This window comes from Vibrio scophthalmi, from assembly GCF_040869025.1.
Taxonomy (GTDB): domain Bacteria; phylum Pseudomonadota; class Gammaproteobacteria; order Enterobacterales; family Vibrionaceae; genus Vibrio; species Vibrio scophthalmi.
Genome location: NZ_CP134271.1, coordinates 2,478,327 through 2,593,669, shown reverse-complemented (window position 1 = coordinate 2,593,669; position 115,343 = coordinate 2,478,327). Strand labels below are relative to the sequence as shown.

Annotated in this window: 105 protein-coding genes and 3 pseudogenes (2 of these 108 cut by a window edge); 31 read left to right on the top strand and 77 right to left on the bottom strand. The window is 44.9% G+C overall.

The annotated features are described in order from the left end of the window. The 14 genes from ptsG to yceD form a co-directional block, all read right to left on the bottom strand. Positions 1–878 carry the 5' portion of a PTS glucose transporter subunit IIBC gene (ptsG, locus tag RJD38_RS11945; RefSeq protein WP_005595976.1) on the bottom strand. It extends 550 nt beyond the left edge of the window, so only the first 878 of its 1,428 coding nucleotides appear in the window; its start codon is at positions 876–878; the stop codon falls past the left edge of the window. Positions 879–1,323: 445 nt separating this feature from the next. Continuing rightward, positions 1,324–2,091, bottom strand: coding sequence for a TatD family hydrolase (locus RJD38_RS11940; protein ID WP_005595975.1), 768 nt, complete (start codon positions 2,089–2,091; stop codon positions 1,324–1,326). Beyond that, on the bottom strand, positions 2,082–3,044 hold the full coding sequence (holB, locus tag RJD38_RS11935) for a DNA polymerase III subunit delta' (RefSeq protein ID WP_065545491.1): 963 nt from the start codon (positions 3,042–3,044) through the stop codon (positions 2,082–2,084). The genes RJD38_RS11940 and holB overlap by 10 nt, the downstream gene beginning before the upstream one ends. Beyond that, positions 3,044–3,676 (bottom strand): dTMP kinase, encoded by a 633-nt coding sequence (tmk, locus tag RJD38_RS11930; protein WP_065545492.1) that lies wholly within the window; start codon positions 3,674–3,676, stop codon positions 3,044–3,046. Before tmk ends, holB begins: the two co-directional genes overlap by 1 nt. A gap of 3 nt (positions 3,677–3,679) precedes the next feature. Continuing rightward, positions 3,680–4,696: an endolytic transglycosylase MltG gene (gene mltG / locus RJD38_RS11925; RefSeq protein WP_005595969.1), complete on the bottom strand. Its 1,017-nt coding sequence runs from the start codon at positions 4,694–4,696 to the stop codon at positions 3,680–3,682. Continuing rightward, entirely contained in the window at positions 4,693–5,496 is an 804-nt protein-coding gene (pabC, locus tag RJD38_RS11920; protein WP_065545493.1) for an aminodeoxychorismate lyase, read from the bottom strand. Before pabC ends, mltG begins: the two co-directional genes overlap by 4 nt. A 134-nt stretch (positions 5,497–5,630) precedes the next feature. Then, on the bottom strand, positions 5,631–6,872 hold the full coding sequence (gene fabF / locus RJD38_RS11915; protein ID WP_065545494.1) for a beta-ketoacyl-ACP synthase II: 1,242 nt from the start codon (positions 6,870–6,872) through the stop codon (positions 5,631–5,633). A gap of 93 nt (positions 6,873–6,965) precedes the next feature. After that, positions 6,966–7,199: an acyl carrier protein gene (gene acpP, locus RJD38_RS11910; RefSeq protein WP_005595964.1), complete on the bottom strand. Its 234-nt coding sequence runs from the start codon at positions 7,197–7,199 to the stop codon at positions 6,966–6,968. A gap of 239 nt (positions 7,200–7,438) precedes the next feature. Then, positions 7,439–8,173 (bottom strand): 3-oxoacyl-ACP reductase FabG, encoded by a 735-nt coding sequence (gene fabG, locus RJD38_RS11905; RefSeq protein WP_038219961.1) that lies wholly within the window; start codon positions 8,171–8,173, stop codon positions 7,439–7,441. A gap of 35 nt (positions 8,174–8,208) precedes the next feature. Further along, positions 8,209–9,132 carry an ACP S-malonyltransferase gene (gene fabD / locus RJD38_RS11900; RefSeq protein WP_065545495.1) on the bottom strand — a complete coding sequence of 308 codons (924 nt, stop codon included), beginning with the start codon at positions 9,130–9,132 and terminating at the stop codon, positions 8,209–8,211. Between the two features lie 72 nt (positions 9,133–9,204). Further along, on the bottom strand, positions 9,205–10,158 hold the full coding sequence (locus RJD38_RS11895; RefSeq protein ID WP_005595958.1) for a beta-ketoacyl-ACP synthase III: 954 nt from the start codon (positions 10,156–10,158) through the stop codon (positions 9,205–9,207). A 5-nt stretch (positions 10,159–10,163) separates the two neighbouring features. Next, positions 10,164–11,189: a phosphate acyltransferase PlsX gene (gene plsX, locus RJD38_RS11890; protein ID WP_065545496.1), complete on the bottom strand. Its 1,026-nt coding sequence runs from the start codon at positions 11,187–11,189 to the stop codon at positions 10,164–10,166. A 9-nt stretch (positions 11,190–11,198) separates the two neighbouring features. Further along, positions 11,199–11,369, bottom strand: coding sequence for a 50S ribosomal protein L32 (rpmF, locus tag RJD38_RS11885; protein ID WP_004737376.1), 171 nt, complete (start codon positions 11,367–11,369; stop codon positions 11,199–11,201). Positions 11,370–11,417: 48 nt separating this feature from the next. Beyond that, positions 11,418–11,945 (bottom strand): 23S rRNA accumulation protein YceD, encoded by a 528-nt coding sequence (gene yceD, locus RJD38_RS11880; protein ID WP_065430092.1) that lies wholly within the window; start codon positions 11,943–11,945, stop codon positions 11,418–11,420. Positions 11,946–12,093: 148 nt separating this feature from the next. Here yceD and RJD38_RS11875 point away from each other — a divergent pair, with 148 nt between their 5' ends. Beyond that, positions 12,094–12,690, top strand: a complete 597-nt coding sequence (locus tag RJD38_RS11875) for a Maf family protein (protein ID WP_065545497.1) — start codon at positions 12,094–12,096, stop codon at positions 12,688–12,690. Between the two features lie 207 nt (positions 12,691–12,897). Here the strand turns inward: RJD38_RS11875 and rluC are convergent, their stop codons facing one another. Further along, positions 12,898–13,851 (bottom strand): 23S rRNA pseudouridine(955/2504/2580) synthase RluC, encoded by a 954-nt coding sequence (gene rluC / locus RJD38_RS11870; protein WP_005595951.1) that lies wholly within the window; start codon positions 13,849–13,851, stop codon positions 12,898–12,900. Positions 13,852–14,408: 557 nt separating this feature from the next. On the opposite strand from rluC, the gene rne reads away from it, so the two are divergent. The 3 genes from rne (at position 14,409) to RJD38_RS11855 (ending at position 21,236) form a co-directional block, all read left to right on the top strand. Beyond that, positions 14,409–17,531 (top strand): ribonuclease E, encoded by a 3,123-nt coding sequence (rne, locus tag RJD38_RS11865; RefSeq protein WP_005595950.1) that lies wholly within the window; start codon positions 14,409–14,411, stop codon positions 17,529–17,531. 295 nt (positions 17,532–17,826) lie between these two features. Then, a complete protein-coding gene (locus RJD38_RS11860) occupies positions 17,827–19,386 on the top strand; it encodes a SulP family inorganic anion transporter (RefSeq protein WP_005595948.1) in 1,560 nt (519 codons plus the stop codon). 251 nt (positions 19,387–19,637) lie between these two features. Next, entirely contained in the window at positions 19,638–21,236 is a 1,599-nt protein-coding gene (locus RJD38_RS11855) for a phospholipase D family protein (RefSeq protein WP_083163404.1), read from the top strand. Between the two features lie 71 nt (positions 21,237–21,307). Here the strand turns inward: RJD38_RS11855 and RJD38_RS11850 are convergent, their stop codons facing one another. The 9 genes from RJD38_RS11850 to RJD38_RS11810 form a co-directional block, all read right to left on the bottom strand. Next, positions 21,308–24,010 (bottom strand): hypothetical protein, encoded by a 2,703-nt coding sequence (locus tag RJD38_RS11850; RefSeq protein ID WP_065545498.1) that lies wholly within the window; start codon positions 24,008–24,010, stop codon positions 21,308–21,310. Positions 24,011–24,256: 246 nt separating this feature from the next. Beyond that, positions 24,257–25,375 (bottom strand): ribonuclease D, encoded by a 1,119-nt coding sequence (gene rnd / locus RJD38_RS11845; protein WP_005595944.1) that lies wholly within the window; start codon positions 25,373–25,375, stop codon positions 24,257–24,259. 70 nt (positions 25,376–25,445) lie between these two features. Next, positions 25,446–27,164 (bottom strand): long-chain-fatty-acid--CoA ligase FadD, encoded by a 1,719-nt coding sequence (fadD, locus tag RJD38_RS11840; RefSeq protein WP_065430086.1) that lies wholly within the window; start codon positions 27,162–27,164, stop codon positions 25,446–25,448. A 129-nt stretch (positions 27,165–27,293) separates the two neighbouring features. Further along, positions 27,294–28,139 (bottom strand): alpha/beta fold hydrolase, encoded by an 846-nt coding sequence (locus RJD38_RS11835; RefSeq protein ID WP_065545499.1) that lies wholly within the window; start codon positions 28,137–28,139, stop codon positions 27,294–27,296. Continuing rightward, a complete protein-coding gene (locus tag RJD38_RS11830; protein WP_005595939.1) occupies positions 28,140–28,697 on the bottom strand; it encodes a Slp family lipoprotein in 558 nt (185 codons plus the stop codon). It abuts the gene before it with no gap. Between the two features lie 60 nt (positions 28,698–28,757). Continuing rightward, on the bottom strand, positions 28,758–29,060 hold the full coding sequence (locus RJD38_RS11825) for a hypothetical protein (RefSeq protein ID WP_005595937.1): 303 nt from the start codon (positions 29,058–29,060) through the stop codon (positions 28,758–28,760). A gap of 41 nt (positions 29,061–29,101) precedes the next feature. Next, on the bottom strand, positions 29,102–29,803 hold the full coding sequence (gene tsaB / locus RJD38_RS11820) for a tRNA (adenosine(37)-N6)-threonylcarbamoyltransferase complex dimerization subunit type 1 TsaB (protein WP_065545500.1): 702 nt from the start codon (positions 29,801–29,803) through the stop codon (positions 29,102–29,104). An 8-nt stretch (positions 29,804–29,811) separates the two neighbouring features. Continuing rightward, positions 29,812–31,743: an ATP-dependent DNA helicase gene (locus RJD38_RS11815; RefSeq protein ID WP_065545501.1), complete on the bottom strand. Its 1,932-nt coding sequence runs from the start codon at positions 31,741–31,743 to the stop codon at positions 29,812–29,814. Between the two features lie 253 nt (positions 31,744–31,996). After that, entirely contained in the window at positions 31,997–32,197 is a 201-nt protein-coding gene (locus tag RJD38_RS11810; protein ID WP_005595931.1) for a hypothetical protein, read from the bottom strand. A gap of 200 nt (positions 32,198–32,397) precedes the next feature. Here RJD38_RS11810 and purU point away from each other — a divergent pair, with 200 nt between their 5' ends. Further along, a complete protein-coding gene (gene purU / locus RJD38_RS11805) occupies positions 32,398–33,231 on the top strand; it encodes a formyltetrahydrofolate deformylase (RefSeq protein ID WP_009388036.1) in 834 nt (277 codons plus the stop codon). A gap of 206 nt (positions 33,232–33,437) precedes the next feature. Continuing rightward, positions 33,438–34,019 (top strand): hypothetical protein, encoded by a 582-nt coding sequence (locus tag RJD38_RS11800; protein ID WP_065430083.1) that lies wholly within the window; start codon positions 33,438–33,440, stop codon positions 34,017–34,019. Between the two features lie 71 nt (positions 34,020–34,090). Here the strand turns inward: RJD38_RS11800 and RJD38_RS11795 are convergent, their stop codons facing one another. Then, on the bottom strand, positions 34,091–36,094 hold the full coding sequence (locus RJD38_RS11795; RefSeq protein WP_065545502.1) for an NADPH-dependent 2,4-dienoyl-CoA reductase: 2,004 nt from the start codon (positions 36,092–36,094) through the stop codon (positions 34,091–34,093). A 338-nt stretch (positions 36,095–36,432) separates the two neighbouring features. On the opposite strand from RJD38_RS11795, the gene sppA reads away from it, so the two are divergent. Together sppA and ansA are read left to right on the top strand one after the other, a co-directional pair. Further along, positions 36,433–38,283, top strand: coding sequence for a signal peptide peptidase SppA (gene sppA / locus RJD38_RS11790; RefSeq protein ID WP_065545503.1), 1,851 nt, complete (start codon positions 36,433–36,435; stop codon positions 38,281–38,283). 145 nt (positions 38,284–38,428) lie between these two features. Further along, positions 38,429–39,445, top strand: coding sequence for an asparaginase (ansA, locus tag RJD38_RS11785; protein ID WP_005595923.1), 1,017 nt, complete (start codon positions 38,429–38,431; stop codon positions 39,443–39,445). Between the two features lie 61 nt (positions 39,446–39,506). Here the strand turns inward: ansA and RJD38_RS11780 are convergent, their stop codons facing one another. The 6 genes from RJD38_RS11780 to RJD38_RS11755 all read right to left on the bottom strand — a co-directional run bounded on the left by RJD38_RS11780 (position 39,507) and on the right by RJD38_RS11755 (position 45,406). After that, positions 39,507–40,388: a DMT family transporter gene (locus RJD38_RS11780; protein ID WP_065545504.1), complete on the bottom strand. Its 882-nt coding sequence runs from the start codon at positions 40,386–40,388 to the stop codon at positions 39,507–39,509. A 151-nt stretch (positions 40,389–40,539) separates the two neighbouring features. Further along, the gene (locus tag RJD38_RS11775; RefSeq protein ID WP_065430078.1) at positions 40,540–41,094 is read right to left on the bottom strand and encodes a sugar O-acetyltransferase; all 555 of its coding nucleotides are present in this window, start codon (positions 41,092–41,094) and stop codon (positions 40,540–40,542) included. Positions 41,095–41,315: 221 nt separating this feature from the next. Beyond that, positions 41,316–42,623 (bottom strand): serine--tRNA ligase, encoded by a 1,308-nt coding sequence (gene serS, locus RJD38_RS11770; protein WP_005595918.1) that lies wholly within the window; start codon positions 42,621–42,623, stop codon positions 41,316–41,318. 91 nt (positions 42,624–42,714) lie between these two features. Then, positions 42,715–44,064 (bottom strand): replication-associated recombination protein A, encoded by a 1,350-nt coding sequence (locus RJD38_RS11765; RefSeq protein ID WP_005595913.1) that lies wholly within the window; start codon positions 44,062–44,064, stop codon positions 42,715–42,717. A 3-nt stretch (positions 44,065–44,067) separates the two neighbouring features. Beyond that, the gene (gene lolA / locus RJD38_RS11760) at positions 44,068–44,664 is read right to left on the bottom strand and encodes an outer membrane lipoprotein chaperone LolA (RefSeq protein ID WP_005595911.1); all 597 of its coding nucleotides are present in this window, start codon (positions 44,662–44,664) and stop codon (positions 44,068–44,070) included. A 127-nt stretch (positions 44,665–44,791) separates the two neighbouring features. Further along, the gene (locus RJD38_RS11755) at positions 44,792–45,406 is read right to left on the bottom strand and encodes a YecA family protein (RefSeq protein ID WP_005595909.1); all 615 of its coding nucleotides are present in this window, start codon (positions 45,404–45,406) and stop codon (positions 44,792–44,794) included. A 203-nt stretch (positions 45,407–45,609) separates the two neighbouring features. Between RJD38_RS11755 and RJD38_RS11750 the strand changes: the two genes are divergently transcribed. After that, on the top strand, positions 45,610–46,185 hold the full coding sequence (locus RJD38_RS11750; RefSeq protein WP_065545505.1) for a type II secretion system protein: 576 nt from the start codon (positions 45,610–45,612) through the stop codon (positions 46,183–46,185). Between the two features lie 90 nt (positions 46,186–46,275). After that, positions 46,276–47,226, top strand: coding sequence for a tRNA dihydrouridine(16) synthase DusC (dusC, locus tag RJD38_RS11745; protein ID WP_005595905.1), 951 nt, complete (start codon positions 46,276–46,278; stop codon positions 47,224–47,226). A 125-nt stretch (positions 47,227–47,351) separates the two neighbouring features. On the opposite strand, the gene RJD38_RS11740 is transcribed toward dusC, so the two are convergent. The 5 genes from RJD38_RS11740 to cysB all read right to left on the bottom strand — a co-directional run bounded on the left by RJD38_RS11740 (position 47,352) and on the right by cysB (position 52,612). Then, positions 47,352–48,146 (bottom strand): ABC transporter ATP-binding protein, encoded by a 795-nt coding sequence (locus RJD38_RS11740; protein ID WP_005595903.1) that lies wholly within the window; start codon positions 48,144–48,146, stop codon positions 47,352–47,354. Further along, a complete protein-coding gene (locus tag RJD38_RS11735) occupies positions 48,143–49,078 on the bottom strand; it encodes an ABC transporter permease (RefSeq protein ID WP_009388057.1) in 936 nt (311 codons plus the stop codon). Before RJD38_RS11735 ends, RJD38_RS11740 begins: the two co-directional genes overlap by 4 nt. A 101-nt stretch (positions 49,079–49,179) precedes the next feature. Beyond that, positions 49,180–50,145: an ABC transporter substrate-binding protein gene (locus tag RJD38_RS11730; protein WP_005595900.1), complete on the bottom strand. Its 966-nt coding sequence runs from the start codon at positions 50,143–50,145 to the stop codon at positions 49,180–49,182. A 230-nt stretch (positions 50,146–50,375) separates the two neighbouring features. Then, positions 50,376–51,569, bottom strand: coding sequence for a methyltransferase (locus RJD38_RS11725; protein ID WP_367971312.1), 1,194 nt, complete (start codon positions 51,567–51,569; stop codon positions 50,376–50,378). 68 nt (positions 51,570–51,637) lie between these two features. Beyond that, positions 51,638–52,612, bottom strand: coding sequence for an HTH-type transcriptional regulator CysB (cysB, locus tag RJD38_RS11720; protein ID WP_005595897.1), 975 nt, complete (start codon positions 52,610–52,612; stop codon positions 51,638–51,640). A 351-nt stretch (positions 52,613–52,963) separates the two neighbouring features. Between cysB and RJD38_RS11715 the strand changes: the two genes are divergently transcribed. Next, positions 52,964–53,728 carry a hypothetical protein gene (locus RJD38_RS11715; protein ID WP_005595896.1) on the top strand — a complete coding sequence of 255 codons (765 nt, stop codon included), beginning with the start codon at positions 52,964–52,966 and terminating at the stop codon, positions 53,726–53,728. A gap of 153 nt (positions 53,729–53,881) precedes the next feature. Here RJD38_RS11715 and pyrF read toward each other — a convergent pair whose 3' ends face one another. The 13 genes and pseudogenes from pyrF to tig all read right to left on the bottom strand — a co-directional run bounded on the left by pyrF (position 53,882) and on the right by tig (position 68,346). Beyond that, positions 53,882–54,577, bottom strand: coding sequence for an orotidine-5'-phosphate decarboxylase (gene pyrF / locus RJD38_RS11710; RefSeq protein ID WP_065430072.1), 696 nt, complete (start codon positions 54,575–54,577; stop codon positions 53,882–53,884). An 85-nt stretch (positions 54,578–54,662) separates the two neighbouring features. After that, positions 54,663–55,832, bottom strand: a complete 1,170-nt coding sequence (gene lapB / locus RJD38_RS11705) for a lipopolysaccharide assembly protein LapB (protein WP_005595890.1) — start codon at positions 55,830–55,832, stop codon at positions 54,663–54,665. A gap of 25 nt (positions 55,833–55,857) precedes the next feature. Continuing rightward, positions 55,858–56,136 carry a LapA family protein gene (locus RJD38_RS11700; protein ID WP_005595889.1) on the bottom strand — a complete coding sequence of 93 codons (279 nt, stop codon included), beginning with the start codon at positions 56,134–56,136 and terminating at the stop codon, positions 55,858–55,860. 133 nt (positions 56,137–56,269) lie between these two features. Continuing rightward, the gene (gene ihfB / locus RJD38_RS11695) at positions 56,270–56,551 is read right to left on the bottom strand and encodes an integration host factor subunit beta (protein ID WP_005595888.1); all 282 of its coding nucleotides are present in this window, start codon (positions 56,549–56,551) and stop codon (positions 56,270–56,272) included. 202 nt (positions 56,552–56,753) lie between these two features. Beyond that, positions 56,754–58,424, bottom strand: coding sequence for a 30S ribosomal protein S1 (rpsA, locus tag RJD38_RS11690; RefSeq protein ID WP_005595887.1), 1,671 nt, complete (start codon positions 58,422–58,424; stop codon positions 56,754–56,756). Positions 58,425–58,532: 108 nt separating this feature from the next. Further along, complete coding sequence (cmk, locus tag RJD38_RS11685; RefSeq protein ID WP_005595886.1) at positions 58,533–59,213, bottom strand: (d)CMP kinase; 681 nt, start codon at positions 59,211–59,213, stop codon at positions 58,533–58,535. A 279-nt stretch (positions 59,214–59,492) separates the two neighbouring features. Then, positions 59,493–59,807: a ComEA family DNA-binding protein gene (locus RJD38_RS11680; protein ID WP_005595884.1), complete on the bottom strand. Its 315-nt coding sequence runs from the start codon at positions 59,805–59,807 to the stop codon at positions 59,493–59,495. 137 nt (positions 59,808–59,944) lie between these two features. After that, the gene (gene ppiD / locus RJD38_RS11675) at positions 59,945–61,804 is read right to left on the bottom strand and encodes a peptidylprolyl isomerase (RefSeq protein ID WP_005595883.1); all 1,860 of its coding nucleotides are present in this window, start codon (positions 61,802–61,804) and stop codon (positions 59,945–59,947) included. Between the two features lie 171 nt (positions 61,805–61,975). Beyond that, positions 61,976–62,260: pseudogene (locus tag RJD38_RS11670) on the bottom strand (HU family DNA-binding protein); the annotation flags it as partial. A 181-nt stretch (positions 62,261–62,441) separates the two neighbouring features. Continuing rightward, positions 62,442–64,793: an endopeptidase La gene (lon, locus tag RJD38_RS11665; RefSeq protein WP_005595880.1), complete on the bottom strand. Its 2,352-nt coding sequence runs from the start codon at positions 64,791–64,793 to the stop codon at positions 62,442–62,444. A 126-nt stretch (positions 64,794–64,919) separates the two neighbouring features. Then, a complete protein-coding gene (clpX, locus tag RJD38_RS11660; protein ID WP_005595878.1) occupies positions 64,920–66,200 on the bottom strand; it encodes an ATP-dependent protease ATP-binding subunit ClpX in 1,281 nt (426 codons plus the stop codon). A gap of 123 nt (positions 66,201–66,323) precedes the next feature. After that, positions 66,324–66,938 (bottom strand): ATP-dependent Clp endopeptidase proteolytic subunit ClpP, encoded by a 615-nt coding sequence (gene clpP, locus RJD38_RS11655; protein WP_005595876.1) that lies wholly within the window; start codon positions 66,936–66,938, stop codon positions 66,324–66,326. 106 nt (positions 66,939–67,044) lie between these two features. Continuing rightward, positions 67,045–68,346, bottom strand: coding sequence for a trigger factor (gene tig / locus RJD38_RS11650; protein ID WP_005595874.1), 1,302 nt, complete (start codon positions 68,344–68,346; stop codon positions 67,045–67,047). 535 nt (positions 68,347–68,881) lie between these two features. On the opposite strand from tig, the gene RJD38_RS11645 reads away from it, so the two are divergent. Both RJD38_RS11645 and RJD38_RS11640 read left to right on the top strand, forming a co-directional pair. After that, positions 68,882–70,717: an ATP-binding protein gene (locus tag RJD38_RS11645; RefSeq protein WP_197497793.1), complete on the top strand. Its 1,836-nt coding sequence runs from the start codon at positions 68,882–68,884 to the stop codon at positions 70,715–70,717. Then, the gene (locus RJD38_RS11640; RefSeq protein ID WP_065545507.1) at positions 70,717–72,054 is read left to right on the top strand and encodes a sigma-54-dependent transcriptional regulator; all 1,338 of its coding nucleotides are present in this window, start codon (positions 70,717–70,719) and stop codon (positions 72,052–72,054) included. The genes RJD38_RS11645 and RJD38_RS11640 overlap by 1 nt, the downstream gene beginning before the upstream one ends. Positions 72,055–72,108: 54 nt before the next feature. On the opposite strand, the gene RJD38_RS11635 is transcribed toward RJD38_RS11640, so the two are convergent. From RJD38_RS11635 to hutW, 4 genes are all read right to left on the bottom strand, one after another. Then, on the bottom strand, positions 72,109–74,232 hold the full coding sequence (locus RJD38_RS11635; RefSeq protein ID WP_065545508.1) for a TonB-dependent hemoglobin/transferrin/lactoferrin family receptor: 2,124 nt from the start codon (positions 74,230–74,232) through the stop codon (positions 72,109–72,111). Between the two features lie 84 nt (positions 74,233–74,316). Next, positions 74,317–74,901 (bottom strand): heme utilization protein HutZ, encoded by a 585-nt coding sequence (hutZ, locus tag RJD38_RS11630; RefSeq protein WP_065545509.1) that lies wholly within the window; start codon positions 74,899–74,901, stop codon positions 74,317–74,319. Next, the gene (gene hutX, locus RJD38_RS11625; RefSeq protein ID WP_005595860.1) at positions 74,898–75,419 is read right to left on the bottom strand and encodes a heme utilization cystosolic carrier protein HutX; all 522 of its coding nucleotides are present in this window, start codon (positions 75,417–75,419) and stop codon (positions 74,898–74,900) included. Before hutX ends, hutZ begins: the two co-directional genes overlap by 4 nt. Positions 75,420–75,454: 35 nt before the next feature. Continuing rightward, positions 75,455–76,864, bottom strand: coding sequence for a heme anaerobic degradation radical SAM methyltransferase ChuW/HutW (gene hutW, locus RJD38_RS11620; protein ID WP_065545510.1), 1,410 nt, complete (start codon positions 76,862–76,864; stop codon positions 75,455–75,457). A gap of 307 nt (positions 76,865–77,171) precedes the next feature. Here hutW and RJD38_RS11615 point away from each other — a divergent pair, with 307 nt between their 5' ends. The 7 genes from RJD38_RS11615 (at position 77,172) to RJD38_RS11585 (ending at position 82,257) form a co-directional block, all read left to right on the top strand. After that, complete coding sequence (locus RJD38_RS11615; protein WP_367971308.1) at positions 77,172–77,999, top strand: energy transducer TonB; 828 nt, start codon at positions 77,172–77,174, stop codon at positions 77,997–77,999. Between the two features lie 11 nt (positions 78,000–78,010). Then, positions 78,011–78,727: a MotA/TolQ/ExbB proton channel family protein gene (locus RJD38_RS11610; RefSeq protein ID WP_005595851.1), complete on the top strand. Its 717-nt coding sequence runs from the start codon at positions 78,011–78,013 to the stop codon at positions 78,725–78,727. Continuing rightward, positions 78,727–79,161: an ExbD/TolR family protein gene (locus RJD38_RS11605; protein WP_065545511.1), complete on the top strand. Its 435-nt coding sequence runs from the start codon at positions 78,727–78,729 to the stop codon at positions 79,159–79,161. Before RJD38_RS11610 ends, RJD38_RS11605 begins: the two co-directional genes overlap by 1 nt. Continuing rightward, on the top strand, positions 79,161–80,033 hold the full coding sequence (locus RJD38_RS11600; RefSeq protein ID WP_065545512.1) for a heme/hemin ABC transporter substrate-binding protein: 873 nt from the start codon (positions 79,161–79,163) through the stop codon (positions 80,031–80,033). The genes RJD38_RS11605 and RJD38_RS11600 overlap by 1 nt, the downstream gene beginning before the upstream one ends. Positions 80,034–80,057: 24 nt before the next feature. Continuing rightward, positions 80,058–81,113, top strand: coding sequence for a FecCD family ABC transporter permease (locus RJD38_RS11595; RefSeq protein ID WP_005595846.1), 1,056 nt, complete (start codon positions 80,058–80,060; stop codon positions 81,111–81,113). After that, complete coding sequence (locus tag RJD38_RS11590; protein WP_065545513.1) at positions 81,113–81,946, top strand: heme ABC transporter ATP-binding protein; 834 nt, start codon at positions 81,113–81,115, stop codon at positions 81,944–81,946. The genes RJD38_RS11595 and RJD38_RS11590 overlap by 1 nt, the downstream gene beginning before the upstream one ends. A 122-nt stretch (positions 81,947–82,068) precedes the next feature. Then, entirely contained in the window at positions 82,069–82,257 is a 189-nt protein-coding gene (locus tag RJD38_RS11585) for a hypothetical protein (RefSeq protein ID WP_065545514.1), read from the top strand. 71 nt (positions 82,258–82,328) lie between these two features. Here RJD38_RS11585 and RJD38_RS11580 read toward each other — a convergent pair whose 3' ends face one another. The 5 genes and pseudogenes from RJD38_RS11580 to RJD38_RS11560 all read right to left on the bottom strand — a co-directional run bounded on the left by RJD38_RS11580 (position 82,329) and on the right by RJD38_RS11560 (position 88,021). Next, the gene (locus tag RJD38_RS11580) at positions 82,329–83,690 is read right to left on the bottom strand and encodes a TRAP transporter large permease (RefSeq protein WP_005600301.1); all 1,362 of its coding nucleotides are present in this window, start codon (positions 83,688–83,690) and stop codon (positions 82,329–82,331) included. Then, a pseudogene (locus RJD38_RS11575) lies at positions 83,691–84,370 on the bottom strand (TRAP transporter small permease). It abuts the gene before it with no gap. 73 nt (positions 84,371–84,443) lie between these two features. Then, positions 84,444–85,442, bottom strand: a complete 999-nt coding sequence (locus RJD38_RS11570) for a TRAP transporter substrate-binding protein (protein ID WP_065545515.1) — start codon at positions 85,440–85,442, stop codon at positions 84,444–84,446. A gap of 264 nt (positions 85,443–85,706) precedes the next feature. After that, a complete protein-coding gene (locus tag RJD38_RS11565) occupies positions 85,707–87,176 on the bottom strand; it encodes a protein adenylyltransferase SelO (RefSeq protein WP_065545516.1) in 1,470 nt (489 codons plus the stop codon). Positions 87,177–87,577: 401 nt separating this feature from the next. Next, complete coding sequence (locus RJD38_RS11560) at positions 87,578–88,021, bottom strand: TM2 domain-containing protein (protein WP_005600293.1); 444 nt, start codon at positions 88,019–88,021, stop codon at positions 87,578–87,580. 360 nt (positions 88,022–88,381) lie between these two features. Here RJD38_RS11560 and RJD38_RS11555 point away from each other — a divergent pair, with 360 nt between their 5' ends. Beyond that, on the top strand, positions 88,382–89,143 hold the full coding sequence (locus tag RJD38_RS11555; RefSeq protein ID WP_005600291.1) for a hypothetical protein: 762 nt from the start codon (positions 88,382–88,384) through the stop codon (positions 89,141–89,143). A gap of 59 nt (positions 89,144–89,202) precedes the next feature. Here RJD38_RS11555 and yghU read toward each other — a convergent pair whose 3' ends face one another. Beyond that, positions 89,203–90,063: a glutathione-dependent disulfide-bond oxidoreductase gene (gene yghU / locus RJD38_RS11550; RefSeq protein ID WP_367971307.1), complete on the bottom strand. Its 861-nt coding sequence runs from the start codon at positions 90,061–90,063 to the stop codon at positions 89,203–89,205. 337 nt (positions 90,064–90,400) lie between these two features. Here yghU and yegD point away from each other — a divergent pair. The 4 genes and pseudogenes from yegD to RJD38_RS11530 all read left to right on the top strand — a co-directional run. Next, positions 90,401–91,648: pseudogene (gene yegD / locus RJD38_RS11545) on the top strand (molecular chaperone); the annotation flags it as partial. Between the two features lie 89 nt (positions 91,649–91,737). Further along, positions 91,738–92,946, top strand: a complete 1,209-nt coding sequence (locus RJD38_RS11540; protein WP_032073033.1) for an IS4 family transposase — start codon at positions 91,738–91,740, stop codon at positions 92,944–92,946. Next, positions 92,927–93,091 (top strand): hypothetical protein, encoded by a 165-nt coding sequence (locus RJD38_RS11535; protein WP_367971303.1) that lies wholly within the window; start codon positions 92,927–92,929, stop codon positions 93,089–93,091. The genes RJD38_RS11540 and RJD38_RS11535 overlap by 20 nt, the downstream gene beginning before the upstream one ends. A gap of 351 nt (positions 93,092–93,442) precedes the next feature. Continuing rightward, positions 93,443–93,595 carry a hypothetical protein gene (locus tag RJD38_RS11530; RefSeq protein WP_156785339.1) on the top strand — a complete coding sequence of 51 codons (153 nt, stop codon included), beginning with the start codon at positions 93,443–93,445 and terminating at the stop codon, positions 93,593–93,595. A gap of 78 nt (positions 93,596–93,673) precedes the next feature. Here RJD38_RS11530 and RJD38_RS11525 read toward each other — a convergent pair whose 3' ends face one another. From RJD38_RS11525 to kduD, 5 genes are all read right to left on the bottom strand, one after another. Continuing rightward, positions 93,674–94,351: a hypothetical protein gene (locus RJD38_RS11525; protein ID WP_065545518.1), complete on the bottom strand. Its 678-nt coding sequence runs from the start codon at positions 94,349–94,351 to the stop codon at positions 93,674–93,676. Between the two features lie 1,186 nt (positions 94,352–95,537). After that, positions 95,538–96,161 carry a bifunctional 4-hydroxy-2-oxoglutarate aldolase/2-dehydro-3-deoxy-phosphogluconate aldolase gene (locus tag RJD38_RS11520; RefSeq protein WP_009388096.1) on the bottom strand — a complete coding sequence of 208 codons (624 nt, stop codon included), beginning with the start codon at positions 96,159–96,161 and terminating at the stop codon, positions 95,538–95,540. A 58-nt stretch (positions 96,162–96,219) separates the two neighbouring features. Next, positions 96,220–97,149: a sugar kinase gene (locus RJD38_RS11515; protein ID WP_065545520.1), complete on the bottom strand. Its 930-nt coding sequence runs from the start codon at positions 97,147–97,149 to the stop codon at positions 96,220–96,222. A 109-nt stretch (positions 97,150–97,258) separates the two neighbouring features. After that, entirely contained in the window at positions 97,259–97,792 is a 534-nt protein-coding gene (locus tag RJD38_RS11510; RefSeq protein WP_065545521.1) for a YgjV family protein, read from the bottom strand. Between the two features lie 47 nt (positions 97,793–97,839). After that, entirely contained in the window at positions 97,840–98,601 is a 762-nt protein-coding gene (gene kduD, locus RJD38_RS11505; protein WP_005594623.1) for a 2-dehydro-3-deoxy-D-gluconate 5-dehydrogenase KduD, read from the bottom strand. 280 nt (positions 98,602–98,881) lie between these two features. Between kduD and kdgR the strand changes: the two genes are divergently transcribed. After that, a complete protein-coding gene (kdgR, locus tag RJD38_RS11500) occupies positions 98,882–99,664 on the top strand; it encodes a DNA-binding transcriptional regulator KdgR (protein WP_065545522.1) in 783 nt (260 codons plus the stop codon). A gap of 75 nt (positions 99,665–99,739) precedes the next feature. Here the strand turns inward: kdgR and RJD38_RS11495 are convergent, their stop codons facing one another. From RJD38_RS11495 to RJD38_RS11460, 8 genes are all read right to left on the bottom strand, one after another. Further along, positions 99,740–101,227 carry a DUF2264 domain-containing protein gene (locus tag RJD38_RS11495; protein WP_065545523.1) on the bottom strand — a complete coding sequence of 496 codons (1,488 nt, stop codon included), beginning with the start codon at positions 101,225–101,227 and terminating at the stop codon, positions 99,740–99,742. A gap of 102 nt (positions 101,228–101,329) precedes the next feature. Next, complete coding sequence (locus RJD38_RS11490; RefSeq protein WP_065545524.1) at positions 101,330–101,971, bottom strand: RpiB/LacA/LacB family sugar-phosphate isomerase; 642 nt, start codon at positions 101,969–101,971, stop codon at positions 101,330–101,332. Between the two features lie 144 nt (positions 101,972–102,115). Continuing rightward, positions 102,116–103,156, bottom strand: coding sequence for a glycoside hydrolase family 88/105 protein (locus RJD38_RS11485; RefSeq protein WP_065545525.1), 1,041 nt, complete (start codon positions 103,154–103,156; stop codon positions 102,116–102,118). Positions 103,157–103,330: 174 nt separating this feature from the next. Next, the gene (gene agaF / locus RJD38_RS11480; RefSeq protein ID WP_005594615.1) at positions 103,331–103,771 is read right to left on the bottom strand and encodes a PTS galactosamine/N-acetylgalactosamine transporter subunit IIA; all 441 of its coding nucleotides are present in this window, start codon (positions 103,769–103,771) and stop codon (positions 103,331–103,333) included. A gap of 12 nt (positions 103,772–103,783) precedes the next feature. Then, a complete protein-coding gene (locus tag RJD38_RS11475; protein WP_005594613.1) occupies positions 103,784–104,668 on the bottom strand; it encodes a PTS system mannose/fructose/sorbose family transporter subunit IID in 885 nt (294 codons plus the stop codon). Further along, positions 104,658–105,428: a PTS N-acetylgalactosamine transporter subunit IIC gene (gene agaW / locus RJD38_RS11470; protein WP_005594611.1), complete on the bottom strand. Its 771-nt coding sequence runs from the start codon at positions 105,426–105,428 to the stop codon at positions 104,658–104,660. The genes RJD38_RS11475 and agaW overlap by 11 nt, the downstream gene beginning before the upstream one ends. Positions 105,429–105,439: 11 nt before the next feature. Beyond that, positions 105,440–105,928, bottom strand: coding sequence for a PTS sugar transporter subunit IIB (locus RJD38_RS11465; protein ID WP_065545526.1), 489 nt, complete (start codon positions 105,926–105,928; stop codon positions 105,440–105,442). Positions 105,929–105,942: 14 nt separating this feature from the next. Then, a complete protein-coding gene (locus RJD38_RS11460; RefSeq protein WP_005594609.1) occupies positions 105,943–106,761 on the bottom strand; it encodes a DeoR/GlpR family DNA-binding transcription regulator in 819 nt (272 codons plus the stop codon). Between the two features lie 496 nt (positions 106,762–107,257). Here RJD38_RS11460 and RJD38_RS11455 point away from each other — a divergent pair, with 496 nt between their 5' ends. Beyond that, positions 107,258–107,407, top strand: coding sequence for a hypothetical protein (locus tag RJD38_RS11455; RefSeq protein WP_367971298.1), 150 nt, complete (start codon positions 107,258–107,260; stop codon positions 107,405–107,407). Positions 107,408–107,476: 69 nt separating this feature from the next. Further along, on the top strand, positions 107,477–108,298 hold the full coding sequence (locus tag RJD38_RS11450) for a helix-turn-helix domain-containing protein (protein WP_367971297.1): 822 nt from the start codon (positions 107,477–107,479) through the stop codon (positions 108,296–108,298). Positions 108,299–108,307: 9 nt separating this feature from the next. On the opposite strand, the gene RJD38_RS11445 is transcribed toward RJD38_RS11450, so the two are convergent. Next, on the bottom strand, positions 108,308–109,516 hold the full coding sequence (locus RJD38_RS11445; protein ID WP_032073033.1) for an IS4 family transposase: 1,209 nt from the start codon (positions 109,514–109,516) through the stop codon (positions 108,308–108,310). Positions 109,517–109,567: 51 nt separating this feature from the next. Here RJD38_RS11445 and RJD38_RS11440 point away from each other — a divergent pair, with 51 nt between their 5' ends. Further along, positions 109,568–110,578 (top strand): PRD domain-containing protein, encoded by a 1,011-nt coding sequence (locus tag RJD38_RS11440; RefSeq protein WP_367971295.1) that lies wholly within the window; start codon positions 109,568–109,570, stop codon positions 110,576–110,578. Here RJD38_RS11440 and RJD38_RS11435 read toward each other — a convergent pair. From RJD38_RS11435 to RJD38_RS11420, 4 genes are all read right to left on the bottom strand, one after another. Next, complete coding sequence (locus RJD38_RS11435; RefSeq protein WP_065545528.1) at positions 110,526–111,578, bottom strand: M42 family metallopeptidase; 1,053 nt, start codon at positions 111,576–111,578, stop codon at positions 110,526–110,528. The two genes, RJD38_RS11440 and RJD38_RS11435, sit on opposite strands and share 53 nt — an antisense overlap. Positions 111,579–111,629: 51 nt before the next feature. Further along, positions 111,630–112,694, bottom strand: a complete 1,065-nt coding sequence (locus tag RJD38_RS11430) for a M24 family metallopeptidase (RefSeq protein ID WP_065545529.1) — start codon at positions 112,692–112,694, stop codon at positions 111,630–111,632. Between the two features lie 131 nt (positions 112,695–112,825). Further along, positions 112,826–114,169 carry a PTS sugar transporter subunit IIC gene (locus tag RJD38_RS11425; protein ID WP_006714162.1) on the bottom strand — a complete coding sequence of 448 codons (1,344 nt, stop codon included), beginning with the start codon at positions 114,167–114,169 and terminating at the stop codon, positions 112,826–112,828. Between the two features lie 71 nt (positions 114,170–114,240). Then, positions 114,241–114,579, bottom strand: a complete 339-nt coding sequence (locus RJD38_RS11420; RefSeq protein ID WP_005594599.1) for a PTS lactose transporter subunit IIB — start codon at positions 114,577–114,579, stop codon at positions 114,241–114,243. Between the two features lie 187 nt (positions 114,580–114,766). Between RJD38_RS11420 and RJD38_RS11415 the strand changes: the two genes are divergently transcribed. Together RJD38_RS11415 and RJD38_RS11410 are read left to right on the top strand one after the other, a co-directional pair. After that, a complete protein-coding gene (locus RJD38_RS11415) occupies positions 114,767–115,123 on the top strand; it encodes a PTS lactose/cellobiose transporter subunit IIA (RefSeq protein WP_005594598.1) in 357 nt (118 codons plus the stop codon). A gap of 97 nt (positions 115,124–115,220) precedes the next feature. Beyond that, positions 115,221–115,343, top strand: the 5' portion of a protein-coding gene (locus RJD38_RS11410; RefSeq protein ID WP_065545530.1) for a MalY/PatB family protein. Its footprint extends 1,074 nt past the window's final position; only the first 123 of its 1,197 coding nucleotides appear in the window; it begins with the start codon at positions 115,221–115,223; its stop codon lies beyond the right edge, outside the window.

Sequence of the window (115,343 nt, the reverse complement as noted above, 5' to 3'; positions counted from 1 at the left end):
CCGGTAAGGAATGAAGTCAAAGCAGCTGATGCCATGATACCCATTACTTTCGCGCGGTTTTCAGGTTTAGCACAATGAGCAATCGCGATTGCTGCCGCTGGTAGACCGAACATCTTGAACATGTAGCCGCCAGCTAGCTGACCGAAGCCATTGCCTGCTGCTCGAGAAACTTCGTCAGCAACTAGGTAACAAGTAAGAACACCGTTTTGTGTTTCGCCAGCTGCGTTTACACAAGTACCCGCTTCAAAGAAGAATGGTACGTTCCACACGTGGTGAAGACCGAATGGGATAAGTGTACGTTCAACAACACCGTAAATACCAAACGCTAGTTGTGGGTTTTGGTGTGCAGCCCAATCAGAGAATGCTGAGATTGCACCGCCAACTGGTGGCCATACAACAGATAGCACAACTGCAAGACCGATCGCTGTAAAACCAGTGATGATTGGCACAGCACGCTTACCAGCGAAGAAACCAAGGTATTCAGGAAGCTGAATCTTGAAGAAGCGGTTGAATGCCCAAGCAGCCACACCACCAACAAGGATACCACCAAGTACACCTGTGTCGATTTTCTCAACACCCATCACACCAGCCATTACGCCAAGCGTCGCTGTCATGATGCCGTAACCAACGATTGCAGCAAGACCTGCTACACCGTCGTTATTTGTAAAGCCAAGCGCTACGCCCACAGCAAATAGCAATGCCATTTGACCGAAGACTGAGCCACCCGCTTGTTCCATTAGATTAGAAACGATGTCTGGGATAAAGCTAAGATCGGCTGCGCCCACACCAAGTAGGATACCTGCAACAGGAAGTACTGATACTGGTAGCATCAGAGACTTACCTACTTTTTGCAGGTTAGCAAAAAGGTTCTTAAATATGTATATGCTCCTGAAAGAATTATTAGAGTTATCTGGGCTCTAACGGCACACCCCCGTAGCCTAAATGTTAGCACCCATAGAAAATGTAACCACTTGTTACGTTATATTTTCTGGCTCTAAATATATCTTGATACTCGCCGCACTTTCTAGGCGCTTGGTCAATTTAATTTCAAAGTAATAGATAGATCACACGCATTTTTTGTAAATGGAATGGATTACACTGATGCAAGTTGTTGAATTTTAAGGTTAATGCAGGCTTAGGAATTAATTTTACTGGGTAAATAAAATAGACCCGATTGTTATTTTTTGTAACGAATTTACAATTCATAGTGAAGCGACCAATAAATTCAACATTTTTGGTAAACATGACGAGTGTAAACGTTTAGCTGTGATTTCAAGCACAAAAAAAAGAGCTTTCGCTCCTTTTTTAAACAATGAATGATTTCTATCTCAAAAAAAGATTCCGGAAATTATCGCTGGTTTTTTGGCCAACTTCACTTAAGGATATACCGCGCAGTTGAGCAATGTATGCCGCAACCTCAACCACATAAGCGGGCTGGTTCTGTTTTCCACGATGTGGCACCGGCGCAAGGTAAGGAGAATCCGTTTCAATCAATAGGCGCTCTAAAGGCAGGGCTTTTACTACCTCTTTCAACTCGGTTGCCTGTCTGAATGTTACGATACCTGAAATAGAGATATAAAATCCAAGCTCCATCGCCGCTTGAGCAAACGCTAAGTCTTCCGTAAAACAGTGAATCACACCACCGCATTTTTCGGCACCGCCTCGACGCAAAATATCGAGGGTATCTTCACGGGCATTGCGAGTATGAATGATCAGCGGCTTGTTAAGCTCCACCGCTAACGCAACTTGCTGCTCAAAACGCTGCTGCTGAAGTGCTTTGGTTTCCGGTTGGTAGTGATAATCAAGGCCAGTCTCACCAATCGCCACCACTTTGGTGTGAGAAGCGTATTGATGCATCAACTCAAATGAAAAATCACTTTCAACGTCCAAAGGATGAACACCGCATGACGCATAGACGTTATCGTAAGGGGCGATCATTTCCATCATATTAGGAAACGCATCGAGGGTAACACCAACAGACAGTAGCTCAGTGACATTCGCCGCCTTCGCTTTCGCCACAACGTCACCAATTCCTTGGTGTAGATCTTGATAATCCAGTTTATCGAGATGGCAATGAGAATCTACAAACATACTTCCCCGTTAAATTTAATTAGCCAATCTAGAATAAGTAGCTCTCGGTTAAGCCCCGAGTGCGTAGTAAGCTGCTCAATCAACTCGCGCAATGCTTCAGACTGAGTATAGAGCAGGTCATAACTCACCTGTTGCGCAAGTACACTCGCTCCAGGGATCGCGGTCGGTAAAGCCAGGCCGAAATGGCATTTTTGCGCATCTGTCAGCAGATACCACAACCAACTCAGTGACTGCTCGGTTTCAGTTGCCAACTCCTTTGCCAATTTCACCACGTCACCTTGTTGGCGAGTCACCGCTAAAAGCTGTTGTTCAATAGCTTGGTAGCGGCTTTGCTCTTTGCCTTCAATGAAGCGCAGGGTTTGCAACGGTGAATGACCATTAAGATGCTCAGCATAAGCAGGCACTGGCAGCTCTGTCTGTTCAGCCAACCATTGAGTTAACACGACTGAATCCGGCTCTCCAACATGCCATTGTTGGCAACGACTGGTGATAGTGGGCAATAACTGACTCGCGGATGTCGCGACCAATAAAAATAGGCACTTTGCTGATGGCGTTTCCAATGTTTTTAGCAAAGCATTGGCAGCCGACTCGTTCATCGCTTCTGCAGGCTCAATGACAATCAAGCGATAACCCGCGAGTTGAGAAGACTCTTGTGCAACACGATTACATTGACGAATCTGATCAACCGTAATGGCTTTGCCTTCTTTTTCAGGCACTACTCTATGAAAGTCAGGATGGTTGCTCGAAGCCATCAACTGACAGCTATGGCAAAACCCACACGGCTCTGCTGCATAATTGCTGCACATTACCGCCTGACTAAATTGACTCACCAGTTGATCGACCCCAAGACCCGCTTTAGCGACCAACAAAGCAGCATTAGGAAAACGATCTTGCTCTAAGTGCGCTTGCCATTGCTGCCACAGTGGTGCGAACCAAGGATAAAGCGGTGACATTAGTTTGATTCCAGCCACTGTTGCAGTGCAGAGTGAATATCCGCTGCGACTTCTTCCATGCTTTGATTGGCATTAATGATGACTACAGAGTCATCACTATTCGCGATCTCTAGGTAACGCTCTCGAGAGCGATCGAAAAAACTCATGTCCATTTTTTCAATACGGTCGAGCTCTCCGCGTCCACGAGCGCGTTCTAAACCGATGCGTGGGTCGATGTCTAGATAGAGAGTAAAGTCAGGCTTAAAAGCCCCTAGCGTAGTATCGCGCAGTGATTGCATGGTTTCACGAGCAATTTGACGACCACCGCCTTGATAGGCTTGAGAAGACATATCATGGCGATCACCGACCACCCAAGTCCCCGCAGCAAGCGCAGGTTTAATTACATTTTCAACCAGCTGAACACGAGCTGCATACATCAGTAGCAGTTCGGTCATATCTTGCAGCGTTTCACCTTCATGCTCTTGTTTCACCAACTCACGCAGTTTTTCAGCTAACTGAGTGCCGCCAGGTTCGCGAGTATTTTGGATAGAATCAATTCCCGCCGATTGCAGTGTTGCAAGGACCGCTTGGATAGCTGTGCTCTTACCCGCCCCTTCAAGGCCTTCAATAACGATAAATTTAGCTTGGCTCATGAGTTATTTATTACTTCTTAATTGTTTTAAGTAAGCACGAACCGCTCGGTTGTGTTCGGCCAACGTTTTCGAAAATACATGACCGCCCTTGCCGCTCGCGACAAAGTAGTAGTATTTACTGTTTTCAGGATTCAATGCCGCCAAAATTGACGCTTCACCCGCCATCGCAATTGGCGTTGGTGGTAATCCTGAGATGGTATAGGTGTTGTATGGTGTCGGTGTGCGTAGATCTTTCTTACGAATATTACCGTCGTACTTATCGCCCATGCCATAAATCACCGTTGGATCGGTCTGCAGACGCATGCGCTTGTTTAAGCGGTTAACAAACACAGATGCGACACGTTCACGCTCTGACTCCACCGCAGTTTCTTTTTCGATAATCGACGCTAAGATCAGCGCTTCATAAGGTGTTTTCAGCGGTAATTTCTCTTGGCGCGCTTGCCATGCAGCATCGAGTACCGATTTTAACTTGTCTGATGAACGTTTAAGAATATCAAGATCTGACGTTCCGTAGGTGTAATTGAACGTTTCCGCCAAAAATAAACCTTCGAGCTTGTCGTGTTCAATACCCAACTGTTTGGCGATTTCCGCTTCCGACATTGCAGACGTTTTATGCTCAAGATATGGCGCATTTTCTAAAATGGTTCGCCATTCACTAAAACGAGACCCTTCGACAAACGTCAGGGAAAATTGATGCTCTTTACCGGTCTTAAACAACAATAGCGCCTGAGTCAGATTCATCTCTGGCGTGATCAGGTAGGTTCCCGCTTTAATTTGCGTCAGTTCAGGATGAAAACGACGCACTAGTGGCATCACATCATTCGATTCAATTAGCTTTTCTGAAATAAGCTGATTAAGCACGCGGGCGAAACTAGAGCCTGGCTTAACGGTAAAAATTTGCTCTTGTGACAATTGCAAAGGTTGGCTAACAAACTGTTCAACTTGCTTAGTCACATAGAAAAAGGCGCCTGCGGCGATCACCGCAAGTAAAATAAGCAAAAAAGTGATCTTCTTAATCACGAGGCTAACATCTCCTGAATACGTCGTGTCAATGTTCCTATAGGGAACCTATGACTTTCAATCGCCCGAATAGGCACTGCGCCCAATAAAGAGTTAGTAATAAACACTTCATCGGCATCTAATATATGGCTCAAATCGTATTGGCCTATTGCAACACTCATACCTGCACTTTGCACAAACTCTAACACCACTCTCCTCGCGACACCCGCCACACCCGACATAGCCAAGCTTGGAGTATAGAGTTGATCGTCTTTACGCCAGAAAACATTCGCCATACTGGTTTCAATAACATGGTTATTAAGATCCAGCACCAAGCCATCCATCGCACCCGCGTTCTCCAAATCCGCTTTAACCAGAATCTGTTCGAGTCGATTATTATGCTTATGGCCGGCTAAAAGTGGATTTAGCCCTAGCTTAACCTGACTCACGCCAAGTGTTATTCCCTGTTGGTGCCATTGCGGATAATGTGCAGGATAGGCAAAGTCGCTAATAGTAACATTAGCGGCACTCACTTGAGTAGGGCTATAACCGCGCCCGCCTTCACCTCGGCTAATATGTAATTTCAATCCAGCCTTTGAGTCTAAGCTCGCAGCCTGCATCATCCATTGCTCGACCTGCTGCCAATCCGGCTGTTCAATTGCAAGCGCGGTTAAGCATGCTTGCATACGCTGTTTATGATAGGACCACTGGCAAAGCTTACCATGCTCGGTAAGCACGGTAGTAAAGCCACCGTCACCATATTGAAAAGAACGATCGAGAAGAGAAATTGAATCTGCAGGTTGTCCGTTAAGCCAAAACACAATCAGTCCCTAAAATAAAAAACGGCCCAATGCCAAAAGCATTGAGCCGTTTTATCATATCTTCATACTTTACCCAAGATAATTGGACTTACCGCGAACAACGCTGCGAGTCCTGATATTTTGGGTTAGTGCGATTAAATCTTTTTGAAGACCAGTGAACCGTTCGTACCGCCGAAACCGAAAGAGTTACAAATCGCATATTCCATATCTACTTTTTGAGCAACATGTGGAACAAGATCGATATCTAAACCTTCTTCTTGGTTATCGAGGTTGATCGTTGGTGGTACGATTTGGTCAACAAGAGACAACACAGTAATGATCGCTTCAACTGAACCTGCAGCACCCAATAGGTGACCTGTCATTGATTTCGTTGATGATACTTTTACTTGTTTCGAGCCTTCTTCACCAAGAGCACGTTTAACACCCTTGATTTCAGCCACGTCACCTGCCGGTGTTGATGTGCCATGTGCGTTTACATAACCCACTTGAGTACCAACAATGCCTGCGTCACGCATCGCCGCTTCCATCGCAAGCGCACCGCCAGAGCCGTCAGGCGTTGGAGAAGTCATGTGGTAAGCGTCACCAGACATACCAAAGCCAACAAGCTCAGCATAAATCTTAGCACCACGCGCTTTCGCGTGTTCGTACTCTTCGAGAACCATCATGCCTGCACCGTCACCAAGAACAAAACCATCACGGTCTTTATCCCAAGGACGAGAAGCTTTTTGTGGCTCATCGTTACGAGTCGATAATGCTTTTGCCGCACCAAAGCCAGCCATACCAAGAGGCGTAGACGCTTTCTCAGAACCACCTGCTACCATTGCGTCTGCATCGCCGTAAGCGATCATTCGAGCCGCATGACCGATGTTGTGCAGGCCAGTGGTACACGCTGTTGAGATAGCGATGTTAGGGCCGCGCAAACCACGCATGATAGATAGGTTACCCGCAACCATATTTACGATGGTTGATGGTACAAAGAATGGGCTAACTTTACGTGGACCTTTTTCGATCAGTGCATCGTGACCTTTTTCAATCAGGTCAAGACCGCCGATACCCGAACCAATCGCTACACCCACACGAGGAGCGTTTAGTTCATTAATTTGTAAGCCAGAGTCATCTAGAGCTTGAATGCCCGCGGCGATACCGTACTGGATAAATAAATCCATCTTACGTGCATCTTTCTTAGACATGTACTCTTCGCAGTTAAAGTCTTTAACTAGGCCAGCAAAGCGAGTAGAGAAATTAGTAGCATCAAAGTGATCGATATCAACGATACCGCTTTGACCTTCGAGCAGGGCTTTCCATGATGATTCAACAGTGTTGCCTACCGGTGACAACATACCCATGCCAGTGACAACAACACGACGCTTGGACACGATTTTATTCTCCGGGAAATGAAATGATTCTATGAGAGAGATAGAAGAGTTAAAAAAGAACTCAGGCGGCCAGAAGGCCGCCTGGGGGAGATATTACTGAGCGCTGTTCACGTAGTCGATTGCAGCTTGAACAGTAGTGATCTTCTCAGCTTCGTCGTCTGGAATCTCAGTGTCGAATTCTTCTTCTAGAGCCATTACTAGTTCAACAGTGTCTAGAGAATCAGCACCTAGATCGTCAACAAATGAAGCTTCGTTTTTAACTTCTGCTTCGTCCACACCTAGCTGTTCAACAATGATTTTCTTTACGCGTTCTTCGATGTTGCTCATTTTTCTTTTCCTTTACAGATTTCGCCTAATGCGATGATTCCGTAGTTTATTAGAACTATTGAAAGTTGCAAGGGGGACCTTGCTGGTCAAACCACAATTTTAGCGATTTTAACCGAAATTCAATACAACTTTGACTTAAGTCATGCACAATTGTTGTGCAATTCAATAGCAAGTTTCACACTTTACTGATAGAAAGACGTTAATCTGGAATATCAGCAAAGCTTTTTCGAACTTGGCTATTAAACCATATACATGCCGCCATTGACATGCAAAGTTTCACCTGTGATGTACGCCGCTTCTGGCGATGCTAAAAATGCAACAGCCGACGCAATTTCACGAGGATCACCTAGACGACCAGCAGGAACGTTAGCAAGTGTCGCTGCACGTTGGTCATCATTTAATGCTTTAGTCATGTCAGTTTCAATGAAACCCGGAGCTACAGTGTTTACCGTTACGCCACGTGAAGCGACTTCGCGTGCCATAGACTTAGTAAAGCCAATCACACCCGCTTTTGCTGCTGCGTAGTTAGTTTGACCTGCGTTACCCATAGTACCAACCACTGAACCTACGTTGATGATACGACCAGCACGCTTTTTCATCATGCCACGCAGTACTGCTTTAGACATACGGAAAATAGGCGTTAAGTTGGTATCGATAATATCGTTCCACTCATCGTCTTTCATGCGCATAAGCAGGTTATCACGGGTGATACCAGCGTTGTTGACAAGAATATCGATCACACCAAACTCATCATTGATGGTTTTTAGTGTCGCTTCAATAGACTCTACATCCGTTACGTTTAGCGCGAGACCTTTGCCGTTGTCGCCAAGGTATTCGCTGATTGCCGCAGCGCCGCTTTCAGACGTTGCTGTACCAATTACCGTTGCACCGCGCTCAACAAGAAGCTCAGCGATCGCACGACCGATACCACGGCTTGCGCCAGTCACTAGGGCAATCTTGCCTTCTAGATTCATCATTATCTTCGTTCCTTTCGATTACTTAGCAGTGTTTACTTTGCTGCTTCAAGCGACGCAATGTCGTTCACTGCTGCTGCATCTAATGTCTTAACAATACGTTTTGTTAGACCAGTCAGTACTTTACCAGGACCAACTTCAAACAGTTTTTCAACACCTTGCTCACTCATCAGTTCCACACACTCAGTCCAACGAACTGGGCTGTATAGCTGGCGAACGAGCGCAAGTTTGATTTTTTCAGGTTCTACTTCAGCCATCACATCAACATTGTTGATCACTGGTAGCTGAGGAGTATTGAATTCGATTTCTTCTAGTGCAATCGCAAGCTTGTCGGCTGCTGGCTTCATTAGTGCACAGTGCGATGGCACTGAAACAGGAAGCGGAAGAGCACGTTTCGCACCCGCTTCTTTACACAATACGCCTGCGCGCTCAACCGCATCTTTGCTGCCTGCGATAACCACTTGGCCTGGCGAGTTGTAGTTTACTGGAGAAACCACGTCACCTTGCGCTGCCTCTTCACACGCTTTTGCAATTGCGGCGTCATCAAGACCGATGATCGCGTACATTGCACCCGTACCTGCTGGTACCGCTTCTTGCATTAGTTGACCACGTAGCTCAACCAATTTAATCGCTTGTTTAAAGTCGATAACACCCGCACAAACCAGCGCTGAGTACTCACCTAGACTATGGCCAGCAAGGTTTGCAGGCTGCTCTAGGCCAAGCTCTTGCCATACACGCCAAATCGCTACTGACGAAGCCAATAGTGCTGGTTGAGTACGGAAAGTTTGGTTTAAATCTTCTACAGGACCATCTTGAACCAAAGCCCAAAGATCGTAACCTAGTGCTTCAGAAGCTTCGGCAAAAGTTTGTTTAACTACGTCATATTGTGCGCCAAGCTCTGCAAGCATACCTAATGCTTGTGAACCTTGACCGGGAAATACGATAGCAAACTTGCTCATGTTCTTTTCCTTAAAACAAAGTAAGAAAGAAAAGATGCACCTATGTGCACCTTAATTTTGAATTCTGTTGACTTAGAACTTAACGAGCGCAGAGCCCCAAGTAAAGCCGCCACCAAACGCTTCTAGTAGTAACGTTTGACCACGTTTAATACGACCATCACGAACCGCTTCATCCAGCGCAGTTGGTACTGTCGCCGCTGAAGTGTTGCCGTGCTTATCAAGCGTCAGCACAACTTGGTCTAGTGACATCGATAGCTTTTTAGCCGTCGCTGAAATGATGCGGTAGTTCGCCTGGTGTGGTACCAACCAATCCAGTTCAGACTTATGCATATTGTTGGCTTCAAGCGTGTCTTTAACTAGCTTAGAGAGCTGGGTTACCGCCACTTTAAAGACTTCATTACCCGCCATGTACAGCCACTTATCAGCATCTGAACCATCACGAGCAGCAACCGGTAGACTTAATAAATCACCAAACGCACCATCGGCATTAATATGAGTCGACAAGATGCCCGGCTCTTCGCTTGCGCCAACGACAACCGCACCCGCAGCATCACCAAATAGGATAATGGTAGAGCGATCCGTCGGGTCACACGCTTTCGACAATGCATCAGCACCAATCACCAAGATGTTTTTACACATACCCGTTTTAATGTGTTGATCAGCAATAGACAAAGCATAAACAAAGCCTGAACATGCCGCTGCAAGATCGAATGCTGGGCAACCTTTAATGCCTAGCATGCCCTGAACCTGACACGCCGACGATGGGAATGTATGGCTGCTGCTGGTCGTCGCCACGATGATCATATCGATATCGTTTTTGTCGATAGCGGCCATTTCGATCGCGTTTAGCGCGGCATGGTAAGCCATGTCGGCAACAGTCTCATCTTCAGCAGCGATGCGGCGTTCTTTAATACCAGTACGAGCGACAATCCACTCATCTGATGTGTCTACCATTTTCTCTAGGTCTGCGTTAGTACGCACCTGAGATGGCAGGTAGCTGCCAGTACCTAATATTTTGCTATACATGAAGACTAATAGTGCCTCTCGAGTAAAACCGCTTCCAAACGATCGCTAATACGGCTTGGTACCTGTCGTTTGACCTCATGCAGGGCTTCGCCAATTGCGTTGACGACCGCCTCTACATCAGCACTTCCGTGGCTTTTTATTACAATGCCGCGCAATCCTAGCAAACTTGCGCCGTTATACTGGTCGGGGTTCAATGTTTTTAGTTCATTAAATAACCCAGAAAACAATTTTCTTGCAATCCAGCCCTTTATTGATGAAGCCATCATATACGATTTCAATCTATCAATAAAAAGTTGCGCGGTTCCTTCGCATGTTTTTAAACAGATGTTACCGACAAAGCCGTCGCAAACAACGACGTCAGCGGCATCATGCAATAACTGATTACCTTCAATATAGCCGACAAAATTGACCGACTGAGTTTGCGATAGCATTTCCGCACAACGCTTGACAAGATCATTACCTTTTATTTCTTCAGCGCCGATATTGAGAATCGCAACCCTAGGCGGGCGTTTTAAGTATTGTTCAGCGAGAGCACTGCCCATAATGGCAAATTGAAATAGCGAATCGGCGTCACTCGACACGTTCGCGCCGAGATCCAACATCCACGTTCGATTACCAGAAACGGTTGGCAGTGCAGAAACTAATGCTGGTCGTTCGATACCCGGTAATAGCTTTAGACGAAAGCGTGACAACGCCATCAATGCGCCTGTATTACCCGCACTTACGCATGCATCAGCCTGGCCGACTGAAACGAGATCGATCGCTCGACCCATAGAGCTGTCTTGGCCATTACGTAATGCTAGAGAAGGTTTTTCTGAATTGGAGATCACTCGGTCACAGTGTTTAATGCTCAGCCGAGCATCTGGCTGATAACCAAGATTAGATAATTGAGATGTGATCGAAGTCCGATCACCTAGTAGGACCACTTTTAGCTCTGGGAAATACGACAGTGCCTGCACGGCGGCAGGCACTGTAACACGGGGACCGAAATCACCGCCCATTGCATCAAGCGCAACGGTTATATTATGCAAAGGTCAACCTTACTTGTTGATAACCTTTTTGCCGCGGTAGAAACCTTCGGCAGTCACGTTGTGACGTAGGTGAGTTTCACCTGAAGTTGCGTCTACAGAAAGTGCAGCTGTAGTAAGCGCATCGTGTGAACGACGCATGCCACGCATTGAACGTGATTTCTTGCTCTTTTGTACGGCCATTGACCCTACTCCTATGTAAATTCCTAAAGATACTTACTTATTGATAAGTTAGCGCTTTAAGCTTTTTAAGATATCAAATGGATTCGGTTTCTTTTCTTCCTCAATTTCTTCAGGAATTTCACCAAACACCATGTTATTTGAGTTAACGCTACAATCCGCTTCGTCATGCATTGCTACTAGAGGCAATCCAAGGATGAACTCGTCTTCAACTAATTGAATAAGATCTACTTCACCGTACTCGTTTAGATCTACCAAATCGTACTCTTCCGGTGCTTCTTCTTCACTCTTCTCGCTGTAAACAGGAGTATAAGTAAATTGAACTTCACACTGATGTGCGAAAACCTTATTACAACGTTGACACTCTAAATCAACTTCGACGTTAGCTTTACCAGAGATAACGACGAGTCGCTGTTCATCAAGCCCAAATGACAATGAGACTTGCGCGTCGCGTTTTACGCCTTCGGTTGTTGTACTTAAACGCTTTAGGAGACTGGTTTGAATGATACCATCTATATCCAATCGCTTTTGAGCAGTTCTCGCGGGATCAACCGTTCGCGGTATTTTTACCTTTTGCATAGGGCGCAAATTCTATCTTCCAAATTGTTTAGAGTCAAAGAAAAAGGCTAAAAAGTTATACTTTTTTTCCTTTCCACCAAGAGCGCTATCATAAGCGCCATAATATCTATTATGCTTCAATCAAAGCCTATTGCGATTGTAAATAAAAATGCCAAATTACCAACTAGTTTTAGCTTCAACCTCACCTTTTAGACAACAACTGCTCAATAAACTAGCAATTCCGTTTAAAACCGCCAGTCCTGATTTTGATGAAACCCCTTTAGACGGTGAGTCACCAAGTGCATTAGTTTTGCGCTTAGCCCAAGGTAAAGCGCAATCTTGTCCTAGCGATAGCAGTGATGAAGAAAAGACCACATTAATCATCGGCAGCGATCAAGTTTGTGTGATTGATGGTGAGATTATTGGCAAACCACATACTCGTGAGCGTGCTATCGAACAACTTCGCCGCCAAAGTGGTAAAAGTATCACTTTTTATACCGGGCTCGCACTGCACAATAGCAAAACCCAAGAAACCAAGGTTAAACTTGATACATTTGTGGTGCATTTTCGCCAACTGACCACAGCGCAAATCGAAAATTATGTTGATAAAGAACAGCCCTTCTTCTGTGCTGGCAGCTTCAAAAGTGAAGGGTTGGGTATCGCACTGTTTGAACGCTTAGAGGGCAAAGACCCCAACACACTGGTTGGCCTACCCTTGATTGACCTAATTGATATGCTAGAAACACAAGGGTTTGCTGTGCTTTGAAAAAGCGAGAATTAAAGGCGCTTCGCTTGAGATTTGAGAAGCGAGAAGCGAGAAGCGAGAAGCGAGAAGCGAGAAGCGAGAAGCGAGACTACGGGCTTTCAGCCCTGTAGGGAATCTAAGCAATAAAATAAAAAAGGGAGCTGTCCGCTCCCAATCTATCGAATCTCGATTCTAATTTCTCGACGCTAGCGTCTCAATTCTCAATTCTCAATTCTTCGTAAGCTTTCTTAATCCAGCCAACACGCCTTCGAGTTTTTTACACATTGGCGCATTGATTTCCATCCACTCATCATTCGATGGGTGTTGGAACTTAATATTGGCCGCATGTAAGAACAGACGATCAAGACCCACTTTTGCGGTGTAGGCATCAAAACGACGATCACCATAGCGATCATCCCAACCAATTGGGTGGCCAGCGTACTGTACGTGCACGCGGATTTGGTGCGTACGTCCCGTAATTGGACTGGCTTGAATCAAAGTCGCATCAGGGAATCTTTCCAGTACTTTAAAACGCGTTTCTGACGGTTTGCCGTTTGGATTCACTCGCACGATACTGTTCACTTCGTTCTTCAGCAGTGGTGCGTTAACGACTTTGCAGCTCGCTTTCCACTCCCCCATCACCAACGCGAAATAGTACTTTTGTACCGTCTTTTCACGGAATTGAGCTTGTAAATGACGGAGCGCAGAACGCTTCTTCGCCACCAACAAAATACCTGAAGTATCACGGTCAATGCGGTGAACAAGCTCAAGGAATCGCGCTTGCGGGCGCAAAGCACGCAGTGCTTCAATCGCGCCAAACTTTAGGCCACTGCCACCATGAACGGCGGTACCTGATGGCTTGTTTAGGATCAGCATATGCTCATCTTCATAGATGATCATATCTTCCAATTCAGCCACTTTATTAAGCTTGGTACTTGGTGCTACTTCCGGCGCTTTCTCTTCTACCGTCACCGGTGGAATCCGCACCACGTCTCCAGCTTGTAATTTGTATTCCGCTTTTACGCGTTTCTTGTTAACACGAACTTCCCCTTTACGCACGATACGATAAACCATGCTTTTCGGGATGCTTTTCAATTGATTGCGCAGAAAGTTATCAATGCGCTGGCCTGCCATATCTTGGTCGATATCGACAAACTGGACTTGGGTTCTAATTTCGCTCATTGCATCATTCTATCACTCAACTCAGAGCAAATTCACATTTTCTTCGCCACAAACGCTGAGATCACTCAATTTGTCATCCATAAGCAGTAAAATCGGCATCACTCACTTGTTAAAAAGCCTTTAAGTAAATAAAAAACATGTTTCAACACGATATTATCAAACATAAACGGCTATTCTTGGCCCTTTTACAATAAAGCCGATTGCTGACTTTACTGGGTACTGCTATAGTTCACACCTGCAAAGAGTGATCTGATTTAATTATGTACAAATCAAATCATTTAGACGCAAAAATAATGAGTAGAATGCTAACGAAAAGAGAGCGCAGCACACGGCGTAAGACCTTTCCACCGTTGGTTTCTTGTTGCTCTACTCATCTCCTTTCATGTTGAGTATATTCCGCCGACATCGCGGCTCACACGTTAACTGCATGTGAGAACTGGAGTGCCCCAGAGCATCCCTCCAGCCGGGAGGCTGCACTGAATAAACCATGGGATCTGGCACCGTGAAAGAGACAACAAAGCAACAAGCACAATAAAAAATGACAACGAGATTTATAAATGAAAAGAATGCTAATCAACGCAACTCAAAAAGAAGAGTTGCGTGTTGCTTTAGTGGACGGTCAGCGCTTATTCGATCTTGATATCGAAAGCCCAGGTCACGAATCTAAAAAAGCAAACATATACAAAGGACGTATCACTCGCATAGAACCAAGCCTTGAAGCGGCTTTTGTTGACTATGGTGCAGAACGACACGGCTTCCTCCCTCTTAAAGAAATTGCTCGCGAATACTTCCCTCAAGGTTATACCTACCAAGGCCGTCCAAGCATTAAAGAAGTGCTAACGGAAGGACAAGAAGTAATCGTACAAGTTGAGAAAGAAGAACGCGGCAACAAAGGTGCAGCGTTAACCACTTTTATCTCTCTTGCGGGTAGTTATCTAGTTCTTATGCCTAACAACCCTCGCGCCGGTGGTATTTCTCGCCGTATCGAAGGTGACGAGCGTACTCAACTTAAAGCAGCACTAAGCACTTTGGAACTACCGCAAGGTATGGGTCTAATTGTGCGCACAGCTGGTGTCGGTAAGAGTGCAGAAGAGCTTGAGTGGGACCTAAACGTTCTTCTTAACCACTGGAGTGCAATCAAACAAGCGTCTGATAGCAACCCAGCACCGTTCCTTATTCACCAAGAAAGTAACGTCATCGTTCGCGCGATTCGTGACTACTTGCGTCGTGATATCGGCGAAATCCTAATCGACAGCAACACTATGTACGATCGCGCTCTTGAGCACATTCGTCTGGTACGTCCTGATTTCGTTAACCGTGTGAAGAAATATGACGGTGAAGTGCCGCTATTTAGTCACTACCAAATTGAAAGCCAAATCGAATCTGCGTTCCAACGCGAAGTTCGTTTGCCTTCTGGCGGCTCGATCGTTATCGACCCAACAGAAGCACTAACCTCTATCGATATCAACTCAGCTCGTGCAACTAAAGGCGGCGATATCGAAGAAACAGCGTTAAATACCAACTTAGAAGCAGCAGACGAAATTGCTCGTCAGCTACGCCTACGCGACCTTGGTGGTCTAGTGGTTATCGATTTCATCGATATGACCCCTGTCCGTCACCAACGTGAAGTTGAAAACCGTCTACGTGACGCGGTTCGCATGGATCGTGCTCGAGTGCAGATTGGTCGTATTTCTCGCTTTGGTCTACTTGAGATGTCTCGTCAACGCTTGAGCCCGTCTCTTGCTGAAGCAAGCCACCACATTTGTCCTCGTTGTACAGGTACTGGTGTTATTCGTGATAACGAATCACTGGCACTTTCGGTACTGCGTTTGATCGAAGAAGAAGCATTAAAAGATAACACCGCGCAAGTTCTTGCAGTTGTGCCTGTTCCAATTGCTTCTTACCTATTGAACGAAAAACGCCGTTCAGTGAACCATATTGAGAAGAACCAAGACGTTAAAATCTTAGTTGTACCTAACTCAGATATGGAAACTCCGCACTTTGAAGTGGTTCGTGTTCGTGAAGGCGAAGAGTTTGACTTGCTGTCTTACCTTCTACCGAAGAAACTCGATGCAATTAAAGAAGCGGAAGGTAAGGAATTACCGGTCACTGAAATCAAACCGAAGAAGATTGAAGAACCGGCTCTACGTGGTTTTGCAGCACCTTCGCAATCGGCGCCAACACCCGCTCCTGTGGCTGCACCAGCAAAACCTGCTGCGCCAGCTAAAAAGGCACCAGAAGCAGAAGCGCAACCAGGTCTGATTAGCCGCTTTGTGAAAGCGCTTGGCAGCTTCCTATTTGGTTCAACCAAAGAAGAAGAGAAGAAAGAAGAGCCGAAAGAGAACGAGCGTCCAAACCGTAACAATCGTAATCGTCGCAATAACCGTAACGATCGCAACAATCGCAATGACCGCAATAATCGTGGTGATCGCAATGAGCGTGGCGAGCGTAACGAACGCGGTGATCGCAATGAGCGTAATGATCGCAACCGTCGCAACCGTGACGACAAGCGTAATAAGCCTAACCGCGAAGAAGCGAATGTTGAGCAAAAAGCACAACAAGCTGAACCTAAGCAACAAAACCGTAAGCCTCGTCAAGACCGCCGTAACAAGCGTGAAGATGTCAAGCCGAACAAAGTTGCTGAAGAAGGCCTAAAACTTGCTGCTGAAGCTCAAGTTGATGCTGTCGAGCCTCGCGTTGAAGAAAAAACAGCGAAAGTGAAAGAGCGTCGTCAACGTCGTAAAATGGCTAAGCATGTTCGCGTGAAAGATCAGCAAGCACAATCAGAAGAGATTGTTGAGCTAATCATCGACGCTACGGCTGAAACTCCTGTTGCTGTAGAGCCAGCTGTTGAAACAACAAAAGCTGACAACAATGACAACGATGCAGACAATGGCAAACAACGTCGCAACCGTCGTTCACCTCGTCATCTACGTGCAAGTGGTCAACGTCGTCGTCGTGGACGTGATCGTCGCCCTAACCCATTCCGCCTACGTAAAGGTGGTGTTGCCTCTCCTGAGATGGCAATGGGTAAAGTGATGCCTCGTTTCGATCTAGCAAAACCAGCGCCTCGTTCTCAACACGCACAGCAAAAACATGCTGAGCCAGCTGTAGTTGAAGTCGCAACGGTAGCAACAGAGACATTAGGTGGTTTCGCTTGTCCTGAAATGGCAATGGGTAAAGTGATTATCCAACGCGAAGAGAAGATCGCTTCTCCAGCGGCTATCGCAGAGACAGTAGTAGAAGCAGTGATCGCTGAAACGGTTGTCGAAACACCTGTTGAAACTGCAGTTGAAACAGTAACTGAAGCGGTTGTCGAAGCGGCTCCAGTCGCAGCGCCAATCGTAGAAGAAGTTGTGGTTGAAGAAACCGTTGCTGAAATCGCTGTTGAAGCACCTATCGCAGAAGAAGCTACCGTAGCTGAAACTGTCGTAGTTGAAGAAGTCGTGATTGAAGAAACGATTGAGCCAGTTAAGGTCGAAGCAAAAACAACAGAACCTGTTGTAACAGTTAAAGCCCACGCAAGCTCACCAATGGCGAAAGCGCCAGGTCCTCAAGAACTACGTGAGATTGCTGTTCACGCTGCACCGTTCCGCACAGAACGTTACCAAGCCATTGGTGCTGGTAGCCAATCTGCTAAGAACCAAGCAGGCGCAGGAATGACGAAGCCAAGCTTCTAATCCGAACATAAAAGAACAAAGGCTGCTAGTAATAGCAGCCTTTTCTTTATTCTCACTTTTCTCTTTCAAGAAATACTACTCATCGAAATAGCACATTCTTAACTAAGAATTTATTTCGTACATATATCGGTTAACATCTGCTTCATTCTTGAACTTAATCACAGTTTTCGGTAGCATGCGCCGACTCGATCTGAATTTTACCTTACGTTACGCTGCTCTTTTACATCCAGTTTGCTCTAGTAACCGACAAGTCTAATTCAGAATAATTTTAAACACTTAGCCTAACTGAGCAAATATGTTTGAATTCCCTCAATTTTCAAAACACTCCGTAAAAAACGATGTGTTATCAGGTTTAACCGTTTCTCTAGCATTGGTTCCTGAGGCTGTAGCGTTTGCCTTCGTTGCAGGTGTCGACCCTATGGTCGGCCTTTATGCCGCTTTCATTGTTGGCCTTATCACCTCTATTTTTGGCGGCCGTCCGGGTATGATTTCCGGTGCAACTGGCGCAATGGCCGTAGTAATGGTCGCACTGGTTTCATCACATGGCGTGCAATATCTTTTCGCGGCTATTATGCTGGCAGGTCTGCTGCAGATTACCGCCGGCCTATTCAAGCTGGGCAAATTTATTCGCATGGTGCCACACCCTGTAATGATTGGTTTCGTTAACGGTCTTGCTATCGTTATCTTCCTAGCACAGCTAGGCCAATTCAAAGCGCCTGATATGAGCGGAGCATTAACCTGGTTACCAACCGACCAAATGATGCTGATGCTAGGTTTAGTCGCGCTGACGATGGCGATTATTCACTTCCTACCTAAGTTTACTACTGCTGTGCCTTCATCATTGGTTGCCATCGTAACGGTAACCGCGCTAGTAGTGGGTTTAGATTTAGATACTCGTACTGTGGTGGACTTCCTGCGTACCATGTCTGGCGATGAAGCAGCGACATTGGCAGGTTCACTACCAACGTTTTCGATTCCGATGGTTCCATTCAACTTGGAAACACTGCAAATTATTCTGCCTTACGCCATCATTCTTGCGGCGATCGGCTTAATTGAATCACTGCTAACTCTGACTGTATTGGATGAAATGACCAATACCCGTGGTCAGTCTAATCGTGAGTGTATGGGCCAAGGTCTTGCGAACGTCACCTGTTCTGTATTCGGCGCAATGGGTGGCTGTGCGATGATTGGTCAATCAATGATCAACGTAAACTCTGGTGGCCGTGGCCGTCTATCTGGCATCGTTGCCGCAGTCGCGCTACTTTGCTTCATCTTGTTTGCTTCATCACTGATTGAAATGATCCCACTTGCCGCTCTGGTTGGTGTAATGTTCATGGTTGTTATTGGCACCTTCGAGTGGGCTACGTTTAAGCTGGCTCGCCGCGTACCAAAACAAGATTTCTTTGTTATCGTATTGGTGACTGTTGTTACCGTACTGACTGACCTTGCGGTTGCCGTTGCAGTGGGTGTTATCGCCTCGGCGCTGATGTTTGCTTGGCAACACGCTAAGCACATTTATGCATCAAGCAAAACCAATGAAGAAGGAGCTAAGGTTTACCATATCCATGGCCCTATCTTCTTCGGTAGCGCAGCTAACTTCCTTGAGCTATTCAATCCAAAGAATGACCCAGCAGAAGTAATTGTCGACTTCGCTCATTCACGCGTGACTGACCACTCAGCGATTGAAGCCATCGAAACGCTAGCCGAGCGTTACGCCGCCGCAGGCAAAACACTACACTTGCGTCACCTAAGCCAAGATTGCCGAGCACTACTGCACAAAGCGGGTAGCCTGGTTGAGATCAACGTAAAAGAAGATCCGAGCTACAAGGTTGCTACCGACGTACTTGCTGGCTAAGCGATCAACAGGCTAAGCCTCTCGCTAACGAATGGCTTTCTAGTTGCAATCCTATTTTTAAAAGGCTTCCCAAGGGAAGCCTTTTTTATTGTTGTAATGGCCGACAAAGAATAACAACAGAAACAACAATGTTTGCTGGGTCTCAGACTCACCGCGTCGTCATAACATTTTTGCTAACGTTATGCTTAAATCGACATTACTACTGAACTCGCTTCGTTGAATATTCACCAGTCAGGACGACTTACCCCGTTATGTTTAAATCACGACGCACTATATTTCATACCACTTCTCGCCCAACTCGTCGCTTTGGGTTTTATCTTCGAACCGGCGTTCTATTACTCATCACGGTATTGGTTGCGACTGCGCTCTATGCGCATTTTTCACGACCTGACTCGGTCATCAAAGCATCATCCTTGACGCTACCACTCAACCCAAACACCAAGCTAGGCCAGTTAGCTACCCACTACATGAGTGAGAATCAAACTAGCGCGGCAGACCAGAGTGGCTTTTACCCCCTTAGTGATGGCCAAGAAGCTCTACTCGCTCGGATTGCGTTGATCGAAAATAGTGAACAATCTCTGGATTTACAGTACTACATCTATCGTGATGACAGCACCAGCTCATTGCTCACTCATGCTATTTTTCAGGCTGCAGAGAGAGGTGTAAGAGTTAGGATCTTACTTGATGACATGCAATCACGCAGCGATAGTGATATGGCTGCACTTGCAGCGCATGACAATATCGAACTGCGTCTCTTCAATGCCTTTGATAATCGCGTACTGCGCATGTTCGACTTCCTAACCAACTTCAGTCAAATGAATCGACGTATGCACAATAAAGCACTGGTTGCCGATAGTGCTTTTGCGATTGCGGGTGGACGTAACATTGGTGACGAATATTTTGCCGCCAATCATGATGTTGATTTTGGCGATTTTGACCTGCTGTTAGCGGGTAATAGCGTCGCGGAAATTAGTCACCAATTTGATCTCTACTGGAATAGTACTCCGGCCACGCCTATAGAGGCACTCGTTGAAGTGGGCCAAGCACCGACGGCTGAACAAGTGACGCAGTGGCAACGCCAATTGAGAAACCATTTCGACGGTTCAGAGTATTCAGCCAATATCAATCAACTGCCACTAATGAGGGCGCTCAACGGCAAAACACTTCCGCTCTATTGGGGCGAAGCAAAGGTCTACTATGATCAACCAAGTAAGGTCTATCAACCAGATCAAAGCCAGTTGATGCTTCATTCGCTAGGCGATATTTTAAGTCAGGCTGACTCTTCATTTGTGTTAGTTTCCCCTTATTTTGTCCCCACTCAAGCGGGCACGGATTTACTCACAAAAGCGGCGCAAGAAGGATTAGACATTACCATTATTACTAATTCGCTCGCTTCCAATGATGTCTTTGCCGTTCATGGTTGGTATGCTAAATATCGCAAGCAACTCATCGAATCAGGCATCAATTTGTACGAAGTCAAAGCCGATCCACAAGCGAAAAAGAACTACTCTTGGCTTGGCAGTTCCCGCACCAGTCTGCACGCGAAGACTTTCGTCATTGATGGACGTAAAATTTTTGCAGGCTCATTCAATTTCGATCCTCGTTCGGCATTCTTGAACACTGAAATGGGTGTACTGATCAACGCGCCTGAATTTGTCACTGATGCCCTGATGAATGTGGACGATATTTTGCACAAAAGCGCTTATCAGCTAATGCTTGATAACCAAGGTGACCTTCTTTGGATCAATCATCAAACCCACCGTCGTTATGATAGTGAACCAGACGCCAGTATTTGGCTACGCATTGGAGCGTGGATAGCAGGCATTTTACCGATTGAAACGCAACTCTAAATCGAGCAGCCGAAACAACACCAGTCAGATAACAAAAGAGCTTCCATTTGGAAGCTCTTTTGATTCACGGATTAATTTTCACTCTCAAGCAGTTTTTCTACCGCCCTGCGCACTTGAATCGAATCATCACGCAGGAATGCTTCTAAGCTCGTTCGATAACTGGTGATATCACCTGACGCTAACATTTCAAGCAGTTTTAGGCGGTTCTCTACGGTTAACCACTCTTGTAGATCAGGAATTCTTCCCTCTTTGGCTAAGCGTTGAACAAAAATCGCCGGTTCACGAGCCTCATGAGTCGCAAAATGTAGCAACATCAATTCACTCACACCAGCTCGATCAAGCCAGTCTAGCGCCCACTCTTCTTGGGCATAAAGCAGCGCCATACCATAGCTTTCTTTACTGATGGTATTGTGGCCTAAATGCTCATCACTCCAACGCTCGGTTAAACTAACCTCGCTGTTGATAATACGCTGAGCAACATAGGCGTCCTCAACAGTGTGGCAACACACCCAATGTAAGCCTCGCTTGCCTAGTTGACTGAAGAACACTGCGAGACGCTGCGCTTTTTTCTCGGGTAGCAACCAGATAAGATCGGAAGGACCAACTTGCTTTCGATAAGAGGCATACGGATCCCAACCTTGCAGCTTTGGCACACCAAGTGCTACTGGGCTCAACGACTCCACCCCCTCACCAGACTCTAAATAATCAAGGATCTGAGCGCTAATTTTGGTTGCTTTTTCTTCATCTAACTTTTCAATCAAAGCGGTGATTAACGTCGATTGGAACCAACTCTCAATCGGCAACTCAACCGCCGGATTCACCACTCTTGCATGCTGAAAAAATAGGGCTATTTGACTTGGGTAACAGCGTTCAAAGGATTTGAGCAGTTTTTCTCGTTCGGCCCATTGATGACGACCTATCATACTGTTGTCATCAGATTCGGCCCAAGCAAATGCTTTGACACGTTCACAATAGTACTGCCAAAAACGGGCATCCGCTGGTCGATAAGAAGCGACATCTTGATACGCCAATAATAGGTAAACATCGATATCCGCTTGAGCCACCCCTGTTGCGTGCAAACGCTCACTAATCTGCTGCTCTAATTCGACACTGTTCACCACCGCATACAAAGGATAGTCGGCCCAAAAACTGAAGACATGCTCAATAACACTCTGCGGAGCAATGGCATTCCATAATTGCCAATGGCGTTTTACTAAGATGGCTAAATCCGATTCAAGCTCGCCACTGGCAAAGGCTTCCATTAACCAAAATAGCGTTAAGATGGCGCGCTGATAACCATCGTAATGGTTTAGCAATGCATAAGCAGGTTGCGTTGGACTAATCATATCGCCAGCTCGACCGCCGTCGCAAAATAAACGGCTGCCCAACAAAGTGATCATTTGTGCATCATCGCTAGCGCAATCCACTTGAGTTAGCCACGTCCGCGCCTCCTCCTTTTGCGCCTTATCTAACTCGGAAAATCGTATAAGTGGATCGGTTAAAGCCGTCGGTAAGTGCTCTTCAAGCCATTCAATCAATTCATACTCTTCTGGCTCGTTTTCCATATGATCATTGAGGCGCCATGTGGCATAAAGGCACCCGCCAAGATGAGTCGGCAAGTGTTCCAATATCAACTCGTCTAGGCCGTTGATTTTATCGTCTATATTGTCCAATCGACTCCGCGTTATTTTTTCTAAGCGGGGGTTAAGCGGCTGATAACATGAACGCCACTCTTGTTCTGACCATACCTCTTCTAACGGGATCTCCTCTTCTGGTTCCTCATCACGAATTCGAGTATGTTCCCATTGCTCATAGCGGTTCTCCTGCTGCCACGATGCCGGTACCTGACTTAAATTAACCCCAGGATATTGCAATTTAACTTGCTCAAGCAAACCGATGGCTTCTTCATCAACACGCAAGCCTAAAATCAACTGCTGCTTTACTTGGTCTTGATACGCTTCGTGTTGATAATACGGCGCTTCTACCTGCCAAAGCCCTAAGCTGTAGTAAAAGCTCAATGTCGGATGCTCGGAGTCTGTTCTCGGCGTTGATAGCAAAGGTTGCTGACTTAAACGCTCGATCAACTGCTGCTTGAACCATGGATAATCCTCAGGATGGGCTGCAAAGTGGCTAAGTAGATCCATTTGATGTTGATAGCCATCACGATCCAGATAAAAATGACGACGAAGATGCTCCGCATCTGACCAAATATAAGCTTTGATTAGATCGCGGCTCCAACCAAATTCATCGACCAGTGCCATCAACATATCAAACGGCACTGTCCAAGACTCGGTATTCCAATAAGGCACCACAAAGCTACTTAGATAAAAACTGTGGGCGGGATTCACCTTGGCGAGCAAAAACAGCGCTTCGATACCAAAAAGATTGTTATCACTAAGCATTAAGTCACTGTAATCATTACGGCTACGTGAAAAATCCACCATTGCTTGCGCGGTCAACTCTAACTCTGGCTGTAACTGTGGAAAATTGAGTGCGCAAGCAAATAGCACCGGCTCACTCACATACTGATTCTTCTCATACTGTCGATACGCCTCAAAGACACAATTGACCAAATTACGATTAGCCCCCGCATCATCCACCTTTAACACTCGCCCAGAAGGATCAACAAATTCAATGTTGAACAAGGTGTTCATATGAAGTCGAAATGCGGTGCCATCAACTAAGCGTTGACGATACTCACTAAGCGCACTTGCAATGCTGTCGGGATCATGGGGATCAACCGAAATAAAAACCGTTTTATCGAATTCTGACATGACACACCTTAAAGCTCTCGTTGGTTAGAAAGAGTATTTATTCAAATAGATAAGATGCGCAGTATAGGCTTCAAGTCGCATAAATCTATGACGTGCGACACAGCTATCGGACTGCACTGAGAAAAACTGACCAATTGCACAATAAAGCAGCACTAACAAACTCAAACTATAAAAAATGGCCAAGTGCTTCAACACTTGGCCATTTCTGTAATGTATTCAATTTGAATAGAGACTCGACGAGAAAACTTATTTAACCAGCTTATCGAGTTTTTCACCGAGCAGCTCTAAACGCCAGCCTTGCATCAAATCAGGGCGCTTGGCTTCATCACGATTACGGCGCCAAACCCAAGTTAACAAGCTATTAAGTTGTTTTTTAGACGCAAGAAATTCTGTGGCTAAACCGCTCTTGTCAGACGCTTTTTTCACTTCATCTTTAAGCACTTTGAACAGTTGCTTATAACCCGGCATATCCATCAGACGCTCAATGCTTTCTGGATATTGGTCTGCCGGTGTTTCTTTAGCCGCTTTGACTAATGAAATAATACGTGCGCTGTGGCGCTGAGCTGAACGAGGATCAACCCCTTCTTGCTCCATTTGATGACGATTTTGAATACCTAAGCGCGCGACGGTCAATAAATCATTTTCTTTGAAGACAAAGTTTAATGCGAGATCACGACGAATCGCTTCTTTATAACGCCATGCTGCCAAAGGTTTAAGAATTGCCAATTCGCGCGGTCTTAATTGCCACGCACCTTTAATATCAAGATACGCTTTGTCAGTATCGACTTGTTTAATGCGCTTTGACGCAATTAAAGCACACTCTTGTTTTGCCGCAGGCCACCAGCCGGTAGGTTCAAGCTCGCTGAGCAGTTTTTCGTACAAAGGCTTCAGGTAGTGAACATCAGCCGCCGCGTAATCTAGCTGCTTTTGTGTTAATGGGCGTGCCATCCAATCTGTACGTGATTCGCTTTTATCTAGCTCTACGCCTAAATTAGCATTGACCAACGCAGCAAAACCGGTTGAAAGGCCATTGCCTAAAAATGCCGCCATAATCTGTGTATCAACCATAGGTTGCGGCAAACAACCAAAGCTATTGTTGAATACTTCTAGGTCTTCACCGCAAGCATGCAAAACCTTAGTCACAGAGGTGTCTTGTAGTAGATCGACAAAAGCGCTCATATCGTCAATCGCCAGAGGGTCGATTAATGATAACGTTTGGCCATCAAATAGCTGAATTAAGCCTAACTGAGGATAAAAGGTTCGGGTACGGACAAATTCGGTGTCTAGCATCACGGCTTCTACCGTTCTTGCTTGCTTACAGACAACTTCTAACTCGGTACTCTGGGTAATAATCTGATAGTTCACTTAATTCTCGCATAAAAATGCCGGCTACATGAGCCGGCATTCTATCACTAAATGTTCGCGGTTGCTTGGCTTACTCAGCGTTTGCTTGCGCCGCTTTTTCTTGTGCCGCTTTCGCGAGATTTGCGTCGTTTTCTTCACGCAAAACTCGACGCAAGATCTTACCTACGTTAGTTTTTGGTAGTTCATCTTTAAACTCAACCAATTTCGGGATCTTGTAACCTGTCATATGTTGACGACAGTGAGCGATCACTTCTTCTTTGGTCAAGCTTGGATCACGTTTAACCACATACAGCTTAACGACTTCACCTGAGACTTCATGCGGTTGGCCAATTGCTGCCACTTCCAACACTTTGCCATGCAGTGACACCACATCTTCAAGTTCATTCGGGTAAACGTTAAAGCCAGAGACCAGAATCATGTCTTTCTTACGGTCAACAATGTACAGCAAACCTTCGCTATCAAACTTAACGATATCGCCGGTTGATAGCCAACCATCTTCGGTTAACACTTCTTTGGTCGCTTCTGGACGCTGCCAGTAGCCTTGCATTACCTGTGGGCCACGAACTTGTAGCTCACCGACTTCAGTATTGGCTAGCGTGTTGCCTTCTTCATCGACAATTCGCACTTCTGTTGAAGGTACAGGTAGGCCAATCGCCCCTGTGTAATCGGTCAGGTCGTACGGATTGCCCGTCACCAGTGGTGCACATTCTGTTAAGCCGTAGCCTTCTAGCAGGTGAACACCCGTGATCTTCTTCCACTTCTCAGCCACGCCACGTTGCACGGCCATACCACCGCCAACCGATAGCTTCATGTTCTTGAAGTTTAGCTCGTGGAAGTCTTCGTTATTCACCAAAGCATTAAACAGCGTATTTACCCCAGTAATGGCAGTGAAGGCGTATTTTTGTAGCTCTTTGATGAAGCCTGGAATATCACGAGGGTTGGTGATCAGTAGGTTATTGCCACCGATTTCAATAAACAGTAGGCAGTTAACCGTTAAAGCAAATACGTGATATAGCGGCAATGCCGTTACAACAAGTTCACGGCCTTCAGAAAGCACTGGGCCATAGGCACCTTTAGCTTGCAGCACGTTTGAAACCATATTGCGATGAGTCAGAATCGCGCCTTTTGCTACACCAGTGGTACCGCCGGTGTACTGTAGGAACGCAATATCATCACCTGACATGAAAGGTTTCACGTATTGTAGACGACGACCTTTGTGCAGCGCTTTACGCATTGAAATTGCACCAGGTAAATCGTACTTAGGCACCATACCTTTAACGTACTTAACCACAAAATCTACTAACGTGCCTTTTGCACGTGGCAGCATTTGACCAAGACTGGTCAAAATAACATGCTTAACCGGCGTATTTTCTACTACTTGCTCAAGGGTGTTAGCAAAGTTAGAGACAATCACGATCGCTTTCGCGCCAGAGTCATTTAACTGATGCTCAAGCTCACGCGGGGTATAAAGAGGGTTAACGTTAACCGCAATACAACCTGCACGAAGCACACCAAACAATGCAACTGGGTATTGCAGCAAGTTCGGCATCATCAGTGCTACACGATCGCCTTTCTTTAGCTTCAGATCGTTTTGTAAGTAAGCGGCGAATGCACGGCTGCGCTCTTCCAATTTACGGAAAGTCATCACAGAGCCCATATTCATGAACGCTGGCTGATCAGCATATTTTTGTACTGACTGCTCAAACATTTCAACCAGTGATGGGTACTGATCTGGGTTGATGTGCTCAGGCACTTCATTTGGATAACGAGACAACCAAGGTTTATCCACGATAACTACTCCTCGAAAAAATCAGGTGTGGTAATAACATAGAGAATGAACAGCGCTTATAGCACGTCATTTATATGGCTAATTACAACACAGGCGAAGGGTTCGAGCACGAAACACTCAAACACTTGTTTAAATTTTGTTAACTAAGCCAAAAATCCGCTCTGCGACGGCTTGTGGCTGCTGTAAATGGCAGTGATGTCCACCTTCAATGTAGACAACATCGGTAAAGTTGTCGTTATCTTGTTGAAGATGCTCATAGCCCATTGTCCCCAAGATAATCAATTGAGGGCAATCTATCTGTTGGCGAAACTGTGCGGCATGCACACTGGCCATGCGATATAACGAATCACTTTGCAGTTTTACATCATGTCGCCAAGCCCAACCATTTTCGCGCTCACACATACCTCGGCTAACCACTGGCTTAATCTGCTCTGCCAGCAAATGGTTCACTCGAACACGCAAAGCAATGGCGTCATCTAAGGTAGAAAAAGTACGGAGAGGCTTATTGCGAACACGTTGTCGACTTTTAATTCCAGCCCGTAAACGTGTCACACAATTGTGCGGTTCTTCGGCTAATGGACCATTGCCTTCAATCTGCACTAATCCTGCAACTTGTTCAGGAAAGGCGGCACTATAGCAACTTGCTAACAAAGCACCAAGGGAATGTCCAACTAACAGCAACTTGTTTGGCGAAATATTCACCAAAAGCTGGTAAAGGTCATCTAAATAGTCAAAAAACAGATAGAAGTTATCCGCGGATTTGTGGCTAGAAAAACCGTGCCCAGGTAAATCAATCGCACAAATATGCATGCTTGGATTGAGAGTAATTAGCGCTTCAATGGTCGTTTGAAAGCTCGCGGCATTATCCAACCATCCATGCAGTAACACTAATGAGCAAGAAGATGATTGCGCATCCCCATACTCTAGCGCCGCAATTGAGCCTGATGAGGTCGTATAGCAAGTGGATCGGAGCATCTATCTCACTTCTTGGATCACTCTGCCTTGGCGAGTATTGTAATGGATATCACGGCAATGAATACTGCGGCAAGGGTAGATATAACTGCCAATGTCATCAACAATCACACGTTCTTCAATACGCCACAAATGATAGCCAGTTGCTTGCATGACTGGGAAAGTATAATCAAACTGCCCCACCTTACCCTGTTCAGAACCATCAGCGGCCCCTAACAATGTCACGAGGCGGCCTTTACTCAAGGTAACAGGATCGGCAAAACCCTCTACGTAAGCAACGAAGCGACCATTTGGCTCTTGATTAATATCAGGTTTACCAGAGCCGTTGATTGGTAAGTTGACCACTTCAATACGCGTCTGCTGAGGCAAATTCGTCACTGCCGCAATCACCCCACCTAAGCGCAATTCATTAGGCGCTTGAGGCGATGCTTGCCAAGTTTGGTAATCAGTCACAATGTTAGGATTATCACTGGTTAAATTAACTGGCAAAGAAGCACAACCAAGCATTGCTAGAGAGAGTATGCCCACGGTAAAAAATCGAACGAAAAGGGAAATGTTCATACTGCTGTCACTCTTAGTAGATCTCAGTAAATAGTACCGAGGATTGAATATTCATACCGATTAGATATAGATATCGACACCGAGCATTTGGATCAGTTCATCCCGTTTAGCCTGATTCATCACTCGCATATACTCTTCTAGTGCTTTACGACTGCGACCTTCAGGAAGGTCGTATTGAATTTGGGCTTTGTGAATATCGGATTCTTGGACATGACGAATGGTATGGGCAACCGCATTAGCCACCTTTGATGGCTGGCTGGTCGATTGCTGACTTTGCGACTTATTAATCTTGCTTTGTTTACTGGCCTTATTGGCTTTCTTTGGGCCAGGAATCGCAGCCGGTAATCCATTAATCGACACCATACTATTCGCCATTATCCTCTATCGAACACTCACGAAAACGACTATTCGCGTCCTGGCAGTTTTTTCCACGCGACGTTATCACGTAGGTAAACCGGCGTGGAATCTTCAACCGCCACTGCTTCACCATTGGCGAATGCAAACTGAGCAAGGTGCACGATATCTTGCGCATCTGGATACAATACACCACCGTCCACACAACCCAGTGGTAAAGTCTCCATCGCTTCTTGATAAGCCGCCCACCCAGTACCAACAGTGGCCCACTCAGACTCATCCGCTTGGATCTGCTGTACCAACTCATTTGGTGCAATGACACATTCTTGATCAACCGCAATCCATGAGCCGTTCTCTTGGCGAGCGTAACGTCCCCAGTACACTTCATTCATACGCGCATCAATCGCACTGGCAACTTGAGTTGCGCCATTTAAACGGTATGCACCTTGCGCCATCGCTTCTAACGTTGAAATCGCCAACATTGGCAATTCCGCGCCGAACGCTAAGCCTTGTGCGATACCAATACCAATACGTACACCGGTAAAGCTACCCGGGCCACGGCCAAAAGCCAATGCGTCAAGATCAGTCAAACTGATGCCCGCTTCTTTCAACACTTCATCGACCATAGGCAAAATTAATTTAGTATGGTCACGAGGGGCAACAGCACTACGAGAGTAGACTTTGTCATTAATTAGTAAGGCAACCGAGCAATTTTCTGTTGCAGTATCTAGGGCAAGAATTTTTGCGCTCATTCAATTCTCTAATCTTGGTTATTTGTTTCTGAAATCTGTTGAAGAAAGTCTTCTATTGACCCCAAATCTCGCGTACGCGGGATTGGCGGTAAACTGCCAAGGAAGACGCCACCATAATCACGTGTCACCAATCGGTTATCGCAAATGATCAACGCCCCTTTGTCTTTCTTGTCACGTATTAAACGCCCGACACCTTGTTTGAGTGTAATCACCGCATCGGGTAACTGCACCTGCGCAAAGGGATCGCCACCTTTAAGTCGGCAATCTTCGATACGTGCTTTAAGCAACGGATCATCCGGCGCGGTAAACGGTAATTTGTCGATAATAACACAGCTAAGGGTGTCACCTCTAACATCAATCCCTTCCCAAAACGCCCCTGTTGCCACCAGCAAAGCATTTCCTAGCTCCATAAACTCGGCTAAGGTTTTTTGCTTACTGGTCTCGCCTTGCATTAATACAGGAACAGTAAGCACCTCTCGGAAACGCTCCCCCAAGTCTCGCATCATGCTATGCGAAGTACAGAGGAAGAAACAACGGCCTTGGTTCTGCTCAATCAAAGGAGCAAGCATGGAGACTAATTTTTCTGCCATCCCCGGACTATTCGGTTCTGGTAGGTAGCGCGGCACGCACAAACGCGCCTGAGTGGGATAGTCAAACGGGCTTGGTAATGAAAACTGTGCTTGTGGCTTAATACCCAAGCGCTCGGTAAAGTGGGAAAAGTCGCCATTCACTGCCAAGGTTGCCGAGGTAAAAATCCACGCCCCTTGCTTAAGTTCAATTTGTTCATTGAACTTATCCGCCACACTCAGCGGAGTAATATGCAAACTAAAATGGCGCGGCGTAGTATCAAACCAATAAGAATAGCCGGTAATCGAAACATCGCAGACACGGTCAATACGTCCTTTAATGGTATGAGCACGTTCAAAAGCGGTATCCAGTAATTGGCACCGACCCAGCGCTATTTTTAGTACTTCGATGGTAAAATCGATCGCCTCTCGAACGCGCTCTAACTCACGTGCAACCGGAAGCGACTTAATCGCTTCACGCCAGTTGCCACGAAACCCAGGCTCGCCAAGCACAATGCGCATATCCATCGCCGACTGGTTGAGTTTTTCTGCCACTTTTTGCAATTGGCGCATATCTTTCGCTTCAGTGCGATAAGCAATCTCAATATCTTTACTCAGCTCTTGGATCTGACGACTCGACACTGACTGACCAAAATACTGGCTGGCAATATCGGGTAACTGATGCGCTTCATCAAAGATAAACACTTCAGCCTCTGGAATTAACTCGCCAAAACCGGTTTCTTTGATCGCCAAGTCGGCAAAAAACAGATGGTGGTTAACCACAACCACATCGGCATCTAACGCGCGCTTACGTGCTTTGAGCACGAAACAATCCGTGTAGCTTGGACACTCTTTGCCTAAGCAGTTGTCATTGGTTGAGGTAATCGTTGGGATCACAGGGCTATCTTCAGCGATCGCATCACAATCGCCTAAATCGCCCGTTTTGGTGGCGGAAGACCATGTTCTGACTTTAACCAGTTGCGCCAATAAGGTGGGATCGGAATGATTACCATGGCTTTCAATCATTTGACGGCTAAGACGATCCAAACATAAATAGTTTGCCCGCCCCTTTAGCAGGGCAACTTGACCATAAAAGCCCAGAGCGCTGGTCATCAAAGGTAAGTCACGGTGAAAAAGCTGTTCTTGTAGGTTTTTCGAACCGGTACTAATAATAGTTTTTTTCCCACTCATCAACGCAGGAACAAGGTAAGCAAATGTCTTACCGGTACCCGTACCCGCCTCGATCACTAATTGACCTTGTTCTTGAATCGATTTTCTGACTGACTCCGCCATATCAAGCTGAGCTTGGCGCGGCTGAAAACCCGGTATCGCTTTACCGAGAGCACCATCTTGAGAAAAGGTTTTTGAGATCATGCGAATGTGATGTGATGAAAAAAGTCAGTATACCCTAATCAAAGCGCGATGGAGAGAACCGTCAATTGACTGCTGACGAAAGCACCAATTGGACCGCAACTCCTCCGCCGATTGAGCCACTAATTTCTTCATCATGTACTGAGCATTGGCAATAAAAAACGCGACTCACTCGAAGTCGCGTTTAGACAATTTCCTGTCGTGTTTATTTAACGGCATACTGAGCATATAGCTTTGCCGATAGACGATTATAACATTATCGGCGGTGTAGGTAGCGCGCTAACCAAGCTGGACCATCAAAATCATTTTGACTGTCGATCATTGCTCTCGCCGCTTCGCTCGGAGATGCTTTGCAATCCCACTTTTCAGTGAGTATCGTTTGATCTAATTCGCAATCACCCAGCAGTGCGTTCACTCGTTCTGAATATAACTTACGGGCTAATAGTTCTTTATCCATACCTACCACCTTAAGACGCTCAAATGAGGAAAGAAATCTTTAACTAACTCGATAACCAACTCTGTTTTAAGTAGATTATTTGTTGAATTCAAGTCGATATTAGTTTAATTGTTACTCAATTATTGCGGGATAGCTCACTGTTCGGAAGCCCCGAAAAAATTCACCATACGAAAAAAATAAATCACGGAAGTAATTACAAAATGGAAAAGAAAACACTGCTAACTCACTGTAGTGATGCCCCTGGACTGATTTCGAAGATCACCAACATCTGTTACAAGCATCAGTTGAACATCATCCACAACAGCGAATATGTGGACAATCCGAGCGGTCACTTTTTTATGCGTACCGAGTTGGAAGGCTATTTTAATGATCAAACCTTCCTTGCCGATCTTGATCAAGCCCTGCCGACCGGGGCAAAACGTAAGTTAATGGACGCGAGCCGCAAACGTGTCGTGATCTTAGTCACCAAAGAAGCCCACTGTTTGGGTGACATTTTAATTAAGAATTACGATGGCAGCTTAGACATTGATATTGCCGCCGTTGTTGGTAACTACGACACCCTGCAGGGCCTGACGGAAAAGTTCGATATTCCTTATCACTGCGTCAGCCACGAAGGCCTCTCACGTGAAGAGCATGAGCAAGCGATGCTGAAAGTGATTGAGCAATATGAAGCTGACTACCTAGTACTGGCCAAATACATGCGCGTGTTAACGCCGAGTTTTGTCGACAAGTTCCACCACAAAATCATCAATATCCACCACAGTTTCTTACCAGCATTTATTGGCGCAAAACCATACCAACAAGCGTTTGAGCGTGGCGTAAAAATCATTGGTGCAACGGCACACTTCGTGACTAACGATTTGGATGAGGGGCCAATCATCAAACAAGATGTTATCCCTGTCGATCATACGTTCAGCGCTCGTGACATGGCGCAAGCGGGCCGAGATGTAGAGAAAAGCGTATTGAGTAAGGCATTAAATAAAGTGGTTAATGACCATGTGTTTGTCTATGGCAATAAAACCGTCATCTTATAATCGCCTTCATCTGTGAATTTCAGCTGAACAGATTTCAACCAATGTTCAGCTGATATTTTCACCGTCAGAGAAAAACCTTTTTTAAATCAGTGAAACGTTTGCGTTCTCAGCATATCATGATGCTGTGTTGATACTTTTGCCACTAGCAATCGTTCAACATAGTAAAAAATAACATACTGAAAATTATATTAATAACGAGTCACAAGATGAAAAAAGTATTCCTTATCGCTGCGGTTTCAGCGGCACTGTCATTCCCTACAGCATTGTTTGCTGCCGAGCCGGTTGAGTTTCAACAAATCCCCCAGATCATGAGTCAGTTTGAGACGGCACCACTGTACGTTAAAAAAGCACCCACCCTTGGTCGCCTGCCAAAACAACAAGAACTCGGCCAAGACTTTCCAACTTATGTCGCTGATGGTAAGGGTGGTTATACACTTGAAACCAATAACGTCATGACCAAAGATGTCATCGTCGCCAGCATGCACACCCCTATCGTAGGTGATGTTTACAACCAATGGTTAATCCCAACCAATGTATGGGTAGAAACTTACGGTAGCTTGCCAACCTCGACCGAATTCCAGTCATTTAAGCGCATTACCACCATCAAGGCGATTAAGATTGATGAGCAGATGCTCGATCTTCTTGGCAGCACCGATGGCGAAACGGCTGTCATCAAGGTCAGTTGGGATGATAAAGGCATGAAGGTCTACAAAGATGGCTACCTAGCTGACTACGAATATGGCATTGCGCCAAAAGAGATGCACGAAAACTACGAATTAGCGAAGTAATCAGTCAATGAAAACAACAATCCCTCCAACGGGAGGGATTGCAAGCAACTAGGATCAAAACAAACTCTGAATTACAGCTTCAAGCCTAATTCGACTCCCTGACGAATAGCACGAACAGCATCTAACTCACCGGCATGATCAGCGCCACCAATCACATGCAGTTTTTCACAAAATTCAGGCCACTGAGACTCAAAAGGACGTACCGATTCTTGTCCGGCGCAAATCACCACTTTATCCGCCGGGATCAACTGGGCTTCGCCATCTTGTTCTATATGTAAACCCGACTCATCAATCGCCTGATAACGCACACCGCCAAGCAGATGCACTCCCCGCTTTTCAAGCGTTCGCTTATGAATCCAACCGGTGGTTTTACCCGGACCTTTGCCAACTCTGCCTTTGCGGCGCTGTAATACCCATACTTCAGTATCACTCGAAGTGTCTGGGAATGGGTAGAGACCGCCAGGATGAGCAATTTCTTTGTCTATCCCCCAATCGTGCAACCAGTCATCAAGCTGATTTTCTAGTGGCTCCGTGATCATGGTAGCGATATCAACACCAATCCCTCCGGCACCGACAATCGCAACTTTGCTACCTAAAAAAGTTTTCTCTTTAATCAGCGTTTGATAATCGATAACTTTGTCTGGATTATCGATACCTTGAATATCAACATGGCGTGGTTTTACCCCCGATGCCATGATCACTTCATCGTACTCTTTGAGTAAGTCAAAGTCGGCTTCGGTTTCCAAATGCAATTTCACGCCCGTTTCATCAATCTGGTTGGCAAAGTAACGAATGGTTTCTCTAAACTCTTCTTTACCCGGTATTTGCATCGCCAGGCGAAATTGACCGCCAATCCGATCGCTACGCTCAAACAGATCAACCTGATGACCTCGCCTTGCTAAGGTCGTCGCACAAGCAAGCCCCGCAGGCCCTGCGCCCACCACGGCAACGGTCTTCAAGCTGGTGGCACTTTCTTCTACTAATTCTGTCTCGCGACATGCATAAGGGTTCACCAAGCAACTGGCTCGCTTGCCCTTAAACACATTGTCTAAACACGCTTGGTTACAGCCAATGCAGGTATTGATCAAATGCGCTTGTTGCTTTTCAGCTTTGATAACAAAATCAGCATCGGCGAGAAATGGCCTTGCCATTGATACCATGTCAGCGTGACCGGAAGCTAAAATGCGCTCCGCTTCTTCTGGGGTATTAATACGATTACAAGTCACAATCGGCACGGAAACATGCGGGCGGACTTTTTCTGTCACCCAAGTAAACGCACCGCGCGGTACTTGGGTGGCAATGGTGGGAATACGCGCTTCATGCCAACCGATACCAGTATTAATAATAGTGACACCCACTTGCTCCAAGGCCTTAGCCAACTCCACCACTTCATCAAAAGTACTGCCTTGCTCGACCAGATCCAGCATCGATAAACGGAATATAATAATAAATCGCTCGCCGACTGCCTGACGAATCGCCTTAACAATTTCGAGCGGTAAACGCATACGATTTTGGTAACTGCCACCCCATTGGTCGTAACGATTATTGGTGCGTTGACAGATAAACTGATTGATCAGATAACCTTCTGAACCCATCACTTCAACACCATCATATCCCGCTTGCTGAGCAAGCTTGGCACTGTTAGCAAAAGCATCAATTGTTTTCAGTATTTGTCGTTCACTCATTTCACTTGGGGCGAAGCGAGCAATTGGTGCTTTGATTGCCGAGGCACTTTGAGCGAAGGGGTGCATTGCATAACGCCCAGCATGGAGCAACTGTAGTGCTATTTTACCGCCATGTAGATGAACCGCTTCCGTAACAATACGATGAGCATCAGCGTGTTTTTCTTTACTAAATTCGGCGCTAAATGGATGTAAACGGCCACGTAAATTCGGAGAGAAGCCTCCCGTCACAATCAGACCAACACCGCCCTTCGCTCGTTCAGCATAAAAGGCTGCGAGCTTATGGAGACCTTGCTTATCTTCTTCCAATCCGGTGTGCATTGATCCCATCAAAACGCGATTACGTAACTCAGTAAAACCAAGATCGAGTGGTTTGAGCAAATTCGGATACATAACGGAGGCTCTCTTTATTGGTCTGGTCTGACCACAATATGCATAAGCAACACAAAAATCAAACATGCGTTTACATTTTTGAAACATCAGTCAAATTATCGTGGCAGATCTTCAAATCACGGCCACAACCTGTGAGTGATTGACTAAATTTATATTTGAAACTGCTTAATCGGTCTGGCTTGAATCTATGAGTTTCAGTAGGATGTATTTATAAACTAACCGTTTAACGGCAACCAACCTGTCGTTTTATCGAATAAATACCTTGGCCACCCAGATATTTAGTTTACTGGGTTGTAAAAGGAATGCGGGTTACCTGTGTCACACACAGCGGAGAAATAATGAAAACAATCTTTAAGTATATAGGCCTCTTTTTTAAAGGTATTTGGAAACTGATTACCTTTGTTCGTTTGGCCATCGCCAATTTGCTTTTTCTCGTTGTGATTGCGACTCTCTATTTTATTTACTCGGGTGCAGAGTCCCCAGAACCGGCGCAGCAGCAACCATCCGCGTTAATCCTGAACCTATCGGGCCCTATTGTTGAGCAGTCAACCTATAACAACCCGCTTGACTCACTGAGTAACTCACTATTCGGTAATGATTTGCCACGTGAAAATGTCCTATTCGATATTGTGGAAACCGTGCGTCACGCAAAAAATGACCCGATGATTTCGGGTATCGTGTTGTCGCTCGGTGATATGCCAGAAACCAATCTAACCAAGCTACGGTACATTGCTAAAGCGTTAAATGAGTTTAAAGCCGCTGGCAAGCCAATTTATGCTGCGGGTGGTTTCTACAACCAGAGCCAATATTATCTTGCTAGCTATGCTGACAAAATCTACCTTGCGCCTGATGGCGCGGTGATGATCAAAGGCTACAGCGCTTACTCAATGTACTACAAAACCTTGCTTGAGAAGCTCGATGTCAATACGCACGTCTTCCGTGTGGGCACGTATAAATCGGCCATTGAGCCATTTATTCGTGATGATATGTCACAAGAAGCCAAAGAATCGGCCTCACTTTGGTTAGGCCAATTGTGGGGCGCTTATGTCGATGATGTCGCAACCAACCGCTCGATTGATGTCGCAACACTCAACCCAACTATGGATGATTTTCTTGCCCAGTTAAAAGACGCCAATGGTGATCTTGCCGCACTGTCGTTAAAAACTGGCTTAGTCGATGAGCTCGCAACGCGCCAACAAGTACGCAAAGCGATGATCGATGCCTTTGGTAGCAATGGGGAAGACAGCTATCACTATGTTGACTACTACCAATACGCGACCACTATTCAACCAAGCTTTAATGCCAACAGTGACGACATTGCTGTCGTCGTGGCCAGCGGAGCGATTATGGATGGCACTCAACCACGCGGCTCGGTTGGCGGTGACACTGTCGCTTATTTATTGCGCGAAGCGCGTAACGATAGCAAAGTCAAAGCGGTAGTGCTTCGTGTCGATAGCCCAGGCGGTAGCGCTTTTGCTTCTGAAGTAATTCGTAATGAAATTGAAGCACTAAAAGAAGCCGGTAAGCCGGTGGTTGTGTCGATGTCTAGCCTTGCCGCTTCTGGCGGCTATTGGATTTCAACCAGCGCTGATCGTATTGTTGCCCAACCCACCACACTTACTGGCTCAATCGGCATCTTCAGCGTGATCACGACCTTCGAAAAAGGATTGAATAATATTGGTGTCTATACCGATGGGGTGGGTACTTCACCATTCTCCGGCATCGGCATTACTACCGGTATTCCAGAAAAGGCGGCCGATGCCTTCCAACTTGGTATCGAGCATGGTTACAGCCGTTTCATCAATTTGGTCAGCCAAAGCCGAAACATTGCCTTAGATAAGATGGACAACATTGCTGAGGGCCGAGTGTGGACAGGTCAAGATGCGCTACGCCTTGGCCTTGTCGATAAGATGGGGGATTTTGATGACGCCGTGGCATTGGCCGCAGAGCTCGCTAAGCTAGATAGCTACAACATCTACTGGGTTGAAGAACCACTAACACCCGCACAGCAGTTTATTCATGAGTTTATGAATCAAGTGCAGGTGTCTCTTGGTCTTGATGTCAGCGCGATATTACCACCAGCATTACAACCTGTTGTGCAACAAATCAACCAAGATGCTAGCCTGTTACAGAGTTTCAATGACCCGAAAGGTCAATACGCATTTTGTTTAAATTGCCAAGTTCAGTAGCGGTACATAATTTGTTCGATTGAGCATTTTGCTAATAAGTTAAACCACAAAGGGGCACTTGCTGTAGGCAGTGCCCCTTTTTATTGGCTAATATTTCGTTATAATCCTCGGCTCTGTTCCCCCTACACTTCACTGGTCTCGAGCAATGGTAAGAAAACACATTTATATCGCCTACACGGGCGGCACCATTGGTATGCAGAAGTCACATGACCACGGCTACGTGCCGGTTGCAGGCTTTATGGAAAAGCAGCTTGCAAGCATGCCAGAGTTTCATCGCCCGGAGATGCCGGAATTTACCATCCACGAATACGATCCTCTGATTGATTCGTCAGATATGACGCCAGCTGATTGGCAGCAAATCGCCGATGATATTCGTGACAACTACGATAAATACGATGGTTTCGTCATTCTGCATGGTACCGATACGATGGCGTATACCGCCTCGGCTCTCTCTTTCATGCTTGAAAACCTCAGCAAACCAGTGATCGTGACCGGCTCACAAATCCCATTGGCTGAACTGCGTTCAGATGGCCAAGCTAACCTGCTTAATGCCCTACACATCGCGGCGAACTACCCAATCAATGAAGTGACTTTGTTCTTCAATAACAAATTGATGCGTGGTAACCGCAGCACCAAATCGCATGCCGATGGTTTTAATGCCTTTACTTCGCCAAACTTGCCACCACTGCTTGAAGCAGGCATCAATATTCAAATCAGTAACGACATTACGGTCGATGCCCAGCCTGAAGGCGAATTCAAAGTCCATGACATCACCCCACAACCGATTGGCGTGATCACCATGTACCCAGGCATTTCGCACGAAGTGATCCGTAATACACTAATGCAACCGGTTAATGCCATGATTCTGCTGACCTTTGGCGTTGGCAATGCGCCACAAAACCCAGATCTACTGGCGCACCTAAAAGATGCTTCTGAACGTGGTGTGATCGTGGTTAACCTAACACAGTGTCTTGCGGGCAAGGTGAATATGGGCGGCTACGCAACAGGCTGTGCATTGGCAGAAGCCGGCGTTATCAGTGGCTTTGATATGACGCCAGAAGCAGCGCTGGCAAAACTGCATTACCTGCTTAGCCAAGGCTTAAGCTATGAGCAAGTCAAACAACAGATGCAGCAAGTATTACGTGGTGAGATGAGCCTTTAATACCCATCGTCGTAATGCAAAAAAACCGGCAAATATGCCGGTTTTTTTATGTTCGTTATCCCTACTTTCGTTTCATAAACTGAGGGATCAACTTGCCATCGGTGCGATAGAGAATTAAAGAAAACAGAATCAAACCACAACCAATCAGCTTGTTACCAGACAGTTCTTCACCATACCAGATGACACTCAGAAACACTGTCCATACCGGCTCTAAAATCATAATAAGCGCCGCATTGCCTGGGTTAATCTGCTTTTGCGCCATCGTCTGCATGACATAGCGCATCGCGGTCGCCAAAATAGTACTGGCGGCAAACCACCCCCAAATTGATGGTTCAACCGACACAGGCACTGTCTCAAACAACGCACTCGCGGCTAAGCCAATCATTCCAGTAACAAACAACTGAATACAGGTGAGTAGCATGATCGGCAAAGTCTGCGAGTACTTGCTGTTGATGTTGAAATAAATCGCCAACATGATGGCATTGAGCAAGAACCAAAACTGGCTGGTTGAGCCTTGCCAGCCATCTTTCAGTGATAAAAATGCCAGGCCGATAAAGGCAATCGGTAACGAGAACCAAAAGATGCGCTTCGGTTTTTGTTTAAACAATATCCACGCAACAAACGGCACCATCAACATCGACAGACTGAGGATAAACGCACCTTCACCTAGCGTTTCGCTGATAGAAATCGCATGAATCCAACTCATCAGCGCCATAGCAAGGAGACAGCCCACCATCGCGGCTGAACGCATATCATGCCAACTGGCACGACGCAGCGCTTTATAGCAAAACGGCAACAAACATAACGAAGCAACGGTAAACCTTAAACCGACAAAACCAAATGGCGGCAAGCCTTGAATGGTTTCCTTGGAAAATATCCAACCGAACGCCGACAAGACCGTTGCGGAAATTAAAATTAGGACAGCTTTGCGTTCTGCATTCAAAATGGTTTACTCGTTATTGTGCGAAGACAGCATTCTTCATTTTGGGCGATGATGCCAGTTTGGTACCGGGAAGGCGAGATGAGTGGTTATTCTATTCTCACCGTTTAAGAATGTACTGGATTACTTTTGTTCACTGTATTTAAGCTGAATATTAATCGTGTTCTAAACGACGAATAAGTTTAGCTGGCGTGCCGCCATACAAGCAGTCTGGCTCGACATTTTTATTGACCACTGAGTTCGCCGCAATCACCGAACGAGCCCCGATGGTGACCCCTTGGTTGATCACTACGTTGCCGCCGATCCAAACATCATCTTCCACTACAATCGGCAAACAGATGGTTTCCCATTGGCGACGGCTGCGGTAATCCAATGAGTGGCTGGCGGTATAAAATTGAGCATTAGGCCCAATTAGCACGTGGTCACCAATCGTGATTGAAGCCCCGTCAAGCAACGTGGCATTCATATTAATGAAGGTATGACTACCAATCGACACGGTCTGACCGAACTCGCAAGAAAATGGGGCGCGAACAATGCTGTTTTCCCCCAACGAGTGGACTAATGCCGTCAAATGTTGAGTACGTTGAAGATCATCCGACGCTTGATTAAACTTCGCTAAAGCAGCACATGCCTTATCTCGAACGTGGTTGAGACTTTCATCTGCGCCATCAAATAGCAGACCTTGCGTCATTTTTTCGTATTCAGTCATATCATCGCTCTCCTACTACTTGAGCACACACTTTATTTGACTTGTCATTGTCATTTCCCGGCAGAGCATAGTGAAACATGCCGAACTCAGCCATGTTTCACCTCGCAAATTGATAAAAATGACAGTTAATTTACATCACATGATGCGCTTTCAACCACCCCTGTATAACAGGCACAAAAAAACCGGCTACAAAAGCCGGTTTTTCAATCTACCATCAGTGATTAACCGATGTATTCAGCACCGTTCATGTATTTCTGCAGTACTGCTGGGATGCGGATACGACCATCAGCTTCTTGGTTGTTTTCTAGGATAGCAACCATAGTACGGCCTACCGCTAGGCCAGAACCGTTTAGCGTGTGAACCAATTCAGGTTTCTTCTCGCCTTTACGACGGAAACGCGCTTGCATACGGCGAGCCTGGAAATCCCACATGTTAGAACAAGAAGAGATTTCACGGTAAGTTTCTTGTGCTGGTACCCAAACTTCTAGATCGTAAGTTTTGTGAGAACCGAAGCCCATGTCACCAGTACAAAGTACAACTTTACGGTAAGGAAGTTCTAGCAACTGCAGTACTTTCTCAGCGTGACCAGTCAGCTCTTCAAGCGCAGCCATAGAATCTTCTGGTTTAGTGATTTGTACCAGTTCCACTTTGTCGAATTGGTGCATACGGATAAGACCGCGAGTATCACGACCGTAAGAGCCTGCTTCTGAACGGAAACAAGGAGTATGCGCTGTCATCTTAAGTGGTAGGTCCGCTTCGTCAGAAATGGTGTCACGCACTAGGTTTGTTACTGGCACTTCCGCGGTTGGGATGAGTGACAATTTACGTGGCTCTTCGTCGTTCACTTTTTCAGTTAGCGGCTCTGTATGGAATAGGTCTTTACCAAATTTTGGTAGCTGACCAGTACCGAACAAGCTGTCTGAGTTCACAAGGTAAGGCACGTACATTTCAGTGTAACCATGCTCTTCAGTGTGTAGGTCTAGCATGAACTGAGCAATCGCACGGTGTAGACGAGCAAACTGACCTTTCATTACGATAAAGCGAGCACCGGTGATTTTCACCGCGCTTGCGAAATCAAGACCATCAGCCATTTCGCCCAAATCAACGTGATCTTTCAGATCGAAGTCGTAAGCTTTTGGCTCACCCCAACGAGAAATTTCAACGTTATCATTTTCATCTTTACCGTCTGGCACTTCATCAGAAGGGATATTTGGTAGAGATAGCGTAATTTCGTCTAGTTGTGCCATTACTGCATCAAGTTCAACTTTTTTCGCTTCAAGATCGCTACCAAGAGTACCAATTTGCTTTTTAATCTCTTCAGCACCCTCTTTATCGCCAGCTGCCATTTTTTGGCCAATTTGCTTGGAGATCGAGTTACGCGTGGATTGTAAATTTTCAACTTCGACTTGAATCGACTTGCGTTGTTCTTCAAGGGTACGGATTGTCTCTACGTCTAGCTTAAAGCCACGGCGCGCCAGTTTAGCAGCTGTATCATCCAGCTCTGTACGAAGTAATTTAGAATCCAGCATTGTTAATCCTATGCTTTGAGTTGTGAAAACACGCGTACGTTCCACACACACGCGTTATATAATTTAACCGAATAAATGTATCCAAAAACGGCTACTTTTCATAGCGCTTTTGTGGGCTATTTGCGTCTAAATTAGCCAAGTAATCTAACTTTTCGCCGATTTTGCTTTCTAGACCGCGATTACTCGGCTGATAGTAACGTCTGCCTAACATTTCCGGCGGCAAATACTGCTCGCCAGCGGCATAAGCTCCTGGCTCATCATGGGCGTAACGATACTCCGCGCCATAGCCAAGATCTTTCATTAAATTGGTCGGTGCATTGCGTAAATGATGCGGCACTTCATACTCAGGTAAGTTGTGCGCATCCGTCAGAGCTTGTGCCCAAGCCGTATAAACAGCATTACTTTTCGGTGCACACGCTAAGTAAACAACCGCTTGAGCGATCGCTCGATTTCCCTCAGCTGGACCAAGTCGAGTAAAACAATCCCAAGCTGAAATAGCCACTTGCATCGCTCGTGGGTCAGCATTACCAACATCTTCTGAAGCGATCGCCAATAAACGGCGAGCGATATACAGCGGATCGCACCCTGCACTGATCATTCTTGCCGACCAATATAAAGCCGCATCAGGATTAGAGCCTCGAATCGATTTGTGTACCGCAGAGATAAGATCGTACCAAATATCACCTTTGTTATCGAAGCGTGAGACTTTTTCACCCGCCACTTCCGCTAGCAACGGTAAGGTAATCTGCTTTTCACCTTGCTCATTTTCCTGCGCCATATCGTAGAGCAACTCAAGATAGTTGAGCGACATGCGCGCATCACCATTGACCAGCTCTGCTAAACGGTCGAGAACATTATCAACAAACGAGGCTGGCACCTCGCCTAAACCGCGTTCTTTATCGCCAATCGCTTGCTGCAACGCCAATTTAATATCGGCAGTAGCCAGTGAGGTCAGCTTGTAGACTCGTGCACGAGAAAGCAATGCGTTGTTAAGCTCAAACGATGGGTTTTCTGTGGTGGCGCCAATAAACGTCACGGTGCCATCTTCGATATGTGGCAGAAAAGCATCTTGTTGAGATTTATTGAAGCGATGCACCTCATCCACAAACAAAATGGTGCGGCGACCGGCGAGTTTATTCTCACGCGCACGCTCAATTGCCGCTCGGATCTCTTTCACACCGGAAGTGACCGCAGATACACGCTCAACTTCGGCATTGGCATAATTTGCCGCCACTTCAGCCAAAGTTGTCTTGCCAGTACCTGGTGGTCCCCATAAGATCATTGAATGGATATGACCCGCCTCTAACGCTCGGCGCAGCGGCTTACCCACCCCCAGAATATGTTGCTGACCAATATATTGATCCAACGTTTGTGGGCGCATTCGGGCTGCAAGGGGACGAAAATCTTCGTCCCCTGAAAAATCAAATAAGTAATTACTCAACGATTAGTTCCTTTGGTCGTCCACCTCTACACCTTGCGGAATAGTAAAGGTAAAGCGATCCGCCTTAGGCTTGTTCAGGTCAATATTAGTAAAGCTAAAATTGCTTGTTTGGCCATCTTGCTCAATCACTTGGAAACCTTTAACCGCCCCTTTGGTGTCAATTTCCAGTTTAAATTGACCTTGATTGCTATCTAATGCGGTTGGTGTAAGCGTGAACATGTCACCTTGCTGGCTAACGTGGTAGTTATCCCAATCGCTCGCACGATTACGAGTTAGCAATACAAATGGTGTTTGCTGTGTCGCTTGTTCCTGCCAATAAATGCTCACCTGCTCAATAAATGGGCTGTAATACCACAAGGTTTTACCATCAGAAACCAGCACATTTTCATCCGGTAACGTCGTGGTCCAACGGAATAGACTTGGGCGTGCAATTTCTACATCGCCTTGCCCTTCCATCACCACTTCCCCTTCAGGGCTAATTACCTGTTGCGCGAAGTCCGCACTAAATCCCTCTGTTTTTTGTAGACGGTCACTCAGCTCTTGTTGCGGAGTTGCCCATACTGAGAAACTAGTCAAAAGCAGTAGTAATGTTTTTTTCATGGTTTCATTCCTGAAATTTGTTCACCTGATGGTTATCGACCCAACCGACACCGCTGCAACGTCGAATAAGACTGCGTTGGCATGTCAGCAATTGAGTTATGACCGAAGAAAATCCACTTTGTTGCGACTATTTCCCGCAGCACTGCTTAAATTTTTTGCCGCTGCCACAGTTGCAAGGATCATTGCGGCCAATCTCTTTGTATGGATTGACACTTTGGCCTTTGGCACCCACTAACGACTCATCTGCCGCTAATGCCACTTCATTGATCATTAAATCCAGTTGGTCGATGAAGTCCGCCAACGCCGGTGGCGTCTCAATACCCGCTTCTTTCATCTGCGCTTGGGTTTGTTCTTGATCAATCGCCAGCATAAAAGTGGTAAGTAGCGCTTGCAGCATGCGCATCGTGCCATCACTAATATTGGTCTCAAGCCATTGAGTTTCAATGGTTGGCCATAGCGTCATAAAGCCTTGAGCAAACTCAGCCAACTGCGCTTGTTGCTCTTCACCTTGAGTTAAATCGAGTAATGAATATTCGTTGCACTTCAAGAAACTGTATTGGTGGTTAATCTGGCCGACGATCACCTTGTTAAGCTCATCACTGCTCTCACCAAACACATCGGCTAACCAAGTTTCTGGTTGTAATGCTTTGGTGGCCATGTTGGCGGCAAGTACTACGCCTTCAACAAACATAGACGATTCTTGATGAGTGGTTTGGGCTAATGAGGCTAGTTGATATTTCATTACATTATTCATTCTAAAATTCGTAGCCGATGATTATACCTTGCCGACGTTCTTCGGTCACTGATTAGCAAGCCTAGCAAACGCAGATGAACCTCAGCTGAATTGAATAAATTTTACACAAGCTTGACTTTTGTTTTCTCAAAAACTGGCGCATCATTTACCTGAAACAAATATTTACATTTATATCTTGCTGCGAAAATACTATGAATAAGAATAAGAATAATCAATCCGGCTTTACGCTCATCGAGCTGGTGGTGGTCATCGTGATCCTAGCGATCCTTGCGGTGGTCGCATTTCCTCGTTTTGTTAGCTATCAAAGAGATGCGCACCTTGCCCGTGCTGATGCTGCATTTGCCAGTTTTGAAAATTCCGTGCATCTTTTTCATAATAAGTGGCTCACGCAAGGTGAACCACCACCAAATCAAGTGGTCGATTACGGCCAAGGCGATATATTTCCATCTCAAGCTGGATTCCCCTTGTCAGTAGGAACGGCTACCCATCCTAACTATCCCGTGACAGGCGAAGATTGTGCTGAGTTATGGGAAGCTCTAATGAACGTTGATTTAACGATTCGTGCCTATGGTGCTTCTGGAGAGACAGGAACAATCTTGCCATCGAGCACAGATATCGCGACTTGGTACACCGGCAGCCAGCAATGTACTTATCACTATACAACGGGATTTGAAATTGATGAGAAAATGCCGACGATGCTGTATTCACCTCTGACTGGTGAATTTGAGTTCACAATGCAAGGTACTAACGCCACTAGTAGCAATTAATCCCTTTTGATAAAGGCTGATCGCACTAAACAGTGACTTCAAAGGTATTAATCATTAAAATCACGCCTCCCTAACTGGAGGCGTTTTTGTATGCGAGTTGTTTTGGGCCCTATGGAGGGCGTTTTAGATCACCTAATGCGTGAGATTTTAACAGACATCAATGACTACGATCTGTGTGTCACTGAGTTTGTGCGCGTGGTCGATCAGCGCTTACCCGAACACGTCTTTAAGCGTCTTTGTCCTGAATTAGATCAAGGCTCACAAACCAAATCGGGTGTGCCCGTTCATATTCAATTGCTTGGACAAGATCCACACTGGATGGCAGAAAACGCGGTAGTGGCGGCTGAACTTGGCGCTCGTGGTATTGACCTTAACTTCGGTTGCCCAGCCAAGCTGGTCAACAAAAGTAAAGGCGGAGCGGCGTTATTACAGCACCCAGAGCTAATTCATAGCGTCGTTAAAGCCTGTCGCGATGCGGTTGATCCGGCTATTCCTGTCACAGCAAAAATCCGTTTAGGTTGGGAAAACCCTGATGATTGCTTTGAGATTGTCAGTGCGATTGAATCAGCGGGAGCGAATGAACTTACCGTGCATGCTCGTACCAAATCAGGTGGTTATAAAGCCAGCGAAATTAAGTGGGATTACATTAACCAAATTCGTCAACGTAGCTCTATTCCACTGATTGCCAATGGTGAAATTTGGGATTACCAAGCGGGACAAGCGTGTATTGAAACGACCGGGGTCGATTCCCTGATGGTGTGCCGTGGCGCTTTCAACGTGCCAAACCTAGGTAACGTAGTCAAACACAACGCGACTATCATGCCATGGTCGGAAGTGGTCGAATTGATGCTGGTATACTCGCAGTATGAAATGAAAGGCGATAAAGGGTTGTACTACCCAAATCGCATCAAGCAGTGGTTCGCTTACTTACGTAATCAATACCCTGAAGCGGCAGACTTATTCCGTGAAATTCGCACCTTCAACAAAGCTGAGCCGATTGTTGAACGCATCAAGCACTACCGAGACAGTCTACAGGCATAAGTCATTGAAATCGTTTTAGCGAATCCATGCCTAACGATAAAAAGAAACCCATCATCGCGCCCGCTATGATGGGTTTTTTCATTGTTCTAACTCAATGTTCTAACTGAATTGATGACTCGATTGGCTTAGCTTAACAGCAAGCTATCATCAGCCAATTCTTCACCGCGCACTTTGGAGAACATCTCCAGTAAATCTGGTACTGCCATATTGGCGCGCTCTTCACCCGTCACATCCAACACAATTTCACCCTGATGCAGCATCACCGTGCGATCACCACAGGCGAGTGCATCTTTCATTGAGTGCGTGACCATCATTACGGTGAGATTAAATTCACTGATAATACGTCGCGTCAGATCCAGCACAAAAGCGGCCATACGTGGGTCTAGTGCTGCGGTATGCTCGTCAAGTAACAACAGTTTACTCTCTGATAACGTAGCCATCACCAAGCTTACTGCTTGACGCTGGCCACCAGAAAGTAAACCAATATTGTCACCAAGGCGATCTTCCAAGCCAAGGCCAAGAATACTGATCCGTTCTTGGAACAATTTACGCCGGTTGGTTGAAAGTGAATGACTCCAGCCACGACGTTTTCCACGCATGTAGGCCAGCGCCATATTCTCCTCAATCGTCAGATCGCCACAGGTACCAGCGAGAGGGTCTTGAAACACGCGCGCACATTGATTGGCACGTTGAGCGACGGTTTGGCGAGTAACGTTAAGCTCGTCAATCAACACCCGTCCTCCAACAATTGGAGTTTCTCCGGTCACTGCGCCAAGCAGAGTCGACTTGCCTGCACCATTCGAGCCGATCACCGTCAGAAACTGATGCTCTGGCACTTCCAAATTAATCCCTTTCAACGCTCTGTTTTCAAGAACAGTACCCGGATTAAAAGTGACTTGAATATCTTCTAGTCGAATCATACCACTTCTCCTGATCCTTTGGTTTCTGTCGTCGCCACACTGGACGAGCTACGCTTTTTTGCTCGCATATTACTCCTCACTTTTGGAGCAATCAGCGCCAGCGCAACCAAAACCGCCGTGACAAGATTCAGATCCGAGGCTTGAAGGCCAAACATGCCAGAGCTCAACGCAAACGCAACTGCGAGTCGATAAAGTACCGAACCAACAATCACCGCGACCACAGCAATCCAAATTTTACGGCCCGGGATCAGAGTTTGCCCTAAGATGACCGCGGCGAGACCCACCACAATCGTACCGACACCTGAAGTCACATCAGCAAAACTATTGGTTTGAGCAAATAGCGCACCAGCAAAGCCAACAAAACCGTTGGAAAGTGCTAGGCCAAAGTAGGTATAGAAAGACGTACTACCGCCTTGAGCGGAAACCATGCGAGCATTCACACCAGTCGCACGAAGACCAAGGCCAAAATCACTATTAAGCAGACGCACGACAAACCATGCAGAAATGAGCACCAACACACCGACCACTAAAGGACGTATGTAAACCGGATCAGCCAGTGCTTCAAACGGGGTTAAAATAGTTTCTTGCCCAAGTAGCGGTGTATTCGGGCCCCCCATGATGCGAATGTTAATTGAGAACGCCGCGATCATCGTCAAAATTGAAGCTAAAAGATGTAAAATACCACAGCGAACCGCTAAAAAAGCCGTCACCCAACCTGTCATTGCGCCAGCAATCACTGCCATACCAGTGGCAAGCCAAGGGTTGATTCCAGCAACAATCGCAGTAGCCGCAACGGCTGCGCCCATCGGAAAGCTACCATCAACACTCAGGTCAGGAAAATCAAGTACGCGAAAAGTTAGGTAAACGCCTAGCGCTACCAAGCCATAAACCAGGCCAATTTCAAGCGCACCGAAAAATGCAAAAGCAGACATACGAACTCCCTTCTCTGCTTAATACCAATCTAAACGATGATTAAAATCACCCTCGATTGGCAAAATGGGCAACACGAGTATTGCCCCATCATTGCGATGCTTTACTTAACGCTGGTTGCGCGCTCTAAAACAGACTGAGGAATGTCGATACCAAGATCTTGCGCGACTTGAGTGTTAACCACCAAATCCGACCCTTTAGCAACTTTAACATCTAAAGTCCCCGGCGCTTTGCCTTCGAGAATATCCGCAACGTAAGCGGCCGTTTGCACGCCAACTTGGTAATAATCAAAGCCAAGTGCAGCGATAGCGCCCTTTTCAACATAAGACGTAGCACCACCTAACACGGGTGTTTTTGATTGGTTTGCAGCGACAATCATGCCTTCAAATGCACTAGCAACGGTATTGTCAGTGGCAGCATAAATAACGTCAGATTTAGCGGCAATCACTTGCGTTGCTGATTGTACATCTGCGCTCTTCAACGCTGTCGCTTCAACAATTTCAAGACCATGTTGTTGAGCGCTTTCTTTTAGTAGATTAACCAAGGCTACGGCATTTGCTTCACCTGGGTTGTACACTACACCAATCGTCTTAACATCAGGCAGTAATTCTTTAATCAGTTCTACGTGCTGGGCTACCGGAGACAGGTCCGACAGACCGGTGACATTTTTACCCGGCTGCTCAAGTTGATTAACCAATTTAGCACCAACAGGATCAGTCACAGCAGTAAAGACAACCGGAATATCACGCGTGGCAGCAACCAAAGCCTGTGCTGTAGGTGTTGCAATGCCGACTAACACATCAGGTCTTTCACCGACAAATTGACGGGCGATCTGCACTGCAATAGCTGGATTACCTTGCGCGGTTTTATAATCAAATTCGAGGTTTTTTCCTTGCTCATAGCCGCGTGCTTTCAGGCCATCAATCAGACCTTCACGAGTTGCATCTAGTGCTGGATGCTCAACGATTTGTGAAACAGCAACCGTGGCGGTTTTCGCCAAGATGCCTTGAGAAGAGAGTAATGCCGCACTCGCAAGAACGGCGGTTGCGATGACTTTGCCTGCTTTCATCTTAACTCCTTGATTTAAGCAATGGTTTGGATGTTGTGTGTGCCTATCATACTGGCTAATATTTTTTGTTATATCTGCACACTTTTTGTGCGCATCACTAATTATTACCAATTAGTAAAACAAATTGGAAGCAAGTTTTAACATCCAAACAACAAAAAGAGAGGTAAATGTTTATATTTATCCTCTCTTTCTATTGCGAATAGGTTATTTTCATCACATTAGGTGAGTCATCATTCACGCTGAGCTTGGATCAGCAGATTTCTTGGCGTCACTTCGCGACTGCAAAATTCACTCACAGTCACCTTATAGCCACTTTGCTGCAGATAGAGCGCTTTATCGAGCACCAACCACAACTCAATCGCGCGTTTAAACAACTGCTGAATTAAGCTCAATTTTTCCATTTGCCAATAGCGCTTGGTGCCTTGCTGTAAATAAGTGTCAAAATCACATTGCGGCAAAGTAAACCCTTTCTGTTCTGCAGCCCATTGGCAAAACGGCACAAAGCCCGAAGATAGCTGTGATTTTTTAATACTCGGTACAGGTTGATAGTCCGCAAAACCAAGCTCTTGTCGCAACAATATATCCAAGCCTAAACGATAACTCATTTCCAAAAGACGATGGCGTTTAACTCGTTCGCCTCCCGTGACTAACTCTTGCAATGGTATACGCAGTTCTGATTGGTTAAGTCTAAGAGCAGAATGACGGCCTAACGTTGAGAGCGCTCGGTAGTGCTCGCTAGCCGTTAAGTGATAGCAGCATGGTGAAATAGTCATCGCCGACAGATGGTGGGCAACCCCCTTCTCAAGTAAAGTAGCATGCAGATCACCACACGCATGTAGCGCAACCGCATGCTGCTCTGAGTTAAAGACGTTATTTACCTCATCACTCAACGCATCACCATGCACAAACGTCATTGATAGCCCTTGCTTATCCGCTTCTTGCTGACCGGAGTGACAAAGCAACGCTTGATACTCAAGGCTGGTGACTTTTTGTTGGCTTTGACTGGCCAAAATACGCCCTAAGAAGCCTTTGCCAGAGCACCACTCCAGCCACTCTTGTGCTTGATGATTTTGCAGCGCAGCTTCACCCATCGCGGTAATTTGCGCCAGCTTACGCCCGGGAATGCCGTTATCCACGCCACGCGTGAGCGACAAGCCATGCAGCGTGACCGAAGGCACCACCAATTGCGCCAGAAAATTAGCTAAATCGGGAAAATAACCGCTAACCACTTCAACCAGTGCTTGCTGGTTTTGCTTATAGAACTCAATTTGTTCATCCGTAAGAGTGTTCAGCCATTGACATAAAGAGGGGTGACTTTGCTGCCAAGGCAACTCGGAATATTGTGAGACAAAAAATGGCTCAAAGCGCCAATAATCTTGATGCTGAAGAAGGTATGTATCGATGGAGTTAAATAGAGTATGCATGCTTCCCTCTAATGAGCCACGTTGCGAGGCGCTAAGTTTAGAGGGAAGTGACGTGATTTTATAGTGAATTAACGCACTGGCAATTCGATGTCTTTGAACATTTCTTCAATTTCTGCACTCGATTTAAGCGACAATGCTTGTTCAACCACTGGACGGGTTAAGTGTGGTGCAAAGCGCACCATAAAGTCGAACATATAAGAGCGCAAGAAAGTACCACGGCGGAAGCCAATACTGGTGGTGCTGGCACTGAAGATATGACTAGCATCAATCGCAACCAAATCATGATCTTGTTCTTTGTCGATCGCCATACTCGCAATCACACCTACGCCCATACCCATACGTACATAGGTCTTAATCACATCGGCATCGGTTGCCGTGAAGACCACTTTTGGTGTCAAACCTACTTTGTTAAACGCGGTATCCAACTCTGAGCGACCAGTAAAGCCAAATACATACGTGACCAACGGGTACGAAGCAAGATCTTCAATCGTCACTTTGGCTTTTTGCGCCAGAGCATGATCTTTAGGCACCACAATTGAGCGGTTCCAGTGATAACACGGCAGCATAATCGCATCTTGGTAAAGGTGTAGCGCTTCAGTCGCAATCGCAAAATTAGCGGTGCCCTTGGCAATCGCCTCAGACATCTGGCTTGGCGTGCCCTGATGCATGTGCAGCGACACTTTTGGGTAACGAGCAGTAAAGCCTTTAATCACATCTGGCAGCGCATAACGAGCTTGAGTATGCGTAGTGGAGATATTCAATGTGCCCATCTCAGGGTGAGTATGCTCACCAGCGACCGCTTTAATGCTCTCAACGCGAGCCAAAATTTCTTGTGAAATACGGACAATATCTTCACCCGCCGTAGTCACTTGAGTTAAGTGTTTACCGCTGCGCTCAAAGATTTGAATACCCAGTTCATCTTCTAATAAACGAACTTGTTTACTGATGCCAGGCTGAGAGGTGAATAGACTCTCTGCGGTAGCGGATACGTTTAAATTGTGATTGACTACTTCAACAATGTACTTCAGCTGTTGTAACTTCATTCTCGACCTCGTAATCCCTTATCGACGTGCAGATTAATATAACAAAGTCATCACTCTATAGTGAGAGAGTTCAAGAATTCGTTACATAGATTATAATATTTAGTTATAACGCCTCTGAGTTCAAATTGGTAGCGAAAATGCCCATTTCCCCCGATTAACGGGGCTGTGTTGAATTTATAAACACGAATTTTGCAATCGAAAGCTCAGTTTCTCGTCTGAAATTATCTTTTCAATATGAATCAAACCAGCAACACGCAATAATAGCGGAGTGTCAGAATATTTGGTGCCTTAGGCTAGCAGAATCGTGTATGCTTACTGGCTAGCCATCATAAACTAAAGATAACGGAATTTATGAATATTGGTTTAATCATTGCTTTAGTCGCCATCTTGTTGGTACTTGTTCTCGGTTACAACATCATTCTCCAATACAACGCAAAAGTTGCTACGGCGAGAAAACAAGAAAGCGCGCGCTATATTGCAATCATCGATGCCACTGAAGAGTTGATTGGCCACGCCCATCACATGCCTTTCAGCAAAGAATTATTGCTTTGCCTCAACAACCGTATTCTTGACGCTGTGCAAAACATGCATGAGCTGGATCCAAAGAATAAGCAACTTGAGCAAAGAGTCGAACACGTAAAGCAGCAGATCGAAAACCTGAAAACGAATTTTCAAGGTGGCGAAAGCGCTGCATTCAAAGTTCCAAGCAGCGATAAACAAGCGATTGTGATGCTGAAATTGGTTAAACGCCTACGTGACACCGTGCGTAATGAACACAACAAAGGTCGCTTTGATACCGAAGCATACGTCGCCGAAAATGCGCGCCTTGAAGGCATTCAAGTACGCATTAACATCGAAAACGTAGTAAAGCGTTCCAAAGATGCGATTGTTCGTGGTCAACCTGGCACGGCGATTCAATTGTTGCGTAAAGGCTTAGATGTCCTAGCAACCAAAAATGATGCTTACTCAGCTACAGCGCGTGAAAAGCTGCAAACTATGTATGATGAGATTGAAAAGCGCCGTCAGAATCAAAGCGCAACCGAATTGCAGCAAATCGCTGACAAAGAGCGTGAAGAAGATATGGACGTTCTATTCGGTGAAAAGAAGAAGTGGTAAACACTACCCTACTATTCTCAATAGCTCATACCAAAGGTCGCATCCGCGGCCTTTTTTTTATCATTTCAAATAAGAGTTTTAGAGAGCCGATAAAACAAAAGGCCAGCTCTCGCTGACCTCTTTTCAATCTAATCTCGCTAAGTGCCAGTACGATTACGCAAGTGTCGCGTTAATCTCAGCTAGAACTTGGGCTGGATTGATAGCTTGCGTGATAGGGCGACCAATAACAAGGTAATCAGAGCCGGCTTGAATCGCTTCTACTGGTGTCATGATACGGCGCTGATCGCCTTGTTCTGAGCCTGCAGGGCGAATGCCCGGAGTGATCAATTTGAACTCTTGGCCTAGCTCTGCTTTCAGCATCGACGATTCATGCGCTGAACAAACCACACCATCCAAACCGGCATTCTTGGTTAAGCTTGCAAGACGAATCACTTGATCTTTTGGTGCCATATCTAAACCGATGCCCGCAAGGTCACTTTGCTCCATACTGGTTAATACCGTCACACCAATGAGTAGCGGACGATCTTTGCCATACGGCTCGAGGATTTCACGCGACGCAGCCATCATACGCTCACCACCACTGGCGTGTACGTTAACCATCCATACACCCATCTCTGCTGCGGCACGTACTGCCTTCGAACAAGTGTTTGGGATATCGTGGAATTTCAGATCAAGGAAAACAGAGAAGCCGCGCTTATGCAGCTCTTTGACGAAATCAGGACCAAACAGCGTAAACATTTCTTTGCCTACTTTCAGACGGCATGACGCAGGGTCAATACGATCTACAAAGGCAAATGCGTCCGCTTGGTTGTCATAATCCAGTGCTACGATGACTTTTTGGTCGATCATTTCATCTCCTAATTAACTTATTATTGTGCTTAAACGTTTTTTATTTAAAAAAATGCAGCTAATAAATTAGCTGCATTAAAATCCATTATTCGCCATCCAATCCGCGGATTGGCTTAATCGTGCCCCAGCCCTTACATGAAGGACAGTGCCAATACATTGAGTGGGTTGAGAAACCACATTTACGGCATCGATAATGCGGTTTAACTTTAAGTTGTTCGCCCACAAGCTTTTGTAAGGTAGCCAAACTCTCTTTCGCTCGCCCTTCTTCAGCATTGATCAAGTGGTAATCCATCAAGCGGAAGAAGCCCTTCATGGTTGGGTTCTTAACTAACTGGCGAGTTAATAGCTCTTGAGCTGCACCTGGCCCTTCATGCTGAGCGACAAGTTGTGCCAACATCAATTCGGCAGATACACCAGCTTTGCTGGCGATACATTGACGTAAGAACTCAAGCAACTCATCTTCTTGTCCCAGATGATGGTAACAGTCAGCTAACGTTGGCAGCACTTCACTAATGAAATCGATATCTTGCTCAATCACCGTCGTAAGATATTTGATGGTGTGCAGATAGTCTTCACTCTCAAGATATAACTTACCTAATGCGATACTGGCTCGCACACATTTAGGATCTTCATTGAGAGCGCGTTTGAAATGAGTAATCGCCTCTTGACGGTCGCCTTCAGCTTGATCTTGCATTGCCATTTCACAATAGAAGTGAGCAATGCTGCTACGCATGCGTTTACGGCCTAATTTCACCAACAACTGAGCATAATGCGTCGCCTTATGCCATTCTCGTGTCTGCTGGTAGATTGCGACTAACTGCTGCAGTGCCGCTTCACGATGATCCGGCTCTTCAACCAACTGCTCGAAGATTTTTTCAGCACGGTCAAGAAAACCTGAGGCCATGTAGTCTTTAGCCAACTGCTGCAAAGCAATATTTTTTTGATCGATCGTCAAACCAGAACGAGAGATGAGATTTTGGTGAATGCGAATCGCACGGTCTACTTCACCACGCGAGCGAAACAAGTTACCCAACGCCAAGTGAGTATCAATGGTGTCGTCATCCACTTGAAGTAGTTCGATAAAGTGATCAACAGCCTTATCAGACTGATCTGATAACAGCAGGTTAAGACCCATCACATACTGGCGGGATATTTGATTCGAGTGTTTCTGCTTGTCTTGCTGGGCGCTACGATTACCCATATACCAGCCGTAAGCGGCGGCAATTGGCAATAACAAGAAGAGTATTTCTAGCATTGAGGAAAAAGTCTACCTATCTCGATTACGCTTTATTCTGTACAACCTCAGTAGAGGCTGGAGTGAGCTTTTTAAGCTGCTTGTTCAGTTTACGGATCTGAAGCTGTGACTTCAGATGAAGAGTGCCAAAAATAATCCATGCGACTGCAAAGCCGGTAACAAAAACCACACCAAGCAAGGTTGATAGATGAAAGTCTCCCTGAGCTAACAGGTAGTTAAAATTCACAACCGCTTGATTTTGCGAGCCTAACGCCAACGCGACTAGAAACAAAGCTAATACGATAACGATTTTTATAATTTTCATAGTCCATTACCCATCCGAAAATCTGCTGCTAAGATTATGCAGTAAAACCTATAAACACTCCATGGTTATCTTACCATAGGCAAAAAAAGGCGGTGTGCTAGAAGCAAACCGCCTTTTTATTATTCAATTCGAATTAACCTAGGTTCACTCGTTCACGCAATTCTTTGCCTGGTTTGAAGTGAGGTACGTATTTACCTTCTAATTCAACTTTATCGCCGGTCTTAGGGTTACGACCTGTACGTGGCTCACGGTAGTGAAGTGAGAAACTACCAAAACCGCGAATCTCGATGCGATCGCCCTTTTCAAGCGTTGATGCCATATGTTCAAGAATGTCTTTTACCGCATCTTCGACTTCTTTTGCTGAAAGATGTGTTTGCTCAGCGCAAAGTCTTTCAATCAATTCAGACTTAGTCATAATTTCCCTCGTAGAGTAATTTATCACTTATTATAGTAACTAATACCAATTCCAACAAACACTTGCTATCAATTCTAGACAATATTTGAACAACATGCGCAAGTATGATTCAGCTTGTTGACTCGTTGTTGCAGAAATTGGTTTTAGCCCACACAAATAAAAAAGGAGCCTTGCGGCTCCTTTTTGCTATAAGGGAATAAAATTATTCGCCTTTAGCTGCTTTGAAAGCGTCTGCCATAGCGTTACCGAATGCAGCGTCATCTTGCTTGTTGATAGATGCCATTGCTTCTTGCTCATCAGCTTCATCTTTAGCTTTGATAGATAGGTTGATTACGCGGTTCTTACGGTCTACACCAGTAAATTTCGCTTCAACGCTGTCACCAACGCTTAGGATTAGAGATGCGTCTTCTACGCGGTCACGAGCGATTTCAGAAACGCGGATGTAACCTTCTACGCCTTCTTCAAGCTCGATTGTTGCGCCTTTAGCATCAACAGCAGTAACAGTACCGTTAACAAGAACGCCTTTCTTCTTCTCTGCAACGTAAGCATTGAATGGGTCATTTTCCATTTGCTTAACGCCTAGAGAGATGCGCTCACGCTCTGCGTCTACTGCTAGAACAACTGCAGAGATCTCGTCGCCTTTCTTGTACTCACGTACAGCTTCTTCGCCAGCAACATTCCAAGAAATGTCAGATAGGTGAACTAGACCGTCGATGCCGCCGTCTAGACCGATGAAGATACCGAAGTCAGTGATAGACTTGATCTTACCAGTCACTTTGTCGCCTTTAGCTTGCGCTTCAGCGAATGACTGCCAAGGGTTAGCTTTACACTGTTTTAGACCTAGAGAGATACGACGACGTTCTTCGTCGATCTCAAGAACCATAACCTCAACTTCGTCGCCAACATTAACAACTTTAGATGGGTGGATGTTCTTGTTAGTCCAATCCATTTCAGAAACGTGAACTAGACCTTCAACGCCTTCTTCGATTTCAACGAAGCAGCCGTAATCAGTTAGGTTAGTAACACGACCAGAAAGCTTGTGACCTTCTGGGTAACGTTTAGCGATTGCTACCCATGGATCTTCGCCAAGTTGCTTAAGACCTAGTGATACGCGAGTACGCTCACGATCGAACTTAAGAACTTTAACTAGGATTTCGTCACCTACGTTAACGATTTCTGATGGGTGCTTAACGCGTTTCCATGCCATATCAGTGATATGTAGAAGACCGTCAACACCACCTAGATCAACGAATGCACCGTAGTCAGTAAGGTTCTTAACGATACCTTTAACTTCTGCGCCTTCTTGTAGGTTTTCAAGTAGCTCATCACGTTCAACGCTGTTTTCAGATTCGATAACTGCGCGACGAGAAACAACTACGTTGTTACGCTTCTGGTCAAGCTTGATAACTTTGAACTCTAGCTCTTTGTTTTCAAGGTGAGCAGTGTCACGGATAGGACGTACGTCTACTAGAGAACCTGGAAGGAAAGCACGGATACCGTTTAGTTCAACAGTGAAACCGCCTTTAACTTTACCGTTGATGATACCAACAACAGTTTCAGCTTCTTCGTAAGCTTTCTCAAGAACGATCCAAGCTTCGTGACGTTTCGCTTTCTCACGAGAAAGTTGAGTTTCACCGAAACCATCTTCAACAGCGTCTAGAGCTACGTCTACTTCGTCGCCAACAGCAACTTCAAGTTCGCCAGCAGCGTTCTTGAATTGCTCTGCTGGGATAGCAGATTCAGACTTAAGACCAGCGTCAACAAGAACGAAACCGTTCTCGATAGCTACTACAGTACCTTTAACGATGCTGCCTTGTTGGAATTCAGTTTCGTTCAGAAACTCTTCAAAGAGTTGAGCAAAAGATTCAGTCATTTATTTGATCTTCAATAAATTAAACGTCCACGGGTATCCTACCGCATGGGGTTATTAAATTCGCCAGCCATCATCCTTGCGGCCGACGCTCTGAGCTGACCCCGCGAATTACGCAGTCAGTTTAGATTCGATATATTGTAGTGCTTTTTCGACCACTTCGTCGATACCCATCGACGTAGAGTCCAGCACAAGCGCATCCTCTGCAGGGCGCAACGGCGCCACTGGGCGATTACGATCACGATCGTCACGCTCTTGGATCTCGCTTAAAAGGTCAGCAAAGTTAACATCTAACCCTTTCTCTTGCAACTGTTTAAGACGGCGCTGAGCACGTTCATCGGCACTTGCATCGAGGAAGATTTTCACTTCAGCTTGAGGAAAGACCACTGTACCCATGTCACGACCATCGGCCACTAGGCCTTTGCCATCAGCGAACGCACGCTGACGACGTAGCAATGCTTCTCGCACTCGAGGTAGCGCAGCAACCTTAGATGCCGCCATGCCCGTTTGCTCTTTACGCAGCTCACCCGAGACATCTTCGCCTTCAAGGATGACCTTAACCAATTCGCCTTCAGCAATAAACTGCACATCTAAGTGCGTTGCCAATGCAACCAGTGAATCTTCAGTTTCAAGATCAACACCGTGGTGAATTGCGGCTAAAGCAAGTACGCGATAAATAGCACCAGAATCTAGCAAATGAAACTCTAGCTTGTTAGCGAGTTGCATACAAAGCGTGCCTTTACCCGCACCACTTGGTCCATCAACGGTGATAACCGGCGTATGAGAGGACATGAATTACTCCAAGTTGTTTGCGCCACTGCAATGCTGCTATGGCTTTCGGCGAGAAATTATAGTGCTATTTGCCGCTAGGTTCTAGGGAAGTTTTAGCTAATTAGTTGGTCATTTAAAGAGAAAAGAAAAACCCAAGGGAAATTGGTTATCCCTTGGGCATTTTGCTGGCAATCTGGATTGATAGATTGCTAAAACGTGGCCTAAGCCGTGATAACCGCAGAGGTCATCGTCACCGAACGATGAACACCTCAGCAGTCAGTGCCGTTTCAACTCGCCACTTTACAGTTCAATCCGGCCAACATTTTTGGCCACAGTAGCCTCACCCACTCCGCTTACTTTCGCCAGATCTTCAATTCGCTTAAATGGCCCTTGTTGGTCACGATAATCGACAATCGCCTGCGCTTTAGTTAAGCCGATGCCCTTGAGCAAATCCGCTATTTCTTGTGCCGATGCTTGATTAACGTTAACGACAATTTCAATGCCATCGTATTTTGGGTTTTCAGGTGGAGAATCTGGTTGTTGTTCTGCCAAGACGGCAGTAAAAGGAAGCGAAAAAGTGAGTACAACAGAAAGAACAAGCGCTTTGATATTCATGACAATTCCTTATGTTCATAGTGGTGGAATAGCCAGCATAATCAGTTCAGAAGCATTTGTTGATTGCAATAGTGAGAAACAAAACGGGCTGCCAAAGCAACCCGTTTTAATATTTATATCATTTACATTGATAAGACTTATTGAGTCACAGCAAAGTATTCGATATCCGTCGTTTTACGCAGAATGCTAATCAAACCACTTAGGTCTTGTTGTGCATTCATTTGTACCATCTGTTCAGCGATTTGGTCGTTGTATTGCGTGGTAAACATATCTGAAACCGACAGCAACTCAACAATGGCAACATCGCCATTGAAGACTTTTGCTTGTGCATATTCAACTTTGCCTTCCGCAGGTTTCGCCATCGCGAACACAACGTCAGCAAGGTGTGAACCACGGTCGATGTTTTCAATATCACCAAACGCTAAGCCGTTCTCAGCCAATACTGCTTGATTGCCCGCTTTTAGCTCAGCAACCACTGTCTTAGCCAACTCAATCGCGTTCTGTTCACCTTTCACTTTTGATAGTTGCGCGACAACTTGATCACGTACAGCTTCAAGCGGTAAAACGGTCTCATCACGTGCATCTTCAACACGAACCACGATAACGTGCTCTGGTGCAATTTCGATCACTTCAGAGTTCAAACCATCTTCTTTCACTTCTGGGCTAAGAATCGCTTGAATCACTGCTGGTGATTTTAGGATTTCTGGCGCATCCACTTGAGAAATAAAGTCTGTCGTTTCGATCTTCGCGTTAACCGCTTCAGCGGCATCGTCCAGTGAATCTGGGTATTCAAAAGCGACTTTTTCAAGTTCGCTTTGCAACTCGTAGTACTGGTCGATCGCTTGCTGATCACGCATTTCTTGTTTGATGGTTGCCGCAACTTCAGCCAATGGCTTCGCCACTGAATCTTTCAACGCATCAAGCTTGATGATGTGGTAACCAAAGTTCGATTTCACTAAGCCAGAGATGTCGCCTGGATTTTTAAGTGCGAAAGCGGCTTCTTCAAAGGCAGGATCCATGGTGTCACGTTCGATAAAGCCAAGTGAACCCCCTTCTTCTGCACTGCCAACATCTTCTGATTTTTCTTCAGCAAGCGTTGCGAAATCAGCACCAGCATTCAATTCATCCAGAATCGCTTGCGCTTTCGCTTCGTCGTCACCTTGAACAAGGATGTGGCTTACTTCACGCTGCTCTTCAGATGAGTATTTATCAAGATGCGCTTGGTAGTACGCTTGTACGTCAGCATCATCAATCTGAATGTTTTGTTTTAGCGCTTCTGCAGACAATTCAATGTAGGCAACCTTCACTTGTTCTGGACGAGTGTAGCGCTCTGGATTTTGCTTGTAGTATTCGGCAATTTCTTCGTCAGTCAGTTGCACTTTTTGTGCGAAATCCGCCAACGCTAGGTTGATAGTTTTCACTTCACGTGTTTGCATCAGCAGTTCGCTTTGCGCGTTCACTTCACCAGGAAGAGAAAAATCGCTCGCTTGGACTGCCGTCACTAACTGGTTACGCACGAGATCACGACGTAGGTATTGAGCAAAGCTCTCAGGGCTAAAGCCTGCACGACGTAGTGCTGATTGGTACACTTCTTGGTTGAAGACACCTTCAACTTGGAATTGTGGCATTGATAGCAATAGCGCACGAACCTGTGCATCACCCACTCGTAGGCCAAGAGTTTGAGCGTGTTGCTCTAACAAGGCATCATTCACCATACGGTCAAGAACAGATTGGCGGAAAGATTCTACGTAGCTTGGATCAGCCAGTAAGTTTGAGAAATAATCACCAAGCTGAGCTTGCATACGATTACGTTCGTTTTGGTAAGCCTGTTCGAAATCACCACGACTGATTTCGACATTCCCAACTTTAGCCGCAACGTTGTTAGTACCACCAACGATGTAGCTACCTACTCCCGCAAATACGAAAGACAGGATAATCAGGCTTAGGATAATTTTAACCGCGATGCTATTCACGCCTTCGCGTAATCGATCCATCATACTATTGTTACTCTCCGCGAATGATCCGTTATCGTCTCGGCATGAGACAACACGGCTTCTATTTAAAATAATTTCGGTAGCGAGATGATATCAGAAAAAGAAATGCGCATCAGTAGGATGCGCATAAATTAAAACGGTTCTAACAAACTACTGACGCGTAGCTTGTTTAGATTAGTTGCAAGAATCTTTTAGTGCTTTACCAGCTTTGAAAGAAGGTACTTTCGCTTCAGCGATTTGGATTTCTGCGCCAGTCTTAGGGTTACGACCTGTGCGAGCTGCACGAGTACGAACGCTGAAAGTACCAAAGCCAACTAGAGCAACTTGGTCGCCTGATTGTAGAGTACCGCTTACCGCCTCGATGAATGCGTCTAGGGCACGGCCAGCTGCTGCTTTAGATAGGTCTGAGTTTTCTGCGATTTTTTCTACTAATTGAGTTTTGTTCACGGTATTTCCCCTTTGGGCCGTCTGTTATTATTTTGTAAGACGGCTATTCGTTCCATTTAGTTTCAAATTCAGCTCTACCCCTTATCTATCAAGGGTTCAAGCTACAGTGGCTAAAGTTAGCTTCCAAAAAAAACGCTGACAAGCATTTTTCAGCTAATCAGCGTAATCTTTTACTTATTTTTGCTGCACATCACTATTTTTCAGTAGTGAACTCAACACCGGATGGATCTCTTTCCAAAGCAACGCTCAGAACCTCATCAATCCACTGTACTGGAATGACTTTCAAGTCTGCGATCACGTTCTCAGGAATCTCTTCCAAATCACGTTCGTTGTCTTTCGGGATCAGCACGGTTTTGATGCCGCCACGGTGCGCAGCAAGCAGTTTTTCCTTCAAACCACCGATCGGTAAAACTTCACCACGCAGGGTAATTTCACCTGTCATCGCCACTTCTGCTTTTACAGGGTTACCCGTTAGGCTAGAAACCAATGCGGTACACATTGCGATACCCGCACTTGGACCATCTTTTGGCGTTGCACCTTCAGGAACGTGCACATGGATGTCACGCTTCTCGTAGAAGTCTGAGTTAATACCCAGTTTTTCCGCACGAGTACGGACCACCGTCATCGCCGCTTGAATCGACTCTTGCATCACTTCGCCAAGTGAACCCGTTTGAGTTAACTTGCCTTTGCCCGGCATAGATTCAGTTTCAATCGTCAGCAAATCGCCACCGACTTCTGTCCATGCAAGACCCGTGACTTGACCAATACGGTTGCTGTCATCCGCTTTGCCGAAGTCAAAACGTTGCACGCCCAAGTACTCTTTCAAGTTATCAATTGAGACAGTCACCGACTTCAGTTCGCTGTTAAGCAAGATGTTCTTCACTGCTTTACGGCAAATCTTCGAGATTTCGCGCTCTAAACTACGTACACCCGCTTCACGTGTGTAGTAACGGATAATGCCGATGATCGCAGAATCTTCGATGGTGATTTCGTTAGGCTTCAAACCATTGCGTTTTACCTGCTTATCCAACAGGTGACTTTTCGCGATGTTTAGCTTCTCATCTTCGGTGTAACCCGATAGACGAATCACTTCCATACGGTCCAATAGCGGCCCAGGAATGTTCATCGAGTTTGATGTTGCAACGAACATCACATCTGACAAATCATAATCCACTTCTAGGTAATGATCGTTGAACGCATTATTTTGTTCAGGATCAAGTACTTCAAGTAGTGCTGATGATGGATCGCCACGCATGTCTGATGACATTTTGTCGATTTCGTCCAATAGGAACAGTGGGTTTTTCACGCCAACTTTCGACATTTTCTGAATCAGTTTGCCTGGCATAGAGCCAATGTAAGTACGACGGTGACCACGAATTTCCGCTTCGTCACGAACCCCACCCAGCGCCATACGGACGTATTGACGACCCGTTGCCGAAGCAATTGAGCGACCGAGTGACGTTTTACCCACACCTGGAGGACCAACCAAACATAAGATTGGGCCTTTAAGTTTGTTGATTCGGTTTTGTACCGCCAAGTACTCTAGAATACGTTCTTTCACGCGCTCTAAGCCGTAGTGATCTTCATTTAAGATCTCTTCCGCTTTGGCAAGGTTCTTTTTAACCTTAGTGCGTTTAGACCATGGCACACCGATCATCCAATCAATGTAGCCACGAACCACGGTCGCTTCTGCTGACATTGGCGACATCATTTTTAATTTTTGCAGTTCTTGTTCGGTTTTCTCGCGCGCTTCTTGCGGCATTTTTGACTCTTCGATTTTCTTTTTCAGAACTTCGAATTCATCAATGCCATCCTCGCCTTCGCCAAGCTCTTTCTGAATCGCTTTCATTTGCTCATTCAGATAGTACTCACGCTGCGATTTTTCCATCTGCTTTTTCACACGAGTGCGAATACGCTTTTCAACTTGCAGGATATCGATCTCTGATTCCATCTGGCCCATAAGGAACTCAAGACGTTCAGTGATATCAAGGATCTCAAGAACTTTTTGCTTATCGACTAATTTAAGCGGCATGTGAGCGGCGATCGTATCGGCGAGACGAGCAGCTTCATCAATACCGTTTAATGAGGTCAATACTTCTGGCGGGATCTTGCTATTCAGCTTGATAAAGCCTTCAAATTGATTGATCGCACTACGTACAATGACTTCTTGTTCGCGTTCATCCAGATCATTGGTCACCAGATATTCTGCGTCTGCCAAGAAGAATTCGTTTTCGATAAACTGATGAATTTTGGCGCGTTGTTGACCTTCAACCAGCACTTTCACTGTGCCATCTGGAAGTTTTAGCAACTGTAGAATAGTCGCCACTGTACCGACAGAGAACAAATCGTCTTTGGTCGGTTCTTCAGTGTCGGCTTCTTTTTGCGCCACCAACATTACCTGCTTATTGGATTCCATCGCGGCCTCTAAGCAAGCAATCGACTTCTCTCGGCCAACAAACAAAGGAATTACCATGTGCGGGTAAACTACTACGTCTCGTAGAGGTAGTACGGGGATCTCGATACGTTCGGAACGTTCCAAGTTCATATTATTCTCTCTTCCGCTTAGTCTTATCAGAAATATATGGGGGCTAATTGATTGGATTCAATAGAGGAATAAAAAAAAGGAGGATTTCATATCCTCCTTTTTTATTGGCTGTTGCTAGTAACGAAATTACGATTCCGCGCCAGCAGCTTGGCTGTCTGTGTTGCTGTAAATTAGCAGTGGTTCAGACTCACCATTGATTACTGATTCATCAATCACAACTTTACTTACGTTGTCCATTGAAGGCAGTTCATACATGGTCTCAAGCAATACAGCTTCTAGAATTGAACGTAGACCACGAGCACCTGTTTTACGATCCATCGCTTTTTTAGCAATAGCACGTAGTGCATCTTCGCGGAATTCCAATTCAGAATCTTCAAGTTCAAATAGCGCAGCGTACTGTTTCGTTAGTGCGTTCTTTGGCTCACAAAGAATTTGGATTAACGCTTCTTCATCCAATTCAGTCAGTGTCGTTGTTACTGGTAGACGACCGATGAATTCAGGAATAAGACCGTATTTAACCAAATCTTCAGGCTCAACTTGCTTAAACAGTTCGCCAACGGTTTTGTTTTCGTCTTTTGAACGCACTTCTGCGCCAAAGCCGATACCAGCACCGGTTGCAACACGTTGATCAATGACTTTATCTAGGCCAGCAAATGCGCCGCCACAGATGAAGAGGATCTTCGATGTATCAACTTGAAGGAATTCTTGTTGAGGGTGCTTACGGCCACCTTGTGGTGGAACTGAAGCAACGGTACCTTCGATAAGTTTTAGTAGCGCTTGTTGAACACCTTCACCAGACACGTCACGCGTGATTGATGGGTTTTCAGCTTTACGAGAGATCTTATCGATTTCATCAATGTAAACAATACCACGCTCTGCTTTCGCCACGTCGTAATCACATTTCTGAAGTAACTTCTGGATGATGTTTTCTACGTCTTCACCTACGTAACCTGCTTCTGTCAGGGTGGTAGCATCCGCCATAGTAAACGGTACATCTAGGAAGCGAGCCAACGTTTCTGCAAGCAGTGTTTTACCACTACCGGTTGGACCGATAAGCAGAATGTTACTCTTACCAAGCTCAACACCTTCGCTCGTTGTATCACCATTACGTAAACGCTTGTAGTGGTTGTAAACGGCTACGGCTAGCACTTTTTTAGCGTAATCTTGGCCAATCACATAATCATCAAGGTGCTCACGAATCTCGCGTGGCTTAGGCAACGCTTCAGATTGTTTCTTAGGAAGCACATCTTTGACTTCTTCGCGAATAATGTCGTTACATAGATCAACACATTCATCGCAAACGTAGACTGACGGACCGGCGATTAACTTGCGAACTTCGTGCTGGCTTTTGCCGCAGAAAGAGCAGTACAGCAGCTTACTGCCGCTCTCTTTGCTTTTATCTGTCATTCGCTAACCTCTTAGCCTTAACTCTATACGCTTTGAGTGTATAACAGTTTGGGGTAACTTTCCCCTCAGAATTGAGCAGAACCTCCGCTCAATTCAGCTAAACTGGACTCAAAGCAAGTTTCATTAACCGCGGTGGGTTAACACTTGATCGATAATACCGTATTCGGCCGCTTGCGCCGCTGACATGAAGTTATCACGATCAGTGTCACGCTCAATAATATCCATCGGCTGACCAGTGTGCTCTGCAAGCAAGTTGTTCAGCTTTTCTTTGATAGATAGAATTTCTTGGGCGTGAATTTGGATATCTGACGCTTGGCCTTGGAATCCGCCTAGTGGCTGGTGAATCATGACACGTGAGTTAGGCAAAGCAAAACGCTTACCTTTCGCGCCACCAGCAAGGAGGAATGCACCCATAGAACAAGCTTGACCTGTACATAGCGTGCTCACATTTGGCTTGATGAACTGCATGGTATCGTAAATAGCCATACCTGCAGTAACGCTGCCACCTGGAGAGTTGATGTAAAGGAAAATATCTTTATCTGGGTTTTCAGATTCAAGGAAAAGCAACTGGGCAACCACTAGGTTCGCCATGTTGTCTTCCACCTGACCTGTCAAGAAGATGATGCGTTCTTTTAGCAAGCGAGAATAAATATCGTAAGAACGTTCACCACGGGAAGTTTGTTCAACCACCATCGGCACTAGTGCGTTCATGATAGTATTTTGTTCTTGGTAGCTCATATTCTGATGTCCCTAAAATAAATGGCCCGGATGATGAATATCACACGGACCATTGTTAGCAGAATAGTTAATGCTTAGTCAACTTTTCTACGCAAGATATTGCTTATTAAGCAGGCTGTTGGTTCATAAGCTCGTTGAAGCCAACTGCTTTTTCAGTAACCTGAGCTTTAGCGATGATTGCGTCAATAGCTTGCTCTTCTAGAGCGATGTTGCGCATGTTGTTCATCATTTGCTCGTTTTGCTCGTAGTAAGCAACAACTTCAGTTGGATCTTCGTAAGCAGTCGCCATCTCTTCGATTAGAGATTTCACTTTAGCGTCATCCGCTTTAAGTTCTTCAGACTTGATTACTTCACCTAGAAGAAGACCTACAACTACGCGACGTTTAGCTTGCTCTTCGAACAATTCACGTGGCAGTTGAGCAGCTGCTTCTGGGTTACCACCGAAACGTTGAGCTGCTTGTTGACGAAGAACTTGGATCTCTTGGTCGATTAGCGCTGCAGGTACGTCGATGTCGTTTTCTTTAACTAGACCGTCGATTGCTTGCTGTTTGATGCGGTTCTTAACAGCTTGCTTAAGTTCACGTTCCATATTCTTACGAACTTCAGCTTTAAGTGCGTCAATGCCGCCTTCAACTACGCCGAACTTAGCAACGAATTCGTCGTTTAGTTCTGGAAGTTCACGAGCTTCAACTTTGTTTACTTTGATTGCAAACTTAGCTGCTTTACCTTTTAGGTTTTCAGCGTGGTAATCTTCTGGGAAAGTCACATCGATTTCGAATTCCATACCAGCTGTTTTACCAGTGATACCGTCTTCAAAACCAGGAATCATGCGACCAGCGCCCATCTCTAGTGGGAAGTTCTCAGCTTTACCGCCTTCGAACACTTCACCGTCGATAGAACCAACGAAATCGATTGATGCACGTTTGCCTTCTTCAGCTGCTTCTTCAACTTCTTTCCAAGTTGCTTGCTGCTTACGTAGCGTGTCGATCATTTCTTCAACGTCAGAATCTTGTACATCCGCTTGTGGTTTTTCTACAGCGATGTTTTCAAGACCTTTAAGAGCGATCTCTGGGTACACTTCGAAAGTTGCGTTGAATACTAGATCAGCGCCTTCTTTTGTCTCAACAGGAGCAAAAGTTGGAGTACCAGCTGGGTTGATCTTTTCTTTAACGATCGCTTCGATGAAATGACGGTGCATTACTTCACCCATCACGTCTTGACGTACTGCTTTACCGTACATCTGAGCAACCATCTTCATTGGCACTTTGCCTTTACGGAAGCCATCGAAACGACGGTTTTTAGCGATGTTGCGTAGTTCAGCAGTAACAGCGTCTTCGATGTTTGCAGCTGGAACAGTAATGTTTAGACGGCGCTCTAGGCCTTCTAGCGTTTCAACAGTAACTTGCATTATAAATTAACCTCAATACTGGCTCGGTTAAACCGAGCGTATGAGCTACCGAAGCAAAGCTTGGTAACTGCATCCTTGTTTGTACTCTAAGAGCACCTATTTAGATTCGAGAATCGACAACACTGATTCGCGCTATCGAACTAATTAGCGATATCTTTTCTGTTCATCGCCGTTCAAGCCATTTCAGCTATCATCACAGCGCACCCAGCGAAAGGTATCTCCGATTAGTCTCAGGATATAAATTTAGACGCAGCATTCTAACGACCTAGGCCATAGCTGTCGAGCCGATCCCATCCAACATTCAGGGAATATCCTAAATTCTCATTTAACTGCTACAAAAACGAACGATAAAGCAGTCAATGTACACAGAAATGGGGACATTAATGTGTTTTTCAATAGAAACTAGCGTTTTTTTTAATTGGAGTAATAAAAGGAGATCTAAGTCCGGTTTTATCGCCCATTTTCACAAAGCGGTACAACACCTTGATAACAAAACCCGATAGGCTGACGCTAAAAGGATTGATAAGGATTTTACATCTTGGCTATTCGACGCGTGAATCTCTACATTTTGGTGCTGTTTTTTCTCTGCCTAGCCTTGGGAGGTCGTTGGGTGTGGAACCTGAACTATCAAGCCCAACTTGAGCAACATCAGGCACAATTAGATCGCTTTGCTAGCCACATTAACACCAAACTGGATAAATACGCCCACTTGCCACAGTTGCTCGCGCAAGATAAAGAAATCATTTCCGCCCTACTCAAACCGAAGAACTCAGCACAGATCGATATTACCAATCGCTACTTGGCCCAGGTCAATCAAGTGATTAATGCCGCCGATAGCTATTTACTCGATGCCCAAGGTACAACTTTAGCGGCCAGCAACTGGGATTTACCACGCAGTTTCATCGGACGTAATTTCGCATGGCGGCCGTATTTCTCACAGGCCATACAGGGCGATAGCAGTGAATATTTCGCTTTAGGATCCACCTCTGGGCAACGTGGTTATTACTACAGTTATCCGGTGGTCTATGCAGCGGAAATCATTGGCGTCATCGTGATAAAAATGGACCTCACCGCCATCGAAGCGAACTGGAATAGTGAGAACAATTACTTCGTCGCCACCGACGTCAATCAAGTCATTTTTATGTCGAGCAATCCTCAGTGGCTATTTCACAGCTTGAGTGATATCGATCAGCAAACCCAACAACAGATCGTTCAATCTAGGCGCTATCTCGATTCTGCCCTCCCTTCACTTGGCCTACAAGGTGATTTCAACCTCGGTCAAACAGAATTTCAAGACGTAACCAAAGGCGGAGGGCAAGGCGATTATATTGTGTCGTCCCGAGCACTGAAAGATGTCGACCTCATCATTCGCGTGCTCTCGCCAAAACGAACGGTGCTTTGGCCTACGTTGAGCTTTTTACTGGTACTGACACTGTTTTTCACCATTGCGATTCTCTCCTTACAACTCGTCCACCAGCAAAATCAAAGAAAGCGCCAGTTTGAACAGTTACAGTTAGAAGCCAAACAAAAATTAGAGTTTTTAGTCATGGAACGCACCGCAGAGTTGCATGCTGAAAACCATGAAAGAGAAAAAACCGAACAGGTATTACGACAAACCCAAAATGAGCTAATTCAAGCTGCCAAACTTGCGGTGTTAGGCCAGATGTCAGCCAGTATCAGCCATGAACTCAATAACCCACTCGCGGCGATTCGTAGTTTTGCAGATAACGGCCGACGCTTTTTAGCAAAAGGCGAAACTGAGCGAACAGATGACAATTTAAGCCGCATCTCAGCACTGACAATACGGATGGCAAAAATTAGCGAGCAACTCAAATCCTTCGCCCGTAAATCTGACAGTGCAGAGCGGCACACATTAAATCTCATCCCTGTGGTTGAAGCTGCACTGGCGTTAACTTCTCCTCAATTGAAAGCCAAACAAATAACGGTAGCAACCGAGTTTGCTGATGATTCAATTAAGGTTGAGGTCAACCCGATCCAGCTTGAACAAGTGCTGGTTAATTTAGTCAGTAATGCCATTCAGGCCATAGAGACACAAGCCGAGCGCAAAATAGCACTGAGTATTGAAACAACAGACACTGAAGTACATGTTCATATTGATGACAATGGGGATGGCATTGATGACAAAACAAAAATGAAACTGTTTGAACCCTTTTACACCACCAAAAAGAATGGTCTTGGCTTAGGTCTATCTATCTCACAACAAATCATGCATGCCATGGAGGGGGACCTCACCTCCTCTTCTTCGCCACTTGGTGGGGCGCGTTTTACCTTGTTACTGAGTAAAAGTGCTTCGTCTCACACGGCGAAAACCATTGATATAACGAACCCACAACCGATAAAGGACGAATGATGGACGACGTTTTTTTTATCGATGACGAAAGCGATATCCGAATTGCCATCGAGCAAAGCTTCGAGCTGGAGAATATTTCTGCGCGTTTTTTTGCCGATGCAGAGCAAGCGTTATTGGCCATCAAAGCCGATGGCTTACCAAAAGTCGTCATTAGCGATATTTGTTTACCAGGCATTTCTGGAGAAAGCCTACTCTCAACCATCCTTAACCAAGATACTGATGTCCCGGTGATCTTAATAACCGGTCATGGCGATATCGCGATGGCCGTAAAAGCACTGCGTAACGGCGCCTACGACTTTATCGAAAAACCTTTTTCGGTTGATCGTCTCATCGATACCACTCGGCGAGCGCTCGATAAGCGTAATCTGACTCTCGAAAATCAAGCATTAAAACGTAACCTCAAAGCAAGCCAGACTTTAGGGCCTCGTATCATCGGTGATAGCCAATTGATGATCACTCTCCGCGATACCATTACGCATATTGCTGATACGCAAGCGGATATTCTTTTATTTGGTGAGACAGGCACAGGTAAAGAGCTGTTTGCCCGTTCAATTCATGAACAAAGCGCACGTCGAGAGCAAAATTTCGTTGCCATCAATTGCGGCGCGGTGGCTGAAAATTTGATTGAAAGTGAGCTTTATGGCCACGAAAAAGGCGCATTTACCGGAGCCGATAGCATTCGTATCGGCAAACTCGAACATGCCAATGGCGGAACGCTGTTTTTAGATGAAATCGAGTCCATGCCGATGCAGGCACAAATTCGCTTATTGCGAGTATTACAAGAGCGCAGCATCGAACGAGTGGGATCAAATTCGCTCATTCCGATTGATATTCGCGTGATCGCCGCGACGAAAGTCGACCTAAAACTAGCTGCCGAGCGCGGGGAGTTTCGTCAAGACCTCTATTATCGTCTAAACGTAGTGACATTAGATCTGCCACCACTCCGTCGGCGAAAAGAGGATATTCCGGCCCTATTCCATCATTTTTTGTTGGTGGCCGCCGCCCGCTATGGCAAAGACGCAGCCTCAATTCCGCAAGCAGATCTGCAAGCGTTACTTGGCCATGACTGGCCGGGTAACGTCAGAGAGCTAAGAAATAGTGCGGAGCGATTCGTTTTGCTAGGCAACTTAGGCCAACTGGATAACGTGAATTCTGCCGAATTAAATGCGCCAACGCTAACAGACCAAGTGGCAGAATTTGAGAAATTGGCTATCGAACAAGCACTAACCAGCAATGGCGGTCGCATCAATGAGACGATGCAACAATTGCAGGTAGCTCGTAAAACCTTATACGATAAAATGCAGAAATATGGGTTGGATAAGAATGATTATAAATAATAAAGGGCACCACGTGCCCTTTAAAAAATCATCTAAACAATGATTTAAGATCGACTAGAAATCATACTTAACCGTAACGGCCCAATTGCGGCTCGCTTGAGTTAAATCTTTATCAACAATGGTTTCACCCTTAACATCATTCCAGCTGTAATACTCTTCGTCAGTTAAGTTGAAGACACCAGCTCGAAGTGTTAAATCCTCCATTGGCTTGTAGTAAGCGGTTAAATCAACCACGGTCGCGCTCGAAATAGGCAGAATATCGGACTCGTCAGTATTGATATCACTCTTTTTCTTCGCTGCAGTATAACTAAAGTTTAAAGAAGTTCCCCACTGGTTAATCGAATCATAATTCAATCCAATCACGGCATTCCATGGATTGACATCGTTCAGAGGTTTACCTTCGCCATCTTTTCCTTCCGTATAAGCGGCCGCAACTCGCGAACTGAAACCTTCAACAGGCATAAAGCTATCCCACGACAGACGATTGGATAATTCAATACCTTTGATCACCGCCTCTTCGACATTCACATATTGAATGATTGCAGGATTCATTGGATTTCTCATTTCACCTGAGACTTGTTTAGATTCAATAAAGTTATCGTAATCACTGTAGAAAACAGCAATCTCACTCTGTGAAATATCGTTATTGTGTCTCCAACCTAATTCGTACGAGATACTTTCTTCAGCTTTCAAATCCGGATTTGGCTTATTGATATAACCATGATTCGGGTTACCGAAAGAGTAATAGAGCTCTTTAAATTCTGGAGCGCGGAAACCTTGACTCACTTGAGCAAAAATTCGGTGTTCTTGGTTTAATTTGTAGATCGCCCCTAATCGCCCCGTCACTGCTGAATCAGAAAACTTGGTGTAATCACTTTGGGCATTGCCGCTTGGGTTGGCAGTTGCATCACCTGGATCGGTGTTAAATGAGTCAAAGCGTAATCCTGGAGTAATAATCCAATCACCCATGGTAATTTCATCTTGAACGAACAGACCATAGCGACTTTCACTGGCACTCGGCATATAGAAAATTTCTTTATCTGCGCCTGGATTATTGCGTTCTTTATTGATGTTTTTTATGTCTTTATCTTGGTAAGACATACCATAAACAATGTAGTGCTCGGTCGAACCTAGTGAAAGGAATTTATCTAACTGAATATCAAACTGGTAACCTTTATCACTGTAGATATAGTCTTTGGTTTGAGCGATAGGAATGGCCCCTGGATTGTTAGGTTCAACCGTTCGATTTGTTAGCGCGCTTTCATCTTTATTGAGATAGCTCAATTGCCATTCAATCGCATCAGCGATTACAAGATCGCCCCCCCAAATATGTTTGATGCCAAGTTGATATTGTTTAGTTGTGTCATTACTCGATGCATTTGAGTAGCTTGAGTAACGATTCGACTCGTAAGTCTGCGGCCCTGTACTCTCATTGCGAATATAGTTACCACTGAACTCGATTCTGTTGGCTTGATTAAGTTGATATTGCAACTTGACCAGTAAGTCATTAGCTTCACTATCCAACGATTCCGGACTGCCAAAGTTTTCTAGTTCTTTACCATCTCGTCGCGTATAGGCCACAAGTGATTCTAATTCTCCGACCTTGTTCGCTAGAGCGACAGATTCACTAAACGTTCTATCCGCTGAGGAGTAATTAAATTTCGCATGACCACCAACATCTCGCCCTTGGAGGAAATCGGCAGGATCTTTGGTTTCAAAAGCAACGATACCGCCAATTGCATCCGAACCTTGCAATGAGGAAGCCGCACCTTTAACCACTTCAACAGATTTCAATAAATCTGTATCCACTTCAACTCTTGATGAATTGAGAAACGTGCCACCAGAATCAAATTGATTCCCTTGTGATACTCCATCAACCAGTACTTTGATACGGTTTCCTTCAATACCGCGGATATTAATGCCCTGCACACCTTGACGAGCATTGGTTTCCACCGTAACACCCGGAGTATATTTGAACAGGTCATCAAGACCTGTAACCATATCATTTTCAATCTCAGTATCTGTTATAACAGATACTGAGGCAGCAACATCGTCTAGTTGGTTGTTTGTACGTGTCGCTGATACCACTACTTCATCGAATGAGTAGACTTCTTCTGCCAATGTTGGAGCAGATAAAACAGCGCTGATTAACAGCGCAAGTTGAGTTTGCTTTATCATCAATATATCCATTTAGAATGATTAAAAAACTCCCTCGATTTAGAATATTATTAATAGGGAGTCTGAGAGTTCCGCAAGGCGCAATTATGCCGTACGGGCTTTTTCGGCTTGAACGTGTCCTTCGGCGAGATGAACAAAATCCAGTAAATCATTACCCGAAATTTCAAATGCCTGGCCGAATCCTTTTACATAACGTCCCGACTCTGGCGTCAGACGATACAAATTAAAGTCCCCAAGCTCGCTTAGGTTGTCGATGATCTCGCCAAAACGAGCTTGTAAAGCTGCAACACCGCGTTGCCAAGTGGGTGAGTGTCTTTCAACCAATTCTGCTGTGGTGTCGAATGTTAAACGCTTACGCGCATAGATCTGTTTTGCTTCACTCTCGTCTTGCACCATCATGATCGAGACATTGCGATTGGTTTTGAGATTACGCCCATGAGAGGCGATATCACTCACCAAGATATAATAGGCTTGGCTATCAAAAGCGAACGGTGCGTAAGTGGCATTAGGAATGCCTTCTGGGCTGATCGTTGCAAGCTGAAGTGTTTGGCGAGAATCTCTAAATTCTTGTACTTCTGGCTCTAAACGATTTTGTAGACGCTCTCGACGTACCTCTTCTCTTTGAGAGGTTTGGTCTTGATTATTTTCTGGCTGACTTTCTAAACTCATGCGCTTAATTGCTCCTTCATTTTGCCAAATTCGATCACTTGTTCTACGAGTAGTTGACGCTTTTTGTCACGCCCAACATAGACTTTAAAAATGCAGTTACCCTCAGCATCAAAAAAACCAATATAGTGGCTTTCCATACGACGAAATGGCTTACTAACAAACGCGATATGGGCAACTAAGTCGAGACGCAAGTGACCATGCAACTCACCTTCTCTCCCCATAAGATTGTAGTAACCATGGGCTTCCTTTCCTTTGGGAAATGGGGCTTTAGTTTCAAATATTGACCCAAACGAGTGGACAATCGTCGTAACGTTTCCCCAAGCAGGCAATTGCTCTAAGATCGCTTGAGCATGCTGTCCATCAACCTGCGTCAACATCGCTTCTGGCAATGCAAAGGTGATCGCGCCTTCGCTCAATGCAAGTTGCTGAGACATTTCGGACACTGGAGTGGCTGCATCAAGAGCCAGTGCTGCAGTTACTTTCTGTTTTACTTCTGTCATTGAACATGTGCTGTACATGCTTTCTCCTTAGGTTCGAATTTATCTAACGGTTGTTAGCCAGCTAAAGCCAAGCGATTCGCTTGATCGTTCTGGATAACTTTAATGAGATTCGTCGCCAAATTAACCGACCAAAATTGGCCAGCTTGTGTGAGTGCAACCGCCTGTTCGGTTATCGTCACAAGTCCCCGTAACTGCCAAGCTTCAAATAGCGGCATCAATCGCTCAAACCATGGGATAAAGTCATGTTTTAGCAACACTCCTCGGTCAAATGCGGCTTTGAATTGGTTCAGAGAAGCGTTGTTTGGGTCACTTTTAAACGCCATACCAACAGGGAACTGCTGCTGTTGAATAGCCTCGATGTATGCATTCATATCGCGGTGCTGCATCGCACTTATGCCATTGAAATTACCACCCGCACCTGCACCGATAGGCAATACTTCCGCATTGGTTTTCGCTAAGCTGTTATAAATACTTCGCTCACGATTCGTTGAAGCCCAATGGTTCACACTCAAGCGACGTTGATGAAAACGGGCCATAAAGTCCGCTCCCATTTTGTACATTTCAGCTTTGGTTGCCGTATTGGCGGGTTGAGGAAGTTTCCCCTGTTCGATCAAACGTGCCATTGGCAAGTTTTGCAATTCAAGTAATTGGTAGAGATCGACACCATCAACGCCTGTTTCGAGATACATCTGCAAATCACTTTGCCAAATGTCTAGCGTCTGATATGGCAAACCATAGAGCAAATCGATCACGATAGGCGCAGCGTTATAACGCACCATCTTTTGTAACGTCTCAATGACTACGTCGCCATCATCAAGACGTTTAGCCGCCCGACGAACCTTGCTATCAAAGCTCTGCACACCTAGAGAAAATCGGTTAAATCCCCCTTCAAGCGCTGACTCAAACTTTGCCTCACTAAAGCGGTTCACTCGGCCCTCTAAGGTAATTTCACAGTCCGGTGTCAATGGGAAGTACTGGCGAATCATCTGGCCTAGCTGTTTGATTTGCTCAGCACTTAGATCCGTTGGCGTACCACCACCGACGTAAACGGCTTGAAAAGGCATGCTTTGTGTCCAAACAAATGCAGATTTACGCTCAATCTCTAACGTTAATGCAGCAAAGTATTCGGCGATCAATGACTCACTCGAGGCGTACTGGAAAAAGTTGCAGTAGGTACAACGAACTCGACAAAAAGGAATATGAATATAGAGACAGCGTGCTTTGTTCATCGCTGGCGTATTGAGCGCATCTAAAACGCTATCTTGTGTTTTACTTTGCGCTACAGGTACTGAGCCCCCACCAACATGAGGGCCCGTTTTACCGCTAAAAGCAAAACGAAGTGGATCGGGAGTATTCCGACCAACGATAGATTCATCATGACTATCAAACGTAATTACGTCAGTAGCAGGCACATCTAAGCGAGCGACCTCTATAGGGGAAGCTCCTGAGGCGATTGGATTCATAGCGTCTTCATGGCACCTATTTCACTGCACACAAATTGACGAAATGTCAGCAAAAGCATTCAGATTGCTTACTCACTTAGTGGAGAAATGCATCCTGCTGCCGTGCCATGTTCGACGTGAAACTTGTGGGTGAAATCTTATAAAGAAAGTTGTAAATAAGAATTATTCTCGACATAATATAGATCACAAGTGATAATGCAAATGATATTTGATCTCATTATTATTTATCGGATAATAGGTCTCGTTGTTCGGTGTCGGTTTGCTTTCTCACACCATTTTATTACGTCAATTGTTTGTGGGTTTCCTCATGGCAAAGCTTCGCTACTTCATCGCTGGATTGATTGCATGTCTTATTCAAGGCGTGGCGTTGTCATATGCTCCACAAGAGAAAATTCTGCAGGTATCCATGGACCAAGGTATCAATGCCGTGCAGATTCAACTGCTTGCCCAAGCGGCTGCCAAACCCATTGAACAAACAAAAAGTCACCTTGATGACATCAGCAAGCAACAAGAACTCGAACGCCCAACAGAGCCGGAAAAGCCGCAACAAAACAAGCTGAAGACGAACGCTAGCAAGCCTAAACCTGTCGTGGCAAAAAAGCCTACGCTAGAGCCTGCAAAAAAGGAGACATCAAAACCTGCTCCTCTAAAGCATCAGAAAACGGTTATGCCAAAGAGCAAGTCAGATTCTCAAATAACCAATGTGAAGAAGATTGAAAAATCAGTCACTAAGCAAGACATTCCGCCACCAGCTAAACCAAAACTGAAGCCGCAAGAAAACGCAAAAAAAACCATCGAACAAACCGATGAAATGAACGCCGATCCACACCAGAGCGCCGCACAAAATCGTGAACCGATGCTCGTAAGTAAGCCGCAATTCAGTGCCAAACCTGTTCCCGTTTCTTATCCAAGGCTAGCACGTAAAAAAGGACTCGAAGGGAAAACATTGATTGAAGTATGGCTCGATAGAGAAGGAAAACAGGTTAAGCAGAAAGTTATCTCATCCAGCGGCCACTCCATACTGGATCAGCGAGCATTGAATACCATCAAGCAATGGCAATTTTCACGCCGAATAGAGCAAGGCCAAGCTATTGCTCATCGTGTGCAAATTCCGATTAATTTCAAACTACAGTAGTACAACAAATCATGATGCAAACATTGAGTCATCTTCAAAGCCAACTCGGTATCATGACATGGCCACTTATCACCATGTCATTTCTCACTCTGGTTATCTTAATTGAGCGAACCTTCTACATGCTGCTCAATGGTCGAACCTACACCAAACAAATTTTGCAGCAGGTGCATAAACTCGACTTCAATCATGCGGATGAAGTGGATCGTTTTATTACGCAAAAATTAAGTGGCCGCCAGCTCGCATTCCAATCCATGCGTATGCTACTTAACCATCGTCACTTCACTAAACCTTTGCGTGAAGAGGCGGTCAGTATTTGGCTATTTAAGAAACGCCAGCAATTTCGCTCTGGTATCCGTTTGCTATCGATGATTGGTGTTATTAGCCCGCTCATCGGTTTACTTGGTACCGTGTTGGGGTTAATGGAGATGTTCAAAGGTATCACTTCAACTCAAGGGGCAATTTCTCCGGCAAATCTAGCCGATGGTCTCGGCCTTGCGATGACCACCACCGCCGCGGGTTTATTGATTGCCCTACCCGCTATTATGGGAGCGCAACTGCTCAGTATGTGGGTGGAGAAAACCTTAGCCAAAATTGAATACACGCTCAATCATAGCAATTTACATATCGAAGGTATCTCGGTAGACCCTTGTGCAGAAAGTTGCTGTGATAAACAAGAATGCGCTAAGCAAAAAATCTTTATCACGCCTACCACTGAAGAGGTGGTTTGATGATTCAATCACATTCCAAATTCAGCGATGAGGAATTTAAACCCGACTTAACTCCGATGCTCGATATCATCTTTATTGTGATGGTTTTTCTGTTACTTACTGCCAATGTTAGTGTGCAAACACTCAATGTCGACATTCCTAAAACAGAAGAAAGCAACACACTGACCCGACCTGACAAGCCGGTGATCTCTGTAGCGATTCTCTATTCAGATGACCGTTCTGAGTCGGCGAATCAGTGGGCTGTCGATGGATCAGAATTTCACGATTGGAAACAGTTTACTGCGGCGCTACTCAAAGCTCGTAATGAAACCCCCGATAAAGCGATTGTCATTGCGGCGGATAAGAAAGCCAACGTCGAATCCATGCTTAACTTACTCGCTTTTATGCAAACAAATCATATCTCCGCCACAAACATTGTTATGGAAGAACATTAATGAAAAAGCTCGCTTTTGCTTTTGGCCTATTGGTAGCCTCAAGCTCTCTAATGGCACAACAACACACCGAGTCTCAATCCGCGCAAACGAATCGCATTATTAGCGCAGGCTCTAGTATCACTGAGCTTATCGTTGCCTTAGGAGCAAAAGAGCAGTTAGTTGCACTCGACGTAACCAGTAAAAAATACAACCAGGATGAGAAGCTGCCACTGGTCGGTTATCACCGTCAACTCTCTGCCGAAGGGTTAATGGCCTTATCGCCAACTCACCTAATTGGTTCGCATGAGATGGGGCCAGATAGTACGTTAACACTGCTTAAAAATGGCGGAATTGATGTCGAAACCGTTCCATCTGGTGATACTGAGCAAGATCTCTTTAATCGCATCGATAAAATCGCTGCGATTACCGGCACACAAGACAATGCGGTAGACCTAAAAGCTTCAATTCAGTCAAAACTCGATACGATGCAGCAACGAGATGTTGCGGATGCACCAAAGGTTCTGTTTGCGATGCTCAGCAAAGGACGTCCGGCAACGATTGCTGGTGATAAAACCACTATTGATGTCATCGTTAAGCTCGCTGGCGGGCAAAACCCTGCCAAAAGCATGATGAGCTCATACAAACCTGTCTCACAAGAAGCAATGGTAGAGATGCAACCCGATTATCTTTTGGTCACCAAACGTGCATGGCAAGCATTGGGCGGTAAAGAAGGTATTTTAAAAGAGTTTCCATTATTAGCAGCGACCCCCGCTGGAAGCCAAGATCGTATTATTGCCGTAAATGGCAGCGCAATTATCGGTGGGCTGGGTATCGAGAGCTTGGTACTGGCTGATGACCTGTTCAATCAGTTTCACCCCAAAGAATCACAGTAACGATTCACAATGGCAGTTTCCACAATGACAGCGTCACGTCTACTTAGCGCAAAATCACTGTGTATTATCGCAGCGATTTCTCTTTACTTTGCCACGGTCGCATCCATCAGTGTTGGTCCGATGAATATTGGCTTTTTTGATAGCATTAAATCACTGCTACCTAACCTCTTTTTTTCCAGTACCAAGGCTGATCTACCGCCTCATATCACTATGGTCGTGCAACAAGTGCGTTTACCTCGCACTTTGCTCGCGATCGCCGTTGGCGGCATTTTAGCGATTAGCGGCGCGGTAATGCAGGGTTTATTTCGCAATCCATTAGCGGATCCGGGAATTATCGGTGTCTCATCGGGTGCCGCGCTTGGTGCCGCAATCGCGATCGTTCTGTTTGGTGAACTCGCGACCCATTATCCGACTTTACTATTATTTGGTACGGTTCCCGTCTTTGCCTGCCTTGGAGGTACGGTGATTACCTTTGTCGTCTATCGCTTGGGAACTGGTGCCAATGGCACATCAGTGACCATGATGTTACTGGCAGGGGTTGCGATCGCCGCCTTAGCAGGCGCGGCCTTAGGTTTACTTAACTATTTTGCCGACGATCAAGCATTACGTGACCTGTCATTATGGACAATGGGGTCTTTAGCGGGAGCGAACCCTCGCGGTCTATGGCTGGCCTTCATTACTCTAGCGATACTGTTCATCGTTTACTACCGCGACGCAGATAAACTCAATGCGATGTTATTAGGTGAAGCCGAAGCTCGCCATATGGGCATCAATGTGCAATCACTAAAACGACGTTTAATCATTCTTGCCGCTGCAGGGGTGGGTGTCACCGTTGCGCTAGCCGGTATGATCGGCTTTATAGGGTTAATTGTGCCACATCTAGCTCGAATGCTCATTGGACCCAATTTTCGTTCTCTACTACCTGTAACCTTGCTTATGGGTGGTTTGTTACTTTTAGTCGCCGATATGCTCGCTCGCACAGTGGTTGCCCCATTAGATATGCCCGTAGGTATTGTGACCGCTTTACTGGGCGCCCCCTTTTTCATCTGGTTGCTTATCAAACAAAAGGGGCGTTTATAATGTTGTCTCTGTTTTCATCCCATCAAGCTACTCAAGGCCATTCGATCGACGAATATCGCGCACAAACGACGGTCGCCATACAGAATTTATCCATCGCTTTAAGTGGCCGAACCATTCTAGATGACATCAATCTGTCTCTCAATCGAGGTGAATTTACCGCGTTACTTGGCCCTAATGGCACTGGCAAAAGTACATTGCTGAAATCACTTACCGGGGAGATTAGCGCGCGAGGTAATTTTGCATTATTCGGCCAGCCACGTGAACAATGGCGTTCAAACCAACTCGCAAAACACTTTGGTGTATTACCGCAAAGTAGTTCTTTGTCGTTTAATTTTAGCGCGCGTGAAGTCGTTGCACTGGGAGGGCTGGGGCTGTCGATGTCACGCGAGGAACTAGATGGTGTGATTGATGGTTATATGCAACAGACCGATGTTATCCATTTAGCCAACCGAGATTATCCAACATTGTCAGGCGGAGAAAAGCAGCGCATTCATCTCGCCCGAGTTCTAACGCAACTTGAACAAAGTGGTAAGAACAAGATTTTACTCCTTGATGAGCCGACCTCAGCTTTGGATATCCATCATCAACACAGCACACTCGCGCTCGCACAAAAATTGGCACAACAAGGCGCTACCGTCGTTGCGGTATTGCATGATTTGAACTTAGCCGCCCAATACGCCGATCGTATCGTGATCTTAAATGATGGTTCTATCGTTGCTGATGATATTCCTGAAAAAGCGCTGAGTTCTAATGTCATTGAACAAGTTTATCAGCACAAGGTGTCGATCATCACTCACCCAAGCCTAGGACACCCAGTAGTGATTGCGGCTTAATAACCTGATTATCGCCCAAGGATTCTCCCCTACTAAGTTCATGAACCACATTGATATCAGTCCAATTTGGCAAAGTATTGAAATATCGATAATACTTAAACAAAAAGCCGAGGAGGAATACGATGGGAGAAAAAACCAAAGTAAAAGTCATCGCCGAGACGGTATTGATTGATGGTGTCTACCAACCCGACCAGCGTTCAGGTGAAGATAGACGTAAAAATCGCCAAGCAAAATGGCGATTTTACGAACGTAGGCAAGGGGGTTGTGACCCGCGAAACGAAGGAAAAAAGCATATCGATGAGGAGGTTTAGCGCCTCCTCACCTTTTTCCTATGAATCTATTTCATACGAATCTATTTTCTACGAAGCTATTGCCTACGAAACTATTTGGTGATGATTTCAGGCCCCATCAGCGTAGTCGGCAACCACGTGGATACCCACGGCACGTAAGTGACGATGATGAGGAAGAGGAACATCACACCAACCCATGGTAGTGCCGCCTTCACCACTTGCATCATCGACATTTTGGCAACCCCTGCCGTCACAAAGAGATTTAGGCCTACGGGGGGCGTTATCATCCCTATTTCCATATTCACCACCATCATAATGCCAAGATGAATCGGGTCGATCCCTAGTGCAATCGCGATTGGGAAGACCAATGGGGCGACAATAATCAACAAGCCGGACGGCTCCATAAACTGACCACCGATCAAGAGCAATACGTTCACCACAATTAAGAAGGTGATTGGCCCTAACCCTGCCGACAACATCGACTCAGTGATCATTTGCGGAATACGCTCTTCCGTTAATACGTGCTTTAGAATCAATGCATTGGCAATGATGAATAGCAACATAATCGTCAGCTTACCCGCATCATACAAGGTGCTTTTGGTATCCTTGTGGACAAAAGCTTGCAGCACTTTCACTAACACCGGCTTGGTGTTTTCTTTATCAGCAAACGGCCCCATATCTTGGTATATGAAATTAGCAATCAAGAACGAATAAACCGCCGCAACCGCCGCTGCTTCTGTTGGGGTAAACACACCGCCATAGATACCACCGAGGATGATCACCACCAGCAACAAACCCCAACTGGCGTCTTTGGCGGCAATAAACATCTCTTTCCAACCCACAAATGGCTGTTTAGGGAGTTTTTTGATGCGAGCTGCAATATAAATCGCAATCATCAGCATCACTCCCGCCAATAAGCCGGGGATCACACCACCCAAAAACATTCGTCCGACCGATACATCCGTCGCCGCCGCATACACCACCATAACAATCGACGGCGGGATCAAAATACCCAGCGTGCCTGCGTTACAAATCACGCCCGCTGCAAATTCTTTTGAGTAACCGTTTTTAATCATCCCGGCAATAACGATACTACCGATCGCTACCACCGTCGCCGGCGATGAGCCTGACAGCGCAGCAAACATCATACAGGCCACCACCGATGCCATGGCTAAACCACCACGGAACCAACCGACCATTGCGATCGCAAAACGGATAATTCGTTTCGCCACACCACCTGTCGACATAAAGCTAGAAGCCAATATAAAAAAGGGAATCGCCAACAAAGTGTAGTGACCCGCAAAGGCATTAAATAACGTTTGAGCAACCGACGCTAAAGACGCATCAGAATGCATCATTAAAAACAGCATGCTAGATAAGCCCAGCGAAACCGCGATCGGCACGCCAATCAGCATAAAGCCAATCACCATAATGAACAGAAATAGGATATCCATTTATTCGCTCTCCTTGCCGTTTTTATTGCTCTTGTTCTGGCTGTTCGCGAGCTCATCTCCAGCTTGCGCTAACTCGGCTTTTAACGCCTGTAAATCTTCTTCAGCTTCATGACCTGCTATCAATCGATCCGATTTATTCAAGATGATTTGCCAAGTGGCTTGCGCAAAACGCAACGTCAGTAATGCCATACCAATAGGCAGCGCCATATAGGGGATAAATCGAGGCATTTTTTCATAACGCTCACCTTCATTGAGCCAATCCGCCAAAAATTGCAGCATCTCCGGCATGGGGATATCGTCCGTTTCATACCATGCTCGATCGGTCACGAATGGATACCAGTAGTTCCAAGAACCAATCAACAGTAGAACCGAGAATGTTAAACAACAGGCGGCGGCGACTAACGCATACACTTTGCGCATTTTTTCCGGTGCCAAATTGATAATACATCAACACCGATATGAAAATGTTTTTTAACACCATAAGACGCCCCAACAAGCACCATCCATGCAAACATAAAGACGGTCAGTTCTAATGCCCAAAGAATGTTGTCATTAAAGACATATCGAAAAATAACATTGGCAAAGGTAAGCAGCGTCATCGCACCCAAAAAGAACGCAATCAAGCCCTCTTCGAGGCTATCGGTGACCTTACCCACTCGAGCAAAAATCGACTGTTCCATAGTAATTCGCTTCTAAAATTTAAGATCAGACAAAAGGCCCTCGTCCCGATGTCGAGGGCCAAACCAAAACGGGTTAATTATTGTTAGAATCCAGTGCGGCTTGAATCAGTTCTGCACCAATGTCTTTCTCAAACTTGGCCCAAACGGGTTGCAAGGCAACAACCCACTCTTGGCGCTGTGCAGGCGTTAAACTACGAACTTCCCCACCTGCTTCAATGATATTGGTTTTGTTTTGCTGGTTTACTTTGCTTGATTCGGCATTACGCGCAACCGAGACTTCTTGAATTATGGTGTTGAGCTGATCGCGCTGATCCGCTGGTAAATTGTTCCAAAAATCGGTCGAGGTCACCACAAGGTAATCAAGTATGCCGTGATTGGTCTCGGTGATGCCGTCTTGAACTTCAAAGAACTTCTTACCGTAGATATTGGACCAGGTGTTCTCTTGTCCGTCGATAACCTTGGTTTGTAGGCCACCATAAACTTCTTTAAATGACATTTTTTGCGGGTTTGCGCCAAGCTGCTCAAACTGAGCCACCAGCACATCAGATGCTTGTACGCGGAATTTCAAACCTTCTGCATCGGCTGGCGAGATCAGCGGTTTATTAGCCGACATCTGCTTCATGCCATTATGCCAAAATGCCAATCCTTGCAGACCACGACGCTTCATTGCATTTTTAAGCTGGTCGCCAGACTCTGAGTTTTGAAAACGATCCACTGCTGCCACATCTTCAAACAAAAAAGGCAAATCAAAAATGCGGTACTTTTTAGTGAATTTTTCAAACTTAGACAGTGACGGCGCAGCAAGATGCACATCACCATTGAGCAGTGCCTCAAGCACTTTATTGTCATCGTACAACGTCGAATTAGGGAAAACCTGCATACAGACTTTACCGTTCATCTCATCGTTAACACGCTGCTCAAGCAGTGAGGCCGCAATTCCTTTAGGGTGCTTATCTGTATTGGTTACGTGACTGAACTTAATCACGGTTTCACCGGGATCACACGCCGCCATTGCATTAAAACTGGTCGCAGCAAGAACGGAAACAGACAGTAGGGTCAAAGGCTTAAACATTATTATTCTCCTTGTTAAATAAACAACCCCATCACTGGGTGTTGGTAATTAACTAAGGGCAATAAGCGAGCCACTTGTTATAAATCTTTTAAATAACCTTAAATTCATGTACTTAAAGTAAAAAACAAGATGAAGAGTATCAAAAATACCCATAACGGTTTATGAGATGGGTAGAAAACCACCCATCATGATTTCTCAATGAGTAAGATCCGCCCCAAACCAGAGGAGCAATGTACTATGACGCAATTGCTCAATCGTGCTTATCTACGAAGAACAACTTATCTCCATCCCCTTGCCCCATTCCGGTGGCAACTTTGCCAGCTCTTCCATGTGTGGCTGCTCGTCAAACGGCGTCACCAATACCCTCGCTAATTGTTCCACATCAGAATAATCACCTTGTTCGGCTTTATCGATCGCCAACTGAAGCAAATAGTTGCGCAAAACGTATTTCGGGTTATTCGCACGCATCGCCTCACATCGAATCGCTGCGGTGACGATCTGTTCATCCTCATCGACCTCTAATTCACATCGTGCGAGGTAAAGATCAAGCCAAACCTTCGCCGCATCACGATCGATAAATAAGTCAATAACAGGTTGCGATCCGTGGCGATCGATGTTCGATAGATCGCGCATAAACCGAGTGTAATCCGGTTTGTGCTGCTCAAGTAAATCAAACAGCATCACAAACAATTCACCATCTTGTTCAAGTTTATTGTGCAGACCTAATTTAGCGCGCATCTGCTGGCTATAGTATTGCTGCAATCGAGGTTCAAATTGCGCTAATGCCGCTTCTATTTGTGCTTTATCAATCAAAGGGGAAAGTGCATGACCCAGCGCTGATAGGTTCCATAGCGCAATTCGTGGCTGCTGGTTAAAAGCATAACGCCCTTGGTAATCAGAGTGATTACAAATGTAGCTGGCATCGTAATCATCTAAAAATGCAAAAGGTCCGTAGTCAAAAGTTTGGCCTAAAATCGACATATTGTCGGTGTTCATCACGCCATGACAAAATCCAATCGCTTGCCATTGAGCGATCATTAACGCGGTATTATCGACCACCTGCTCAAACATCGCCGCATAAGATTGTTCCGCCTCTGCCAACTCAGGCCAATACCACTCAATCACTTTATCGGCGAGCAACTTGAGCTCACTAAGTTGATTGGTATAGAAAAAGTGCTCAAAGTGACCAAAGCGGATATGACTCTCAGCCATACGCAATAACAATGCCCCTTGCTCTTGTTTCTCACGGTAAACCGGGGAATCAGAAGCCAGCATACCAAGCGCACGAGTCGTCGCAATGCCCAAACCGGCCATCGCTTCACTGCATAAATATTCGCGAATCGTCGAACGTAATACCGCTCTACCATCCCCCATGCGAGAATAGGGTGTCAGTCCTGCGCCTTTCAAATGCACATCAAATATTTTGCCTTGTTTGTTTTTCAGCTCACAAAGCAATAGCCCGCGACCATCACCAAGTTCAGGGTTATAAACACCAAATTGGTGGCCAGCGTATTTCATCGCTAACGGCATAAATTGAGGATGACTAAGCTCCCCAGAAAGCTGCTGCTTTAACTCTCCGATCGGCGCCTGATCTGGGAGTCCAAATTGCGCGGCAAGAGATGCATTCCAACTCACCCAACGGGTATTTTCTAATGGTTGAGGGGAAACGGCCGTAAAGAAAGTGTTCGAAAGTGAGGCAAATCGATTTGAATAACAAGGGGAGGCTTTAGACACGATGTACAATCCATTTACACATTGAGATTGTAGCAAGTTAACAGAACAAGTCGGTGGGCGCTAGGTAAATGAACATACCAAGTTAGTACCCACAAACTCTACAAGGCCTATTTAGAATAGGGTTATATAAATAAAAATACGCCAATCAAACCAGCGAAAGAAAATAAGCAAGTGCGGCTAATGACACCAAAGTTAGAAGGGTGGATCATTTCTTGTCTTTCCATATGTGTGCCTCTTTTAATGTTACAGTGGAATTACAATATGATGAATTTTCAGATATTTCACAATCGTTATCATGGTGAATTTTTTATGACAGTGGGTCGGATGCCGAAATTGAAAAACGGCGCGCATAAAAAAGCCAGCGATAATCGCTGGCTAATGAAACATAAGCTTGCTGAGCTTTAGAACCAAGCTTTCTTGCCTTCAATGTAGATACGATCAAACTCTTCATCTGACTTAACCAAATAGAGGATAAATTCTACGAAAGCGATAATACCGATGACGATTGATGGAATACCAAGCAAAATAAAACCGAACAAGAAACACAACAACATGATCACGCCTTGCTTTGTGTAACCCAAGTAGAATTTATGTGCACCAAAGGCACCAAGGAAAAAGGCAAATAACGCCGCGACAATTTTCTTAGATGCTGCACTGTCTGGTTTTGATTCAGGATAAACGGATTTTGCTTCTCCACCTTCGATCGTAAAATCAACCTTAGTACCAGACTTTGGTAATGTCTGTCCGCGCCAATCCTCACCGGTTAACGTGTAACGTTGACCGTCTTCACCAGAAACTAAGCCGCTACGCTCATCACTGTTAAATTCTAATACTGTCCCTTTCATTTTGACTCCATATTCCCGATTAGCTGCATTCAATTAATATCGCGCTTGATTTCAACACCACTGGCAACATCAATTTTGTGTTTAATAATTGTTCATTATGAGGTTTGCAGTTGAAATGTCACTAAATGTCATTCGCTTCAGTTATCATTTTTCACAGCAAAAAATAACATTTACATCAACAACTATCCGATTGATTCGCCAAGCTCGGTCATCCTTTAGTTCAGTCAAGATTCGAGTCAAAATGGCTACAAATGACTCTTTTCCGAACCTAGGGTGCGGGCTAATGATGACGTTTAGTTAGCGCGACCATCAAACAAGGAACTACACTCAAAGTAACGCGAACCGTTCAAGGAATGAAACATGCGTCTATTGATTTTCCTCACTATTGGCTTGATGAGTTACCCGCTCTACGCAGACTACAGTAACCTCGCATGGTCAATCATGGACAGCCAAGGTCGGCGAGTCTATGACACTGATAACGTACTAAAAGCCGCCATAGAACAAGATCGTTTTATACCTTTACGCTTTGATAACGAGTTTAAAGATGCCGCACCCGAACTGTTTAAACAGATCGATGTCATGGGGCAGTTTGAGCTGGATGCTTTTGCTTCTAAAGCTTTAGTTAAAGGCATTCAAACCTTAGTTGAAGAGTTTGCTTGTGCGACTTATCGCCACTACGCACATAAACCAGAAGCACGAAAATGCGACGCTGAAGCACAAGATAAACGCACCAAAGAGGCGATGCCTTTTCAAGATGGGCAATTTATTAAACGCCGTCTAGAAGTCACCACCAATAGCATCCGGACGGGTTTCCCCAACCGCAGCTACGATATTTACCTTCCCAGCGTGCAACAAGCCCCACTGACCATCGTTTGGGGAGCGGTACATGAATTAGGTTCGTTTTTTGTCCATCAACGAAGTCGTAACGACACCGTTCTTACCATCTACATTGACGGCTATAAACTCAACACCGATGGCGAGCGCAGCCAACGAATTACCGCCAAACCTGAAATTGTTTTTGTGGTATTACCGAAAGCCTCAAAAATTGGTCAACAAAAAAGCCAGACCGAAGCCGCGAAGTTCGCACTTGCCGATGCCGATTTTATTGTGCCGCTTTATTAGCAAATATAACAAAATAGCCCTCAAATGAGGGCTATTAAACATCGAGAGCAAACCATTAATTATTTGGGCTGCTTAGCCAGCACTTGGTCAATATCAGCCTTGCTATGACGCTCTGGTACTTGTTCCCACTCTTCGCCCCAAGCACGATTGACAATACGACCACGTTGTACCGTGTCACGTTCGGCAATTTCATTCGCCCAACGCAGCAGATTTGGATAACGCTCCACATCTAAAAACTCAGCCGCGTTATACAAATTACCCAGCACCAAGTTGCCATACCATGGCCAAGTAGCGATATCGGCAATCGAATATTCATCCCCTGCTAAATAACGATTTTCGGCTAAGTGTTTATCGAGTAGATCCAATTGACGCTTGGCTTCCATGGTAAATCGATTGATTGGATACTCGAGTTTCTCTGGTGCGTAAGCGTAAAAATGACCAAATCCCCCTCCTAGATATGGCGCACTGCCTTGTAACCAGAATAACCAGTTCATCGCGACCGTGCGCTGAGCAAGCTCTTTTGGTAGTAATTGTCCAAATTTTTCCGCGAGATATAGCAAAATATGCCCGGATTCAAAGACGTTAATCGCAGGCGTGACTGAATGATCGACCAACACTGGAATTTTTGAATTTGGGTTCGCCGCGACAAACCCTGAAGAAAACTGGTCGCCATCACCGATACGGATCAAATACGCATCATACTCTGCCTCTGCTACACCGAGAGCAAGTAGCTCTTCGAGCATAATGGTGACTTTCTGACCGTTTGGCGTACCCATCGAATAAAGTTGTAGTGCATGTTCACCCACTGGCAACTCTTGCTCATGGCGAGCACCGGAAGTTGGGCGATTGATGCTAGCCCAAGTGCCGCCGGTATTGGTATCTTCTGTCCATACTTTTGCTGGGATGTATTCATTTGTCATGACTTTTCCTTTTTAAGTTATACCGCTCTACACAGACGATCTGGGTATTAAGCAATCAAAATACAACCAAATGACCCGATTTTCTAAATATGATATCCAACCAAGTAAGAAGCAAAACATATATAACCACCGTAGCCGCACGATAAACTGGGGTGGACAAATAACTTATTGCTTCAGGCCTGTTTCTCTGTTTTCAAGAGCGAAATTTTCCAACCGCCAGGGAACATCATCATAACGTAGCCTAGTCTCTATTAAGAAAAATGACCTATTGCCCTTGACCCGTCTACGCATCTAAGGTTTAGTGTGCGCCCCCTTGTTTCTAGTCTCTGAGGTATACATGTCTATAGGTTTCGATTTCGGTACTGCAAATTGCAGCGTCGCTCATACTGTTGATGGTAAAATCACCCAAATCCCATTAGTCGGTGAAAATGCTTTTATCCCATCAACACTGTGTGCGCCAAACGCAGAATCGGTCTCTGAGTATCTTTTTCGCTGTTTAGACATAAAACCGAGTGATGAGACTAACGAAGCCGTTCTTCGTCGCGCGGTAAAAATCAACCGTGAAGAAGGGCTTGAAGTCCAAGCTGACGATGTAAAGTTTGGTCATCAAGCACTCGAGTTATATCTCGAAGATCCAAAAGACACCTATTTCGTTAAATCACCGAAATCATTTTTAGGCGCAATGGGACTGCGTGATATTCAGCTCTCTTTCTTCGAAGATCTGGTTTGCGCCATGATGAGCAATATCAAGCGTCGTGCTGAACATTCCATTCAAACGGATATTACTCAAACCGTCATTGGTCGACCGGTAAACTTTTTAGGCCGGGGAGGTGAAAACTCTAATATCCAAGCGGTTGATATCCTCACCCGTGCAGCCAAACGTGCCGGATTTAAAGATGTAGAATTTCAGTATGAACCCGTTGCTGCCGGGCTTGATTTTGAAGCCAGCTTAACCGAAGACAAAAATGTTCTCGTGGTCGATATCGGCGGTGGTACCACTGACTGTTCGATGATTCGTATGGGGCCAAGTTGGCACAACAAACTGGAACGTAATGACTCTTTGCTCGCCCACACAGGCCAAATGGTCGGTGGTAACGATTTGGATATTTTTATTGCCTTTAAGTGCTTTATGAAAGAGTTTGGCCTTGGCAGTAAATTACTCAACGGTTTAGATTTACCCCTAATCCAATATTGGAATGCAATGGCGATTAACGACGTCCAAGCCCAGCGCAGCTTCTATGGCAGTGATAATCTAAAACCACTGCGTGAGTTTTTCAAACAAGCCGCAGAGCCAGAAAAGCTAGGCCGCCTATTGAAGCTACACCAAGAAACCTTGGGCTACGGCGTGATTAACCAAGCGGAACGAGCAAAAATTGCCTTATCTGACCATGATGATTACACCGCGCTGATTGACTTGATCTCTGAACGCGTTGAAATCATCACCCAGCGCAGCGAAATTGAAGCCGCCATAGATAATCCAATGCTGAAAATCCGCAATTTGGTGGAAGAAGCCGTCACACAGAGTGGTATCAAACCCGACGTGATTTACATGACCGGCGGCTCAGCACTGAGGAATCCCCTAATGATTTTGATAAAAATCATAAATTTAAGGTAGATGCACATCTTGTCATGTGATCAAATGGTTCTGAGAAAAATCAATAACCAGACAACAAGATGTGCGAACTCGATATTTTACACGACTCTCTTTACCAATTCTGCCCTGAATTGCACTTAAAACGACTCAACAGTTTAACGCTGGCTTGCCACGCATTACTTGAATGTAAAACGCTCACTCTTACCGAACTTGGTCGTAACCTGCCAACGAAAGCCAGAACAAAACATAACATCAAACGAATCGACAGATTGTTAGGTAATCGTCACTTGCACAAAGAGCGACTCGCTGTATACCGTTGGCATGCCAGCTTTATCTGTTCAGGTAATTCGATGCCCATTGTTCTTGTTGACTGGTCTGATATTCGTGAGCAAAAACGGCTTATGGTATTGCGGGCTTCGGTGGCACTACATGGTCGTTCTATTACTCTTTATGAGAAAGCCTTTCCGCTTTCAGAGCAATGTTCAAAGAAGGCTCATGACCAATTTCTAGCCGACCTTGCAAGCATTCTACCGAGTAACACTACACCGCTCATTGTCAGTGATGCTGGCTTTAAAGTGCCATGGTATAAATCCGTTGAAAAGCTAGGTTGGTACTGGTTAAGTCGAGTCAGAGGGAAAGTGCAATATGCAGATTTAGGTGCGGAAAACTGGCAACCTATCAGCAACTTACATAGCATATCCTCAAGTCGCTCAAAGACTTTAGGCTATAAGAGGTTGACTAAGAGCAACCCAATTTCATGTCAAATTGCACTGTATAAATCACGTCCTAAAGGCCGAAAAAATCAGCGTTCGACACGGACTAATTGTCATCATCCGTCACCTAAAATCTACTCCGCTTCGACAAAAGAACCATGGGTTTTAGCGACTAACTTGCCCGTTGAAATCCGAACACCAAAGCAACTTGTTAGGCTCTACTCGAAGCGTATGCAAATTGAAGAAACCTTCCGAGACTTGAAAAGCCCAGCCTACGGTTTAGGCCTCCGTCATAGCCGAACTAGCAGCTCAGAGCGCTTTGATATCATGCTGCTAATCGCCCTAATGCTTCAACTGACATTTTGGCTTGCTGGAGTTCATGGTCAGAAACAAGGTTGGGATAAGCACTTCCAAGCTAACACTGTCAAAAATCGAAATGTACTCTCAACAGTGCGCTTAGGGATGGAAGTTTTGCGGCATTCTGGCTACACAATAACGAGGGAAGACTTGCTCGCGGCTGCAACCCTGCTTGCTCAAAATCTATTCAAACATGGTTGTGCTTTGGGGAAATTATGAGGGGATCCCTCAGGGCTCAGCACGTTCCACCGTACTGACTGCCGCTGTCGCGTCGGTATTACCGAATACTGAAATCATCGCTGGCAACTACTTTGGCTCAGTCACTGCAGGCCTAACTCATTGGTCTAATTTGATTTATCGCTAGTTAACGCAAACAGAAAAAGGAGCTTCGGCTCCAAGCTATTTCGCTTTCGTGTGATTTTTGCGTGATAGAGGCTTCACGTAGGCTCCTATTTTCAGTGCGGCTGACTTAGCAATAGTTAAAAAGGTACAGACATATTTTTGGCTGTGCCTTTTTTCTTTGGCTTTACTTTGTGTAATCCGTAATGTTGAGCTTCTTTTGCTGTATAACCTCAAGCAATCCATTATTTAAGCGTTAAAGTGGCTACAACTCGCTGATTTCATTTGGATTGAGTTAAATCTAAAGAACTTACCTTAACTGCTAATTCAATGACACTCCGCAAGGTTTTGAGTAGGTAAAAGAAAGAGAGCAGCAATGCTACTCTCTTTAAGTATCTATGATCTCACCAAAGCGAAATGGCTTGGATCGGAAGTTACGTTTTCTGATTGCGAGGATACGACAGGCACGGTTTCTGGTTGCGAGGAATCGGAATGTGTGATTGCAGGCATCAAATGGATCGCCAATTAATGACTGACAAAATGAACCCCAAAAAAAGCCCTCAACACATGAGCGTTAAGGGCGAGAATAGATTAACTAGACAGTACGTTATTTCTTAAACATACTCCAAAATCTCTCTCTAGTGCGTTGCTCCATTTCAGCTTTATCAAGCGCCTCAGAAGTCGACATGCCGTCCCTCTTATGCTCGAAGACACTCGACCACGAACGCAAAGTAAGATCGGAACCACCAGTAAAAAATAGAATAGCAACCACAAAGGGCACTGCGAGCAGCATTATCAGATTGACAGTGTCTTCATACGTCGTAAATACATACTTACCTATTTGGTATGCGACCACGGCAGAAATGAGCATGGTGAACCAATTGTAAAAAATCGTCACCGACAAAATTTTACGTACAAGCCACGCGGTGAACATATAGACCTGATGCAAGATGAGAATTGCGACACAGCCCGCCACAGTGATCCCAATCCACTTAAGACACAAAAAATAAAATGATGAAAATTCAGGACCACCTAGGAATGCATACCCAATACCAAACAAAATTGGCGCAATAATAAGGAGTGGGAGCACCTTTCGATCCCACAATGAAACAAACACTGGTGTCGTAAGCATAATAAGTGGAAAACACAACCAAGAGACGTCCGCTTTCTCTGCTGACGATAAAGCAAAATAATAGACAAGTATTGGCGCAGGTATATGGAAAATCCAAAGCTCCGTTAAGCTCTCGACATAGTCATCCAAATGATCTATCAAAGTATCAAACATAATTAAAATATCCTTATTACTAATTTGAAAATGGTACAACACAAGCACCCCACACAGACTGTCATTTTATCATGCACACAGTTGCCTAAAAATAGCGTAAACCCGCAAAAGTTCCAGAAAACAGCACGGAAAACGCACTAGAATGACCGAGTCGAAAGGTAAGTTAATAACGCTCATCACGGCGAATAGGACGAAAACGAGCCGCTCTCCTGCGAAACGAAAACACATGTCTAGCCCAACAAGAACAAGGCGTAAAAACCATCACTGATTATCCCTGTTGATGCAGTAACGATTGAAAGATAACGATCAATATAATTGGTTATTATTGATAATGAGATTAATTAAAGCACCTCTTTGTTTTGATGTTTATATCAATAATATTGCGAATCTTGACTTTTCAAATTCCTAAATGCTATATATTTACCATTCTCAATCACCTTAGACATCATGGATGATGGGCGACATAATTTTATCGATTGGCCGCGGAATAATGAATGTGATATCTGCCATATTTATTATTTGGTTCTCACCAGCATTACTATTAAAAAAATTAGAACTGGATTTCCTAGCAAACGTCTTGGGCGTAATTTTACTGGTTCTAGGATTAACATTCTTTCAATTCGTTATAAGACCGACTTTTTTAGCGTACTGGAATGCTTTCTAGGTAAGCACTGTTTGGTAGAGGAATTCACTCACAGCAGCGATATCTGCGAGAAAATAAAGACAAGACACTTGAGCGAGCGAGCAGCTGAACAGGCCAGCACCAAGAAAAAAGTCAGCAATAATTGCAAGCTATTTCGCTTTCGTGTGATTTTGGCGTGATAGAGGCTTCACGTAGGCTCCTATTTTCAGTGCGGCTGACTTAGCAATAGTTAAAAAGGTACAGACATATTTTTGGCTGTGCCTTTTTTCTTTGGCTTTACTTTGTGTAATCCGTAATGTTGAGCTTCTTTTGCTGTATAACCTCAAGCAATCCATTATTTAAGCATTAAAGTGGCTACAACTCGCTTGATTTCATTTGGATTGAGTTAAATCTAAAGAACTTACCTTAACAGCTAATTCAATGACACTCCGCAAGGTTTTGAGTAGGTAAAAAGAAAGAGAGCAGCAATGCTACTCTCTTTAAGTATCTATGATCTCACCAAAGCGAAATGGCTTGCTTCGGCTCCTTTTTTGTTAACAACCGTTAGCGAATGATATTGGCGACTTCAGCCACTAGCGCTGCTAGCTCATCCCATTGCTCATTTTCAATCAAATCATTGGGTACCATCCAAGTTCCGCCACATGCCAATACGGAAGGGATCGCAAGGTACTCTTTAACATTTGAAGGGCTCACACCACCCGTTGGCATGAATTTAACAGGGTAAACCGCAGATAAAGCTTTGAGCATGCCCGTGCCGCCAGAAGGCTCTGCAGGGAAAAACTTCAATGTGGTGAGTCCCATTTCCATCGCTTGCTCAACTAAGCTTGGGTTATTGACGCCCGGTACGATAGCCACGCCCCGTTGCTGACAATATTTTACGGTGGTTGGGTTAAACCCAGGACTAACAATAAAATCTACACCTGCTTCTATTGCTTGATCGACTTGCTCGCTAGTTAACACCGTACCAGCACCAATAAGCATTTCAGGGTAAGCTTCACGCATATTTTTAATCGCTTGCACCGCTTGTTCGGTACGGAAGGTCACTTCCGCACACGGCAATCCATTTTCAATCAAAACTTGTGCGAGTTTGGCCGCTTTTGAGGCATCTTTAATCGCGATGACTGGGACAACTTGTATTTCGGTTAATTGTTGATTAAGCGTTTTCATCTTTATTTCCATAACATGAGTAATTTAAATAAGGGTAGAGAATGCAATTCGCCACCCACTAAATTATCGGCATTAAGTCTGGAGAAATAATTGCTCCACGATGCTGGATAACCGTTCCCGCTAAGGTATGCCCAGCCTTTGCAGATTCTTGCATATCACCACCCAAAATACGTTTCGCAAGATAACCCGCACTGAATGAATCACCGGCGGCGGTCGTATCAATAATGTTTGTCACCGGGACTGGTGCAATCGAATCAACACCCTGTTTAGAAATAACCAAACACGCCTCGGCCCCACGCTTAATCACAATTTCTTGCACACCTAATGCTTGAGTGCGCTCAATCGCTTGCTGCTCTAGGTCATCACCATAGAGTGCTTGTTCATCATCAAACGTGAGGAAAGCGATATCCGTCAGCGCTAATACTTGCTTATAGGCTTGTCTTGCTTCTTCTTTACTATTCCAAAGTGCTGGTCGATAGTTATTATCGAAGGCGATGCTTACACCTTTTGCCCGAGCGTTCCTCAACAACTCAATCAAGGATAGGCGACAATCCTCAGGTAAAATCGCCAAGCTAATACCACTTAGATAGATCATCTGTTGCTGACACAATGCCTCGCTTAGCTCGGTCATGGCATGTTCACGTAACCAGTACTTAGCGGCGGAGTCATTACGCCAATAAAAAAAACTACGCTCGCCATCTTCCGCTGTTTCAATTGCGTACATTCCCGGCAATTTGTTTTCTGAAATAAACACCATATCGGTATTCAATGATTCATGCTGCCAAGATGCCAACATCTCTTTACTGAATGGGTCGTGGCCTAAGCCAGTCACATACGACGTTGTTACATTTCGCTGTTTTGTTAAACGAGAAAGATAAACGGCTGTGTTGAGTGTATCGCCGCCAAACCCTTGTTCGAGAACACCGTTATTTTTTTTCAACTCGACCATACACTCGCCAATGATAGCGACTCGTTTAATATGCTTCATACAATCCCTATAGCATTTGGTACTACCAAGAAAAAAGCCAGCTCAAAGGCCAGCTTGAATTTTCCCGATAAATCTGAAATTTGCGTTTATTTTACTGACTAATGCAGGCTTATTGATTAGTGGCCACTAACTGCTTTTTATCTTTTAGTAAGCGCATTATCGTCACGACGTTGATACTGATAACACTCACCTCTAATAACGTACCGCCTATCGACCCAATCAGAATATTGTTAATCAGCCAACATGTTGCTCCGGCAAGAAACGCTAAGCGCATCGCGATGCCTTGCAGCATGAACACCGAATAAGTACCAATAACTGTGCCCATAATTGGCCAGAGATCCCATATAGAATCAGCAAGAGAAAAACCTAAACTCATGCTAACCGTAATGAACCCCAACGCTACCCAAGCGGAAGAGATATAAATCGCGGTCGCCGTTCTCAAGGTCGACAGTAATGCGCTTAGCGCTGACACTACCGACCCCATCAATAAATAGTGAACAAGGTGGTTGAGATTCAAAATCAACATAACGATTTTCAATCGCCGATCGTCTTTTTGATAGAAAGTCGATAAACCTAAGGCAAAACTAATCAAGCCAAAAGTTTGAGCCAGTAATGATTGCTCACTTATAAAATCGACAATCATCACTAACGCCTTTCCTATTCATTGCCTTTAGCGGTCACTTTAAATCGTTAGCGAGATAACCAGCCGCCATCTACGGCAATGGTATAACCATTGATGTAATCAGAAGCATTTGATGCCAAGAACACACAAGGACCTGCCAAGTCAGCAGGCTTACCCCAGCGACCAGCTGGGATGCGATCGAGAATCTCTTTGTTACGCGATTCATCAGCACGTAAAGCCGCGGTGTTGTTAGTTGCCATGTAACCTGGTGCAATCGCATTAACATTGATGTTGTGCTTCGCCCATTCGTTTGCCATGAGACGAGTCACGCCCATCACACCACTCTTAGACGTCGTGTAAGAAGGTACACGGATACCGCCTTGGAAAGACAACATTGATGCGATATTAATAATTTTGCCGCCTTCACCTTGAGCAATAAATTGTTTTGCGACAGCTTGCGATAGGAAGAATACAGACTTCACGTTGATATTCATGACGTCATCCCAATCTTGCTCTGAAAAATCAATCGCATCGTTGCGGCGGATGATGCCCGCATTGTTAACTAGTACGTCGATACGGCCTAGTTCTGTCACCGCGCGATCAACGATGGCTGGAATATCATCAAGCTTCATCAAGTTCGCGCGAACGTCAATAAACTTGCGGCCAGTCTGCTCAACCATTTGGATAGTTTCAGTTGGTTCAACAATGTTAACCCCAACAATGTCACAACCTGCATTTGCTAAACCCAATGCCATACCTTGGCCTAAACCTGTATCACACCCCGTTACGATGGCGACTTTGCCTTGTAAATTAAATGAATCCAAAATCATGTTATTTCCTTAAATGCTGTGCAATATTCTGGCTCTTTTCTGAGCGCCTGTTCACTGTATGCAAGCAAAATAACAACACATCAAAATGCTGTATAGTTATTTTTGAAATGGCGTTTCAAAAATAACTATCGCCATCACAATTTTGCACCTAAAAGTAAAACGACGTTTCAATTTAATGAAATGGCTTTTTAAAAAACTAGCCGAAGCAAACACGCTCTGTATAATGAGCGCTATTCTGCATGAGCAAGAACATGCACAGGTATATGCATAAGGTAGGAAAATGGAAAAGACAACTCAGCCTGAAGCCGTCTCTTCAGTAATGAAGGTATTTAGTATTCTTCAGGCATTAGGCGAACAAAAAGACATTGGTGTCTCTGAGCTTTCTCAGCGCTTAATGATGTCTAAAGCGACAACCTATCGCTTCTTACAAACCATGAAAATGTTGGGTTACGTTTCCCAAGAGGAAGAAGCCGATAAATATGGCCTCACCTTGAAACTGTTTGAATTGGGTGCAAAATCGCTTGAGTATGTGGATCTTATCGCCTTAGCTGACAAAGAGATGCGTTACATCTCAGAGCAAACCAATGAAGCGCTCCACCTTGGCGCATTGGATGAAGACGCGATTATCTACATCCATAAAATCGATTCTGGCTACAACCTCAGTATGCAATCACGCATTGGTCGCCGCAACCCACTGTATAGTACTGCGATTGGTAAAGTTTTATTGGCTGAACGTGACGTAGAGTTCGTCGAGCGAACGCTTGCCGATGTCACGTTTGTAAAACACACCGAAAAAACCTTACAAAATACTGCGCAATTGCTGACAGAACTTGAGTTAGTCCGCCAGCAGCATTACGCCGAAGACAACGAAGAACAAGAGCCGGGGTTACGCTGCATCGCCGCACCGATTTATGATCGCTTTGGTCAGGTCATCGCAGGGCTTTCGATCTCATTCCCGACCATTCGTTTTGATCAAGAGCGACTCTCTTACTATGTTGAATTGCTGCAAACCGCAGGTCACAACATATCAAGACAGTTAGGCTATGATGTGAAAAATCAATAAACGTCATAAACATGAGGGGAAGACTCAATCGTATCTGCCGTTCCCCTCAAACATGCTGCTAGAGAACCCCTGCAGCTAGAGAAACAATGATAGCTTCGAGCTATAACAAGTTACCCCTTTTCGCAGCAAATTGTTTTTCGGCCTTTCAGCCCGCCCGGAAATTCGCTCTTTCAGTGCATTAAACAAAGACTGGGATTCCAACCGCCGATTTAATGGTGAAGGTTGTGGTAAATATTCTTCTCTGAACAAAACCGTCACCTCCTGAGTTTCTTTGATGCCAACAACCAGCATGTCTGGGCCATTTAAAGAAAACATAAAGCTCTCCTTTTCAATTTCCAACGGCATTTCTTTTGCATCCCACAAGCCGACTTTATCACCACAATAAATTGCGATATTTAATGCCCGGAGTGACCAAAAACTGCTTGCTGGGCCACTGTAATTATCTGTCAATCGGACGTCATCACAGAAAAGACCTTGAGTGGGACGACCTTTTTCCAGCGCACCGTTGGTGATAAAGAAATCCAAATTTGTTCTAAACGCTCGTTTAAACTGGCCCAAATAATCCTCAGGTATTGACCCATGGCAAGCATCTAATGTGGCGATTAACGGTGCAGTGGCAGCGAGACGATAGCAAGCACTGCGACCAAACATAGGAAAACCCTGCGCGGTAAATAGGTAACGTGCATTATCACTAAACGAGCGTAAACCAGTGCGAATGAAATTCGGGTCAAACGCAGGATCGATTTGGTCAAGCCAATAAAGTGAATAATGAAAGCCCCATGCGTTATAGTAATCATAGTTCCCTTTAGCACCGTCTCTAAACCAACCATCACCTACATAAAATTCCTTAACACGGGCATAGCGTTGATGATCAACCTGATCATTACCCGTTAGGGACTTCAAAACCAATTGAACCGTTAAAGGAAATAAGTGCCAGTTATTATCAACTGTTTTAGCTTGATCAACTTGTTCAAACCATACAACAACTTGCTGCTGTTGCTCAGAAGAAAAATGGTCCCAAACAAATGGTTTGCTCAACCACAATGCCAACGCCAAATCCGCACTTTCGCAAATTCTCTGATCATAGTTTTCAATTGCGCCCCAATATCCTACATGCTTTGGATCTGTGCCGGCGACGAAGGCTTGTCGCATCCAATCCGCGATATCAAGAGGCTGATGATCCAGTGAATACAAACCAGCCTTGTTGCTTTTGTTTGCATGTAACCAAGCAGCAAGGGTTGGTAGTACGCGGCTACACCCTTCCATAGCATCTAATCTTGCCGTTTGTTGACTACAATATCCTGGATAATAAGCGTGGCTATAATCCCATACGGCATAATGCTGGAAAGCTTCTGCAACATAACTTACCAGTGAATCACATTGATGTTTCAGCTCCCCTGGCTGAGCAAAAATAGACTGGATCTTGCTGTCGCGTTGAGTGAAGTTTGAATTTTTATACTTAAGCCGAATTAGATTTTGCTTAAACAATTGTAAGCGCATTGATAGATCAGGATGCTCACACGGTATATGTGGCCGATCTGATGATGGAATATACTTTGCCATTTTCCCTCCTGACTAGCGAAATAAATCCGTGATAGCCCTCAGCATTGAAAAAAAAGACCAATCAAATGATTGGTCTTTCGCTACAACATTTCTAAGCCACAACTAGTTCAAAATTGTACGTACGTAATCGGCAACTTCGCCCACTTGCCCATTTTCAAACAGACATTGTTGGAAACGCTTACCCGCACAAGCAGTGCGAACAAGTTCAACATCAATCGCTTTTAGACCTTCAAGATAGTCTTTTGCTACTGCTTGTTTTACATCATTCAAAATCGCCGCATTTTGCTGTTGAGGTAGAGCACGCTCAACTGGGTACCCTTGTCCAGCTTCACAACCAGACATCAGTACTTTTTCAAAAATACCGCGAACATTTAGCTCGGCCGCCCAACCAAAGTTTTTAGCAAAAGCTAATGACAACGCATTGCCATTATTAATTTGCGTGAATAAGAAGGCATCTGACGGCTCTAATGCGTAACCACACACGACATTGGCATGAGCATTACAAGACATCAACGCACCTTGACCAGTACCACAACCTGTGAAAACAAAGTCAACCGCTTTTGCCGCTAACAGTATCGATGCTTGAATACCCAGATGGATATAAGTGAGATGGTGATCTTCAGCATCACACATACCAACGTTAAAAATCTCATCACCACTTTGCGCAGTAACAAATTCTAGTTCTTTTAGGATAATTTCATTTTTAGCCGCTTGGCTATTTTCCATTGTTAAAGCAATTTTCATTTCGAATCTCTTCTTTGATGACACAGAACAAAATGCCTGCGTTTATATATCCCAACATCGATGCAGTTTTATTTATTAGAAATATAGTCATTGAGCCAACTGACTTTGTTAGGAGAATAACCTTAGATACTTAATACAATATGGCTAACTTGTCAGAGCCAGAACTGCGGTAGCTGCAAGTAAAAATGCGCCAGCGCCGTAATCAATATTATGTTCAAATTCCACATCACGTGGATTAAATGCGGGTAATTGAACCCAACCAATCATGCCATCTTCATGAATGCATTCTTCCAATGCAGACCATGCTTTATTGACAACGGGTAAGTACGTATCACGATCAAGGTAACCTTGTTCAATACCCCAAGCCAAACCATAACAAAACAGAGAGGTTGCACTGCTTTCTTTGGCTGGATAGCTCTCTGGATCCAACAAACTGGTGCGCCAAAATCCATCTACTTGCTGGTACTTGATCACTTCTTGTGCAAGCGCACAGTACATTTGAATGTATCGAGGACGAGCAGGGAAATCTTCTGGCATGTATGCAAGAATGCGAGGAGCAGCGGCCAGTACCCAACCAATACCGCGACTCCAAAATACCTTCTCGCCATTCGCTTCTCTAAACTCGGTTCCTTCAGCATTAGGGATGTAGCGTTTATCACGGTAATAAAGGTTTGTTTCAGGATCGAATAGATTGTCGACCGCATCCCACCAAGCCTTATCCATATAGTTCAGGTATTTGTCGTCACCCGTTACAACGCTCATACCCGCAAAAACCGGAGGAGCCATAAATAACGAATCACACCACCACCAATCTTCACGACCGGGCTTAGGTTCATTCACCATAAGGTCTAACGCTTTAGTGGCATATTCAATCGATTCTGGAATATCAAATAAAGGATATAGAGGTAGATACGCTTGCATGCATACATGATCATCAGCAAAGCGAGGTAATGGCCCTGGACGGAACCCTGTATGTAAAGAAAAATCTAAAAGACCTTCTAAGTATTCGTGGTCATTAGTTGCCTGCCAAGCATCCGCAACGGAAAGCCAAAATACGCCTCGCTCCCAATCCGTTGCTTTCAAAAAGCGTTTTTTACCCGTACTACGAGTAACGTATCGAGTTCTGTTGTCACGCTGCCAACAATACACTCGCTTCATTTGTTCTAATATTTGATTACGATTCATTATGTAACCTTATTTAATCTGTTTTTCTACTAATTTAATATTAATTAAATCGGCATTACTTTTATTAAACAGCAAAAAAAAGGCACTACTATCCTGACTAAACAAATCCAACTCAGGGGGAGAATTGAATTAAACTCAGTAGTGCCTATATTTAAGTTAGGAGCTTATTTGATTTTACAATTCGTCTTCGAATGAATCTGAATTATTATTCTCTAATTGAGCAAGTTCTTTCTTCATATCTTTCATAGACTGAGAACCAATCTCGCAAACGATATCAGTTAGTTCGTCAAGAGAGACACCATCACGTTCGAAGCATGCATTAGTGATCATTGGTAAGTTACAACCAGCAACCACTTGGACATCATCACGGTTTAGCATAATGGCGACACCACGATTACATGGTGAACCACCAGGAACGTCTGTAAGAATTAATACTCCTGAACCATCATTCATTTTTTCAATCGAAGAGATCATTTGCTCTTCTAACTGTTCTGTTGTCATTGTAGGAACAAAATCAATAAACTCTAATGACGCTTGCTCACCGACAATGGCTTCGACCGCAGATTGCATACCAGTTGCGAAGTGAATATGGCCGGAAACAATAATACCTATCATAATAAGCCCTTATTAGAAGATACCCAGTAAGTGGCCACCAACACCGGCAAATAGAGTGCCGAAAATAAGTGCCGTTGGAGACTTGCCTTTTTTCACTAGATAATACATCAACCAAACAAGTGCCATTGGCAATAGATTTGGCATTAGCTTATCAAGCATACCGGTTTGCAAACTAATATCTGCAGCACCCGCTTCGAGCTCAATGACCGTCGAAACTTTTACATATTTCGCAACCATCGAACCAATGACACCAAGACCGACAATGTTCGCTGCTCGACCCAGTTTCTCAGCTTGGTCTGACAGTTTTTCTAGTGCCGATACACCCGCGTTATAGCCAAGGAACAATAACCAGAAATACATTGGAATACGGTATGACTGATACAGAATAAAGAAAACCAAAACACCAAGAGGGTTACCCTGCAACGCAATCGAACTACCGATTGCAAGTGTTAAAGGCAGCATTACCGAATGGTCTAACGCATCACCCACACCTGAAACTGAACCCATCGTCGCTGCTTTTACTGAGGCAATCGTTGATGGTTTCTCTTTGCTCTCTTCCATTGCAATTGCAAGACCAAGTGGCAAAGTAAACATTTTCGGGTTGGCATTGTAAAACTGAAGGTTATTCTTTAACGCCTTCTTAAGGTCTTCTGGGTTTTTGTGAATCTTTTTCAGTGCAGGACTAATTGAGTAACAAAAACCACCTGCTTGCATACGGTTGAAGTTAAAGTTGCCTTCCATCAACAAGCCACGGAAACCGATTTTCCACAGATCATTTTTGGTAATCACTTTAGTTGCCGTTTTATCGCTGTAGCTATCCGTGTTGCTAATTACTGCACTTACTGAATCATCGTGGTAATGATCAGGATTCATCGTCATTTCAGAATTAGAGTTCATCATCAAATACCTGTGTTTGAGCTGCTTGAGGAGTGTCAGACTTTTTATTGTTCATGTAATCAAGGACGGCAACACAGGTAAACACAAGCGCTGTTCCTAGAATCGGCATATTGAAATAAGTCGAGCATACAAAACCTAAGAAGAAGTACGGTAAAATAGCAACGTTAAACATAGTACGAAGTAACATTGCAAAACCAACCGCTGGCATCATACCGCCCGCAATAGCCATACCTTTCACGATACTTTGAGGCAGGTATTCTTGAATAAATTCAGCGCCAGTAGCACCAAAGTAAATAGCACAGAAACCAACCACACCGTATAGCAATGCACGCGCACTCAAACCGATATATATAAGCTTATCAATACCTTTTAAGTTTAAACTCTCTGCATATTGATCCGCTTTTTGCATCATTGGTGCACAAGAAGTAAAGAGGAAAAGAACACAAGTTTGCATTGCCAAGGCAAAAGGTATTGCCATACCAATCGCCGCTTCAGGCGTCATATCAAGTTTAATTGCGAACATCGTACCTACGATTGCACCAACCGTGGTATCTGGTGGCTGAACACCTGCGTTTGCTACAAGACCTAACCATGCAAGCTCGAATGTCGCACCTGCAATTAAACCCATTTGTAAATCACCAAGAATTAGACCGACAACGGTACCGGTAACTAATGGTCTGTGAATACCAGTGAAAACATCGAATTTATCGATGCCACACAGCGCCGCCCAAACGGCGACTAAAATAGCTTCCATTAACATTTTATTTCACCTTAGATTTGTAAATCTTTCGTCATTTCAAAAATGCATTCTTTGTCACTTTCAGGCATATGCTGAATAGTACTTACACTTCCATGGTCACGCAGAGAATTAAACGCAGCCATATCATGTTTATCGACATTAATATATTTATTAACTGCCACACGCCCTTCATGAAAATGCATATTACCAATGTTAATTTCAGGTAATTTAATTCCACCTTGGACAATTCTTGAGAAATCAGTTGGATTTTTACACAGCAACAGAATTTTTCTGTCCATCCCTGCTTTGGGCAAATTGGCTATCGTTTGTTCTATCGTTCGGAAAATAACCGCAAAATCACTTCCTGCAGAGGCTTTAAATGGTGCTTGAAGCGGTTCCATTTCGGCAATCTCATCATTTGCGACAAGAATAGTATTTGCGCCAGAATGCTTGCCCCACTGCAAACGAATTTGACCATGAATTAGACGTTCATCAATACGTGCTAAAACGATATTAGCCATGCATATATCCTTAATTAATTATTAGAACTTAGTTTTAAAATTTTTACATTATTCAATTCCAATGACTTTTTAGTTTCGTCATCCAAATCGTAATCTGTGACAACAGTATCTATTTCATTCGGTTCGCATGCCCAAAATGAATCGTTATGAACAAATGCTGAAGACTCAGCAATAATTGTGACTCTCTCAGATAACTTACATAACAAACGAATCATTTCGGCATCAAACTCACTCTTAGAGAAAACACCTAACTTAGTATTAAAGCTTTCAACATGAATGAGAACATTATTAAATCGATACTGTTTTAAACTATTAATCATATGTGAACCGGACATTTTCATTTGTTCGGTATTCACACGCCCACCGGTAACGAAAAACTTACAATCCGTTATATGAGGGATATTTTGAATTAAATTGAGATCTCGGGTAATCACGGTCGAACTCTTGAGATCTTTTACATGCTTCAACGCTCTTCTTATCAAAGGACTGCTATCGATGAAAATCGTACTTTTCTCTTCCAACGCACTATGAAATGACTGAGCGACATATTCATAAAAGTCTGAACTTGCATTTTGGCTTTTGGATGTCGCCGACATCGCAAGTTTGGATAGAACAGCACGGTTAACTAAAGCAAATCCATGTGAGCGAACGATATAACCATTTTCATCAAGAAAACGAAGATCAGCCCGAATCGTCGCCCCTGTTACATTAAAGTAATCAGCAAGTTCATCCACGTGCATTTTCCCACGCACGCCAACCATGTTTGCTATTTCTAATCTTCTTTCTATGGCTGTTTTCATCGTTGCGTCCCCTTTAACTGGTTCGACGCACATAATCTTGCTCTTAGATTTTCATTTGCTTTCATTTGATGCAATTCTCTTTCATGTTCTTTAATTGAGCAATTACTTTTTATAGTAAGCTTGACTAAACTCACAATATTCAGCAATCCAAGTATCGGCATTATATCTCAACCACTTGATCAGTCCATCTAAGCAATGACGCCCTCACTCAGCCATATAATACAAAAAGGATAAAACCATTAAAATACAATGCTTTAACGAACAAGCGCCAACATGGGTCGTTATGTAATTTATGAATTTCTGCAATTAAGATCACATATTTTCCCATGTAAATTCCATTTATTCTCAAGCGAACAATAGCTGGTTAGAAGCAGGTTTTTAGCTCAAACATTTCTATTTTCACTTTTTATTTTTAAACTTTGAGAAAAGAAAATGAAAGCAAATGAAAATGCAAGATTACGAACATTTGTTAAACAGAGATAAGCTTTGGAGAAAAGGAGTTTTCATTGAGGAGAAGATCCGGTTCCTAATGTACGGATCAATTGCTATTGCCAATTCAGTACGAATCGCGAAACAACCGAAGAAAGCGGTATTACCAGCAACACCTATTCAAGCCGTGATTTGGAAGAATGCTCACAGCACTAAGAAACATCGTGTATTGAAGGGCTTATTTTCGTAGTTCAGCTCTCATCTTTACCCAACACATATTGCTAGACTTGGCCCACTTTTTAGTAAGCCTAACTATCTGATGAGCCTAAATAAACAGCACTTTGATATTGTCACGGCACTGACGATGCAAAGCAGTACCATCAATGCGCTTGCCGCGGTGTTTAATATGACGACGCGTAATCTGCGCTACGCCATCGAAAACATCAATTACTACCTAGAAAAACTCGAGATGACACCGATTGCACTTACGCAAGGTGAGTTGCATTACCCTTACGATCCGAGCCGTTTTTTCAGCGATTGCCTAGCCAGTAATTTTGTATTTTCCAAACATGAGCGAGAAGAATACCTCGCAACGACGGCTTTGTTCGCGCCAGAAACACCACTTTGTGAGATTCAAAACTACTTACGCGTTAGTAGGCCAACCTTGAATAAGGATCTGCGTAATACCAACGAGATTTTTCGCGCGTTAGATCTTGAATTGGAAGTGATCGATCAACACCTGTTTGTTTCCGGTAAAGAAAAGCAGATCCGTTACTTGCAGATGTGTTATGCCTCTAAGTATCTCTATTGCAAAAATAATGAGCTGCATTACCTACAAAAACGTTATTTCTATGAACGTGATATTGTGGCGATTGTGCGTGCATATATTGAAAAGTATAACCCACAGCCCGCCTTTCCGGCCGTCAGCCGAATCGAGGAAAACGCTGGTTGCTCATTGAGCCACGAATTCAAAAATTTATTCACCATTTATTTGATAATCACCTTGGCTCGCATTCAGCAAGGTGTGCTGATCAATCGTAAAAATAATGCTTCGTTTCTGCAGTCCACCAAGGCGTTTGGTTACATCCAAAACGCACTGAACTGGCAACAAGAGTGCTACCGATTTGAAGCTCTGCACTGAGGGATCCCCTCATAATTTCCCCAAAGCACAACCATGTTTGAATAGATTTTGAGCAAGCAGGGTTGCAGCCGCGAGCAAGTCTTCCCTCGTTATTGTGTAGCCAGAATGCCGCAAAACTTCCATCCCTAAGCGCACTGTTGAGAGTACATTTCGATTTTTGACAGTGTTAGCTTGGAAGTGCTTATCCCAACCTTGTTTCTGACCATGAACTCCAGCAAGCCAAAATGTCAGTTGAAGCATTAGGGCGATTAGCAGCATGATATCAAAGCGCTCTGAGCTGCTAGTTCGGCTATGACGGAGGCCTAAACCGTAGGCTGGGCTTTTCAAGTCTCGGAAGGTTTCTTCAATTTGCATACGCTTCGAGTAGAGCCTAACAAGTTGCTTTGGTGTTCGGATTTCAACGGGCAAGTTAGTCGCTAAAACCCATGGTTCTTTTGTCGAAGCGGAGTAGATTTTAGGTGACGGATGATGACAATTAGTCCGTGTCGAACGCTGATTTTTTCGGCCTTTAGGACGTGATTTATACAGTGCAATTTGACATGAAATTGGGTTGCTCTTAGTCAACCTCTTATAGCCTAAAGTCTTTGAGCGACTTGAGGATATGCTATGTAAGTTGCTGATAGGTTGCCAGTTTTCCGCACCTAAATCTGCATATTGCACTTTCCCTCTGACTCGACTTAACCAGTACCAACCTAGCTTTTCAACGGATTTATACCATGGCACTTTAAAGCCAGCATCACTGACAATGAGCGGTGTAGTGTTACTCGGTAGAATGCTTGCAAGGTCGGCTAGAAATTGGTCATGAGCCTTCTTTGAACATTGCTCTGAAAGCGGAAAGGCTTTCTCATAAAGAGTAATAGAACGACCATGTAGTGCCACCGAAGCCCGCAATACCATAAGCCGTTTTTGCTCACGAATATCAGACCAGTCAACAAGAACAATGGGCATCGAATTACCTGAACAGATAAAGCTGGCATGCCAACGGTATACAGCGAGTCGCTCTTTGTGCAAGTGACGATTACCTAACAATCTGTCGATTCGTTTGATGTTATGTTTTGTTCTGGCTTTCGTTGGCAGGTTACGACCAAGTTCGGTAAGAGTGAGCGTTTTACATTCAAGTAATGCGTGGCAAGCCAGCGTTAAACTGTTGAGTCGTTTTAAGTGCAATTCAGGGCAGAATTGGTAAAGAGAGTCGTGTAAAATATCGAGTTCGCACATCTTGTTGTCTGGTTATTGATTTTTCTCAGAACCATTTGATCACATGACAAGATGTGCATCTACCTTAAATTTATGATTTTTATCAAAATCATTAGGGGATTCCTCAGAGCTCTGCATTTAGCTGAATACTTTCTCGGCGGTATGAATACTGATGGGTTCTACGAAAAACGCCTGCAGGCTGAAAGCTTTATTTTCCAACTCGTCAGCGATATTAGTCGCTATTGTGGTGAGGATTTATTAAGCGATACAACATTGCTTAATGACATGGTTATTTATCTCACTACCGCCGTCTACCGAGCTAAAAATAATCTCAATACTCAAATTGGCGAACAAAGCCTTTATTCCCGCCAGTTATTTGACCACATCAAACTCATTGCCGATCAAAATGGTCACCATTTGGTCGAGCCATTACGCGATGAAGAGGTATGTTATTTAACGCGATTGATCCATAAGGCTATCGAAGCACGTAGTCTAAATCCGATGTCACTGGAGAAACTGCTATCGATAGCAAAAAGCTGCAGCCGAGAGCTTAATACTGAAAAATTTGTCGCTAAATTGATCAAGCAAATGGGCGATAAGATCATCGATGACCGTACCCTACCCGCGTTAGATGATTTGCTGGTGACACTGAGAAACAACAAAGAGATGCCAGCCAGTTCAGAGTTAACACCCATCTTAAACTGGTTAAGTGCTGAAATGGAAACGATGGGGTTGGTAACGAAAGACTACGCCAGTGGCGTACAAACATTGATGCATGCCAATAGCCACGCTTATTTTGCCCAACATGGGCTGCTGATTTGTCATGGTAAAAATGCGGCGCATTCACGCCGCATTGCCATCGCTCACCTGCCACTTGCGAAGCCGATCTGCGACAATTTCAACCGACCAGTCAGACAAATAATGATGATTAGCCATATTGATAATGTTCAGCATCTGCGTGCGGTCTATCAGTTACATCAACGTTTAACTGAGCAAGACCCATTCGCAATGTTAAACGAGCCAGAGAGCCCTATTGGTAGTAGGGGTACAAGCGCGCTTTCTGCATTTCATCCAGTTGAGTGATCACCTGTTGTAACAAGCTCAAACACTGTGTGGCATCGTGCTGATTGACTTGGGTATACGCCGAGTGACAGTTCCGGACTGGCAAAATAATCGCCAGTCCGGCGATGCCACTGCCAACCAATGTTGCCGGGCCATTATCGGTGCCACCACCGGCAAGAAAATCACGTTGCACCGAAATACCGAACTCTTTGGCCACATCGCTAACAAAGTTAAGCAATGGATAGTGGCCAAGAGCGATTTTATCCGCCACCACCAAACATGGCCCATTGCCATAAATTCGTTGTGAACCCGAACTGCTGCTAACATGTTTTGCCGTGGCAACATCCAGCACTAAAACCACATCCGGTCGCAGTTGCTCAATCGCCGTTTTTCCGCCTTTGGTGCCAACTTCTTCCTGCACAGACGCGACAAAATAGAGATCACATGGCAAGGCTTTATCTGCCATAGTGCGCATTAATTCAATACCAAGCCAACAACCAATACGATCATCCAGCGCTTTAGCCACAAGATTGCCGCTATTGTTGAGATCAAAATGGCGTGTAGCAAACACCGCGCTATCACCTATTTCAATGCCCATTGACAATACATCGTCGGCGTTGCTCGCACCCACATCGACCCACAAATCATCATTCGTTAATTCCGCAGCCGCTTTATTACTCCAGACTAAGCCTGTGTATTTTTGACCACTGCGCGTTTTGATTTCGAGCTCACTATTGATCGCCACAGCAGGGTCAATCCCGCCAAGCTTAAAGACTTTCAATAGACCATCTGGGCGAATTTCACGGATCAAAAAACCCACTTCATCCATGTGCGCGACGACCGCTACCTTAGGACCGGTTGCATGGCGGTTAAGGCGAGCAATCACACTGCCTAGACCGTCAAACGTAATCTCATCTGCGATCGGCGCAAGCGCATCACAAATCACTTTTCTCACTTCATCTTCACGTCCAGAAGGACCATGAGCATTATTAAGTTGAGCCAACAAACTAAAATCTGTCATTGTTATTACTCCCGGCTTATTCATGCCGATTTGTGCTATACCACAGCTAATTCAAGATATTTTGCTAATATCGCGTAATTTTCGCGGCAACTTGGTTAAGCTTTCACAGCCGTTTTCAGTGATCACCAGCGTGTCTTCCACGCGCGCGCCACCGACACCTTGTAGGTAAACGCCTGGTTCGATGGTTAACACCATCCCCGCTTCAAGTCGCGCGTTGCTACTTGCGGTTAATAGCGGGTACTCGTGCCCTTGTAACCCCACACCATGGCCAAGACCATGGCAAAACGCCTCACCATAGCCAAGCTGAGTGAGATAGTGCCGCACAGCTTCATCAACAGCGGCAGCACGAATGCCGGGACGAAGCATCTCAACACCCAACCGTTGCGCGTTATGCACCGCGGTAAATAAATCGTGTAACTGAGAAGAAATCGCGCCGATACAGAAAGTGCGCGTAACATCTGAATGGTAACCTTGATACACCACCCCAAAATCAATGGTGACTAACTCACCTTCACCAATGATGCGCTCTGAAGGGCGACCATGAGGCAATGCGCCACGTTCTCCTGAGACAACAATCAAAAAATCAATGCTGTCAGCCCCGAGCATGCGCGCATGAAACTCAAGATGCGCCGCTAATTGGTGCTCACTCATCCCGAGATGAAAATCGTCCAACGCAAGCTCAATTGCAGCTTCAGTGATCTCACACGCTTTTGCGATCAAACGAATCTCTTGCTTCGATTTACAACGTCGCAAAGGTGCAATGACATCACTCGTTGGCACTAGTTGCTGAGATAACCCTTGCTGCAATAACTCGAAGTCTTGATAACTCAGCGCGTGTGATTCAAATCCCAACCGTTCAACACCATGAAAATCCAGCCTCTGTTGCAAGGTTGGTAACCAACCTGCGTCATCGGTACACTCTCGGTAGCAATGTGGACTTTGTTCCGCGACTTGATGCCAATATTTACCAGCAACCAGTAACTCGGCGCCCGTTTGGGTCAGCAATAAGTGACCACCACTACCGGTAAAGCCACTTAAGTAACGCTTGTGATTGTTATCGCTTACCAGCAACGCATCAAACTGCGCTTGGTACGGCTTTAGACTGAATGTAGGCATTCGCATCTCCCCGCTTAGAAAGAATCTGATCTCACAGATAGAGCATCATTGAGATCAGATTGGTTTGCTATCGAGCTAAGTTACTTATCGATCTAAATTAGTTATCAACCTAAATTAGTTATCGAGCTGGGTTAGAAATCGAGTCCCAGTTCATCGAGCAACTCATCATCTTTCTTGCTGAAGACCGACTTTTTCTCTTTTTCCGCTTCAACTTGCGCTTCACGGATCATTTCTTGTTTATCCATAATTCGGAAGAACGGATAGTAAACACAGAAAGAAGCCATAATCTGCACCACCTGAACAAACGGTGTTCTCCAGTCAAAAGCGGTTAAATAACCTTCAAAGAACAATGGTAGATACGGTGGATCAAAGAACGGTTTTGCTAGGAAGCCATATTTCATCAGTACTAGTGGGAAGATACCGATAAGCGAGCCACCAAAGACAAACGGAATAAATAGAATCGGGTTTAAGATGATTGGCGCACCAAATAGCACCGGTTCGTTAATACCAAATAGACTCGGTACCAAAGAAACCTGACCCACTTTTCGATAACGTTGCGTTTTGGCAATCATCATCGCGATGACCAAACCTAGCGTCACACCGGAACCGGTAAAGTTCACAAAGGCTGAGAAAGTACCACCAGTCACAAAGTGAGGCAGTTCCTCTGCTAATGTTTTCGCTGCAATGTTTTCTGACAGATATTGAACAAAAATAGGAGATAGGATTGGGCTAAGCACTGCCGAGTGAATACCAAAGAACCAGAACAACAAGCGCAGCATGATCACAAACCACACAACCCACAAGTTATCTAGGCTACCAACCACTGGCGCTAACACTTCCATCAAGATTTCTGGTACTAATAAACCACCAGTGAAATCAGCAACAAAGTAGCGGATTGAGATAAACAGCACAGCAATAAATGCCGTCGGCGTGATCAATTCAAACGAGCTAGAAACAAAATCTGGCACGCCTTCAGGCATTCTGATCACCAGCTTTCTCTCAGTAAAGAACCGATATATTTCCACACTGGCAATCGCCACAAATATCGCCGTAAACAGACCTTTTGAGTCAAAGAAGCGAATATCGAGCGAACCATCGGGGTTAACCGTAGTGGTCAATATCAAATAGGAGAAGAGCGATAAGGCGATCGCACCAACGGTGTATATTTTATACCCTTCGCTCAAGAAGTAAGCGATGGCAATAACGGTATATATTGCAATAAAGCCAAGTGAAAACTTGATTAACAGATCGATCAGGTAAGTATTATTAATAAACCATTCTTGTACCGCAGCTGAATCAGAAAATACGTTCTTCAGTGCTTTTAATGGATATGCCATCGAACCAAGCAGCAATATAGGCGTCAATACGACCATACCTTTTTTGACTGCACTCAGATGGACTTGCTTATCTATTTTTTCTGCAATTGGTAGCAATATGCTACTCAACAGTTTTTCAAAAGAAGCAAACAGGCTCATATAAATAACCTTTGTTCATTATTATAATGGGTACTGGTAATCACGCACTTATGTAGGGAGAGGCGTGAAACTTAGTCCGTTAGACTCATTTGATGCTTTTTGTGTGCAAGAAGCGCTTGTTTTAGTACCGTTGCACCATCCATAGCACCGTAAATTTCAGCTGAAAGCAGTACCGAAGGCTTATTATTTTCTAATGCAGATGCTTCAATCGCCTTATATTTATGGCTCAATTGAGGGCCAACAAGAATCACTTCAAAATTGTTAATTTTTTCTGCTAGTCGATCGACAGAAATAGCCTCTAACGTGAAGTCTTCCAAATTCAGTTTTTGACTGCCGTTGATCGTTTTTTTAATTTCTTCCATCATCATTGTGGTTGAAAAACCACCAGCACAAACTAGTAAAATCTTCATCATTATTTCCTTTCTATTCGTATATCAGATTCGTATTAAATTACGGCTCAATTAACAGCCATCTGCCTAATTTCGTCAACGAAACTTGATTTCACTAAATCTGTGAAATCAAGTTTCATCGCTTTTTTTCGGGTGTCTGATAGTGTGAATACATCAAACGAAATCAATCAAATCCAAGGAACATCCCATGAGCAACACCCAAGAAATGAATGAAGATTTTGAAAAAATCATAATCTCTATCGTGAGTTATTCAGGCGAAGCGAAGGGTTATGCTTATGAGGCTTTATCGCTGTCAGAAGAAGGCAAATTTGACGAAGTAGATGCCATGATGGAGCAATGCAACGTCAGCGTTCGCAAAGCCCACGCGGTGCAAACTGATCTGATCCGTCAAGAAATTTGTGGTGAGAAAATCGTGGTGAGTATGATCATGGTTCACGCCCAAGATCATCTAATGACGACACTTTCTGAACGCGAACTGATTCGTAAAATGATTGAACAAAATCGTCGTTTACACCGTTTAGAACAAGCGTTGCTGAACAAATAACTCTCTTCCCCCCGAGAGTTATTGCTCCTGCAGTAATGCTGACGCGGCGACGAAAGTCGCCGCGTCTTTCTACCCTTCCTTGCTTAGGAACTGCTCGATGAGTTTTGATTTTTCAGCCCCCACTAACCGCCTCAATACTTACTCTACGCAGTGGGATTATGTCGGTGACCGCTTTGGTTTTTCAGATCTATTGCCTTTCACCATTTCTGATATGGATTTT

Excerpts from the sequence above, each read along its gene's own strand:
- RJD38_RS11515 (WP_065545520.1), bottom strand. The coding sequence starts at position 97,149 with ATGAAGCATATTAAACGAGTCGCTATCATTGGCGAGTGTATGGTCGAG.
- RJD38_RS11730 (WP_005595900.1), bottom strand. The coding sequence starts at position 50,145 with ATGAAAGCAGGCAAAGTCATCGCAACCGCCGTTCTTGCGAGTGCGGCA.
- RJD38_RS11600 (WP_065545512.1), top strand. The coding sequence starts at position 79,161 with ATGAAAAAGCTCGCTTTTGCTTTTGGCCTATTGGTAGCCTCAAGCTCT.
- RJD38_RS11580 (WP_005600301.1), bottom strand. The coding sequence starts at position 83,690 with ATGGATATCCTATTTCTGTTCATTATGGTGATTGGCTTTATGCTGATT.
- RJD38_RS11815 (WP_065545501.1), bottom strand. The coding sequence starts at position 31,743 with ATGATCTCAAAAACCTTTTCTCAAGATGGTGCTCTCGGTAAAGCGATA.
- tig (WP_005595874.1), bottom strand. The coding sequence starts at position 68,346 with ATGCAAGTTACTGTTGAAACGCTAGAAGGCCTAGAGCGCCGTCTAAAC.
- ihfB (WP_005595888.1), bottom strand. The coding sequence starts at position 56,551 with ATGACTAAGTCTGAATTGATTGAAAGACTTTGCGCTGAGCAAACACAT.
- rpsA (WP_005595887.1), bottom strand. The coding sequence starts at position 58,424 with ATGACTGAATCTTTTGCTCAACTCTTTGAAGAGTTTCTGAACGAAACT.
- RJD38_RS11420 (WP_005594599.1), bottom strand. The coding sequence starts at position 114,579 with ATGAAGATTTTACTAGTTTGTGCTGGTGGTTTTTCAACCACAATGATG.
- RJD38_RS11615 (WP_367971308.1), top strand. The coding sequence starts at position 77,172 with ATGGCAAAGCTTCGCTACTTCATCGCTGGATTGATTGCATGTCTTATT.
- pyrF (WP_065430072.1), bottom strand. The coding sequence starts at position 54,577 with ATGATCGACCAAAAAGTCATCGTAGCACTGGATTATGACAACCAAGCG.
- lon (WP_005595880.1), bottom strand. The coding sequence starts at position 64,793 with ATGAACTTGGAACGTTCCGAACGTATCGAGATCCCCGTACTACCTCTA.
- RJD38_RS11520 (WP_009388096.1), bottom strand. The coding sequence starts at position 96,161 with ATGAAAACGCTTAATCAACAATTAACCGAAATACAAGTTGTCCCAGTC.
- RJD38_RS11875 (WP_065545497.1), top strand. The coding sequence starts at position 12,094 with ATGCCAAATTACCAACTAGTTTTAGCTTCAACCTCACCTTTTAGACAA.
- RJD38_RS11895 (WP_005595958.1), bottom strand. The coding sequence starts at position 10,158 with ATGTATAGCAAAATATTAGGTACTGGCAGCTACCTGCCATCTCAGGTG.
- RJD38_RS11855 (WP_083163404.1), top strand. The coding sequence starts at position 19,638 with ATGTTTAAATCACGACGCACTATATTTCATACCACTTCTCGCCCAACT.
- acpP (WP_005595964.1), bottom strand. The coding sequence starts at position 7,199 with ATGAGCAACATCGAAGAACGCGTAAAGAAAATCATTGTTGAACAGCTA.
- hutZ (WP_065545509.1), bottom strand. The coding sequence starts at position 74,901 with ATGAGTTTAGAAAGTCAGCCAGAAAATAATCAAGACCAAACCTCTCAA.
- RJD38_RS11735 (WP_009388057.1), bottom strand. The coding sequence starts at position 49,078 with ATGTCTGCTTTTGCATTTTTCGGTGCGCTTGAAATTGGCCTGGTTTAT.
- rpmF (WP_004737376.1), bottom strand. The coding sequence starts at position 11,369 with ATGGCCGTACAAAAGAGCAAGAAATCACGTTCAATGCGTGGCATGCGT.
- RJD38_RS11700 (WP_005595889.1), bottom strand. The coding sequence starts at position 56,136 with ATGAAAATTATAAAAATCGTTATCGTATTAGCTTTGTTTCTAGTCGCG.
- purU (WP_009388036.1), top strand. The coding sequence starts at position 32,398 with ATGGAAAAGAAAACACTGCTAACTCACTGTAGTGATGCCCCTGGACTG.
- RJD38_RS11830 (WP_005595939.1), bottom strand. The coding sequence starts at position 28,697 with ATGAACATTTCCCTTTTCGTTCGATTTTTTACCGTGGGCATACTCTCT.
- RJD38_RS11560 (WP_005600293.1), bottom strand. The coding sequence starts at position 88,021 with ATGAAAGGGACAGTATTAGAATTTAACAGTGATGAGCGTAGCGGCTTA.
- kduD (WP_005594623.1), bottom strand. The coding sequence starts at position 98,601 with ATGATTTTGGATTCATTTAATTTACAAGGCAAAGTCGCCATCGTAACG.
- fabG (WP_038219961.1), bottom strand. The coding sequence starts at position 8,173 with ATGAATCTAGAAGGCAAGATTGCCCTAGTGACTGGCGCAAGCCGTGGT.
- hutW (WP_065545510.1), bottom strand. The coding sequence starts at position 76,864 with ATGAATCCAATCGCCTCAGGAGCTTCCCCTATAGAGGTCGCTCGCTTA.
- agaW (WP_005594611.1), bottom strand. The coding sequence starts at position 105,428 with ATGTTAATGGAAGCTATTTTAGTCGCCGTTTGGGCGGCGCTGTGTGGC.
- tsaB (WP_065545500.1), bottom strand. The coding sequence starts at position 29,803 with ATGAGCGCAAAAATTCTTGCCCTAGATACTGCAACAGAAAATTGCTCG.
- RJD38_RS11725 (WP_367971312.1), bottom strand. The coding sequence starts at position 51,569 with ATGCATACTCTATTTAACTCCATCGATACATACCTTCTTCAGCATCAA.
- RJD38_RS11610 (WP_005595851.1), top strand. The coding sequence starts at position 78,011 with ATGATGCAAACATTGAGTCATCTTCAAAGCCAACTCGGTATCATGACA.
- RJD38_RS11835 (WP_065545499.1), bottom strand. The coding sequence starts at position 28,139 with ATGCTCCGATCCACTTGCTATACGACCTCATCAGGCTCAATTGCGGCG.
- sppA (WP_065545503.1), top strand. The coding sequence starts at position 36,433 with ATGAAAACAATCTTTAAGTATATAGGCCTCTTTTTTAAAGGTATTTGG.
- RJD38_RS11525 (WP_065545518.1), bottom strand. The coding sequence starts at position 94,351 with ATGTTTGATACTTTGATAGATCATTTGGATGACTATGTCGAGAGCTTA.
- hutX (WP_005595860.1), bottom strand. The coding sequence starts at position 75,419 with ATGTACAGCACATGTTCAATGACAGAAGTAAAACAGAAAGTAACTGCA.
- RJD38_RS11585 (WP_065545514.1), top strand. The coding sequence starts at position 82,069 with ATGGGAGAAAAAACCAAAGTAAAAGTCATCGCCGAGACGGTATTGATT.
- rluC (WP_005595951.1), bottom strand. The coding sequence starts at position 13,851 with ATGAGCGAAATTAGAACCCAAGTCCAGTTTGTCGATATCGACCAAGAT.
- cmk (WP_005595886.1), bottom strand. The coding sequence starts at position 59,213 with ATGTCCTCTCATACGCCGGTTATCACCGTTGATGGACCAAGTGGTGCG.
- RJD38_RS11460 (WP_005594609.1), bottom strand. The coding sequence starts at position 106,761 with ATGTGCGTCGAACCAGTTAAAGGGGACGCAACGATGAAAACAGCCATA.
- RJD38_RS11590 (WP_065545513.1), top strand. The coding sequence starts at position 81,113 with ATGTTGTCTCTGTTTTCATCCCATCAAGCTACTCAAGGCCATTCGATC.
- RJD38_RS11415 (WP_005594598.1), top strand. The coding sequence starts at position 114,767 with ATGAGCAACACCCAAGAAATGAATGAAGATTTTGAAAAAATCATAATC.
- dusC (WP_005595905.1), top strand. The coding sequence starts at position 46,276 with ATGCGAGTTGTTTTGGGCCCTATGGAGGGCGTTTTAGATCACCTAATG.
- kdgR (WP_065545522.1), top strand. The coding sequence starts at position 98,882 with ATGGAAAAGACAACTCAGCCTGAAGCCGTCTCTTCAGTAATGAAGGTA.
- RJD38_RS11475 (WP_005594613.1), bottom strand. The coding sequence starts at position 104,668 with ATGAACTCTAATTCTGAAATGACGATGAATCCTGATCATTACCACGAT.
- cysB (WP_005595897.1), bottom strand. The coding sequence starts at position 52,612 with ATGAAGTTACAACAGCTGAAGTACATTGTTGAAGTAGTCAATCACAAT.
- RJD38_RS11435 (WP_065545528.1), bottom strand. The coding sequence starts at position 111,578 with ATGACAGATTTTAGTTTGTTGGCTCAACTTAATAATGCTCATGGTCCT.
- RJD38_RS11465 (WP_065545526.1), bottom strand. The coding sequence starts at position 105,928 with ATGGCTAATATCGTTTTAGCACGTATTGATGAACGTCTAATTCATGGT.
- RJD38_RS11715 (WP_005595896.1), top strand. The coding sequence starts at position 52,964 with ATGAATATTGGTTTAATCATTGCTTTAGTCGCCATCTTGTTGGTACTT.
- RJD38_RS11635 (WP_065545508.1), bottom strand. The coding sequence starts at position 74,232 with ATGATAAAGCAAACTCAACTTGCGCTGTTAATCAGCGCTGTTTTATCT.
- RJD38_RS11775 (WP_065430078.1), bottom strand. The coding sequence starts at position 41,094 with ATGACTGAATACGAAAAAATGACGCAAGGTCTGCTATTTGATGGCGCA.
- RJD38_RS11450 (WP_367971297.1), top strand. The coding sequence starts at position 107,477 with ATGAGCCTAAATAAACAGCACTTTGATATTGTCACGGCACTGACGATG.
- RJD38_RS11490 (WP_065545524.1), bottom strand. The coding sequence starts at position 101,971 with ATGAAAATTGCTTTAACAATGGAAAATAGCCAAGCGGCTAAAAATGAA.
- RJD38_RS11510 (WP_065545521.1), bottom strand. The coding sequence starts at position 97,792 with ATGATTGTCGATTTTATAAGTGAGCAATCATTACTGGCTCAAACTTTT.
- RJD38_RS11860 (WP_005595948.1), top strand. The coding sequence starts at position 17,827 with ATGTTTGAATTCCCTCAATTTTCAAAACACTCCGTAAAAAACGATGTG.
- holB (WP_065545491.1), bottom strand. The coding sequence starts at position 3,044 with ATGTCACCGCTTTATCCTTGGTTCGCACCACTGTGGCAGCAATGGCAA.
- RJD38_RS11430 (WP_065545529.1), bottom strand. The coding sequence starts at position 112,694 with ATGCCTACATTCAGTCTAAAGCCGTACCAAGCGCAGTTTGATGCGTTG.
- RJD38_RS11800 (WP_065430083.1), top strand. The coding sequence starts at position 33,438 with ATGAAAAAAGTATTCCTTATCGCTGCGGTTTCAGCGGCACTGTCATTC.
- lolA (WP_005595911.1), bottom strand. The coding sequence starts at position 44,664 with ATGAAAAAAACATTACTACTGCTTTTGACTAGTTTCTCAGTATGGGCA.
- RJD38_RS11755 (WP_005595909.1), bottom strand. The coding sequence starts at position 45,406 with ATGAAATATCAACTAGCCTCATTAGCCCAAACCACTCATCAAGAATCG.
- RJD38_RS11795 (WP_065545502.1), bottom strand. The coding sequence starts at position 36,094 with ATGTATCCGAATTTGCTCAAACCACTCGATCTTGGTTTTACTGAGTTA.
- clpX (WP_005595878.1), bottom strand. The coding sequence starts at position 66,200 with ATGACAGATAAAAGCAAAGAGAGCGGCAGTAAGCTGCTGTACTGCTCT.
- RJD38_RS11485 (WP_065545525.1), bottom strand. The coding sequence starts at position 103,156 with ATGAATCGTAATCAAATATTAGAACAAATGAAGCGAGTGTATTGTTGG.
- RJD38_RS11440 (WP_367971295.1), top strand. The coding sequence starts at position 109,568 with ATGTGCATCTACCTTAAATTTATGATTTTTATCAAAATCATTAGGGGA.
- tmk (WP_065545492.1), bottom strand. The coding sequence starts at position 3,676 with ATGAGCCAAGCTAAATTTATCGTTATTGAAGGCCTTGAAGGGGCGGGT.
- RJD38_RS11680 (WP_005595884.1), bottom strand. The coding sequence starts at position 59,807 with ATGAATATCAAAGCGCTTGTTCTTTCTGTTGTACTCACTTTTTCGCTT.
- yceD (WP_065430092.1), bottom strand. The coding sequence starts at position 11,945 with ATGCAAAAGGTAAAAATACCGCGAACGGTTGATCCCGCGAGAACTGCT.
- RJD38_RS11495 (WP_065545523.1), bottom strand. The coding sequence starts at position 101,227 with ATGGCAAAGTATATTCCATCATCAGATCGGCCACATATACCGTGTGAG.
- lapB (WP_005595890.1), bottom strand. The coding sequence starts at position 55,832 with ATGCTAGAAATACTCTTCTTGTTATTGCCAATTGCCGCCGCTTACGGC.
- yghU (WP_367971307.1), bottom strand. The coding sequence starts at position 90,063 with ATGACAAATGAATACATCCCAGCAAAAGTATGGACAGAAGATACCAAT.
- RJD38_RS11540 (WP_032073033.1), top strand. The coding sequence starts at position 91,738 with ATGTGCGAACTCGATATTTTACACGACTCTCTTTACCAATTCTGCCCT.
- RJD38_RS11750 (WP_065545505.1), top strand. The coding sequence starts at position 45,610 with ATGAATAAGAATAAGAATAATCAATCCGGCTTTACGCTCATCGAGCTG.
- RJD38_RS11445 (WP_032073033.1), bottom strand. The coding sequence starts at position 109,516 with ATGTGCGAACTCGATATTTTACACGACTCTCTTTACCAATTCTGCCCT.
- RJD38_RS11555 (WP_005600291.1), top strand. The coding sequence starts at position 88,382 with ATGCGTCTATTGATTTTCCTCACTATTGGCTTGATGAGTTACCCGCTC.
- RJD38_RS11455 (WP_367971298.1), top strand. The coding sequence starts at position 107,258 with ATGTACGGATCAATTGCTATTGCCAATTCAGTACGAATCGCGAAACAA.
- agaF (WP_005594615.1), bottom strand. The coding sequence starts at position 103,771 with ATGATAGGTATTATTGTTTCCGGCCATATTCACTTCGCAACTGGTATG.
- rne (WP_005595950.1), top strand. The coding sequence starts at position 14,409 with ATGAAAAGAATGCTAATCAACGCAACTCAAAAAGAAGAGTTGCGTGTT.
- RJD38_RS11850 (WP_065545498.1), bottom strand. The coding sequence starts at position 24,010 with ATGTCAGAATTCGATAAAACGGTTTTTATTTCGGTTGATCCCCATGAT.
- RJD38_RS11810 (WP_005595931.1), bottom strand. The coding sequence starts at position 32,197 with ATGGATAAAGAACTATTAGCCCGTAAGTTATATTCAGAACGAGTGAAC.
- RJD38_RS11595 (WP_005595846.1), top strand. The coding sequence starts at position 80,058 with ATGACAGCGTCACGTCTACTTAGCGCAAAATCACTGTGTATTATCGCA.
- RJD38_RS11640 (WP_065545507.1), top strand. The coding sequence starts at position 70,717 with ATGGACGACGTTTTTTTTATCGATGACGAAAGCGATATCCGAATTGCC.
- RJD38_RS11825 (WP_005595937.1), bottom strand. The coding sequence starts at position 29,060 with ATGGTGTCGATTAATGGATTACCGGCTGCGATTCCTGGCCCAAAGAAA.
- fabD (WP_065545495.1), bottom strand. The coding sequence starts at position 9,132 with ATGAGCAAGTTTGCTATCGTATTTCCCGGTCAAGGTTCACAAGCATTA.
- RJD38_RS11605 (WP_065545511.1), top strand. The coding sequence starts at position 78,727 with ATGATTCAATCACATTCCAAATTCAGCGATGAGGAATTTAAACCCGAC.
- ppiD (WP_005595883.1), bottom strand. The coding sequence starts at position 61,804 with ATGATGGATCGATTACGCGAAGGCGTGAATAGCATCGCGGTTAAAATT.
- ansA (WP_005595923.1), top strand. The coding sequence starts at position 38,429 with ATGGTAAGAAAACACATTTATATCGCCTACACGGGCGGCACCATTGGT.
- RJD38_RS11530 (WP_156785339.1), top strand. The coding sequence starts at position 93,443 with ATGCTACTCTCTTTAAGTATCTATGATCTCACCAAAGCGAAATGGCTT.
- RJD38_RS11425 (WP_006714162.1), bottom strand. The coding sequence starts at position 114,169 with ATGAGCCTGTTTGCTTCTTTTGAAAAACTGTTGAGTAGCATATTGCTA.
- RJD38_RS11740 (WP_005595903.1), bottom strand. The coding sequence starts at position 48,146 with ATGATTCGACTAGAAGATATTCAAGTCACTTTTAATCCGGGTACTGTT.
- RJD38_RS11940 (WP_005595975.1), bottom strand. The coding sequence starts at position 2,091 with ATGTTTGTAGATTCTCATTGCCATCTCGATAAACTGGATTATCAAGAT.
- RJD38_RS11570 (WP_065545515.1), bottom strand. The coding sequence starts at position 85,442 with ATGTTTAAGCCTTTGACCCTACTGTCTGTTTCCGTTCTTGCTGCGACC.
- serS (WP_005595918.1), bottom strand. The coding sequence starts at position 42,623 with ATGCTGGATTCTAAATTACTTCGTACAGAGCTGGATGATACAGCTGCT.
- clpP (WP_005595876.1), bottom strand. The coding sequence starts at position 66,938 with ATGAGCTACCAAGAACAAAATACTATCATGAACGCACTAGTGCCGATG.